At 62.4% G+C, this 111,089-nt stretch carries 112 protein-coding genes and 11 pseudogenes; 65 read left to right on the top strand and 58 right to left on the bottom strand.

The window, feature by feature from the left end:
• The 6 genes from repA (at nt 1) to AC4PTB_RS18065 (ending at nt 6,887) form a co-directional block, all read left to right on the top strand.
• Complete coding sequence (repA, locus tag AC4PTB_RS18040) at nt 1-1,203, top strand: plasmid partitioning protein RepA (protein ID WP_492192709.1); 1,203 nt, start codon at nt 1-3, stop codon at nt 1,201-1,203.
• Nucleotides 1,203-2,180: a plasmid partitioning protein RepB gene (gene repB / locus AC4PTB_RS18045; protein ID WP_492192710.1), complete on the top strand. Its 978-nt coding sequence runs from the start codon at nt 1,203-1,205 to the stop codon at nt 2,178-2,180. The genes repA and repB overlap by 1 nt, the downstream gene beginning before the upstream one ends.
• Before the next feature lie 223 nt (nt 2,181-2,403).
• Entirely contained in the window at nt 2,404-3,495 is a 1,092-nt protein-coding gene (repC, locus tag AC4PTB_RS18050; RefSeq protein WP_492192711.1) for a plasmid replication protein RepC, read from the top strand.
• 114 nt (nt 3,496-3,609) lie between these two features.
• Entirely contained in the window at nt 3,610-5,748 is a 2,139-nt protein-coding gene (locus AC4PTB_RS18055) for a ParB/RepB/Spo0J family partition protein (RefSeq protein WP_492192712.1), read from the top strand.
• A gap of 98 nt (nt 5,749-5,846) precedes the next feature.
• On the top strand, nt 5,847-6,320 hold the full coding sequence (locus AC4PTB_RS18060) for a UCP036055 family protein (protein ID WP_492192713.1): 474 nt from the start codon (nt 5,847-5,849) through the stop codon (nt 6,318-6,320).
• 402 nt (nt 6,321-6,722) lie between these two features.
• Nucleotides 6,723-6,887: a hypothetical protein gene (locus AC4PTB_RS18065; RefSeq protein ID WP_018001789.1), complete on the top strand. Its 165-nt coding sequence runs from the start codon at nt 6,723-6,725 to the stop codon at nt 6,885-6,887.
• Nucleotides 6,888-7,054: 167 nt separating this feature from the next.
• On the opposite strand, the gene AC4PTB_RS18070 is transcribed toward AC4PTB_RS18065, so the two are convergent.
• Nucleotides 7,055-7,453, bottom strand: coding sequence for a RidA family protein (locus tag AC4PTB_RS18070; protein WP_492192714.1), 399 nt, complete (start codon nt 7,451-7,453; stop codon nt 7,055-7,057).
• A 694-nt stretch (nt 7,454-8,147) separates the two neighbouring features.
• Here AC4PTB_RS18070 and AC4PTB_RS18075 point away from each other — a divergent pair.
• The 16 genes from AC4PTB_RS18075 to AC4PTB_RS18150 all read left to right on the top strand — a co-directional run bounded on the left by AC4PTB_RS18075 (nt 8,148) and on the right by AC4PTB_RS18150 (nt 18,305).
• Entirely contained in the window at nt 8,148-8,552 is a 405-nt protein-coding gene (locus AC4PTB_RS18075) for a single-stranded DNA-binding protein (RefSeq protein WP_444451368.1), read from the top strand.
• Nucleotides 8,553-8,693: 141 nt separating this feature from the next.
• Nucleotides 8,694-8,948 carry a type II toxin-antitoxin system ParD family antitoxin gene (locus AC4PTB_RS18080; RefSeq protein ID WP_492192715.1) on the top strand — a complete coding sequence of 85 codons (255 nt, stop codon included), beginning with the start codon at nt 8,694-8,696 and terminating at the stop codon, nt 8,946-8,948.
• Complete coding sequence (locus AC4PTB_RS18085) at nt 8,926-9,237, top strand: type II toxin-antitoxin system RelE/ParE family toxin (RefSeq protein WP_492192716.1); 312 nt, start codon at nt 8,926-8,928, stop codon at nt 9,235-9,237. The genes AC4PTB_RS18080 and AC4PTB_RS18085 overlap by 23 nt, the downstream gene beginning before the upstream one ends.
• Nucleotides 9,238-9,297: 60 nt before the next feature.
• Nucleotides 9,298-9,684, top strand: a complete 387-nt coding sequence (locus AC4PTB_RS18090) for a hypothetical protein (RefSeq protein WP_492192717.1) — start codon at nt 9,298-9,300, stop codon at nt 9,682-9,684.
• A 162-nt stretch (nt 9,685-9,846) separates the two neighbouring features.
• Nucleotides 9,847-11,046, top strand: a complete 1,200-nt coding sequence (locus AC4PTB_RS18095) for a DUF932 domain-containing protein (RefSeq protein WP_492192718.1) — start codon at nt 9,847-9,849, stop codon at nt 11,044-11,046.
• Between the two features lie 126 nt (nt 11,047-11,172).
• A complete protein-coding gene (locus AC4PTB_RS18100) occupies nt 11,173-11,565 on the top strand; it encodes a JAB domain-containing protein (RefSeq protein WP_492192719.1) in 393 nt (130 codons plus the stop codon).
• A gap of 55 nt (nt 11,566-11,620) precedes the next feature.
• Nucleotides 11,621-12,880, top strand: coding sequence for a tyrosine-type recombinase/integrase (locus AC4PTB_RS18105; RefSeq protein WP_492191322.1), 1,260 nt, complete (start codon nt 11,621-11,623; stop codon nt 12,878-12,880).
• Complete coding sequence (locus AC4PTB_RS18110; protein ID WP_492191323.1) at nt 12,877-13,869, top strand: tyrosine-type recombinase/integrase; 993 nt, start codon at nt 12,877-12,879, stop codon at nt 13,867-13,869. Before AC4PTB_RS18105 ends, AC4PTB_RS18110 begins: the two co-directional genes overlap by 4 nt.
• Nucleotides 13,866-14,876: a tyrosine-type recombinase/integrase gene (locus AC4PTB_RS18115; RefSeq protein WP_492191324.1), complete on the top strand. Its 1,011-nt coding sequence runs from the start codon at nt 13,866-13,868 to the stop codon at nt 14,874-14,876. Before AC4PTB_RS18110 ends, AC4PTB_RS18115 begins: the two co-directional genes overlap by 4 nt.
• 231 nt (nt 14,877-15,107) lie before the next feature.
• On the top strand, nt 15,108-15,218 hold the full coding sequence (locus AC4PTB_RS18120) for a JAB domain-containing protein (RefSeq protein WP_492192720.1): 111 nt from the start codon (nt 15,108-15,110) through the stop codon (nt 15,216-15,218).
• 110 nt (nt 15,219-15,328) lie between these two features.
• Nucleotides 15,329-15,844, top strand: a complete 516-nt coding sequence (locus AC4PTB_RS18125) for a DNA repair protein RadC (RefSeq protein ID WP_492192721.1) — start codon at nt 15,329-15,331, stop codon at nt 15,842-15,844.
• 99 nt (nt 15,845-15,943) lie between these two features.
• Nucleotides 15,944-16,225 (top strand): hypothetical protein, encoded by a 282-nt coding sequence (locus AC4PTB_RS18130; protein ID WP_492192722.1) that lies wholly within the window; start codon nt 15,944-15,946, stop codon nt 16,223-16,225.
• Between the two features lie 75 nt (nt 16,226-16,300).
• Nucleotides 16,301-16,720, top strand: coding sequence for a hypothetical protein (locus tag AC4PTB_RS18135; protein WP_492192723.1), 420 nt, complete (start codon nt 16,301-16,303; stop codon nt 16,718-16,720).
• Nucleotides 16,713-17,357: a DUF8835 domain-containing pootine gene (locus AC4PTB_RS18140; protein WP_492192724.1), complete on the top strand. Its 645-nt coding sequence runs from the start codon at nt 16,713-16,715 to the stop codon at nt 17,355-17,357. Before AC4PTB_RS18135 ends, AC4PTB_RS18140 begins: the two co-directional genes overlap by 8 nt.
• 90 nt (nt 17,358-17,447) lie before the next feature.
• On the top strand, nt 17,448-17,756 hold the full coding sequence (locus AC4PTB_RS18145) for a type II toxin-antitoxin system TacA family antitoxin (protein ID WP_037239399.1): 309 nt from the start codon (nt 17,448-17,450) through the stop codon (nt 17,754-17,756).
• Nucleotides 17,757-18,305 (top strand): GNAT family N-acetyltransferase, encoded by a 549-nt coding sequence (locus AC4PTB_RS18150; RefSeq protein WP_492192725.1) that lies wholly within the window; start codon nt 17,757-17,759, stop codon nt 18,303-18,305. It abuts the gene before it with no gap.
• 49 nt (nt 18,306-18,354) lie between these two features.
• Here AC4PTB_RS18150 and AC4PTB_RS18155 read toward each other — a convergent pair whose 3' ends face one another.
• Nucleotides 18,355-18,651: a hypothetical protein gene (locus AC4PTB_RS18155; protein ID WP_492192726.1), complete on the bottom strand. Its 297-nt coding sequence runs from the start codon at nt 18,649-18,651 to the stop codon at nt 18,355-18,357.
• Nucleotides 18,652-18,819: 168 nt separating this feature from the next.
• Between AC4PTB_RS18155 and AC4PTB_RS18160 the strand changes: the two genes are divergently transcribed.
• The gene (locus tag AC4PTB_RS18160; RefSeq protein ID WP_492192727.1) at nt 18,820-23,178 is read left to right on the top strand and encodes a strawberry notch-like NTP hydrolase domain-containing protein; all 4,359 of its coding nucleotides are present in this window, start codon (nt 18,820-18,822) and stop codon (nt 23,176-23,178) included.
• A 163-nt stretch (nt 23,179-23,341) separates the two neighbouring features.
• Here the strand turns inward: AC4PTB_RS18160 and AC4PTB_RS18165 are convergent, their stop codons facing one another.
• A complete protein-coding gene (locus AC4PTB_RS18165) occupies nt 23,342-24,541 on the bottom strand; it encodes an IS256 family transposase (RefSeq protein ID WP_492192728.1) in 1,200 nt (399 codons plus the stop codon).
• Between AC4PTB_RS18165 and AC4PTB_RS18170 the strand changes: the two genes are divergently transcribed.
• From AC4PTB_RS18170 to AC4PTB_RS18180, 3 genes and pseudogenes are all read left to right on the top strand, one after another.
• The gene (locus tag AC4PTB_RS18170; RefSeq protein WP_492192729.1) at nt 24,528-25,601 is read left to right on the top strand and encodes a DUF7146 domain-containing protein; all 1,074 of its coding nucleotides are present in this window, start codon (nt 24,528-24,530) and stop codon (nt 25,599-25,601) included. The two genes, AC4PTB_RS18165 and AC4PTB_RS18170, sit on opposite strands and share 14 nt — an antisense overlap.
• Nucleotides 25,602-25,967: 366 nt before the next feature.
• Nucleotides 25,968-26,900 carry a DUF2493 domain-containing protein gene (locus AC4PTB_RS18175; RefSeq protein ID WP_492192730.1) on the top strand — a complete coding sequence of 311 codons (933 nt, stop codon included), beginning with the start codon at nt 25,968-25,970 and terminating at the stop codon, nt 26,898-26,900.
• Between the two features lie 579 nt (nt 26,901-27,479).
• Nucleotides 27,480-27,641 (top strand): annotated as a pseudogene (locus AC4PTB_RS18180) (transposase); the annotation flags it as partial.
• On the opposite strand, the gene AC4PTB_RS18185 reads toward AC4PTB_RS18180, so the two are convergent.
• Together AC4PTB_RS18185 and AC4PTB_RS18190 are read right to left on the bottom strand one after the other, a co-directional pair.
• Entirely contained in the window at nt 27,640-28,068 is a 429-nt protein-coding gene (locus tag AC4PTB_RS18185) for a hypothetical protein (protein ID WP_492192731.1), read from the bottom strand. The pseudogene AC4PTB_RS18180 and the gene AC4PTB_RS18185 sit on opposite strands and share 2 nt — an antisense overlap.
• Before the next feature lie 167 nt (nt 28,069-28,235).
• Nucleotides 28,236-28,449: pseudogene (locus AC4PTB_RS18190) on the bottom strand (integrase core domain-containing protein); the annotation flags it as partial.
• Nucleotides 28,450-28,588: 139 nt separating this feature from the next.
• Here AC4PTB_RS18190 and AC4PTB_RS18195 point away from each other — a divergent pair.
• On the top strand, nt 28,589-28,774 hold the full coding sequence (locus AC4PTB_RS18195) for a hypothetical protein (RefSeq protein WP_492192732.1): 186 nt from the start codon (nt 28,589-28,591) through the stop codon (nt 28,772-28,774).
• Between the two features lie 138 nt (nt 28,775-28,912).
• Here AC4PTB_RS18195 and AC4PTB_RS18200 read toward each other — a convergent pair.
• The 5 genes and pseudogenes from AC4PTB_RS18200 to AC4PTB_RS18220 all read right to left on the bottom strand — a co-directional run.
• Nucleotides 28,913-29,158, bottom strand: a pseudogene (locus AC4PTB_RS18200) (transposase); the annotation flags it as partial.
• A gap of 118 nt (nt 29,159-29,276) precedes the next feature.
• Complete coding sequence (locus AC4PTB_RS18205; protein ID WP_492192733.1) at nt 29,277-29,951, bottom strand: hypothetical protein; 675 nt, start codon at nt 29,949-29,951, stop codon at nt 29,277-29,279.
• Between the two features lie 148 nt (nt 29,952-30,099).
• The gene (locus AC4PTB_RS18210; protein ID WP_492192734.1) at nt 30,100-30,234 is read right to left on the bottom strand and encodes a hypothetical protein; all 135 of its coding nucleotides are present in this window, start codon (nt 30,232-30,234) and stop codon (nt 30,100-30,102) included.
• A complete protein-coding gene (locus AC4PTB_RS18215) occupies nt 30,231-30,599 on the bottom strand; it encodes a toxin-activating lysine-acyltransferase (RefSeq protein ID WP_492192735.1) in 369 nt (122 codons plus the stop codon). Before AC4PTB_RS18215 ends, AC4PTB_RS18210 begins: the two co-directional genes overlap by 4 nt.
• 414 nt (nt 30,600-31,013) lie before the next feature.
• A pseudogene (locus AC4PTB_RS18220) lies at nt 31,014-31,259 on the bottom strand (transposase); the annotation flags it as partial.
• 381 nt (nt 31,260-31,640) lie between these two features.
• On the opposite strand from AC4PTB_RS18220, the gene AC4PTB_RS18225 reads away from it, so the two are divergent.
• Nucleotides 31,641-32,732, top strand: coding sequence for a hypothetical protein (locus AC4PTB_RS18225; RefSeq protein ID WP_492192736.1), 1,092 nt, complete (start codon nt 31,641-31,643; stop codon nt 32,730-32,732).
• A gap of 87 nt (nt 32,733-32,819) precedes the next feature.
• A complete protein-coding gene (locus AC4PTB_RS18230; RefSeq protein ID WP_492192737.1) occupies nt 32,820-33,329 on the top strand; it encodes a hypothetical protein in 510 nt (169 codons plus the stop codon).
• Here the strand turns inward: AC4PTB_RS18230 and AC4PTB_RS18235 are convergent.
• The 8 genes from AC4PTB_RS18235 to AC4PTB_RS18270 form a co-directional block, all read right to left on the bottom strand.
• On the bottom strand, nt 33,306-34,019 hold the full coding sequence (locus AC4PTB_RS18235; protein ID WP_492192738.1) for an ATP-binding cassette domain-containing protein: 714 nt from the start codon (nt 34,017-34,019) through the stop codon (nt 33,306-33,308). The genes AC4PTB_RS18230 and AC4PTB_RS18235 overlap by 24 nt on opposite strands.
• Nucleotides 34,019-35,707: an ABC transporter permease gene (locus AC4PTB_RS18240; protein ID WP_492192739.1), complete on the bottom strand. Its 1,689-nt coding sequence runs from the start codon at nt 35,705-35,707 to the stop codon at nt 34,019-34,021. Before AC4PTB_RS18240 ends, AC4PTB_RS18235 begins: the two co-directional genes overlap by 1 nt.
• Nucleotides 35,704-36,897, bottom strand: coding sequence for an ABC transporter substrate-binding protein (locus AC4PTB_RS18245; protein WP_492192740.1), 1,194 nt, complete (start codon nt 36,895-36,897; stop codon nt 35,704-35,706). Before AC4PTB_RS18245 ends, AC4PTB_RS18240 begins: the two co-directional genes overlap by 4 nt.
• Nucleotides 36,894-37,541: a CDP-alcohol phosphatidyltransferase family protein gene (locus AC4PTB_RS18250; protein WP_492192741.1), complete on the bottom strand. Its 648-nt coding sequence runs from the start codon at nt 37,539-37,541 to the stop codon at nt 36,894-36,896. Before AC4PTB_RS18250 ends, AC4PTB_RS18245 begins: the two co-directional genes overlap by 4 nt.
• A gap of 10 nt (nt 37,542-37,551) precedes the next feature.
• On the bottom strand, nt 37,552-37,974 hold the full coding sequence (locus tag AC4PTB_RS18255; RefSeq protein ID WP_492192742.1) for a rhodanese-like domain-containing protein: 423 nt from the start codon (nt 37,972-37,974) through the stop codon (nt 37,552-37,554).
• Between the two features lie 3 nt (nt 37,975-37,977).
• Entirely contained in the window at nt 37,978-38,979 is a 1,002-nt protein-coding gene (locus AC4PTB_RS18260) for a lysylphosphatidylglycerol synthase transmembrane domain-containing protein (protein ID WP_492192743.1), read from the bottom strand.
• Nucleotides 38,976-39,668, bottom strand: coding sequence for a TVP38/TMEM64 family protein (locus AC4PTB_RS18265; protein WP_492192744.1), 693 nt, complete (start codon nt 39,666-39,668; stop codon nt 38,976-38,978). The genes AC4PTB_RS18260 and AC4PTB_RS18265 overlap by 4 nt, the downstream gene beginning before the upstream one ends.
• Nucleotides 39,669-39,780: 112 nt before the next feature.
• Nucleotides 39,781-40,698 (bottom strand): sulfurtransferase, encoded by a 918-nt coding sequence (locus AC4PTB_RS18270; protein ID WP_492192745.1) that lies wholly within the window; start codon nt 40,696-40,698, stop codon nt 39,781-39,783.
• 252 nt (nt 40,699-40,950) lie between these two features.
• Here AC4PTB_RS18270 and AC4PTB_RS18275 point away from each other — a divergent pair, with 252 nt between their 5' ends.
• The 3 genes from AC4PTB_RS18275 to arsJ all read left to right on the top strand — a co-directional run bounded on the left by AC4PTB_RS18275 (nt 40,951) and on the right by arsJ (nt 44,115).
• Nucleotides 40,951-41,787: an arsenate reductase/protein-tyrosine-phosphatase family protein gene (locus AC4PTB_RS18275; RefSeq protein WP_492192746.1), complete on the top strand. Its 837-nt coding sequence runs from the start codon at nt 40,951-40,953 to the stop codon at nt 41,785-41,787.
• Between the two features lie 3 nt (nt 41,788-41,790).
• On the top strand, nt 41,791-42,798 hold the full coding sequence (locus AC4PTB_RS18280; protein WP_492192747.1) for an ArsJ-associated glyceraldehyde-3-phosphate dehydrogenase: 1,008 nt from the start codon (nt 41,791-41,793) through the stop codon (nt 42,796-42,798).
• Nucleotides 42,799-42,876: 78 nt separating this feature from the next.
• Nucleotides 42,877-44,115, top strand: coding sequence for an organoarsenical effux MFS transporter ArsJ (gene arsJ, locus AC4PTB_RS18285; protein ID WP_492192748.1), 1,239 nt, complete (start codon nt 42,877-42,879; stop codon nt 44,113-44,115).
• Here the strand turns inward: arsJ and AC4PTB_RS18290 are convergent.
• From AC4PTB_RS18290 to AC4PTB_RS18315, 6 genes and pseudogenes are all read right to left on the bottom strand, one after another.
• Nucleotides 44,112-44,312, bottom strand: coding sequence for a hypothetical protein (locus tag AC4PTB_RS18290; RefSeq protein ID WP_492192749.1), 201 nt, complete (start codon nt 44,310-44,312; stop codon nt 44,112-44,114). The two genes, arsJ and AC4PTB_RS18290, sit on opposite strands and share 4 nt — an antisense overlap.
• 147 nt (nt 44,313-44,459) lie before the next feature.
• Nucleotides 44,460-44,648, bottom strand: a complete 189-nt coding sequence (locus tag AC4PTB_RS18295; RefSeq protein WP_492192750.1) for a helix-turn-helix domain-containing protein — start codon at nt 44,646-44,648, stop codon at nt 44,460-44,462.
• On the bottom strand, nt 44,578-45,258 hold the full coding sequence (locus AC4PTB_RS18300) for a sigma 54-interacting transcriptional regulator (RefSeq protein ID WP_492192751.1): 681 nt from the start codon (nt 45,256-45,258) through the stop codon (nt 44,578-44,580). Before AC4PTB_RS18300 ends, AC4PTB_RS18295 begins: the two co-directional genes overlap by 71 nt.
• Before the next feature lie 524 nt (nt 45,259-45,782).
• Nucleotides 45,783-46,115: pseudogene (locus tag AC4PTB_RS18305) on the bottom strand (sensor histidine kinase); the annotation flags it as partial.
• 41 nt (nt 46,116-46,156) lie between these two features.
• Nucleotides 46,157-46,765 carry a hypothetical protein gene (locus AC4PTB_RS18310; protein ID WP_492192752.1) on the bottom strand — a complete coding sequence of 203 codons (609 nt, stop codon included), beginning with the start codon at nt 46,763-46,765 and terminating at the stop codon, nt 46,157-46,159.
• On the bottom strand, nt 46,762-47,607 hold the full coding sequence (locus AC4PTB_RS18315) for a PhnD/SsuA/transferrin family substrate-binding protein (protein WP_492192753.1): 846 nt from the start codon (nt 47,605-47,607) through the stop codon (nt 46,762-46,764). The genes AC4PTB_RS18310 and AC4PTB_RS18315 overlap by 4 nt, the downstream gene beginning before the upstream one ends.
• 130 nt (nt 47,608-47,737) lie before the next feature.
• Here AC4PTB_RS18315 and AC4PTB_RS18320 point away from each other — a divergent pair, with 130 nt between their 5' ends.
• From AC4PTB_RS18320 to AC4PTB_RS18335, 4 genes are read left to right on the top strand one after another with little or no spacing between them, the layout of a single operon-like run.
• Entirely contained in the window at nt 47,738-48,028 is a 291-nt protein-coding gene (locus AC4PTB_RS18320) for an ArsR/SmtB family transcription factor (protein WP_492192754.1), read from the top strand.
• Nucleotides 48,025-49,080: a permease gene (locus AC4PTB_RS18325; protein WP_492192755.1), complete on the top strand. Its 1,056-nt coding sequence runs from the start codon at nt 48,025-48,027 to the stop codon at nt 49,078-49,080. The genes AC4PTB_RS18320 and AC4PTB_RS18325 overlap by 4 nt, the downstream gene beginning before the upstream one ends.
• An 11-nt stretch (nt 49,081-49,091) precedes the next feature.
• Complete coding sequence (locus tag AC4PTB_RS18330; RefSeq protein WP_492192756.1) at nt 49,092-49,331, top strand: thioredoxin family protein; 240 nt, start codon at nt 49,092-49,094, stop codon at nt 49,329-49,331.
• A 1-nt stretch (nt 49,332) separates the two neighbouring features.
• Nucleotides 49,333-49,722 (top strand): rhodanese-like domain-containing protein, encoded by a 390-nt coding sequence (locus AC4PTB_RS18335; protein ID WP_492192757.1) that lies wholly within the window; start codon nt 49,333-49,335, stop codon nt 49,720-49,722.
• A gap of 2 nt (nt 49,723-49,724) precedes the next feature.
• On the opposite strand, the gene arsB is transcribed toward AC4PTB_RS18335, so the two are convergent.
• Both arsB and AC4PTB_RS18345 read right to left on the bottom strand, forming a co-directional pair.
• Nucleotides 49,725-50,771 carry an ACR3 family arsenite efflux transporter gene (gene arsB, locus AC4PTB_RS18340; RefSeq protein ID WP_492192758.1) on the bottom strand — a complete coding sequence of 349 codons (1,047 nt, stop codon included), beginning with the start codon at nt 50,769-50,771 and terminating at the stop codon, nt 49,725-49,727.
• A complete protein-coding gene (locus AC4PTB_RS18345; protein ID WP_492192759.1) occupies nt 50,768-51,088 on the bottom strand; it encodes an ArsR/SmtB family transcription factor in 321 nt (106 codons plus the stop codon). The genes arsB and AC4PTB_RS18345 overlap by 4 nt, the downstream gene beginning before the upstream one ends.
• Before the next feature lie 496 nt (nt 51,089-51,584).
• Between AC4PTB_RS18345 and AC4PTB_RS18350 the strand changes: the two are divergent.
• The 4 genes and pseudogenes from AC4PTB_RS18350 to AC4PTB_RS18365 all read left to right on the top strand — a co-directional run.
• Nucleotides 51,585-51,722: pseudogene (locus tag AC4PTB_RS18350) on the top strand (N-6 DNA methylase); the annotation flags it as partial.
• 163 nt (nt 51,723-51,885) lie between these two features.
• Nucleotides 51,886-52,905, top strand: a complete 1,020-nt coding sequence (locus AC4PTB_RS18355; RefSeq protein ID WP_492192760.1) for a nucleotidyltransferase family protein — start codon at nt 51,886-51,888, stop codon at nt 52,903-52,905.
• 586 nt (nt 52,906-53,491) lie between these two features.
• Nucleotides 53,492-53,896 (top strand): single-stranded DNA-binding protein, encoded by a 405-nt coding sequence (locus tag AC4PTB_RS18360; RefSeq protein ID WP_444451368.1) that lies wholly within the window; start codon nt 53,492-53,494, stop codon nt 53,894-53,896.
• Nucleotides 53,897-54,188: 292 nt separating this feature from the next.
• Nucleotides 54,189-54,845 (top strand): UPF0149 family protein, encoded by a 657-nt coding sequence (locus tag AC4PTB_RS18365; protein ID WP_492192761.1) that lies wholly within the window; start codon nt 54,189-54,191, stop codon nt 54,843-54,845.
• A gap of 185 nt (nt 54,846-55,030) precedes the next feature.
• Here the strand turns inward: AC4PTB_RS18365 and AC4PTB_RS18370 are convergent, their stop codons facing one another.
• Genes AC4PTB_RS18370 through AC4PTB_RS18380 form a run of 3 tightly spaced genes read right to left on the bottom strand, consistent with a single transcriptional unit; the run spans nt 55,031 to nt 56,669 of the window.
• Nucleotides 55,031-55,282, bottom strand: a complete 252-nt coding sequence (locus AC4PTB_RS18370) for a hypothetical protein (protein ID WP_492192762.1) — start codon at nt 55,280-55,282, stop codon at nt 55,031-55,033.
• A 20-nt stretch (nt 55,283-55,302) separates the two neighbouring features.
• Nucleotides 55,303-55,944 (bottom strand): hypothetical protein, encoded by a 642-nt coding sequence (locus AC4PTB_RS18375; RefSeq protein ID WP_492192763.1) that lies wholly within the window; start codon nt 55,942-55,944, stop codon nt 55,303-55,305.
• On the bottom strand, nt 55,944-56,669 hold the full coding sequence (locus AC4PTB_RS18380) for a nucleotide-binding protein (RefSeq protein ID WP_492192764.1): 726 nt from the start codon (nt 56,667-56,669) through the stop codon (nt 55,944-55,946). The genes AC4PTB_RS18375 and AC4PTB_RS18380 overlap by 1 nt, the downstream gene beginning before the upstream one ends.
• A gap of 715 nt (nt 56,670-57,384) precedes the next feature.
• Here AC4PTB_RS18380 and mobC point away from each other — a divergent pair.
• The 5 genes from mobC (at nt 57,385) to tnpC (AC4PTB_RS18405) (ending at nt 62,185) form a co-directional block, all read left to right on the top strand.
• Nucleotides 57,385-57,744, top strand: a complete 360-nt coding sequence (mobC, locus tag AC4PTB_RS18385) for a plasmid mobilization relaxosome protein MobC (RefSeq protein WP_492192765.1) — start codon at nt 57,385-57,387, stop codon at nt 57,742-57,744.
• A gap of 106 nt (nt 57,745-57,850) precedes the next feature.
• Nucleotides 57,851-59,539: a relaxase/mobilization nuclease domain-containing protein gene (locus AC4PTB_RS18390; protein ID WP_492192766.1), complete on the top strand. Its 1,689-nt coding sequence runs from the start codon at nt 57,851-57,853 to the stop codon at nt 59,537-59,539.
• 279 nt (nt 59,540-59,818) lie between these two features.
• Nucleotides 59,819-60,217: a transposase gene (locus AC4PTB_RS18395; protein WP_492190504.1), complete on the top strand. Its 399-nt coding sequence runs from the start codon at nt 59,819-59,821 to the stop codon at nt 60,215-60,217.
• Nucleotides 60,218-60,243: 26 nt separating this feature from the next.
• Nucleotides 60,244-60,567, top strand: a complete 324-nt coding sequence (gene tnpB / locus AC4PTB_RS18400; protein WP_164517419.1) for an IS66 family insertion sequence element accessory protein TnpB — start codon at nt 60,244-60,246, stop codon at nt 60,565-60,567.
• 79 nt (nt 60,568-60,646) lie between these two features.
• A complete protein-coding gene (gene tnpC, locus AC4PTB_RS18405) occupies nt 60,647-62,185 on the top strand; it encodes an IS66 family transposase (protein ID WP_492190505.1) in 1,539 nt (512 codons plus the stop codon).
• Here tnpC (AC4PTB_RS18405) and AC4PTB_RS18410 read toward each other — a convergent pair.
• A complete protein-coding gene (locus tag AC4PTB_RS18410; protein WP_492192767.1) occupies nt 62,175-62,318 on the bottom strand; it encodes a hypothetical protein in 144 nt (47 codons plus the stop codon). The genes tnpC (AC4PTB_RS18405) and AC4PTB_RS18410 overlap by 11 nt on opposite strands.
• A 929-nt stretch (nt 62,319-63,247) precedes the next feature.
• On the opposite strand from AC4PTB_RS18410, the gene AC4PTB_RS18415 reads away from it, so the two are divergent.
• The 9 genes and pseudogenes from AC4PTB_RS18415 to AC4PTB_RS18455 all read left to right on the top strand — a co-directional run bounded on the left by AC4PTB_RS18415 (nt 63,248) and on the right by AC4PTB_RS18455 (nt 71,146).
• Nucleotides 63,248-65,629, top strand: a complete 2,382-nt coding sequence (locus AC4PTB_RS18415) for a calcium-binding protein (protein WP_492192768.1) — start codon at nt 63,248-63,250, stop codon at nt 65,627-65,629.
• A gap of 246 nt (nt 65,630-65,875) precedes the next feature.
• Nucleotides 65,876-67,169, top strand: a pseudogene (locus tag AC4PTB_RS18420) (IS5 family transposase).
• 89 nt (nt 67,170-67,258) lie between these two features.
• Nucleotides 67,259-68,866 (top strand): hypothetical protein, encoded by a 1,608-nt coding sequence (locus tag AC4PTB_RS18425; protein ID WP_492192668.1) that lies wholly within the window; start codon nt 67,259-67,261, stop codon nt 68,864-68,866.
• Between the two features lie 183 nt (nt 68,867-69,049).
• Complete coding sequence (locus AC4PTB_RS18430; RefSeq protein WP_492192669.1) at nt 69,050-69,265, top strand: transposase; 216 nt, start codon at nt 69,050-69,052, stop codon at nt 69,263-69,265.
• 41 nt (nt 69,266-69,306) lie between these two features.
• On the top strand, nt 69,307-69,639 hold the full coding sequence (locus tag AC4PTB_RS18435; protein ID WP_492192670.1) for a transposase: 333 nt from the start codon (nt 69,307-69,309) through the stop codon (nt 69,637-69,639).
• Nucleotides 69,620-70,261, top strand: a complete 642-nt coding sequence (locus AC4PTB_RS18440) for a DDE-type integrase/transposase/recombinase (protein WP_492192671.1) — start codon at nt 69,620-69,622, stop codon at nt 70,259-70,261. Before AC4PTB_RS18435 ends, AC4PTB_RS18440 begins: the two co-directional genes overlap by 20 nt.
• A gap of 41 nt (nt 70,262-70,302) precedes the next feature.
• Nucleotides 70,303-70,479 (top strand): integrase core domain-containing protein, encoded by a 177-nt coding sequence (locus tag AC4PTB_RS18445; protein WP_055212097.1) that lies wholly within the window; start codon nt 70,303-70,305, stop codon nt 70,477-70,479.
• Between the two features lie 28 nt (nt 70,480-70,507).
• Nucleotides 70,508-70,795 (top strand): annotated as a pseudogene (locus tag AC4PTB_RS18450) (IS256 family transposase); the annotation flags it as partial.
• Between the two features lie 147 nt (nt 70,796-70,942).
• Nucleotides 70,943-71,146, top strand: a complete 204-nt coding sequence (locus AC4PTB_RS18455; RefSeq protein ID WP_492192672.1) for a hypothetical protein — start codon at nt 70,943-70,945, stop codon at nt 71,144-71,146.
• A gap of 231 nt (nt 71,147-71,377) precedes the next feature.
• Here AC4PTB_RS18455 and AC4PTB_RS18460 read toward each other — a convergent pair.
• Nucleotides 71,378-71,503, bottom strand: a pseudogene (locus tag AC4PTB_RS18460) (IS5/IS1182 family transposase); the annotation flags it as partial.
• A 143-nt stretch (nt 71,504-71,646) separates the two neighbouring features.
• Here AC4PTB_RS18460 and AC4PTB_RS18465 point away from each other — a divergent pair.
• A complete protein-coding gene (locus AC4PTB_RS18465; RefSeq protein WP_492190214.1) occupies nt 71,647-72,828 on the top strand; it encodes an IS5 family transposase in 1,182 nt (393 codons plus the stop codon).
• 108 nt (nt 72,829-72,936) lie between these two features.
• Here the strand turns inward: AC4PTB_RS18465 and AC4PTB_RS18470 are convergent, their stop codons facing one another.
• The 24 genes from AC4PTB_RS18470 to AC4PTB_RS18585 all read right to left on the bottom strand — a co-directional run bounded on the left by AC4PTB_RS18470 (nt 72,937) and on the right by AC4PTB_RS18585 (nt 99,306).
• Nucleotides 72,937-74,262, bottom strand: coding sequence for a type II toxin-antitoxin system HipA family toxin (locus AC4PTB_RS18470; RefSeq protein ID WP_492192673.1), 1,326 nt, complete (start codon nt 74,260-74,262; stop codon nt 72,937-72,939).
• Nucleotide 74,263: 1 nt separating this feature from the next.
• Nucleotides 74,264-74,512 carry a helix-turn-helix domain-containing protein gene (locus AC4PTB_RS18475; protein ID WP_492192674.1) on the bottom strand — a complete coding sequence of 83 codons (249 nt, stop codon included), beginning with the start codon at nt 74,510-74,512 and terminating at the stop codon, nt 74,264-74,266.
• 325 nt (nt 74,513-74,837) lie between these two features.
• Nucleotides 74,838-76,760, bottom strand: a complete 1,923-nt coding sequence (locus AC4PTB_RS18480) for a type IV secretory system conjugative DNA transfer family protein (RefSeq protein ID WP_492192675.1) — start codon at nt 76,758-76,760, stop codon at nt 74,838-74,840.
• Between the two features lie 2 nt (nt 76,761-76,762).
• Entirely contained in the window at nt 76,763-78,697 is a 1,935-nt protein-coding gene (locus AC4PTB_RS18485; protein WP_492192676.1) for a hypothetical protein, read from the bottom strand.
• Nucleotides 78,698-78,749: 52 nt separating this feature from the next.
• Complete coding sequence (locus tag AC4PTB_RS18490; protein WP_492192677.1) at nt 78,750-79,736, bottom strand: ATPase, T2SS/T4P/T4SS family; 987 nt, start codon at nt 79,734-79,736, stop codon at nt 78,750-78,752.
• Nucleotides 79,736-81,040 (bottom strand): TraB/TrbI/VirB10 family type IV secretion system protein, encoded by a 1,305-nt coding sequence (locus tag AC4PTB_RS18495; RefSeq protein ID WP_492192678.1) that lies wholly within the window; start codon nt 81,038-81,040, stop codon nt 79,736-79,738. Before AC4PTB_RS18495 ends, AC4PTB_RS18490 begins: the two co-directional genes overlap by 1 nt.
• Entirely contained in the window at nt 81,037-81,750 is a 714-nt protein-coding gene (locus AC4PTB_RS18500; RefSeq protein WP_492192679.1) for a TrbG/VirB9 family P-type conjugative transfer protein, read from the bottom strand. Before AC4PTB_RS18500 ends, AC4PTB_RS18495 begins: the two co-directional genes overlap by 4 nt.
• 2 nt (nt 81,751-81,752) lie before the next feature.
• On the bottom strand, nt 81,753-82,388 hold the full coding sequence (locus AC4PTB_RS18505; protein WP_492192680.1) for a VirB8 family type IV secretion system protein: 636 nt from the start codon (nt 82,386-82,388) through the stop codon (nt 81,753-81,755).
• Nucleotides 82,389-82,481: 93 nt separating this feature from the next.
• On the bottom strand, nt 82,482-83,480 hold the full coding sequence (locus tag AC4PTB_RS18510) for a TrbL/VirB6 family protein (protein WP_492192681.1): 999 nt from the start codon (nt 83,478-83,480) through the stop codon (nt 82,482-82,484).
• A complete protein-coding gene (locus tag AC4PTB_RS18515; RefSeq protein ID WP_492192682.1) occupies nt 83,480-83,977 on the bottom strand; it encodes a hypothetical protein in 498 nt (165 codons plus the stop codon). Before AC4PTB_RS18515 ends, AC4PTB_RS18510 begins: the two co-directional genes overlap by 1 nt.
• Nucleotides 83,974-84,774 carry a type IV secretion system protein gene (locus AC4PTB_RS18520; RefSeq protein WP_492192683.1) on the bottom strand — a complete coding sequence of 267 codons (801 nt, stop codon included), beginning with the start codon at nt 84,772-84,774 and terminating at the stop codon, nt 83,974-83,976. The genes AC4PTB_RS18515 and AC4PTB_RS18520 overlap by 4 nt, the downstream gene beginning before the upstream one ends.
• Nucleotides 84,771-86,069: a lytic transglycosylase domain-containing protein gene (locus AC4PTB_RS18525; protein ID WP_492192684.1), complete on the bottom strand. Its 1,299-nt coding sequence runs from the start codon at nt 86,067-86,069 to the stop codon at nt 84,771-84,773. The genes AC4PTB_RS18520 and AC4PTB_RS18525 overlap by 4 nt, the downstream gene beginning before the upstream one ends.
• A 243-nt stretch (nt 86,070-86,312) precedes the next feature.
• A complete protein-coding gene (locus AC4PTB_RS18530; RefSeq protein ID WP_492189564.1) occupies nt 86,313-87,734 on the bottom strand; it encodes an SNIPE associated domain-containing protein in 1,422 nt (473 codons plus the stop codon).
• Between the two features lie 145 nt (nt 87,735-87,879).
• On the bottom strand, nt 87,880-89,799 hold the full coding sequence (locus AC4PTB_RS18535; protein ID WP_492189565.1) for an AAA family ATPase: 1,920 nt from the start codon (nt 89,797-89,799) through the stop codon (nt 87,880-87,882).
• A gap of 44 nt (nt 89,800-89,843) precedes the next feature.
• A complete protein-coding gene (locus AC4PTB_RS18540; RefSeq protein WP_492189566.1) occupies nt 89,844-90,305 on the bottom strand; it encodes a hypothetical protein in 462 nt (153 codons plus the stop codon).
• Nucleotides 90,302-90,721: a coiled-coil domain-containing protein gene (locus tag AC4PTB_RS18545; RefSeq protein WP_492189567.1), complete on the bottom strand. Its 420-nt coding sequence runs from the start codon at nt 90,719-90,721 to the stop codon at nt 90,302-90,304. The genes AC4PTB_RS18540 and AC4PTB_RS18545 overlap by 4 nt, the downstream gene beginning before the upstream one ends.
• Nucleotides 90,722-90,740: 19 nt before the next feature.
• Nucleotides 90,741-92,552 carry a hypothetical protein gene (locus AC4PTB_RS18550; protein ID WP_492189568.1) on the bottom strand — a complete coding sequence of 604 codons (1,812 nt, stop codon included), beginning with the start codon at nt 92,550-92,552 and terminating at the stop codon, nt 90,741-90,743.
• Entirely contained in the window at nt 92,545-94,056 is a 1,512-nt protein-coding gene (locus tag AC4PTB_RS18555) for a hypothetical protein (RefSeq protein ID WP_492189569.1), read from the bottom strand. Before AC4PTB_RS18555 ends, AC4PTB_RS18550 begins: the two co-directional genes overlap by 8 nt.
• Nucleotides 94,053-95,297: a tyrosine-type recombinase/integrase gene (locus AC4PTB_RS18560; protein ID WP_492189570.1), complete on the bottom strand. Its 1,245-nt coding sequence runs from the start codon at nt 95,295-95,297 to the stop codon at nt 94,053-94,055. The genes AC4PTB_RS18555 and AC4PTB_RS18560 overlap by 4 nt, the downstream gene beginning before the upstream one ends.
• A gap of 136 nt (nt 95,298-95,433) precedes the next feature.
• Nucleotides 95,434-97,782, bottom strand: coding sequence for a VirB4 family type IV secretion/conjugal transfer ATPase (locus AC4PTB_RS18565; RefSeq protein WP_492192685.1), 2,349 nt, complete (start codon nt 97,780-97,782; stop codon nt 95,434-95,436).
• Nucleotides 97,772-98,038 (bottom strand): VirB3 family type IV secretion system protein, encoded by a 267-nt coding sequence (locus AC4PTB_RS18570; RefSeq protein WP_492192686.1) that lies wholly within the window; start codon nt 98,036-98,038, stop codon nt 97,772-97,774. The genes AC4PTB_RS18565 and AC4PTB_RS18570 overlap by 11 nt, the downstream gene beginning before the upstream one ends.
• Before the next feature lie 11 nt (nt 98,039-98,049).
• Nucleotides 98,050-98,349 (bottom strand): TrbC/VirB2 family protein, encoded by a 300-nt coding sequence (locus AC4PTB_RS18575; protein WP_492192687.1) that lies wholly within the window; start codon nt 98,347-98,349, stop codon nt 98,050-98,052.
• A gap of 14 nt (nt 98,350-98,363) precedes the next feature.
• Nucleotides 98,364-99,029, bottom strand: a complete 666-nt coding sequence (locus AC4PTB_RS18580; RefSeq protein WP_492192769.1) for a lytic transglycosylase domain-containing protein — start codon at nt 99,027-99,029, stop codon at nt 98,364-98,366.
• Nucleotides 98,974-99,306, bottom strand: a complete 333-nt coding sequence (locus AC4PTB_RS18585) for a hypothetical protein (protein WP_492192688.1) — start codon at nt 99,304-99,306, stop codon at nt 98,974-98,976. Before AC4PTB_RS18585 ends, AC4PTB_RS18580 begins: the two co-directional genes overlap by 56 nt.
• A gap of 311 nt (nt 99,307-99,617) precedes the next feature.
• Here AC4PTB_RS18585 and AC4PTB_RS18590 point away from each other — a divergent pair, with 311 nt between their 5' ends.
• From AC4PTB_RS18590 to AC4PTB_RS18625, 8 genes are all read left to right on the top strand, one after another.
• Nucleotides 99,618-99,863 carry a hypothetical protein gene (locus tag AC4PTB_RS18590; protein WP_492192689.1) on the top strand — a complete coding sequence of 82 codons (246 nt, stop codon included), beginning with the start codon at nt 99,618-99,620 and terminating at the stop codon, nt 99,861-99,863.
• A complete protein-coding gene (locus AC4PTB_RS18595) occupies nt 99,860-100,579 on the top strand; it encodes a hypothetical protein (RefSeq protein ID WP_492192690.1) in 720 nt (239 codons plus the stop codon). Before AC4PTB_RS18590 ends, AC4PTB_RS18595 begins: the two co-directional genes overlap by 4 nt.
• Nucleotides 100,554-100,904: a hypothetical protein gene (locus AC4PTB_RS18600; RefSeq protein WP_492192691.1), complete on the top strand. Its 351-nt coding sequence runs from the start codon at nt 100,554-100,556 to the stop codon at nt 100,902-100,904. The genes AC4PTB_RS18595 and AC4PTB_RS18600 overlap by 26 nt, the downstream gene beginning before the upstream one ends.
• Before the next feature lie 58 nt (nt 100,905-100,962).
• A complete protein-coding gene (locus AC4PTB_RS18605) occupies nt 100,963-102,396 on the top strand; it encodes a mannose-1-phosphate guanylyltransferase/mannose-6-phosphate isomerase (protein ID WP_492192437.1) in 1,434 nt (477 codons plus the stop codon).
• 34 nt (nt 102,397-102,430) lie between these two features.
• Nucleotides 102,431-102,568 (top strand): hypothetical protein, encoded by a 138-nt coding sequence (locus tag AC4PTB_RS18610; protein WP_492192436.1) that lies wholly within the window; start codon nt 102,431-102,433, stop codon nt 102,566-102,568.
• A gap of 42 nt (nt 102,569-102,610) precedes the next feature.
• Entirely contained in the window at nt 102,611-103,420 is an 810-nt protein-coding gene (locus tag AC4PTB_RS18615) for an NAD-dependent epimerase/dehydratase family protein (protein ID WP_492192692.1), read from the top strand.
• A gap of 49 nt (nt 103,421-103,469) precedes the next feature.
• Entirely contained in the window at nt 103,470-104,603 is a 1,134-nt protein-coding gene (locus AC4PTB_RS18620; protein ID WP_492192693.1) for a glycosyltransferase, read from the top strand.
• Between the two features lie 116 nt (nt 104,604-104,719).
• Complete coding sequence (locus tag AC4PTB_RS18625; protein ID WP_492192694.1) at nt 104,720-105,619, top strand: glycosyltransferase family 2 protein; 900 nt, start codon at nt 104,720-104,722, stop codon at nt 105,617-105,619.
• Between the two features lie 241 nt (nt 105,620-105,860).
• Here AC4PTB_RS18625 and AC4PTB_RS18630 read toward each other — a convergent pair.
• Nucleotides 105,861-106,067 (bottom strand): annotated as a pseudogene (locus tag AC4PTB_RS18630) (integrase core domain-containing protein); the annotation flags it as partial.
• A gap of 102 nt (nt 106,068-106,169) precedes the next feature.
• Between AC4PTB_RS18630 and tnpB (AC4PTB_RS18635) the strand changes: the two are divergent.
• Nucleotides 106,170-106,871, top strand: coding sequence for an IS66 family insertion sequence element accessory protein TnpB (tnpB, locus tag AC4PTB_RS18635; RefSeq protein WP_492192695.1), 702 nt, complete (start codon nt 106,170-106,172; stop codon nt 106,869-106,871).
• 63 nt (nt 106,872-106,934) lie between these two features.
• A complete protein-coding gene (gene tnpC, locus AC4PTB_RS18640; RefSeq protein WP_492192696.1) occupies nt 106,935-108,554 on the top strand; it encodes an IS66 family transposase in 1,620 nt (539 codons plus the stop codon).
• 107 nt (nt 108,555-108,661) lie between these two features.
• Here tnpC (AC4PTB_RS18640) and AC4PTB_RS18645 read toward each other — a convergent pair.
• A pseudogene (locus AC4PTB_RS18645) lies at nt 108,662-109,577 on the bottom strand (IS3 family transposase); the annotation flags it as partial.
• Nucleotides 109,578-109,782: 205 nt separating this feature from the next.
• Nucleotides 109,783-111,033 carry a hypothetical protein gene (locus tag AC4PTB_RS18650; RefSeq protein WP_492192697.1) on the bottom strand — a complete coding sequence of 417 codons (1,251 nt, stop codon included), beginning with the start codon at nt 111,031-111,033 and terminating at the stop codon, nt 109,783-109,785.
• Nucleotides 111,034-111,089: the final 56 nt, after the last annotated feature.

Below are 111,089 nucleotides of genomic sequence, written 5' to 3' on the forward strand. Positions count from 1 at the left end.
ATGAGCACACCGTCGAAACCGGCCGCGTCCGGATCTGTTGCCGCATCCATCGCCGCGAACGCCATCAGGCTGTCCGAGGCGCTCGACAACCATATGCGCAACAGCTTTCAGCCCGAAAGCAAAAAGACACTTCGGAAGTTCCAACCTGCCGAGGTTTCGGAGCTGACCAAGATCAGCATGTCGAACCTGCGGACCCGCCATCAAGAAGGTGACTTTCCCGAGGTGGAAACGGACACCCGCGGACGCAGGCTCTATTCCGCTGCCGAAATCGACCAGATCCGCCACATCATGGCCAAGACCGGGCGCAATGGCGAAGCCTACCTGCCCGGCCGACGCTCTGGCGACGCGTTGCAGGTCATCTCGATCGTCAACTTCAAGGGCGGTTCCAGCAAGACGACATCGGCCATCCACCTTGCCCAGCGGTATGCGCTGCGCGGCTACCGGGTGCTGGCGATCGACATGGATCCGCAGGCCAGCTTGACGACGATGTTCGGCTACAGGCCGGAGATCGAGTTCGCAGAGGGCGGGACAATCTATGATGCGCTCAAATACGAGGAGCCGGTCCCGCTCAGTCAGGTCATCCGCAAGACTTATTTCCACAATCTCGATCTGGCTCCCGCCGGGCTGATGCTCTCGGAATACGAGACCGAAACGGCCTATGCACTGCAACACAAGATCGACCCGCCTTTCACGCAGCGCCTCGCAATCGCGCTTGATGAGGTCGAAGCGAACTACGATCTCGTCATCATCGATTGTCCGCCGCAGCTTGGTTTCACCACGATGACTGCGCTTTTGGCCTCGACCGGGTTGCTGATCACCGTCGTGCCGAGCATGCTCGACGTGGCATCTATGGCGCAATTCCTTGAAATGGCTGGAGAAACTGTTCGCGCTCTGGAGGAGGCTGCCGGGCCGATCCATTGGAATTTCCTCAAGTTCTTGATCGCGCGCTACGAGCCGACCGATGTGCCTCAGTCCCAGATGGCGGGCTTTCTGCGCTCAATCCTGCTCGATCAGGTGCTGACAACGCCGATGCTGAAATCGACCGCAATTTCCGACGCCGGCATGACGCAGCAGACGATCTACGAGATCGAGCCCTCGCAGGTTCTGAAGAAAACGCTCGATCGCATCCTCGAAAGCGTGAATGGCGTTGCCGACGAGTTCGAGAAGGTGATCCAGAAAGCTTGGTCACGGGAGACTGACTGATGGCGCGTCGCAACCTGTTCCAGCCCCCTGCCCCGCCGATTGCCGGCACCGTCGAGCCTCCGACCCCCGATGGCAAATCACGCTTCCCGAACACCGGCGCCATGAGTGGTGTCAAGTCCACGTTGAAGGATCTCTCGAGCAACGCGGTGCGCGAAATCGCGCCGGATATGATCGAGGAAGATGGCCCGAAGGACCGTCTGGCCTTTGCGGACTCCGACGTCGCGCAACTCGCCGAGAGCATCCGTCTTCATGGTCAGCAAGTGCCGATCATGGTGCGTCCGATGGCCGAAAAGCCGGGCTACTACCGGATCGTCTATGGGCGGAGACGGCTTCGAGCCCTGCGGCTCCTCGGTCAATCCGCGAAAGCTCTCGTCCGGGCCCTGAGCGATGACGAAGCGATCCTCGCTCAGGGCCAGGAGAATGCACAACGTCTTGACCCGAGCTTCATCGAGAAATCTCTCTTCGCGGCAGAACTGGCGGCAAGCGGCTATGAGACAGCTGTGATCCTCGATGCGCTGGCGGTCGACAAACCGATGCTGTCGCGCATGCAGAAGGTCGCTCGGAGTATCCCCGAAACCGTGGTCCGGATGATCGGCCCCGCGCACGGCATCGGGCGCCGCCGCTGGGAGGAATTGGCCGATTTGGTCAACAACCATGGCCTTGATTTGGCAGCCCTCGCGGAGGCAGCTTTGGCTCCGGCGAGCGAAACTTCGGACGGTCGTTTTGGGCAGCTTGCCGATGCGGCCGCGGCTGCACTTCGTGGGCCACTTACCGCGACGAAGACCCCCTCCCCTACCCTGCCGATACTGTCCGATGATGGTGTCCAGCTCGCTCGGGTCACGGATCAGGCCAAGACGGTTACAGTCAAGCTTTCGAAGGCCGATGCCCCAGGGTTCGCAATGTGGTGGCTGGAGAATGCAGAGGCCGAATTGAGGCGCATCTACAAGGAATGGCAGTCGACGAAAAAGGCCGACTGACGAGGCAAGAGCAGCAGAGAAAGGAGCACGAACGCAACCCGAAAAGTGAAAGAGCCCCCCAAGGTCATCCTCGGAGAGCCCCATCTGTCTTTTGCACCTTCAGATGTATCAGCTTCTCCGCAGCAGTCAACAACAACCGATTCGGTTGCCTAATCAATTTTGCCTTTGCGCAAGCAAAGGATGACCGAAGGGGCTTTCGAGCCCGGTTTGCCGTGAAAAATCGATGGCATTCATCCAAGCAACCGCAGCCTTTGGTTTGCGGGCATCTGAGGTGTTGTCCGCGGACAACGCTCCGCCCGAACGTTACATCATCATCGAGACCCTGCGAGCAGCAGCGCCACTTCTGGGATTGAAGCCCACCGTCCTCGCGACGCTCGAAGCGATGCTCTCCTGTCTTGCACCGAAACGTAATCACAACATGGTCTTTGCGTCCAACCTGACGCTCAGCGCGCGCCGCAATGGGATCTCTGATCGAACGCTGCGCCGCCATGTATCCGCATTGATGGATCTCAATCTGCTCGAGCGCAAAGACAGTGCAAACGGCAAGCGGTTCACGAAATACGATCCGACGCATAAGCAATCAATCTATTTCGGCTTCGATCTGAGCCCGTTGTTTTGCAAGCTCGACGAGATCGCGGCACTCGCGGTTCGCGCTCGCCAACAAACGGAAGAGATCGCCTATCTCAAATCTAAACTCCGCGCGCAAATCCGACCAATGCTAGAGGCGGATCCCAGTGACCATCGTGCGCTCGATATCCTACGCCGTCTTCGCAACAAACTGACGATTGAAGAGCTTTCCAGCATGTCTGAGGAGCTGCCCGACACCATTGGGGAAACCGCCGTTGCTGGTGGAAAACCCTCGTTGCGAGCGGAGGCAATGTCCGCCAGCAACGGCCAAAATGTCCGCCACCATCAGAAATCAAAAAAAGAAAATACTGAAAAAGAAACAGCGAACGCCAATGACGGCAGACCCGGAGAGAGCCTTTCCCTTCACGAATTGATGAAAGCCTGTCCAGATGCAGCCGCGTTTTCGCTGAGAAACATCGAAGATTTTGCCGATGTGGTCACACATGCCCAGACGCTTGCACCGATGGTTGGTATCGACGGCGCTACGTTGAGACAAGCAGAGCGCTGCATCGGAACTCTGCCAAGTGCGATCACCATTTGGGCAATTGTTCAGTTCCACGAACGCATTCGAAACGTTGGCGCTTATTTCCGAGCATTGACGAGCGGTGCAAGAAGCCGCGAATTCAATGCGGTAAGGCTCGTGAAGCGATTGAGCAAACTCTCGGCAACACATCTCGTGACAGCGTAAGTTGTCCGCGGACAACACGCTTGGCTGAGGGAAAGTGAGAGAGGAGCTGTTTGAAGGGTGACGGGAAATGAGATCGGGAGAGAGGCTTCCGGCACCCGTCGCGGAGAAGATCTGATGGCGAAAGCTGCCCAGAAAATCACCCTGTCTCCCTCGCGGGACATCCCCTTCGAAAAGCTCGTGTTGAGCCAGTCCAATGTCCGGCGCATCAAGGCCGGTGTTTCGGTCGAGGAACTGGCCGAGGATATCGCGCGCCGCGGGCTCCTGCAGAGCTTGAACGTCCGCCCCATGCTCGATCCCGAAGGTGTCGAAACCGGCATGTTCGAAATCCCGGCCGGGGGTCGCCGGTTCCAAGCGCTGTCGCTGCTGGTCAAGCAAAAGCGATTGGCGAAGACTGCGCCGATCCCCTGCATCCTGCGTGACGCCGCGTCCGACATCCTTGCAGAAGATGACTCGCTTGCGGAGAACATGCAGCGCGTGGCCCTGCACCCGCTCGACCAGTTTCGCGCTTTTCAGGCTCTGCGCGAGAAAGGTCAGGGGGAGGAGGCGATTGCAGCGGCCTTTTTCGTCACGCCGCAGATCGTGAAACAGCGGCTGAAACTCGCCTCCGTGGCCCCTGCCCTGCTCGATGTCTACGCAAATGACGGCATGACGCTCGAACAGCTGATGGCTTTCACGGTGAATCCCGATCCTGCGCGCCAGGTCCAGGTCTGGGACGCGGTGAAGAACTCTTGGAACAAGGAGCCCTACACGATCCGGCGCATGCTGACCGAAACCTCGGTGCGCGCCTCGGATCGTCGCGCAATCTTTGTCGGTGTCGCGGCCTATGAAGCGGCTGGCGGTGTCGTGATGCGCGATCTGTTCCAGGGCGATGATGGCGGCTGGTTCGAGGCCCCTGCCCTGCTCGACCGGCTGGTCGCCGAGAAACTTCAGGCCGAGGCCGAGGCGCTTTCCGCCGAGGGCTGGAAGTGGATCGAGGTGGCGACCGACCTGCCCTATGGCTACAGCCACGGGCTGCGGCGTCTGGCGGGCGATCCGGCGCCGATGAGCGACGCGGAAAGTGCCTCCCATGCCGCGCTGCTCTCCGAGTATCGTGCGCTCGAAGCCGAATACTCCGGGCAGGACGAATACCCCGAGGAGATCGACGCTAGGCTCGGGGCGCTTGAACTGGCGATGGAGACCCTCGAGCAGCGGCCGCTGCTCTTCGACCCGGCTGAAGTCGTCCGCGCCGGGTCCTTCGTGACCGTGGATCGCGATGGCCGTCTCGCGGTCTATCGTGGCTATGTGCGGCCCGAGGATGAACCGAGCGAGGAACTTCCGACTGAGGATGCTGCAGGTGCCGAGGTGATGGGGCAGAGAGGCGATATGGATTGCGCGACCGTCATCACCTCTGCCGGTCAGCCCGTCGGAGGGGAACTTCCCGACGACGAGGAAGACGGTGCGTTGAAGCCCTTGCCCGAGCGGTTGGTGATAGAGCTGACCGCCCACCGGACGCTCGCCCTGCGCGAGGCCATCGGCCGGTCGCCCGACGTTGCGCTGACCCTTCTGCTTCTGAAGCTCGTGACGGACACGTTCCGCACCTCCAATGCCTCGGGGAGCTGTCTTGACGTTTCCGTGCGTCACGTCTTCATGTCGGCGCAGGCCCCAGACCTGAAGGACAGCGTGGTGGCGAAGCTGGTCAATGAACGCCATGCTGCGTGGGAGGCCGATCTGCCTCTCGGCGACGATGCTGCGCTCTGGGATTACCTGACGGTGCTTGACCAGGGCAGCCGTCTGGCGCTTCTGGCGCATTGCCTCAGCTTCGGGATCAACGCTCTCCACGAGAAGGTGAACCCCTATGGCGCGGGCATCTCGGCCAGCGGTCTGACGCGGCGCATGGCGCATGCCGATCTCGTGGCGCGTGCGACAGATCTCGACATGGTCGAGGCGGGTTGGGCGCCAACGGTCGATGGCTATCTGGGCCGCGTGCCCAAGGCCCGTATCCTCGAAGCCGTGCGCGAGGCGAAAGGGGAGGGGACCGCTCAGCTTCTCGACCACCTGAAGAAGGGCGAAATGGCCGTCGAGGCTGAACGGCTGCTCAAGGGCAGCGGTTGGCTTCCGGAGGTCTTGCGCCGCGCCGATCTGATCGCTCTTGGCCACGAAGAGGGCGTGGAAGGGCAGGGGGAGGACACGGGTGTGCCCGCGGAGGTCGATCTGCCGGCCTTTCTGACCGCGGATCTGCCCGACAGCGTTGTGCCGATGATCGCTGCGGAGTGACCGAGGCCATTCGAGGGCGGGGAAACCCGCCCTCGATCCGAAAACATCATTAATATCAATATGATGAATGCGAATATTCGCATTCGGGATGAGGAACCATGTCTCCAACCACCATCATCGACACAGCTCCGCTCGGGGCGTTGATCCGCTACACCGACGGCAGTCCCAAACCGCCCGCACGCTTCACCAAAAAGCTCGCGGCTTGGGAGCGATCGAACGGCGTCGGCCGTCTCGTGAAGAAGGAACCGCCCCGTGCCTATCCGACTTGGACGGCACCGGCTTCCTTCACGCTGCATGAGGGGAACTTCTCCTCGGACGGGGTTATCCTCGTCACCATCATGCGCAGCCACTCGGCGGACAGCCGGCTGGTCTTCGAGGTGGCCGAGGAACCGAAGCCGGGGCAGGTGCGCGTTCTTCTGGACTTCGGCGGCAACACCGAGCTGCTGCATCTGGCGGAGTCCATCACCGCGGCCGAGCTCTGGATCGCGCGAGAGGGCTATCGCAACGCCCGTCTCGAAATCGTCGGCAGTGCGGACAGCGATAGGGCAGGGGGCGCGGACCTGGCCGCCTGAGCCCTGACAAGGCGTGAGGGGCAGGCCCGCTGGCCGACCCCTCACCGACCACAACCTCGCCCCGCGATACTGCGGAGCGCCAAAGGTTCCATCCCCCAAAGACGGAGGTCGTCAACCACGAGCGTGGCCGGGAGGCTGGCAGCGTATCAAGCATCTGCGGGACAACCGGCTCCTGTCGTTGGGGGACCATCCCCCGCTCGCCATTCCCTTCCTTGCCCCGAATCCCGTCTTCGAGATCAACCCGCAAGGGGTCGGACTACGGGCAAGCCCGTGCCGCCGGGCGGATTCGGCCCCGTTTGAAGAGGGGGCCGAACGCACCCGGTGATGTCAGCCAGTCTTCGGGCCTGCGGGGTCCTGTCGCGCGGGGGACGGTCCCCCGCCTCCCAGACAGGAGCCAAACAGATGTCCCGCAAAGATGCTCACGCCTTCGCCGCCTCCCTCGCCGCCACGCTCATGGTTTCGATCGTCGTCTTTCAGGCAGGGGATGGAACCTTTGGCGCTGTCCCCGCCGATGAAATCGACGGCGACGAGGTTCAAGTGGTCGCCGAGGTCGATCCGTGGGCGTAAGCCCACGGACCCCTCGGGGTCTCAGGCAAGGAGAGGGAATGGATGCGCGGGCGCACCGCATCCCTCACGCCGATAGTTGCGCCAAAATCGCTGATTTTGTCAGTGATAGACGCGTTTGGGTTTTAGGCGATGTGTTTGACGCGAAGAGCCCAAAACTGCCAATCAGTTCAGTCTGGCTCGATAGAGGCCACTACCCTGATCTCGACGACAGCGCCCTCCCTACGCAATCCTGCAACCTCAACGGCTGTCCATGCAGGAAAAGGATCCGAGACATAGTTGGAGCGGACTGCGCAGAACGTATCGAAGTGATCCCGCAGCCCGACGTGGTAGGTAGTCATCTCGACAATCGAGTCGAAGCCCAGTCCGGCCTCCTGAAGAACTGCACCAATCTTTTCAAATGCCTGCCGGAACTGAATTTCCAGATTTTCGGGCATGGCGCCATCTGGTCCGCTTCCGGTCATGCCCGTCACAAAGACGTGGTTGCCAGAAATGATCCCGGGGGAAAGCTTGATCAGATCAGCCGTGGCCCGTGACCCTCCCACTGGATAGAGTGCTCTCCGCGCCATGTTCTCTCACTCGTCAGGTATGAAGTCACTGTGTCCGAACACGTCGATTACGTCAACGACCGCTCCGTCCCGCATCGGCGACATGTAAGTGCGGTCCTTCTGCGGAGTTCGCGATTGGCCACATCGCGCGAACGAAGATCCAGCATGTCGATGTTCGTCTGTCGTCCTTGTTGGTCTGTTCCGCCGTTTTCGGTCCTTTTGGCATTGCTCCCCGCCCGCCACCTTCTCCCCTTTCCGGGGCTTTTTCTCGCCGCCGGCAGCCCGGTCTCCGGTCGTGCGCTGCCATGCCGGTCCATGAGGATCTCGGGTCCGCCGCTCGTCGTCATCTCCTTGGCCTTCCGGGCACGGCCGCAGACGAGGTGGGCTCTGGCCGCGTTGGTGTCTGCCGCCCAAGGTCGCGCGCGGTCGGGGCCGTCTTGGTGCCGTGGCGGGATGAGCGGGTCTGCTGGCCCCCCCTGCGTTGTCCTCGCTCGGCACATCCCTTCGACGCACAATCCCCTAAGCCTGTTCGGGCGCGGGCGCGCAACCCCGCTCCGGTCCGGGCCGTGTTGGCCCCTGCGGGGCCTGCCCGCGCCACCCCGGCCCCTCGGGGGTTTCCGGCTCGGTTCCCGCGCCGTGCACGCCGCGCCCGACAGGCTTCTTCCGGGTCTTGTCGAAGGGACGGTCCCGGCGACAGGACACACAGGAGCTTACCATGCAGAACATCGTCATCCTCGCCGGCAACATCGGTCAGGCCCCGGAGGTCCGCGCGACCCAGGGGGCTACCCGGATCACCAATTTCAGCCTCGCCACCTCGCGGCCGCGGCTCTCGGAAGGCCGGGTGCTGCGCGACGAGAACGGCTACCGGATCATGGACACGGAATGGCACCGCATCACCTGCTTCAACGGTCTGGGCAAGACGGTGGCGGAGCACTGCGAGAAGGGGATGAAGGTTCTGGTGCAGGGGCGCATCCACTACACGAAATGGACCGACGCGGCGGGCGTGGATCGCTACGGCTGCGAGATCATCGCGGAGCGGGTCGACTTCCTGAGCCGCCCGAAGGCTGCCGAGGGCGAAAGCCCCGAGTTCATCGACCGCGACGACGAGATCCCGTTCTGACGAACGGGGCCTCGGCCAAAGCCCGGCAGGGAAACCTGCCGGGCATGAGCTGCGCTGATAACACTCGCGCAGCACGGCATCGTCACGGTTTGACAAACTTTGCCAAATCGTGTCACCATTTTCGAGAAGGAGATCGCGACCATGGCAACGATGAACGTCTCTCTGCCGGATCCCATGAAGGCCTGGGTCGAGGCTCAGACCCAAGATGGGCGCTACAGCAATGCCAGTGATTATGTTCGCGATTTGATCCGCCGTGATCAGGACCGCCTGCAGGCCATTGCCGAGTTGCAGCAGATTGTCGATGAGGGTCTGGCAAGCGGCCGGGGTGCGCGTCTGGATGTGGAGGCTTTTCTTGCCCGCAAGCGGCAACAAGATGCCAGAACCGAAGATCGTTGAATACCGGCTCTCACCTGCAGCGCTGAGCGATCTCGACGCGATCTGGGATTATAGCGCACGCATGTGGTCCGCCACGCAGGCTGAAACGTATATCCGCGGGCTCGCCTCTGACATGGACCTGCTGGTGCAACACCCGGGCATAGCGCGCGAGCAGACCGAAATCCGCCCTCCCGTCCGTCTCTATCGCTCGGGATCGCATCTGATCATCTACCGTATCGAAGCGGAGTGGCTTGGGGTGCTGCGCATCGTGCATGCGCGGCAGAACTGGGCCGCTTATCTGAATGCGTGACCCGACGCTTGCGCCGCCACCTGTGCTGTTGAGGGTGATGATCATCAAGAGGGCTTGAACATGAAGGTCGAGGACGAAGAACGCATCGCTGCCATTCTCTCGAAGATCATGGCCATGATCTGCATCCGCAACACGCGGCTTGAGGATTTACATGCCGGACTGCAGCCGGTGACCCTGACAGGCGATTATTCGGACGTGAACGTGGTCGACGGGACGGGTCGGACCATTCCGTGGCGCGAGGTGTCGCATCTCGATGATCAGCAGATGGCGGATTTGATGCGGGAGGTTGTCGACCGCCTCTTCACCTTCCACATGCGGCGGGACGATCCAAGTTTTCGGGACCATCTGGACCGCTGGATGGCTGCGTCGAACAAATGGGACAACCCGATGCTCGACAAGGCATTTCTCGATGCCGTGGCAGGACTGGGGGCTCCCCGGAAAGCCTGATCTATGTGCAGGAATGACGCGATCTAGGCTTGAGCCAAGGGCTTCTCCTGCGATCCGCGTCTCGCGCGCCAGCGTCCTTGAGAGTGAGAGGAGTGCCGGTTTTCCGGTGACGGGTTGAGGGCTGGGAGAGTGGCTCCCGGCGCCTGTCGCGGAGGAATGCCGATGGGCGTTGTGGAAGTTCTGGATCCAGTCGCACCGGCGCGGGCTGGTGGCTGGAAGGTGGATGTGAGCCGGGGGGAGCGGAACGGGCGGGTGTCGTCCGAATGGTTCAACCGCCCTGATGACGAGCGGTATCTGTCGCTCGACGATCTCTGGGCATCGGTGAAGGGGCGCTCCGAGCGCAGCCGCAGCCGGGTGGTGCAGACGGTCGATATTCGCGTCGAGGCAGCACGCGACAGCGCCGAGCGGCTGCATCTGGTTCTGCCGAAAACGCACGAACCGGTTGCGCCCACGCATTGGGCCTTCGGCCAACTCGCCAGCATCGTCGGCGCCCCAGCCTCCTACCTTCGGCAGCTGCCCGCGCCGCTCGCCGGGATCAACCTGCAATATGGCCTTTCCAACCATCGCGCCGAGCAGGTCAAGACCTTCGAGACCGAGGATGGCCGCACCGAACTGCGCGCCGTGACGGGGCCCGATTACGGCCGTATCCACGATTACGAACTTGTCGAGGCGGTGCAGCGCCTCGCGGGCAATGGCACGGGCGACACGCGCTGGAAGGTGCCGGGTGTGCTCGACTGGTCGACGGGGGTTTACAATCCCGATGTCGAGATCAGCCGCGACACGACCACGCTCTATGCCTCGGATCGCGACGTCTTCCTGTTCCTCGTCGATGATCACAACCCGATCGAGGCAGGTCGCCTGCCCGACGGCTCCCCCGATCTCTACTTCCGGGGCTTCTATTGCTGGAACTCCGAGGTGGGCGCGAAGACGCTTGGTATGGCGAGCTTCTACCTTAGGGCGGTGTGCCAGAACCGCAACCTCTGGGGCGTCGAGGAGTTCCAGGAGATCAAGATCCGCCACTCGAAATACGCCGCCTCGCGCTTCGCCCATGAGGCGGCCCCGGCGCTGACGCGCTTTGCCAATTCCTCACCGCAGGGGTTCGTGAACGGCATTCAGGCCGCGCGGCAGCAGATCGTGGCGCGGAACGACGAGGACCGGGATGATTTCCTGCGCAAGCGCGGCTTCTCGAAGGCCGAATCCGGCAAGATCATCGAGAAGGTGCTGATGGAAGAGGGCCGCCCGCCCGAGAGCATCTTCGACTTCGTGCAGGGGATCACCCGGCTCGCGCGCGACAAGACCCAGCAAGATGTCCGCCTCGACATGGAAGGGCGGGCCAAGAAACTGCTCGACCGGGTCGGCTGAGGCGACACCCTGCGGAGCGGCCACTCACATGCGTGGTGGCCGCTCCTCTTCCCGTTCATCCGCACGCCGCTGACCCCGCGCCCGAACGGGCAGGGGCTTCGGCGCTTGCAATTCAGCGAGACCCCCATGACCCCCCAGGAAGAAACCGTGATCCTCGAGGCCCGGGACATCCTTGGCCGATACCTCAGCCAGAACCCGGTCATCGGCAGCTGGCAGGCGCTGCTCGACTATTGCGCGCTCAGCGTGCGCGGACCGATCGAGCGGTTCCATGTGCTCTATCTCGACCGCAAGAACCGCATCATCTCCGACGAACTGCTCTCGACCGGAACGGTCGATCACGTCCCCGTATATCCGCGCGAGGTGATCAAGCGGGCGCTGATGCTGAACGCAAGCGCGTTGATCCTGATCCATTATGTGGCGCGCCACATAATGTACCTTTTGTGCCCCGTTTTCTTATGTGGCCCGCCGTCAAGATTAGCAGCTCTTTCAATGGCTTGTGGAATGAAGTCGGACACATAACGGCGCATGCCGTGCAACATGACCGCACCTGTCATTTTCCAGAAGGATGCTTGTCATGTTGGAACGCCATTTCAGGTCGCTCAAGGTGATCGACCGTATTAGAGCCCAGTGGCTTGGGCCGCAGATCGAGCGCTACGCTCAATCGCTTGATGAGTTACATACCGGTACCGCCACTGTTCGGCAGCATCTTCGGGCCCTCGGGCACTTCAACGATTTTGTCGTTGGGCGCGGCGCAAAACGCCTTGATGAACTGCCCGACCACGTAGATGCGTTTGTCAGCCACTGGTTTGCTGAACACGGCACGTGGTGCAAGAGCCCACAAGATCGGGCGACAATTGTCTCTCAGAGCCGTTTGCCAGTGGAGCGGATGCTTTGCCTAGCCCTGCCCTGTTTCACACGGCCGAGCGACCGCCAGGCCAATCCCTTCTACGTCAGCGTGCCCGGCTTCTTCCCTTTCCTTCTCAACGAGAAAGGACTGCGCCAAGCCACGCTACAAAAATACACCTACACCCTGCGCCCGTTCGAGTCATACTTGGCACAGGCGGGCATAACCTTGTCGGCGCTTTCCCCGGCGTCCATCACCGATTTCATCAACGTCCGCGCGGAGGCATTGCATAAGTCCGGCATGCTCGGCACAATGGGCGCCTTGCGTGTCTTCCTCGCCTATCTGCACCGTGAAGGCATCATCGCCAACGATCTCACGCGCAGTCTTCCGCGCGGCCGCGTCTATCGGCGAGCATCCATTCCACGCGCCATTTCATGGCCTGATGTCGAACGCCTGCTGGCCAGCGTCGATTGCCGCTCCGACTTGGGCAAGCGCGACTATGCCATTTTGACATTGCTCGCCAGCTACGGATTGCGTGCGAGGGAGATAGCAGCCCTGTGCTTGGACGATCTTGACTGGGAGCATGACCAGATCAGCATCCCAATGCGCAAAGGCGGCCATTCGACCCGATATCCGTTGTCGGCGACAGTCGGCGAAGCAGTGATCGCCTATTTGCGGGTTCGGCGCACGGATATCGCTGATCGCCAAGTCTTCTTGGCCGCAAGATCGCCATATACCCCTATGACGCATACGGGGGTCTCGTGCATGGTTTCTGGCCGCATGCGCAGAATTGGCATTCAAGTTGCTCGTGCCGGCTCTCACACATTGCGCCATGCCTGCGTTCAGCACCTTGTAGAAGCCGACCTGCCGTTCAAAGTCATTGGCGATTACGTCGGTCATCGTCACCCAGCATCCACATTGGTCTATGGCAAGGTGGCGGTGCACAAGCTGCGAGAAATGGTCATTGCCCAAGGGGAGGACGTGCTATGACCGCCCCCTGGAACAGCTTTCAAAGCATCCTAGCCCCTCAGATCGAACAATACCTGCGTGCAAAACGCGCCATGGGATGCAAGTTCGCCTGCGAAGATCGCCAACTTCGGCTGCTCGATCGATTTCTCAACAACCGCGGCGTGGAAAGCCTTGAGGCGATTGACGCACAGTGCTTGCAGGACTTCTTGGATTCCCGCACACGCACCAACCCGCGCAGCTACAACAATCTGCTCGGAGATGTTCGACGATTGTTCGATTGGATCGTTAGCCAGCAAATCCCTGGTGCCTCACCGGTAACGATCAAGCCTCAGCCGCAAACAGCGCGACAGCTGCCCTACCTGTTCTCGGACGAGACGATCCGCCACCTGCTGACTTTGGCCGCAGCATTGCCGGATAACGCGCGCGCGCCACAGCGCGGCCTTATCTATGAGATGATCTTTGCCTTGCTCGCCGGACTTGGCCTACGCGTCGGGGAGGTTGCTCATCTGCAATGGGGCGATGTGGACTTGGTGCGAGACATTGTGGAGATCCGCAACACCAAGTTCGGCAAGGACCGACTTGTGCCCTTTGGGCCCAAGTTGGCCATCAGGCTACGCAACTACCGCACACAACGGGAACAACATGGGTTCGCCTGCTCGGGCGCCAATCACCTGTTTTCCTGGAATGGTCGTAGCCCGATCAGCACCAACAGCATCCGCAACACGTTCCGTGATGATCTGTTGCCCCAACTCGCCCTTGCGATACCGCCTGGGGTTTTCGGCCCACACGTTCATGGCCTGCGCCATTCATTCGCGGTGCGCACCCTGCTGAACTGGTACCGCCAAGGGATCGCGCCAGCCGACCGTCTTCATCATCTGTCCACATTTCTGGGGCATCTCAATCCCAACAGCACAGCAGTTTATCTGACCATCACGAACGACCTGCTCGATGCCGCCAACCACCGCTTCGAAGCCTTCGCGCCGACGTTGACCGATGGAGGCGAAGCATGACGCAGCCAAACTTTCCGGCATCCGTGCACCATTACTTTCTGGAGTATCTGCCGCGCCATAAAGGCCTGCAATCCAGCACAATCCGCAGCTATCGAGATAGCCTCCGCCTGTTTCTGATCTTCGTGGCCGATGCCAATCGGATCGGGGTCAGTAGTCTCGGGTTCGAGCATTTGGACTACTCTGCTGTGCAGGCATTCTTGTACAACATGGAAGTCGAGCGTGGTAATGCGATCAGTACGCGCAACCAACGCCTGACAGCCCTGCATGTTTTTTTCGAATATCTCGGCAGGACGGCACCAGAGATGTTGCCGGTTAGCGCCAAGGTCGCAGCCATACCGATGAAGCGCCATCAGCGTCCAGAGATGAAGTTTCTGGCACGTGATGAAGTCGAGGCGCTCTTTGCCTGCATCCCCGCCCAGGATCGACTTTCGCTACGCGACCGTGCACTCCTCATGCTGCTCTACAATACCGGCGCGCGCGTCTCAGAGGTCGCGCAACTGAAGGTGGATCAACTTGATTTGGCGTCACCGGCCCGGGTCAGGCTGCTGGGCAAAGGGTCAAAGTGGCGAACCTGCCCTCTGTGGAGCCAGACTGCCAAGGCCTTGCAGGCCATGCTAGATGAACGCGCCACAGTTCTCTCGCCGGATACCCTTGTGTTTGTCGGAGCCACAGGCGGCGGGATGACCCGTTTCGGCATTTACAAGCGCATTCGCCATTACGCCAAACTCTGGGAGGCGGCGAGCGTACAAGCGCTGCGCACCCACATCACACCCCATGTGTTTCGGCACACAACGGCGGTCCATCTCCTCGAGTCTGGGGTGGAGGTTAACGTCATTCGGGGCTGGTTGGGGCACGTCAATCTGGAGACGACCAATCGTTACGCCGAGATCACCATACGCATGAAGGAGGAAGCTCTGAAACTTCTTGAACCGGTTGCAAATACAGGCGCGCGAAAATCCGCATGGCGAGATGACGCGGCCATGCTGGCGTGGCTATCGTCACTGTAGCGCCATGACGCTGGGCGGCATGATTGACCGCCCAGCGTCTAAACAATCATTCTTCGCCAAAAACCAGGAACCATCGATGCCAGCACGCGAGCGCCGTTATGTGCTCGACTTTGCCTCAGAAGCCATTGAAAGAGCTACTGATCTTGACGGCGGGCCACAAAAGAAAACGGGGCACAAAAGATCCATAACCACCCTTCGGGGGATCCGACGCCGTCGGAGGCCGATCTCAGCATGACCAAGGAGATCCAGAAGGGCTGCCGCTATCTCGGCCTGACGCTGCATGACCACATCATCGTCGGGGCTGGCTATGAGCTGAGCTTGAGGGCCCTCGGCAAGCTTTGAGGCCAAGCCGGGTCCTGAACCGTCGCCTTTCGAGGAAGAGGGCGGCGGTTTTGGGGTGACGATGATGGCGGGGAGAGAGGCTTCCCGCTCCCGTCGCAGGAGAATTTGAGATGCTCGATCAAGGGTTCCATGCGCGAAAGGCGACACCGAAGACGCGGTTTGACGCCAATGCGTTCCCCTCGCACAATCCCGATCTGCCCTTCGTTCTGAAACTTGTCGCCCCGGATAGGGGCGCGGCAATGGCCGGGCAGGACCGCCCGGTCGAGCTTGACAGCTATGCGTCGCTCGCTGACGCGATGTTCGCCGCGGTCGTGCTGGCGCAGGAAGTCGGCGCCGATGTCGCACCGCACATGATGGTGATCCTCGATCGTGAAGAGCGGCTCGTTCTGGCCGGCGAGTTGGCGGACGGCGCGATAGCCTGGTGCAACCCGGTCCTCTCCGCGCCCGAGGCCCGTTCGGTGTTGCGCGAGGCGAGCGGCTTGCGTGCGCGGGCGAGCCAGGCGGCCGGATGGCGCGAACATGGGTTCGTGGCGCATCTGCGCCGTCGCGCGGATCAACTCGAGGGGCGTCTTGTCGATCCGCTCTGGCGTGTCATCGCCGCCCGCGCGCTGCAGTTTACGGCGTGAAAACCGAGAGATCGAGAAGGGCAGGGGGGCTTAGGGCGCCGCCGGGCAGAGAGATCGCCGGGCCGTCGTCCCCCCTTTTCCCGAACCGGAGTTGAACCGATGACCATGAACAAAGTCCCCCTGCGCGCCGCAAATGGCGCTCTCGGCCGTCGATCTGGTCCGGATCTTTGCCGCGCCGCTGACGTGACCGATCCCGCCTATCTGCGCCTCGGCCTGCCGGTGACGGCATCGCCGCTGGCCGTCCTTCGCGCGGCGGTCCGGGCGCTTCATTCCGATACCCGCGCTGTTCGCGGGTTTCGGGCGGCGCGCAAGCGGTTTTACCGGCAGATGCTTTGCGCACATGCGGCGCGTCAGGCCGCAGGCGACCAGTGCACCGGCTGAGCGCGCCCGCCCATCCATTCGTTCCAATCCAGCGCCCGGCCCCTTGGCCGGGCTTTTCACTCTCAGGAGGTTCCCATGGCGGACTACTTCACCCATTTTTCGTGCCTGATCGATGTCGGGACGGCCGAAAAGGCCGCCCGCGCGCTCGCGCTATTTGCCGATTTGCGCGCGGCCGATCAGGACGCCGACGACCCGGAGGTCGCGGGGTTCGATCTGGCGCTTCAGGATGCACCCGAGGGCAGCATCCTCTGGATTCATGACGACGAACACGGCGATGTCGAGGCCGTGATCCGCTTCGTGCTGCGCCTCGCCGAAGAACTCGACCTCACCGGCCTTTGGGGCTTCCAATACGCCCTGACCTGTTCCCGGTCCCGCCTCGATGCCTTCGGCGGCGGCGCGCATGTCATCGATCTGGGCGCGCGCAAATCCATCGGTTGGACCAGCACGAACGAATGGCTGACCGCGGCGCTGAACGGGGAGGACATCGATGGCTGAGGTGATCTGCACCACCGTTTACCAGTTCGCCGAACTCTCTGACGCGGCCAAGGAGACAGCGCGCAGCTGGTATCGCGACCTCGCGCCCTATGACGATTGGTGGGACGCGGTCTATGAGGATTTCGAGCGCATCTGCGAGAACCTCGGCATCCGCCTGAAGACCACGCCCGTCCGCCTGATGGGCGGCGGGACGCGGGCCAAGCCCTGCATCTGGTTCTCCGGGTTCTGGAGCCAAGGGGACGGCGCCTGCTTCGAGGGCTACCTCCACAACGCCAAGGGTGCGGCCGCGCGCATTCGGGACTATCCCCCGATGGACGCGACGCTGCACGGCATTGCCGACCGGCTGCAGGCCATCCAGCGCAGGAACTTCTATCAGCTCGCCGCCGAGGCGACCCATCGCGGACGCTACTACCACGAATACAGCATGTCCGTGGATGTCACGCGCGACAGCCCAACCTGTCAACCGCCCACCGAGGGTGCCGAGGAGATCGTGGCCGAGGCGCTGCGCGATTTGGCCCGCTGGCTCTACCGCCAGCTTCAGGCCGAATACGAGCACCTCACCTCGGACGAGGCAATCGAAGAGGGGATCATCGTCAACGCGTATACCTTCACCGAAGAGGGGCGGCGCTTCGGGTGAGTTCGCTGCTTTCGAAGTACTTTCCCGATCAAACTCTTGATTTGTACGTCAATGTGGCGTACATGACGGAGGGGAAAACAGGAGGCGACCATGCTTGGTTTCCACGACACCACGCGCGCGATCGATGAGCGTAACGAGGCCCGGATGAATTTCCGGACGAAGCCGCGCATCAAGACAGCGATTCAGCAGGCGGCGGCGCTTTCAGGTGTCGACGATTCCGTCTTCACCATGAATGCCGCCTACCAGGCAGCGCTGGCAACGATTGCAGCGCATGAACGGACGGTGCTTCAGCCGGTCGATCATGACGCGTTTTTCTCGGCGCTCGATACTCCGGCAGCGCCGACAGACGCCTTGCGCTCGGCCTTCCGTCGGCATGGCAAAACGGTTGTGTCGCAGTAGATGGCTGCATCACAACCGGCCTCTTACATCATTGAGCCGTTCGATCCCGAGAGACATGATCGAGCGGCTTTTTCTTGCGGCGTCGAACAGGTCGACAACTACTTCCAGAAGACGGCCAACAAGCTCGCCAAGGCGGACAATGTTCGTCTCTATGTGATGGTCGATCCTGGCGGCACGGTTATCGGTTTCTATGCTCTCAACGCGCATGCCATTCACTTTGCGGATTTACCTGCAAAGTTCGCGCGGACACGTCCGACCCACGGCAACATTCCGGCCGCATATATCTCGATGATCGGGCGTGATCAAACGTTCAGTGGGGGCGGGTATGGCGGCGATTTGCTTGTCGATGCGCTCCGCCGGATTGCGGTTGCCGCAGATGCCATCGGCGTCGCTGTCGTCATGCTCGATGTTCTCGACTGTGGCGATACCGACCGCGTGGCCCGCCGCAAGGCGCTATACGAAAGCTACGGCTTTCTGCCGCTCGCATCTAACCCGCTGAGGATGTTCTTGCCAGTCAGCGTCGTTCGAAAACTTATCGCTGAAGAGTGAGCCGTGCAGTTGAAGGACGCGGCGCTTGCCGAGCTGGCCGGTGCCGTCCTCACCTGTTCCCATCGATCCATTTCGACATCAGCCCCTTGTCGCGAAAGCACTCCTCTGGCACGGCGCGCCGTTTGATTCGGGCGAGCTTTTCGGCGAAGGCCACCTGCTTGGAGGTCGGCCGCTGGTCCACCTCAGACATCGGCTGCAGCCGGGCTTGCGCGTCGATCCAGCCGCTCAAGGTCCTGCGGTCCTGCTGCACGTCCCATGGCAGGAGGGTCCCGTTGCGCAGGGCGAGCGCGCGCGCATAGGCGATCTGCTTGGGCGTTGCGGGCAGCGCAGGCGCGGTGCTTTCCATGGTCGAACTCCCTTGCTGGCGTGGCTTCCAAAATAGAACATAACGGGAACAAAATCAAGCGGGGCGACACAGGGTCGAGAGGGAGAGATGGGTCGGGAAAGGGCAGGCCTGAGGGTGCCTGAGAAAGGGTGTCCGGGCTGGTCCTATCCCTCATTCCGGAGTTTCCCGATGACCTTTCTTCCTCCTGTTGCGCCTGTGACACCCGTGCGGTCTTTGGACCCGGCGCCGGCGATCCTCGCTGTTGCCGAAGCGCTGCAGCCCGATCTCGCACAAGGCAGGCCGATCGACGCTGCGCGTCTGCGGCTTGAGATGGAGCGCGCCTTTGGCGGCTCCGATGCGTCGGGCGTCTGGGATTGGAAGCTCGCCTATGAGGCGGGCGAGGTGGCGCTTGTCCTCTTCCTGCGGAAATTCGGTCGCGCGCTTCTTGCCCGGGGGGGCTCGCCTGCGGCGCTGATGCCGATCCTGACGAAGGTCGCGGGCCTTCTGCCGAGGCATACCCGCCGCTCGGAGGAGATGGAGCGATTCCAGCAATTCTCGACGCCGCTGCCCATGGGACTCGCGGCCCTTGCCGCAGCGCAGATCACCCGCCAAGACCTTGTCCTCGAGCCTTCGGCCGGGACCGGGCTTCTGGCGATCCTTGCCGAAATCGCGGGGGGCAGCCTTGCGCTGAACGAGCTCGCGGGCATGCGCGCCGATCTTCTGCAATTGCTGTTCCCGGGCAGCCCTGTCACCCGCTTTGACGCCGCGCAGATCGACGATCATCTCGACGCAGGGCTGCGCCCGAGCGTCATCGTGATGAACCCGCCCTTCTCGGCCCTCGCCAATGTCGAGGATCGAACGACCGAGGCGACCGCCCGGCATCTGCGCTCTGCGCTGGCGCGTCTCGCGCCGGGTGGGCGGCTTGTCGCCATCACGGGGTCGGGGTTTGCGCCCGACACCCCGGCTTGGGCCGAGGCTTTCGCGCGTCTGACGGAAACCGCGCATCTGGTGTTCACCAGCGCGGTCTCAGGTGCCGCCTTTGCACGGCATGGCACCAGCTTCGAGACGCGGCTCTCGGTCTTCGACAAATGCCGGGGCGGCGAGGCGGGTGGGATCACGGCTGATCTGCGACCGTCGATCTCCGCCGACGCCGCACATCTTCTGGCCCAGATCGTGCGCGAGGTTCCGCCCCGGCTCGAGTTGGGTCGGGACGCCCTGACAGGGCAAGGACGTATATTCCCCTTCCCGGGGATTCCTGCCCCTGCCGCGCGCAGGCCGATCAGCCCGGCGCGCTCGAGTTTTGCCGCGCGACCGGCGCAGGTTCTTACGCCGAGCGAGGCCGAGGAGATCGACTATGCGCTGCGTGGTGCCACCGAGGAAGGCAGCACGGCGCATCTCTCGGATGCGATCTACGAGACCTTCCGTCTGCAAACGATCGACATCCCCGGCGCGGCCGCACACCCGACCAAGCTTGTGCAATCGGCGGCGATGGCCTCCGTTGCGCCCCCGAAACCGAGCTATCGTCCCAAGCTGCCCTCCGCCGTCCTGCGCGACGGCCTGTTGTCCGACGCGCAGCTGGAGACTGTGATCTACGCGGGCGAGGCGCATTCTGCGCATCTCGCAGGATCGTGGACCGTCGATGAAACCGGCGACATGGTCTCGGCCGCGCCCGACGATGCCGCCGACGCCGTCCGCTTTCGTCGCGGCTTCTTCCTTGGCGATGGCACGGGGGCGGGCAAGGGCCGCCAGTCGGCCGGGATCCTGCTCGACAACTGGGCGCAGGGCCGCCGCAAGGCGCTCTGGATCTCGAAAAGCGACAAGCTTCTTGAGGATGCGCAACGCGACTGGTCGGCCCTTGGTCAGGAGCGGCTTCTGGTGACGCCGCTCTCGCGTTTCGCGCAGGGGCGCGACATCCCGCTCTCCGAGGGCATTCTCTTCACCACCTATGCGACGCTGCGCTCGGAGGAGCGCGGCGCGAAGAAATCCCGCGTCGATCAGATCGTCGACTGGCTGGGGGCGGATTTTGACGGGGTGATCCTTTTTGATGAAAGCCATGCCATGGCGAATGCCGCCGTCGCGAAGGGCGAGCGGGGTGATCATGCGGCCTCGTTGCAGGGCAGGGCGGGTCTGCGCTTGCAGCACAGGCTGCCCAATGCTCGCGTGGTCTATGTCTCGGCGACCGGGGCCACGACGGTGCACAACCTCGCCTATGCGCAGCGCCTCGGGCTCTGGGGTGGCGAGGACTTTCCTTTTGCCACGCGCGCCGAATTCGTCGAGGCGATCGAGGCCGGTGGTGTCGCGGCGATGGAGGTTCTCGCGCGCGATCTGCGCGCGCTCGGGCTCTACACCGCCCGCTCGCTTTCCTATGATGGTGTCGAATACGAGATTCTGGAACATGCGCTCACCCCCGAACAGCGGGGCATTTACGATGCCTATGCCGAAGCCTTCGCCATCATCCACAACAATTTGGCGGCTGCGATGGAGGCGGCAAACATCACCGGCGAGAGCGGCACGCTCAACCGTCAGGCCAAATCGGCCGCGCGTTCGGCCTTCGAAAGCGCCAAGCAGCGCTTCTTCGGTCATCTGCTCACCTCGATGAAAACCCCCACGCTGATCGGCGCGATCGAGGCCGATCTGGTGGCGGGCCATGCGGCGGTCGTCCAGATCGTTTCCACCGGCGAGGCGCTGATGGAGCGGCGTCTGGCCGAGATCCCGACCGAGGACTGGAACGACATCCGCGTCGACATCACGCCGCGGGAATATGTGCTCGACTACCTCGCCCATTCCTTCCCGGTTCAGCTCTACGAGCCTTTTACCGACGGTGAGGGGAATGTCTCTTCCCGTCCCGTGGTGCGCGACGGCCAGCCGGTCGAATGCCGCGAGGCCGCCCGCAGGCGCGATTCGCTGATCGAAAAGCTGGCCTCGCTGTCGCCCGTGCCGGGGGCGCTCGACCAGATTGTGCAGCGCTTCGGCACCGATCTCGTGGCCGAGGTCACGGGCCGGGCGCGCCGGATCGTGCGCAAGGGCGAGGGGCGCGCGGCGCGGCTCGTCGTCGAAACCCGCGCCGGTTCTGCCAACCTCGCGGAAACCGCCGCCTTCATGGATGATCAAAAGCGCATCCTGGTCTTCTCCGATGCAGGCGGCACCGGGCGCAGCTATCACGCGGATCTCGGCGCGAAGAACCAGCGCCTGCGGGTCCATTACCTTCTTGAGCCGGGCTGGAAGGCAGATGCAGCGATCCAGGGGTTGGGGCGCACCAACCGCACCAATCAGGCGCAACCGCCACTCTTTCGGCCGGTGGCGACCGATGTAAAAGCGGAGAAGCGGTTCCTCTCGACCATCGCGCGCCGTCTCGACACTTTGGGTGCCATCACGCGCGGCCAGCGCCAGACCGGCGGGCAGGGTCTCTTTCGCCCCGAGGACAACCTCGAGTCGCCTTACGCCCGCGACGCGCTGCGCCAGCTTTACCGGCGCCTCTATCGCGGCGATGTGGCGGGCTGCTCGCTTGGTGACTTCGAGGATGCCACGGGCCTCAGCCTGACCGATGACAACGGGCTCAAAGATGATCTGCCGCCGATCACGACCTTCCTCAATCGTCTGCTCGCGCTGACGATCGACATGCAGGCCGTGCTGTTCTCGGCCTTCGAAGAGCTTCTCGATGCGCGGATCGAAGGGGCCATCGCCGCCGGTGTCTATGACCTCGGGCTCGAGACGCTGCGCGCCGAGAGCTTCCGCGTCACGGATGCGCGCGTCATCTACACTCATCCCGGTTCCGGCGCGGAAACCCAGCTTCTGACCATCGCAGAAAAGCGCCGGAACACGCCAACCGCGCTCGCGGATGCGCTCGATTGGCTCGACGACAGACAGGCGCGCCTTTTGGTCAACAGCCGGTCGGGCCGGGCGGCGGTCGAGGTGCCCGCCGCCAGCCTGATGCTCGAAGACGGCACCATCGAGCCGCGCCTGCGGCTGATCCGTCCGACCGAGACGGGCACGCTGCCTGCCAAGATGATGGAGGACACCCATTGGCTGGAAGCTGACCGTGCAGCTTTCACCGCCGCCTGGAGCGTGGAGCTGGCCGAAGTGCCAGAGTTCTCGGAAACCACGCTCCACATCGTGGTAGGTCTGCTGCTGCCGATCTGGAAGCAACTTCCTCAAGACGAAACCCGCGTCTATCGGCTGCAGACCGATGACGGTCAGCGTCTCATCGGTCGCAGGGTCTCGCCCGCCTGGGTCGCGGCCACGCTGGCAGATGACGCGCCAAAGCTCACGGGGGCGCAAGTCCATGCGCTCGTTCTGGAGGGCAAGACCACCGTGCGCCTGGCCGAGGGGATGGAGTTGCACCGCTCCCGCGTCATGGGCGTCAACCGGATCGAGCTTTCCGGATTTTCCGAGGCGGCCAAGGACCGGCTCAAGGCCGATGGCTTCTTCTCGGAGATCATCAGCTGGAAGCTGCGCCTCTTCTGTCCGGTCGATGCCTGCGGCATTGCGGCACTGGAGCGCCTTCTTGCACGCTTCCCCGTCCGGGGCCTACATGCCCGGACGTGTTAACGAGTGTACCGATGTCCTTGCAAATCGAAGACCTGCGGCGCGATCTCGCGCAAAATGCGGAAAGCGTTTGTCGCCATTATCTTCCCGCCGGGCGGATGCTGTCCCACGGCGTGGTGTAGCTAGCGCTGATCGCCACCGTGATGCTCGGCGCGGGCCTGCTTGATCAGGATGCCGCGGCGGGCAGGCTGATGACGGGATCATCGCCCATCGGTGCGATGGTTTCCAGCGTCATGTATCGTGCCCGCTGGACGGCCCATTCATCGTTCTGTTCGAGGAGCAGCGCGCCGACGAGGCGGATGATGGCTTCGTCGTTTGGAAAGATGCCGACGACGTCGGTGCGCCGCTTGATTTCGCCGTTCAGCCGCTCGATCGGGTTGGTCGAGTGGAGCTTGGCCCGGTGCTCTTTGGGGAAGGACATGTAGGCCAGCACGTCGTGTTCGGCGTCGTCCATCAGAGTGGCCAGCTTCGGCACCTTGGGTCGGATCTGATCGGCCACGGCGCGCCACTGGGTGCTGGCGGCCTCGGCGGTGTCCTGGGCGAAGGCGGTGGCGATGAAGGCCGAGACGACCCTGCGTCCGCTCTTTCCGGCATGGGCAAGGGCATTGCGCTGGAAGTGGACGCGGCAGCGCTGCCAGGTGGCGCTGAGAACCTTCGAGACGGCCGCCTTGATGCCCTCGTGGGCGTCGCTGATGACCAGCTTCACGCCCCGAAGGCCGCGCCGGGTCAGCTTGCGCAGGAACTCCGTCCAGATCGGCTCGGCCTCGGAAGTGCCGATGTCCAAACCCAAAACCTCGCGCCGCCCGTCCGTGTTCACCCCGATGGCGATGATGACGGCGACCGACACGATCCGCCCGCCGCGCCGGACCTTGAGGTAGGTGGCGTCGATCCACAGGTAGGGCCAGTCGCCTTCCAGCGGACGGTTGAGGAAGGCCTTCACCTTGCCGTCGATCTCTTCGCACAGGCGGCTGACCTGGCTCTTCGATATCCCCGACATGCCCATCGCCTTGACCAGATCGTCCACGGACCGCGTCGAGATGCCTTGAACGTAGGCCTCCTGGATCACCGCCGTCAGGGCCTTCTCGGCCATCCGCCGGGGTTCGAGAAAGCCCGGGAAGTAGCTGCCCTTCCGGAGCTTCGGAATGCGCAGCTCGACCGTCCCAGCCCGCGTCTCCCAATCCCGGTCGCGATACCCGTTGCGTTGCGCCCGCCGGCCCGGGTCCTTCTCGCCATAGGCCGCGCCCGTCACGGCGCCGACCTCCAGTTCCATCAGCCGCTCGGCGGCGAAGCCAATCATCTCGCGCAGCAGATCAGCGTCGGGGGTCTTCTCGACGAGGTCGCGCAGGTTCATCATGTCGGTGGTCATCGGTGAAATCTCCGGTCCAGGTTGGTGTCAGCAACCAGACCCTACCGGAACATCGCCGGTGACCACCTCCGCCAGAACCTACACCACGCTCAGGGACAGCATCGCCGGGCGGCGGGAAGGCTCCTACTGGATCGTGGGCGATCTACAAAACAACCCCGGACGATCTCTCTTCGTGCGTCTGACCGGCACCCCGTTCGGGCCAGGCGCCGCAGGAAAGTTCACCGATGGCGCAACTGGCGAGCACGGCGATCTTCTCGACATCATCCGTGCACGAACCGGGATCTCCCGCTTTCCCGATCTTCTGGCCGAAGCCCGCGCCCATCTTGGCCGTCCGCAGCCGGTTCTTCCGGAACCACCGAAGCCGAGGAAAGCGAAGGAGCCCGGCGGTACGCCCGCGTCCGCAGCGCGGCTTTTTGCGGCCTCGGTGCCGGTGCCAAGCACGCTTGCAGACACCTATCTCCGCTCCCGGGGCCTGACCCAAGGCGGTTTGACAAGCGCCCTGCGCTTCCACCCGAAGTGCTGGCATCGGGAGGATGGCCAGACCCGGAGCATTCCCAGACCGGCGCTGATCGCCGCGGTCACCGATGGGGCAGGGGGCTTGCAGGGGGTGCATCGGACCTGGCTTGCGCCGGACGGCAGGGGCAAGGCGGCTGTCAAGACGCAGCGGCGTGCCATGGGTCACCTTCTGGGCAATGCCGTCCGACTCACCCCGCAGGATGACATCCTCGTGGTCGGCGAGGGCATCGAGACCATGCTGTCCTTGCGCGAGGCGGTGCCGGGCCTTCCTGTCTGGGCGGCGCTGTCGGCCGGTCACCTCGGGGCCGTTCTCTTGCCCGAGGGGCTGCAGCGTCTCTACATCGCCATCGACCGCGATCCGGCCGGGCGGCGCGCGGCAGAGAGGTTGAGCGCCAGAGCCATCGAGGCCGGGATTGCTTGCCATGTGCTCGAGCCGCGTCTTGGGGATTTCAACGATGATCTTCGGGCGAACGGCAAGGTGGCGCTGCGCGCGCATCTGGCTGGTCAAATCGGGCCTGTGGATCGGCGGCGGCTCTTTCCCTGAGCTGCGTCGTGCAGGGCGGTCTGGGAGCGTGGGGCAGGGGGCATGCATCCCTGTTGCGGTTCTGGACCGTCGTCTCTGCCTCTTTCCGGGCTTTGCTCATCCACCCGTCACCCGCACGGCCTTCAAGAGATGGGCAGGCGGCCGTCAAAGGTGCCGCCCCTTCAAGGACGGGGGGCGACTGATTTCCGCCGGCGGCAAAGCCGCCTTTGCATCGCGAGACAAATCAGCCGCCCCCCGTCCTCCTCCACATGCGTTCCGGCCCCCGAGGGCGGGGGTGAATGGGCGTCCCCAGTGACGGCATTTCGCTGCCCATGAAGGCCGCGCGGGATGACGCGCGGACGAGACAGGCCCGGAGGCAAGAAACCGATGACGCTCCACACCCACGACGATGCTTATGAACCCGCCCAAACCGTTTCCCAGACCGCCCATGCGCTCGAAGAGCTGCAGCTCTATGGCTACCGTCCCTTCGACGAGCCCGATCCGCGCCCGATGCCCGATGGGCAGCGCCTTGCGGTTGCCGTCGCCGACATCTTCGATGCCCTCGTCGCGACCCTTGAGGACACCCGCATGGAACCCGACCTCGAAGAGGTGCTCTGGGGCCAGGTCAACCTCTTCCACCGCGCCACGGCCCGGATCGAGCGGTCGCTGGACGAGAACGAGCAGGCGCAGCGCCGCCTCCAGCGCGAGCAGGACGGCTCCGAGGTGAAATCGACCGAACTCGAGCGCCTGACGGCAGAAGGCCTGACCCTCATTGAGCGGCGCAACTGCATGGACATGATGCGCGATCACGCCGCGACCGAGTTCTCTCATCACACGGGATCGACTTGGCGGCCCCGCACCGGCTCGATGGTGAACCGCCAGCACATGACCGCCGCACTGATCGATAGCCGCGATTTTCTGGCCGCCAAGCGCCGCGCGGAAACCGAGGTGATGCTGCCAGCTGGCCCCAAGGTTGCCCTCACCGGCGGGACCGACTTCAACGATCACCGCCTGATTTGGGGCAAGCTCGATCAGGTCCGGACCAAGCATCCCGACATGGTGCTTCTGCACGGGGGTAGCCCAAAGGGCGCAGAACTCATCGCCGCCAAATGGGCTGAGGCGCGAGGCGTCACGCAGGTGGCCTTCAAGCCTGACTGGACCAAGCACGCTAAGGCCGCGCCCTTCAAGCGCAACGACGCGATGCTGGATGTGCTGCCGGTGGGTGTCCTCGTCTTCCCGGGCAACGGCATCCAGGAGAACCTCGCTGACAAAGCCAAGAAGCTCGGCATCCCGGTCGTGAAGTTCGAGAAGGGGGCGTGAGCCCCCTAATCTTCGAAGGCCTTACGGTCCGGGCCTTGGGTTATCCAATCCTGACTGCCAAACGCGACCAGCGCGATGTAAAGACGGCTCGCCTCGAGATCGGATTTGAAACGATCGTGATCCTGTGACCGCGGCCTCCGTCTCGAACCAGCCACCCGTCGAGCGGCCCATCGAGGCGCATTCCGGACCGCGGATTGGCTACGATGTCGGCAACGAGCGCATCGACCTCATTGAGCCGCCGCACGGCTGCGTGCAGATCGCGCCGAACCAAGGGATGGCGCATCAGCTGCATCAGCGAATTTTGCCGCTGTCGGCTTGCAAGATGGAGAGCAGGTGGTTTCGCGCGTCTCTGGTGAAGTCCGCAGACTCTGCCAAGGGCTCCCATGTGTCGAGCGGCAGGCTCAGACCGCGCTGCACCTCCACTTCGAAGAGTTTGCGTTCTTTCTCACGAGACGCACGTGCGCGTGGTTCTTTTCGATCATCCCGGCGTTGATGATGTGACCGCTCCCCTCCGTGGATCCTCGCAGACCCACCTTGGCACATCGATGCCGTCGGGGGGCGGTCACATCATCAACGCCGATGGACGGTTCCCACGATGGCGTCCTTGCCTGCATGTCTTGCCCCCAGAAACACTGGACCCGGATCGCCAGCACGAACCCGCTGGAGCGGGTGAACCGCGAGGTGGAGCAGCGCGCCGACGCCATCGGCATCTTCCCGAATGACGAGGCCATTCGGCGCGTCACTTGCTGTAGGGTTCCTGCTCACGCCGTGCGCGGCATTTTTGCCAATGCTCGAGGGTGACACCCCAGGTGTGGCTCAGTGCCGGGTTGCGGGCTTCCTCTTCGGAAAGATCACTTACCCCGCGCATGAAGATGCCGGTCCAACTGTCCCAGTCCGGGATATGGGCGAAATTGATGTTCATCTTGCCCTTGTCCGTCAGCTCGACACGCATATGCGTGAAGGGCTGGTGGTCGAAAGGCGGGGTGCGCTGGAGGTCGAGCCCAAGCCTTTCAATTGCGCGCATGGGGTCGAAAGGCGTTGATTTGGCGCCCATCGGCCCGATGCGCTTGCCGGCTTCGTCGAGCCATTCCAGTGTCGAACCGTGCCCCCCGAGTCGAAGCTTGCCGAGAAAACAACGGTCTTCACGTCTGGCGGAAAGATGCTCCAAAGAATTTTCCCGATTTCGTCGGTGATTTTCTGGCTCTGGCTGATTATGAACCTCCCGTTGCGGTGTTGTAAATTGTTTCAGTGGCGGAGCGACCATTGATCGTGGACACAACCGGGACGTGACCGGGCCTCGTGCTCGCCCCCTGACCTGCCCCGGTCGTCCCTTGTTCAGGACGAGAGTCCTTGAGGTTGATAGTGATTGGTTTCGGGTTGGGCAAGCGCGCCGGGCGCAGAGCCCTCAGATTGCTCAAGCGCTCGTCGCGCTTCTGCCGGGGGGGGGGTGATTGCCCTGCGAGGAATGCGGCCTGTCGTGGTTGTCGTCGTACCGCCACAGGGCCAGCTTTCAGCGGGCATCTCGCAGACTGTCAAAGATCTCCTTGTTGGGTCGCGGCACCTGGTTTTCTCCGCGCGGAATCATCGTTCTGATGTTCGTGCCGTCTTTGGCGAGTGTCTTGAAGGCTGACGTTGGCAGCCTGCCGTGGATATGACAGTGCGGCTTACGGCCGCAAACGTTCCTCGACATGGGCGTCGCCCGGGACTGCGGCCGCCGCAGCCGCGAAACTGCCGCCGGGGCGGGGCTAGGAATCTCGCGGTTCTCGGACCGGATGGCGCAGAGCGCGCTGATCGGCGCGCCGCTGCTCGACGAGAACCGCGCCAAGCTGGGCGATCCGCTGGTGCAGGCCTGGCTGGATTTGAAGGGTTGGTAGGGTTCAGGCGGGGCTGATCTGATCGAGCTTGACGTCTGAAATATCGTGATCGGGATGCGCGTAGTTGTCGGTCAGTCGCGCCTGCCCGGCGCGCAGCCGTGCCAGAGCCTCGGGACCGACTTAGGCGCCGAAGAAGGTTCTTTGTCCGACGGCCTCGTCCGAGAGCCGAAACGCATGCTGCAGATAGAGCAGCCCCGCGACCAACCGGGGCGGCGAGGCCGGGCGGCCGGTGGCCGAGGGGAAGAACCCGGACCATCGCTCCTCGAACACCTCCCATTCGATCCGCGCGGCGAGTTTCACCAACTCGTGGCGCGGGTCGATCATGTCGACAAGGCGCGGACGCAGCAGGTCGTCTTGTTCCGGCGGGCGGGAGCGACGCTTCATGCGGCGGACCGAATTTGCAGGGTTTCGAGTGGAATCATAGGAAACCCTGCAGGACATGGCGAGAAAAACCGCCACTTCTGCGCAGGAAATCACGGGCTTCGCGGTTGTTCAGGCCGAACTATTTACCCCAAAGTAGGAAATCAGAAGAATCTATCAGGTCAGCTAGACGCGCACTTGAGATCGGGCAGGCAATGCATCTTTCACCGTTCAAACGCCATTGGCTTTTGTTGTAGGCCGCAAGCCACCCCAACACCGCCTCCACCTTCCCCTCCGTCACCGGCTCGTCCGTTATGGCCAGCGTCACCGCCTTCAAACTCACCCCCGGCCCGAAGCTGGCGGCAAGGTTGTCCGGGTCCACTCGCTGCACGCTTTTGGGGTCATTGATATCGGTAAAGGTGACCATCAGCGGCCAGGCCTTGGGCGGCAGGGCCACCGGTGGTTTGCCAACCTGCGCCTCGACCGCGCGCATGTTCTCTTCAAACACCGTACCTGGCCCGCCCAGCCCATAGGCCGCATCGGCCCAGCCAAGTGCCCCGGCCAGCAGCACGAAAAGATACCGCCCCGGCGCGACCTGAACCACCACCGCCTCGCCCCTAAGGCGGCTTTCGACATCGCCGCCATCGGGCAAGAGCCCGTCGAACCCATCTACCTCGACCGCCGTTACCGAGGCGCCGGAAACCCCGCCCGCAGGTGTTGCAACGGTCACCGTCAGCTTCTGGTGCCAGGCAAAATGCTGCGTGCAGCCGGAAAGCGCCAGAACCGGCAGCAGGAAAAGGGCCAGACGCAGGATCATGGGGCCAGGCCCCCGGACGGCGAAGGACCGCAGAGCCACGGATTATAACCGGCCATGGTATAGAACACGTTCTTCCCGATGATGGGTTGATGGAGCTCAAACGCAATGTGAGTCATGGGCAAAACCCCAAGGAAGTTTCAGAGCTACTCTAATTCGATGGTGGTTGGGAAGGATCTGCGGGCGGCTTGATCTTCTCCAGCATTTCCTTTTCAATCAGACCAACGATCTGGGGACGCATCCTGAGTTCGCCTTCCTTCACGACCTGCCGGAAATTGGCGATCACCCGGCCTGCCATGGCGCGGTCAGGGGCACCACATCGAACAACCAGTTGATGTCTCCGCTGGTCCAGTCCTCCGCCTTCAGGCGGATTGGCCAGGTGCCGGTCTTGATCTGCTCTCGGATCTTGGCATCCACCTCTTCCGAAACGCTAGCCCAGATCGCGAAGCCGGAAATGTCTACCAGCGCGCTGCGCTCGGTGTTGGCGGGATGGGCGATGGCGATGCGGTCGCGGATCAGCGGCTCCAGCACCAGGGGGTGCAGGTCGGCCAGCGTCTGGTGGCGATAGCGCGGCAGGCCCATCAGCGCCATCACCACCTTGCCAAAGCTTTCACGGACCTGCGCGCGCAGGGTGCCGATCTTTTCCAGCATTTCAGGGGGGATGGAGGGGGAACTGCGGCTTGGCCGTCGGTGGTCTTGTCGGCTGAGGTCAACTCTCACACTCCTTAGTCATAGGTACGTGAACAGTTAATCGCCTCATCAGATGGCTGGCAACTGTCAATGCTGATGGAAGTTTCCCCAGAGTTGCCGGAGTAAAATTCCCCAGTTTCGGGCGCCGGTGATCAGCCGTGCGCGTGATCGATCCTCCCGTTTTTGGCGGTCGTCCGCGGCGTTTCTGTGCGACAGGCGGGATGATTCGGGCGAGGGAGCGCACATGCTCCGGGATCAGATCCGCATGGGCCTTGAGGCGGTAGTTGGCCCCTCGAGATGCTGTCCCAGCCAATGGTGTAGCTGGCGGTGGGCCTCGCGCTCACATGCGGGCCGAGCAGGTGAGTCGAGCTGCGCAGCAGGCAGGCTGACCACGACATCATCGCAGACGGGCGCGAGCGTCTCCAGCGTCATGTAGCGGCCTCTCTGGACAGTCCATTCCTCGGTCTGCTCCATCAGGATCGCGCCGACCAATCTCCGGATCGAGGCCTCGTTTGGGAAGAACCCGACGACATCGGTCCGCCGCTTGATTTCGCCGTTCAGGCGTTCAATTGGATTCGTCGAGTGCAGCTTCGCGCGGTGCTGGGCGGGAAAGGTCATGTAACCCGACCCTACCGAGAAACCCGATGGACAACGCAGCCAGAACCTACACCACTCAGCGGGAAAGCATCCGTTCTTGAGGGCCGCGCCGCCGCGTCGACCTACCCGGCCCTTTGCCGCTGGTCGGCCCTCCTGGCGGATGCCACGGAAGCGGCCACTGGATCATGCCGCAGCGACGGGGTACGCAGCCCTGAACAGATGCACGTACGGGGCGCAGCGCAAAGCTGCGCGCAGTATGACTTCGGGCGCGGACCAGTCGTTTGCCGCACTCCACGACCGGATATTTAAGCTGCGCGTGGGGTTAGGGATTGAATGCTTTGGGCCACACTTTCGCCCAGATCATCGTAAAGGCTCGCATAACAGGGTATGTGAGAGTTTTTTTTAATGCGTAGCGCAAAGTATATTTCCCTCCTCACCGCGTCGGTCTCGGTGGTCACCGGGCTTGCGCTGTTCGGGATCGCATGGGCGGGGGTTCGTGTCGCTATTATCCACGTCCTGCACGGCGATCCCTCCCGGGCTCTGATCGTAGGCACGATGGCGCTTGTGGCTTTTCTGACCTGTCTGTTGTTTTTGATGCCGAGCATGTTGCGCCAGTTCGTCGAGCGTGGCGCAAGGCCCGATCTGCTCGGCCCGATCCGTTTCGGCGCAAGCTTGGTGCTGCTCACCCTTCTGCTCGGCTATGCCGTCTTGCTGATGAGACCGGAAGCTCTGCTGTTCGGCGTCCTGCCGCGCGGGGCGCTTTTCTCGATGACGCTGATCTTCGCCATGCTCTTCTGCCTCGTCTTCATCTATCCTGGCCTCGCCTACCCCAAGGGCGTCCAGGCACCGCCGCCCCGTCCCAAGCCGCAGATCGTCCACGCGCCACCTCAGCTGCCCCCGGTCCTGCGCGGCGCGTTCCGGACCCTGATTATCGCAAACGTTCTGCTCGGCTTGTTCTCCGCCTATGCGTTCCTGTTTGGCCGTGTCATTCCCGACCCCACGATTGTTGAAGCCAATCGCGAATATCTCCTTTTGAGCGCTTTTCTGGCGTCGCTGCCGCTCGGTTTGCATATCGCGACACGACCGATAACGCAGGGCCGGACGCTGATCGACCATCTCCGGGCGAAAGGACCATTTCTGCTTTTGGTTATTGCGGTGAACGGGCTTGTTTGCCTGGCCTTGCCGGAACGCGGCTTGCCGATCCTGGCCAATGCTTTGGGCGATGCGAAACCCGAGGCGCGGTCTTATTGGGTGATTTCCGCGAGGCCGATGTCGGGCCTCAAGTTCTGCGGGGCGAAGGTGGTGATCGAGCTCGACCCTGAGACCGGGCGCCGCTTCGACCTGTGCCACATGCCGGTTAACATCGCCGAGCGGGCAAAGCCCGGCGATACGCTCTATTTTTCCGGTAAATCGGCGGGCTTTGGCTTGACGCCCGAGAGGGTCATGTTGCTGTCGGTTCGTAGCGGTACGGCGCCCGACGTAGTGCCCGCGCCTTGAACTTGGCTGAAGCGATAATGCTGGCATGTGCGTACAATGGGCGGGGTGGATTCGAAATGGCCCGCGAACACTTGGCGAGATAGAAACATGCTGATGAGAAGCGATGTCCGCTTCCTGCGCAGTACGTCGCTCTTTTGGCAAGGTGCGAACGACCGCTATCGCGGATTTGCTGCGCCAGAAATGCCGCAACCTCACGGGCCGCTTTACGCCCTCCGCGACGACGAATCGATCGACGCGTTCGGCCCTTACCTGCCGGTCACCACTCCCGGCGTATGCCGCCAAAACAGCCGTTCAGGCACGGCGCAGCGACGGTGCAAGCCCGCCTATAGCCGCTGGTCGCGTGGGGCGCGGCGCATAGCTTGGTGCAGGCACGACGGGTGTCTTGCAGATAGTGGGGGTGCAGCATTGCAATTGCAGAAAACTGGGATAGCTGACGTTTTCGATTTCTCGGGAAAGTGGAGCAATCCGCAAATAACACTGTCGGCGCTGCGCTCCGAGGCCTTCAAGGCTGCATTCCGCACCATCGGTGGTCACGACCTGCGAGACCTTGCGTCTGTTTGTGGAGTTTACGCTTCACGATACAAACTTGGCTGCTGAACACTCCGGAAAGGCTCCCCAATCCGAAATCCTGCGATGTGCCGCGGCGGCATCCGCAAGATCGTGCGTGACGAGCAACACCGGAAGATTGCGCCGAGCGGCGAGATCAAAAACGAACCGGCGCATGCCGTCACGCAGCGCCATGTCGAGCTTGCTGAAGGGCTCGTCGAGCAAAAGCGCTTGGGGTTGCGAAAGAAGCGTGCGCAAAAGCGCGACGCGTGCGCGTTGCCCGCCCGACAGAGAGGCCGGATCTCGCGCCGCAAAGCCCGCAAGCCCGGCTTCGTCCAAAGCCTCCAGAATGAGGCGCTTGCGTTCGGGACGCGGCGCCTCTGCCGGAAGCCCAAAGGCCAGATTGTCGCCAACCGACAGATGCGGAAACAGCAGATCATCCTGAAATAGGATGCCGATCCGACGCGTCCTTGGAGGCAATGCGGTCAAATCGCGACTGCCAACAAGCACCCGGCCAGACGCGCGGAATTCCCCGCCAAGACTTCCTGCGATGAAGGAAAGCAGCGTCGATTTTCCGCTTCCGCTCGGCCCCATCAGGGCGACCACCTCGCCCGGGGCGATGCGAAGGTTGAAGGCCGCAATCAAAGGTTGCAACGCAGATCGACCGGCGCGTCGCAAAAGACTGCCTCGGACCGGCGGCTCGGGAAGAAAGATCGTGATGTCTTGCAGCGCCAGGTCCATCAGGCCGCCCCCGTGCGGAACGTGTTGCGGCCCTGTTGAAGAAGCCGCGGTCCCAGAAGAGATAGCGCGAAAACGAGCGCCGGCAGAAGTGCCTGCAGCGCGGCACAAATCGCGGCGACGCGCCTGTCGGCCCCGGCCGAAAGCGCAACTGCTTCGGTTGTCAGGGTGGTGATCCGCCCCTCGCCGATGAAAAGCGTCGGCAGATATTGCGCCACGCTGACCGAGAATCCCACCGCCATCGCGGCGAGCACGGTGCGCAACAGAAGGGGCAGCTTGACCTTGAATAGGATGCGCCACGCGCTTGCCCCCAAAGCCGCGGCAGTGCGCGCAAGCCGCGGGTCGAGCGCGTGCCAGGCGTCGCGCAGCGTCAGAACGACATAGGGAAAGACGAAAAGCGCATGCGCCCAGACCACCGCCGCCCGCGTGCCGTTCACGCCCAGGCGCATGAACGCCACGTTGAGCCCGTAGAGAAATCCGATTTGCGGCAGCAAGAGCGGCAGATAGATTGTCCATGGCAGCCATCCGCCACGGCGACCGCGCCGATCTTCGATTTCGAGCCAGAGAATGGCGAGCGCAAGCGAGACCCCGGTTGCAAGTCCCCCGATCAATAGCGTCTCGAAAAGCGGCCCCTGCCAGCGCGCGGCGGTGCGGGCCCAGATCTCGAAGTTGACCTCGGCGGGCAAGACCTGCGGAAAGCGCCAAGGTCCGGCTACGGACCAAAGCGACAGCGCGCAAAGGGCGAGCGTTGCAACCAAGGCCACCGCTGCGGCAAGGCCGAAAAGCACGGCCAGCATCGGCGCCTCGATGCCTTGGCGCGCGCCAGCGCGAATCCAGACCCGGCCAAGCCGCGCCACGGCAAGCTCTGCCAGCAGCCAGATCCCGATGCCGCTCACCACGATCAGCGCCTGCAACAGCGCCGCCGCCGAGGCGGGCAGAAGCAACTGCGTGTCGGCGGCGGTGAACCAGCGCATCGCGGCCACGGACAGGGGCGGCGGCGTGCCGGGGCCAAGGATCAGTGCGACATCGACGACGGAGAGCGCATAGGCGAGCACGACATAGATCGACATCCGCATTTGCGGATAAAGCTGTGGCACGATCCCCTTGAGCCAGACCGTCGCAGGCGCATAGCCAAGGCCGGCGCCAAGGGTCAGATGCGCGCGATGCGGCACCTGATCCAGTGCCGCCAGCGCAACGAAGGTCAAGAACGGGATTTCCTTGACGATCAGTCCCAGGATCAGGCCAAGCCCCCAAGGGTCGCGCAGCGTTGCCAGATCGGGAGGAACCATCCAGCCCGTGGCCCAGGGGCTGAGCATCCGGGCAATCCAGCCCGAGGGCGCCAGAAGAAAGGCCAACCCGATCGCCATGGCGACATGCGGCACGGCCAGCGGGATCGGCAGCGCCCGGCGCAACAGCCCCGACCCGCGCATCCCCGCCGCAAGTGCCAGTGCCGCCCCCAGAGCAAGCGCCGTCGAGACAAACCCGACGGTCAGTGTCAGCCGCAGGCTCGTCCAGAACCCGGGCAAACCAAACAGGTTGCGCCAAGGATCGAGGCTGGGCGTCTCGGCACCGATTGCCGGCAGGATGCCGAAGGCGGCCAAGGCCGTTTCGCGCAAGCCTCCCAGCACCGGCAGGAGAAACCCCGCCCCGATCAGAAGCGTGATGATCGCCCGCCCCAAGGCCGGGGTCATTGCGCGACGCGGGCCGCCCAATCGGCGGCAAGGCGCGTTGTCCAAGAGGGGTGGGGTTCGGGCAGGGGACGCCCAAGGTCCTCGCTGCGCGGCAGTGCGGGCGCCTGAGGCAAAGCGTCAAAGGTGGCCTTCTGCGCCGCATCCAGCTTGCCGTGGTCAAGCACCGAGTAGCTGCCAAGAATACGGATATCCTGCGCCTCCGCCTGCGTTGCGGGATCAAGCAGGAAATCCGCCACCACCTGCGCCCCCTCCTTGGCCGTGGCATTGAAGGGGATCGCGACAAAACTGATGTTGCCCAGCGAGCCCCCGGTCAGCGCATAGGTCCGCACGCTTTCCGGAAGCAGCCCCCGTTCGACCGCCGCCGCCGCGGCTGCCGGATCGAAGGCCATGGTGATGTCGATTTCACCGTCATCGAGCAATTGCTGTTGCGCGACCTCGTTGGCGGGAAACTCGCGCCCCGCGCGCCAAAGGTTGGGCCGCAGCCGGTCATACCAGGCCCAAAGCGGCGCTGTCGCCGTGGCATAGCTTTCGTCGGTGGCGGGCTGGCCGAGCGCAGCAGGATCGGGGGCCAGCGCGATCAGCGCCTGTTTCAGGAAGGTGGTGCCGATGAAGTTGCTGGCGTCGGGATGGGTGAACCGGCCCGGATGCGCCGCCGCCCAGTCCGGGAAATCGGCAATGGTTCGGGGCGGATCGGAAATGCGCGCGCTGTCATAGCTGAACACGAATTGCGCCAGCCGCCAGGCCGATTCATGCCCCTCGACCGGAATGGTGAAATCGACCGTTGCCGCAGAGCCGGGCGAGAGATCAAGGTAACGGGCATTCGGCAAGGTCTCGGCGAAGGGGCCGTAAAGCAAGCCTTGGCTTTTCATCGACAGGAAATTCGGCCCGTTGATCCAGATCAGATCGACCGAACCGCCGCTGGTTTTACCCGCGGCCTTCTCGGCGATCACCCGCGTCACCGCCTCGCTAGTGTCGCCCAGCTTGACCTGCTTGACCGTCACGCCGTAGTGCGCGGCGACCTGATCTCCAACCCAGGCGATGAAATCGTTCGTGCGCACATCCCCGCCCCAGGCGTTCCAGTAAACAGTCTGGCCGCGCGCCTTGGCGAGAGTTTCGGACCAATTCTCGGCCCCGGCAGAGGTCGCGGCAAGAAGCAGGGCCAAAGCGGAAAGTGTCAGTCTTTTCATCATCTCGAAAGTCTTTCATGTGGCAGGGCGGAGGGACCGGGGGCCGCCAGCACGGCCCAGCCGTGATGCCAGCGCAACCCGATCGTGATCAGGCACAGGAGGGCAAAGCCAAAGGCCAGAGCGGGGAACTGCGCGGGCCAAAGACACATCGCGACAAAAAGCGCGATGGTTTCGGCACCTTCGGTCAAGCCGCCAAGATACTGGATTCCCTTGGTGGGGTAGGCGTCGCGTGCGATCCCGCGGCGCTCGGACAGGATGGCAAAGGCCAGAAAACTGGAGCCGGTGCCGACGAAAGCGGTGACAAGCGCCGCCGCCGCCAGCGCATTCGCTCTGGGATCGGCCAGGGCGAAGCCGAAGGGGATGGTCGCGTAAAAAAAGAAATCAAAGCTGATGTCCAGAAATGCGCCGCGGTCGCTGGGGCCCGCGACCCGCGCCACCGCGCCATCAAGCCCGTCGAACAGGCGGTTGAGCAGGATGGCGACAAGCGCCGCCCCGTAAAACCCGCCCCACAATAGTGGCACGGCCACAAGCCCAAGGACAAACCCCGCAACCGTCAGCCCATCGGCGGTCAGTCCTCGCCGCACCAGCCAACGCGCCACTGGGCGCAAGAGCTGCTCCTGCAACGGATAAAGAAAGCGGTCGATCACGCCCGCCCCCTTACTGAACCACGGGTAGGGCCTGCTTCTTCCACGCCAGGATCCCGCCCGCGATGTTGAACGTGTTCTCGAAACCCTGCCGGGCCAGCAGCGCACAGGCGGTGGCCGAGCGTTTGCCGCCGTGGCAGATCACCACGATCGGGCGAGCGCGATAAGGCTCAAGCTCTTGAACCCGGGCCGAAAGGGTTCCAAGCGGGATAAGCCGGGAATTCTTCACATGCCCCGCGGCAAATTCCTGCGGCTCGCGGACATCGAGCACGAAGGCGTTTTGGTCGCGGATCAGCGCCTCGGCCTGACGCGGCGAGATGTCCCTCACGCCGCGCGTCAGGTTGACGAGCCGTTTCCAGAGCTCACGCGGGGGGTCGATCACGGCTAGTGCAAGGCGGCGCAGCGGGTTTGCGGGTTCGGACAGCGGAAGGGTCATGGATCAAGCCTCTTGTGCGGAAGGGGTCTGGGCCGTGGCACCGGTGACGGTGGAGGCCGTCGATTTTCGACGCCCCAGAACGAACAGCGGTGCCCCCGGCAAGCTGGTCAGGCCGACGATGAAAAAGAAGAGAAGCGATGCGGTGACGGCTTCGGCTTGCGAGACGCCCACCTGAGCAAAGAACACCCAGTATGCGGCCTCGCGCACCCCAAGCCCCGACAACGAAATCGGCAGCATGGTGATGGTGAAGATCATCGGCGTGAAGACGATGCACTGTGCCAGGGTGACGTCGACCGCCATCGCGCGAAAGATGCAGGCGTTGACCAGCGCGACAAGGATCTGAAACAGGATCGAATAGAAAAAGACGCGCATGAACAGCCAGCGATCGGCAAAGCTTGCACGCACCGCCGCGACGGTCGCGGTGATCGTGCCTCCCGCGGCGTGCCCGGGAAGCAGCTTGGCCACCACCGTTTCGGCCACCTTCGGCAGCACGAAGAGCGCGACCAGCGCCACGTCGATCACCAGAAAGGCAAGCACTGCCAGCACCAGCCGTGGCTCGAGCGTGACAAAGGGCAAGCCAATCAGCGCCGTCACTCCAAGCGCCACGCCCGCGATCAGCCGCTCGGTCACCACCGACCCCACGGCCTCGGGCACTTCGCCGGTGTCCTTGGTGGTTTCCCAGGCGCGCACCGCATCGCCCCCGACCGTGGTCGGCAGCACGTTGTTGAAGAAAAGCCCGACGAAGTAATGCCGCACCGCGCGCCAATAGCCGATGCAAAAGCCGCGGTTGCACAGGATCAGCCCCCATTTCATCGCGGACAGCGCGATGGCCGCCAGAACGACCAGAACCGAGGCCGCAATCCAGGGCAGCGACAGCGAGGCAAGCCGCGCCCAGAGATCGGAATAATCGAGGTTCCACAGCAAAAGCCCGAGCAGTCCAAGCGTGATCGCGGCGCGCAGGATCAGGGCGCGTCTTTCCTTGCGCGGATCGGATGTCGTCGTCATTCCCGCACCTCCCGGTTGGCGCGCAGCCGTGTCAGTACGCGCGGCCAGATCGCCGAGGCCAGCACCGCCAGCGCCACGGTGATCGAAAACACCCAGAACAGCACCTGCACCGAGCCGGTCAGGTTTTGCCCAAGATAGGAATAAACCAGCGTCGCGGGCAATTGCCCCAGCCCGGTGGCGATCAAGAAGCGGGGGAAGGTGATCGGGGTCAGTCCGGCGCCATAGCTGATGATGTCGAACGAGACGAAAGGCAGAAGTCGCGAAATCAGCACCGCGCGTTCGCCCCAGCGGGCAAAGAACAGGTCCGACACCTCAAGCGTCCGGCTTCCTCCGACAAGCCGCTCGACCACGGGGCGGCCCAGCGACCGCGCGATCCAGAAGCAGAGTGCCGCCCCCAGCATCGCCCCCGACCACGACAGGACCGCTCCCCAGACCCAGCCGAAAAGAAGCCCGTTGGTGAAGGTCACCACGAAGGCGGGCAAAGGGGCTGCGACCGACTGAAACACCATCAGCGCAGTCGAAACCACCGGGGCCCAGAAGCCGAAGCCAAGTAGATAATCGCGAAACGCCGTGATGGCGGCCTGCGGATCTGCCTGTGTCAAGATCCCCGCAGCCGTGACAAGGCCATCGCGCAACTGGGGAATGAGCAGACCGGCCAGCGCCGCGGCGACAAGCACAAGCAAGGTCAATTGGCTGCTACGCCGGGAAATGTTCAGTTTCATGGAAAGAATATGCCTGCTCGTTGTGTTGATCACGTAGGCAACCGGCAGGAAGGCCCTACCGCTTGCCGCTCAGCAAAGATCATTCGGTCACAAGCGGGTAGTCCTTCGGGTCTTGCGCCGACCATTCCCACATCGATCCGGCGTAGTTGCGCGCCTTGTAGCCGGCATCATTCAGCACCGAGGTGAAGAAGCCCGACCGAATACCGCCGGTGCAATAGGCCACCACCTGGGTATCGGCCGCGATGCCAAGCGCCGTGAGCCGCTCCTTGAGCGCATCCCCCGTCAGAACGCGCCCATCCCTGTCCTGCAAATCCTTGTAGAAGATGTGTTTCGCCCCCGGCACATGGCCACCGCGGCTTTCGCCATAGGGTGTTTCACCGGCATATTCGCGCGGCTCCCGCACATCGAGAATGGTCACGTCTTTCTTGCCGATCAGCTCCTTGAGCTGCTCCTTGGTGATCTCGTAATCCTCGTCGCGAGCAACGGTGAAATCACCCGGCACCTTGGCGGGTTTCAGATCCGGCGTTCCCCCGGCCAGCAGCGCCGCAATGCCGCCGTTGACGAGGAAGGTTTCAGAATGGCCCAGCGTGCGCAGAGTCCAGACGATGCGGCCATCCTCACCCCAGCCGTTGACGCTGTCGGCGACCACCACGGCGGGCACGCCTTTCGACAGGCCGATCCCCTGCAGCTTGGCGGTCAGCGCGGCGTCATCGGCCAGCAGACGCCCCTTCACCGGCAGATCGGGATTGGTGAAATCTTGCCAGATGACGGCTGCCGCGCCCTGAAGCGGGGCGTCCTCCTTCAGATCCTGCCCACGGGCATCGATCAGGAGCGCACCTTCCGCCAAGAGCTTGCGCGCCTGATCCGCTTCGATCACCCAATGAGACGGGTCGACATCACCCGCACGCAAATGCGTGGGCACGATGGCCACCACCGTCGCCGCCAGGGCTAGCTGCAAGAAAACGCGGCGGGTGGATTTGGAAACGGAAGGGATCATGGTCATCCTCGCTTAATCACGACTATGTTTGTCGTCTCTTGGATACGCGCAGACCCTTGCCACATGCCATTCCAAAGGCGGCTGTGTGAAGGAAAGAAAGGCCCTGACGAGCGGCAGGCGAGAGATAAATTTTTCTTGCAGAGCGATCAGTGGGCATAGTCCCGCCATTCCGGCGGCAGCCTGTTATCCGGATGTCATGAAAGCTTCACTGGATCGCGGCTGTATTTCCGCCATACAGGAAATATGGAAAACATGCGCCTGAACATCGAATCCGCCCTCAGCTTCGCCTGCCTTGGCTATCCCGGCCGCTTAGCCGTGTTCCGGCTGCTCATGCGCTTTGCGCCGCGGGGCGTGCGGCCGACGGACATCGCCGTCGCGCTGGGGCTGAAGCCAAACACCCTCTCGCATCATCTGGCCGATCTGACCGGCTGCGGGCTGGTCACGGTCACCCGGCAAGGGCGGTCGCTGTTCTACGCCGTCGACCTTCACAAAACCGAATCCCTGATCGGCTATCTCGCCCTCGATCTGGGTCGGGCCCGGCCCGACCTGATGCCCAAAGCCCCTCATGAAAAGGCACATCTTATGTCTGAGCCCCGTTTCAACGTGCTCTTCATCTGCTCGGGCAATTCCGCCCGTTCGATCTTTGCCGAGGCGCTTCTGCGCGATCTGGGGGCGGGCAAGTTCACCGCCCATTCCGCAGGCACAAGGCCCGGAACCGCGATCAACCCTTTCGCGCTCGCGGTGCTGAGCCGCAACGGCCATGACACCGAGGGGCTGCGCGCGAAACATCTGTCGGAATTCCAAGGCCCGGCCGCGCCACGGATGGAGTTCGTCTTCACCGTCTGCGACACCGCCGCCGCCGAGGAGTGTCCGCCCTGGCCCGGCCAGCCGATTACCGGGCATTGGGGCCTGCCCGATCCGGTGAAGGCCACCGGCACCGAGGCGGAAAAGGCGCTCGTCTTCGCGCAGACCTACGGCGCGCTGCGGGCGCGGATCGCCGCCTTTGTCGCGCTGCCCTTCGACACGCTCGACCGGCTTGCGCTGCAAAGCCGCATCGATGCGATCGGCATCACGCTTGAAAAGGGCTGAGCCATGGCCAGACTTGCGATCAACGGCCTTGGCCGGATGGGAAAACTGCTGCTGCGCCGGCTGGTCGATCTGGGCCAGGGGGCCGAGATCGTGCTTTTGAACGACGCGGTGGGTGATACCGAGGCCCATGCGCTGCTGTTGGAATTCGACACGGTGCATGGTCGCTGGCCGACCCCCGTTGCGGCCTCCGAAGGCGGGCTGATGATCGATGGGCAGCGCATTTCCCTGACGCAGGAAAAGACGCTTGAGGCCCTGCCGCTGGCGGAATTGGGCGTCGATCTGGTGCTGGACTGCACAGGCCATTTCAAGACCGCGGCGAAGGTGCAGCCCTATTTCGATGCCGGTGTGCGCAAGGTCGTCGTCTCGGCGCCGGTCAAGGATACGGGCGCTTTGAACCTCGTCTATGGTGTGAACCACGCGCTTTACGATGGCAGCCAGCGGCTGATCACGGCGGCCTCCTGCACCACCAACTGCCTGGCCCCCATCGTGAAGGTCATCCACGAAGCGCTTGGAATCAAACACGGATCCATCACCACGCTGCATGATGTGACGAACACGCAGACGATCGTCGACCGCCCCGCGAAAGACTTGCGCCGGGCGCGCTCGGCGCTGATGAACCTGATCCCGACCACCACCGGCTCGGCCACGGCGATCACGCTGATCTATCCCGAGCTGAAAGGGCGGCTCAATGGCCATGCCGTCCGGGTGCCGCTGCTCAATGCCTCGCTGACCGATTGCGTCTTCGAACTCGCGCGCCCGACCACGGTCGAAGACGTGAACAGCCTGCTCAAATCCGCCGCCGAGGGGCCGCTGAAGGGCATCCTCGGCTTCGAGACCCGGCCGCTGGTGTCGTCGGATTTCACCAACGACCCGCGGTCCGCGGTGATCGACGGCCCCTCGACGATGGTGGTGAACGGCACGCAGCTGAAGCTTTACGCTTGGTATGACAACGAATGGGGCTATGTCTGCCGGATGGCCGATATCGCCCGGATGGTCAGTGCAAGCCTCTGATATTCCTTTTATCTTGCTTCAAATATCCTCGGGGGTCCGGGGGCAGACAGCCCCCGGCGGCCCGAACTGGAACCCGCCATGTCCGACAATCCGATCCGCGCCTATGCCGCCGTCACCGCCGCCTATTGGGCCTTCATGCTCACCGATGGCGCGCTGCGGATGCTGGTGCTGTTGCAGTTCAACGGGCTGGGCTTCAGCGCCGTGCAACTTGCCTGGCTGTTCCTGCTTTACGAAGTCGCGGGCATTGCCACCAACCTTGGCGCGGGCTGGCTGGCGGCGCGCTTCGGCCTTGCCGCCACGCTTTACGGCGGGCTTGGCCTGCAGGTCGCGGCACTGGTCGCGCTGACGCAGCTTGACCCCGGCTGGTCGATCCCCGCCTCGGTCGCTTTCGTGATGGCGGTGCAGGGCGTCTCGGGCGTGGCCAAGGATCTGGCGAAGATGTCGTCGAAATCCGCCGTCAAGCTTCTGGCGCCCAGCGGGGACGGCGGGCTTTTTCGCTGGGTGGCGGTGCTGACCGGCTCAAAGAACGCGGTGAAGGGGCTCGGCTTCTTCCTTGGCGCTGCTTTGCTGGCGCTTGTCGGCTTCAAACCGGCGATCTGGGGCATGGCGGCGCTGCTGGCCCTGATCCTGATCGCGGTCGTGGCCTTCCTGCCCAGGGGCCTGCCCGGGCGGATGAAATCTTCAGAGGTCTGGGGCGGCTGGCGGTCGCAAAACCCGCAGGTGAACCGGCTGTCACTGGCCCGGATGTTCCTCTTTGGCGCCCGCGATGTCTGGTTCGTCGTCGGGCTTCCCGTTTATTTTCAGGCGGTTCTGTCCGACGGCACCGCCGAGGGCCGACGCGAGGCGTTCTTTCTGACCGGCGGTTTCATGGCGCTCTGGATCATCGCTTATGGCGCGGTGCAGGCCTTTGCGCCGCGGCTTCTGGGCGCGAAATCCCAGCCAGAGGCCGCGATTACCGCAAAAGCCATCACCTGGGCGGGCTATCTGGTGCCGATCCCCTTCGCGCTGTCGGCGGCGGTGCTGATCGCCCCCGCGCCCGCGCCGTGGCTGACCGCAACGCTGCTCATCGGGTTGCTCGCCTTCGGCTTCGTCTTCGCGGTCAATTCCTCGGTCCATTCCTATCTGATCCTCGCCTTTGGCGATGCGCGGCGTATCACCCGCGATGTCGGTTTTTACTACATGGCCAATGCGGCGGGGCGGCTGATCGGCACGCTTTTGTCGGGGCTGAGCTACCAGCTCGGCGGGCTGGCGCTGTGCCTTGCCACCGCAGGCGCCATGGCGGCGGCAAGCTGGTGGGCCGCGCGCAGGCTCGCCTAGCCGATGTCGACCGGCACATCGACCTTGAGATCGGCAAGATTTCCAAGCTTCGCCGCAGGGTAATCGAGCAGCGCCCACGGTGTTTCGGTCCGTGCCCCCGTGGGCAGCACCGTTGCCGCCGCCGCCCCTGCCACACCCAGAACGCCACCGCGCAGAAACTGGCGGCGGCCGACATCGACCAACCGATTGCACTTCATGGGGTATCCTCCCGTTTCTCCCTCCTCCCAGAGTAGCAACGGGCGTTTGGCCGCATCTACGACCTTGGGCAGCCTGCCGCGACGCGGCAAGCCGTTGACCCGATTAACGGATTTTTCATGTTCGGAAATCCGGACAGGAATCGCCCGTCAGAGGCCGAGCTTTTGCATCTTTTCCCAAAGCGTGGTGCGGGACACCTGCAAGAGCTTCGCCGCCTCGCTGACCTGCCCGCCGGTGCGCTCCAGCGCGCGCAGGATATGGGCGCGTTCAGCGGCATCGCGCGCCTCGGAAAGGCTGGGCAGGCTGTCGTCGGACGCCAGCGCCCGTTCTGTGGCCACTCATGCGCCCGCACCGCCTCCAGCACGAGGGCCGACAGCGGCCGCAGGGGCACGGCCCGGCGGGCATTGAGGCTTTCGAACATGCGGCAAAGCAGCCAGATCGCATCCTCGGGGCGGTCCTTGAGCGGGGGGAGGCGATGTCGACCCCCGAAAGCCGGGCATGCAGATCGCCGCGAAGGCGGCCCTCCCGCGTCGCCGCCGCAAGGCCCGGGCCCGCCGCCGCAATCACCCGCGTCTTGGCCACCACAAGCGCGGCGATCAGCGCGTCCTGCTCGGCGCCGGGCAGATGCTCGACGCCATTGAGAAAGGCGGTTCCGGCCTCGGCGCGGGTCAGCGTTGCGCGCAGGGCGGCGGCGATATCGGGATGACCTTCGATATCAAGGACAACAAAGGGGCCGTCCGCGCGCGCAGACCGGGCGCGAATGCGCTCGGCGAGCAGACGTTTGCCGGTGCCGCGCGCGGCCAAGATCAGCACCGGATCGTCGCGCGATGCCGCCTCGACGATCCGGGTTTCGATCCGCAGCGCGGCGGCCGAGATGCCCAAGAGCGCCTCGCCCAGCATCGGGCGCGCAGGCGCAAGCGCCACCAGCTTTTCCAGAAAAGCCCGCATGTCGAAGGGCTTGGCGACGTAATCGCTGGCGCCGGCCTGCAGGAGCCGCACCGCCTGATCGATGCTGCCCTGCCCGGTGATGAACAGAAAGGGCGGCGGTGCATGGGTGCGGCAGAGCGTGGTGACAGTTCCTCGCCGGTGCCGTCGCTCAGCCGGATGTCGCAGACCACCAGATCGATCGGCGCGCGCGGGGTGCGCAGGGCCCCAAGGGCGCGGCGCATCTGCTTGAGCCAGATCACCTCGGCGCCCTCAAGGCCAAGGCGCTGATAAAGCGAGGCCCCCATGATCTCGTCATCCTCGATCAGCGCAATGCGGCAGCCGCTCAGCATGGCACGGCCCCCCGCGCGAACTGCACCGTCAGCACGGTCCAGCCGTCCTCGCGCCGATGCGCGATCTGCCCGCCAAGGCTGCGAACAAGGTCGCGCACGAGCCGCAGCCCGACACCGCCGCCGGGCGCAACCGTCGCCCAGAAGCCGGCGCAGTGCCTCTGCCGACATCCCCGGCCCGTCGTCGCACACGCTCAGCGTCAGGACCTCCGGCGCGGCCACCACCTCAAGCCCCACCGCGCCGCCCTGACCGGCCGCCGCCGCCGCGTTCAGGCACAGGTTCAGCACGATCTGCCGCACAGGCGCGGCGGGCAACCACGCCAGATCGGCCCCCTCTGCCGGGGTCTGCCAATCAAGCCTCTGGCCCAGACGCGCGGTTTCGGGCGCGAAGAGCAGCTTCAGATCCTCGAAATCGGCGGTGGCGAGCGGCTGCCCCTTGCGGTCGAAGCGGTTTTGCTCGAGCGTCGCCCGGGCCACGTCGCGCAGATGGCGCAGGCCCCGGTCCAGCAGGTCGGCGGCATCGCGCACCACCGCCGGACGATCGGGGTAAGCGCGGATCGTGTCGGCGGCATTCAAAAGCCCGCCGAGCGGGTTGTTGATCTCATGCGCGAGCGACGAGGACAGCCGCCCGCCCCGGCGATGAGCAACGTCGCCACCGTGTTTCCCCAGATAAGAAGCCGCAGCGCCTCTTGCTGCTCGGCGATCAGGTCCGACACGTCCAGCTCAGAAACGATCCGGCCCACGGCGCGGCCCTGATAGATCAGCGGCACCCCCATCCGCAGCGGCGCGGCCTCGGTCAGGTCCTGCGCATCAAGGTTTTGCGCCGCCGCCAGATCGGCGGGCAAGAGCGTATCGACCGGGGCACGATGCGGGTCCGACGCCGCGATAACCCGTCCGCGATCGTCGGTCACCACGGTCAGCAGCATCCGCCGCCCAACCTGCGCGGTGGTCGCCCGGTCGAGCGTGTCGTAAACCTCCCAGACATCGCGGCGCAGCACGGCGGGGCCAAGCGCGGTGGCCAAGGCGCCCAGATGCAGCCCGGCGATCTCGCGCAGCCGGTCGGTCTGCGTCGCCCCAAGGGCGGCCAGCACCTGATGCGACGCAACAAACCCCACCATCACCATCTGCCCCACGGCGAGAAGCGGGATGCGCAGGGCAAGTGGCAGCGCGCGCGGGCTCATGGTTGGCCAAGGTCGTGCATCCGCGCCAGGATGCCGTCGTAAAGCGCGGGCTCTGCCGGGGCGATGCCGTCCAGTTGCAACGCGCCAAGGGCCGCGCGACCGGGGGCGGTCGTTGCCATCTGCAGCGCCGCCCGTTGCAGCGCCTGCACCGGGGCGCTGGTCATCCGGTCGCGCCGGGCCACTAGCGGCGGAAATCCCAGCCATTCCGAGCGTGCCACGACGCGGGTGGCCTCCGTCAGATCGGGCTCGACCTGACGTAGCGCCTCCCAGACATAACCATCGACACTGCCCGACCGCGCCAGCCCCGCCGCCACCGCCCGCACCACGTTGCGATGCCCGAAGGTGAAGAAGCTGCGGGTAAAAAAACGGTCAGGCGTCTCGCCGATCTGCGCCAGATCCGAGGCCGTGACCAACCAGCCGGAATTGCTGTCGGGGTCGGAAAAGGCATGAATGCCGCCGCGCAGATCGGCAAGGCTGCGCGCCGGGTCGCGCGCGGCAGCGATCAGATAGGATTGATAGCGCGGCCTGCCCCGCCAGACCGGAACCCCCAGAAGCGCCAGTTCGGCGCGATGTTGCAGAGAGGGATAGCCGCAAAGCCACGCCGCCTCGACGCTGCCTTCCAGAAGCAGAGCCGTGATCTCGGCATAGGAACGCCGCCGCACCAGATCGATCGCATGGCCACTTCCAGCGGCAAGCGCGGCGCGCAGGGTTTCGGCCGCATCCGCATCATTGTCGAGAATGACCGGCGTCAGGGCAAAGCGCAGCGTTGCATCGGCCCGCCCCTGCGTTGCGCAGAAGGCGACCACGCCACCGATCAGACCTCGTCGCGTGATCCTCGGCATCCGGTCTCTCCCCAGGGCCAGATTGGGAAGCGTCCGGGGTTCGGTCCAGAAAAAAACCGATGGCGACCTTATGCGCCTTGACGCATGAGATGCGCTGGCGCGAATATGCGCCAAAGCGCAAAGGTGTCCGATGATTCTTCCCGTTCTCACTGCCTTGGCCGAGCCGACCCGGCTCGCCGCGATGATCCGTCTGGCCGACGGGCGCGAGCATTGCGTCTGCGAGCTGATGGCGGCGCTCGACGCCACGCAAAGCCGGATGTCGCGGCACATGCAGGCGCTGAAACAGGCAGGGCTGGTGGTGGACCGGCGTGATGCGCAATGGGTGCGCTACCGGCTGAACCCCGAGTTGGCGCCCGAGATCCGCGCCGTGCTGAGGGCCGTTCTGGACGCGGCCCTAACCGGAGAAAGGAACGCCGCATGAGCCATCACACCGTCTCGACCCGTCCGGCTCCCGACTGGCTCTGGCATCTCGGGCTGTTTGTGGCGCTGGTGCTCTGGGGGCTGATCTATCGCCAGCTTGCGCCCCTGTCCGAGCGGCTCACCGCGCTGATCCCGATGGAGCGTCATAGCCACACCGGCGAAGCCATCGCGTTTTTCCTTTATGACGTGCCCAAGGTGATGCTGCTGCTGGCGCTGATCGTCTTCGCCATGGGGGTGGTGCGCAGCTGGTTTGCGCCCGAACGCACCCGCGCCCTTCTGGCGGGGCGGCGTGAAGGGGTGGGCAACGTGCTTGCCGCAGGTCTTGGGGTGGTGACGCCGTTCTGTTCCTGCTCAGCGGTGCCGCTTTTCATCGGCCTTGTCTCGGCGGGGGTGCCGCTGGGCGTGACCTTTTCCTTCCTGATCTCGGCGCCGATGGTGAACGAGGTCGCCTTGGTGCTGCTCTTCGGTCTGGTCGGTTGGCAGGTCGCGGCGGTCTATTTCGGCTTCGGGCTGGCCGTCGCCATCGTCTCGGGCTGGGTGATCGGGCGGCTGCATCTGGAAGGCTGGCTGCAGGACTGGGTGCGTGACATCCATTCCGGCGCCGCCCTGCCCGAAGCGTTCGAGGGCGACCGGTTGAGCATGGTGGACCGCTACCGGCTTGGCCTTGTCGCGCTGCGCGAGATCGTCGGCCGGGTCTGGCTGTGGATCCTCGCCGGGATCGGCATGGGGGCGCTGATCCACGGCTATGTGCCCGAAGATCTGATGGTGCGGATCATGGGGGCGGATGCCTGGTGGTCGGTGCCCGCCGCTGTAGCGATCGGCATTCCCATGTATACCAATGCCGCCGGGGTGATCCCGATCGTCGAGGCGCTTCTGGACAAGGGCGCCGCCTTGGGCACGGTTCTCGCCTTCATGATGTCGGTGATCGCGCTGAGCCTGCCCGAGATGATCATCCTGAAACAGGTGCTGAGCTTGCGGCTGATCGCGGTCTTCGTTGCCGTGGTGGGCATCGGCATTCTGGCCGTGGGATATCTCTTCAACGTTCTGTTCTGAAAGGACAAGGCATGGAAATCAAGGTGCTCGGCACGGGCTGTGCCAAGTGCAAGGCCACCGCCGATCTGATCACGCAGGTGGCGGCCGAGGCAGGCAAGCCGGTCGATATCGTCAAGGTCGAGGAGATGCGCCAGATCGTCGGCTATGGCGTGATGACGACGCCCGCCGTGGTGGTGGGCGAAAAGGTCGTCCACAAGGGCTCGGTGCCCGGCCGGGCGCAGGTGCTGGGCTGGCTGCAACAGGGGGAATGAGATGACACATGTGGATCTGCCCGAGGCACGCGAAGCCTGCCCGACCGCGTCGCAAAAGCTTTTGGCCGATGGCGCGCTCTTGGTGGACGTGCGCGAGGCCGACGAGGTGGCAGCCTGCGGTTTTGCGGGCTGCGCGGTGATGCATCTACCGCTGAGCCAGTTTGAGGCCCGCTTTGCCGAAATCCCGCGCGACCGCGAGGTGATCCTCGCCTGTGCCAATGGCGATCGCAGCCTCAAGGCCACCTATTTCCTGCTTTATCAGGACTATACGAAGGTGACGAACATGAAGCACGGGCTGGCCCGCTGGGTCGCCCGGGGCTTTCCGATCACCGGCACAGCTGCCGCGGTCACTGCTGGCGGCTGCGGTTGCGGCTCGGGCACCTGCTGCTGAGCTTACCGCCCCGCCCGCCGTTGCACCGCCGGGCCGCTTTCATACCAACCCTTGGTGCGGGTCACGATCCGCACCACCGAGAGCATCACCGGCACTTCGATCAGCACGCCGACCACCGTGGCCAGCGCCGCGCCCGAGGTGAAGCCAAAGAGGCTGATCGCCGCCGCCACCGCAAGCTCGAAGAAATTCGACGCCCCGATCAGCGCCGAGGGGGCGGCGACGCAATGCGCCTCGCCGGTCACGCGGTTGAGCCAATAGGCGAGAGCGGCGTTGAAATAGACCTGAACGAGGATCGGCACCGCCAGAAGCGCGATCACCACGGGCTGCGCCAGGATCTGTTCGCCCTGAAAGCCGAAGAGCAAAACCAGCGTGGTGAGCAGCGCGAGGATCGACAGAGGGCCGAGGCGGGAAATCAGCCGCGACAAGGCCTCTCCCCCCTCGGCCAGCTTGCGACGGCGGATCCCTTGCGCCACCGCCACCGGCACGAGAATGTAAAGCATGACCGACAGAACCAGCGTCGCCCAGGGCACGGTGATTGCCGAAAGGCCCAGAAGAAAGGCGACGATCGGCGCGAAGGCCACCACCATGATCGCATCGTTCAGCGCCACCTGGCTCAGGGTGAAATGCGGCTCGCCGTTCGAGAGGTTCGACCACACGAAGACCATCGCCGTGCAGGGCGCGGCCGCCAGCAGGATCAGCCCGGCCATGTAGCTCTCGATCTGGTCGGCGGGCAGGAAGGGGCGAAAGAGCACCGACAGGAACAGCCACCCCAGCGCTGCCATCGAAAACGGCTTCACCGCCCAGTTGATTAACAGCGTCACGCCGACGCCGCGCCAATGGCGGGTCACCTGACCGAGCGCGGCGAAGTCGATCTTCAGCAGCATCGGAATGATCATCAGCCAGATCAGCACCGCGACGGGCAGGTTGACGCGGGCGATCTCCAGCGCGCCGATCACCCGGAAGACGGCAGGAAACATCTGCCCCAGCGCAATCCCCGCACCGATGCAGAGCGCAACCCAGAGCGTCAGATAGCGTTCAAAGAGGCTCATGTTCTGTCCTTTCCGGCTGGCAGGCAGCAGGCGCCCTCGGGCGGGGGCGTCAGGCTGGAAATGAACGCGCCCAGAGGCGCAAGGGCGGCGGGGCTGAGCGTATAGCAGATGCGCGGCCCGTCGATTTCGCCGGTGATGAGACCGGTCGCCTTCAGGATGCGCAGATGTTCCGACACCGTGGACTGGGCCAGCCCGACCGCCTCCACGATCTCGCCACCGATGCAGCCCGGCGTGGCCAGCAGCACCCGCAGGATGCGCAGCCGGGCCGGATGCGCCAGTGATTTCGCCAGCTCCGCAAGTGTGTCGTCGGTAACCATGAGTTGCCCTACTGTTCGCAAATCGACGATAGGCGATGAGATGACGCCCCGCAAGAGGCAGGCGGATGCCTGCCTCCCTGAGCCCGCGTTTCGGCGTTCTGCCCTCAGTGCAACAGCAGCACCCGCAATTTGCGCGACCGGAGACGCCCATCACGATGGCAGCGTGACCGGGTTGTGCAAGACGACCCCAATCTCGGCTCACGTGAATGGCCGCAGCGTGAGTGCTGCGCCGCAGCAGCGTCACGCACTCGACTGGCGGCCAGCCTATGGTAATTCTTGAGTCGTGCGAGAGGAGACACAACCGCTTCTTGGGCATCCCTTCGCTTCCGGGCGCCACGCGAATGGCCGCTTTCGCAGATCGCCGCGGGTGCGATGCTGCAACCTCACCGACGGCAATCCGCCCCTCCGCAACGGCCCGGGGGTGCCGCGCCTCGCGCTGCGACACGATCGAGCGGCCACTTCAGGGTGCGGCACTATTCTCTTGCCTTGACCTCGCTTCAACAAGCCTTCGCTCGACCTGCGACCCTCGCGGGTGACCGAGGATATCATCGGCGATTTCTACATTTACCTGATCTCGCGCCTCGCTTCCGACACCGGGAAGAAGGCTGGCGAGTCCTATACTCCTTCGGCCGTTTAGCGCCTGCTGTCCAAGTTGCCGGGCATCTCTTCCTCTGGTTCTCGCAATTCGCAAACCAACACGGCTGATCACATCGGGAGCACTGTGTGCAGCAAAAAATAATTTGTCGCACATAGGGTGATGTGCGACAAATATGAAGTCGTTGCACACGAGGGCCTCTATGGAGATCATCTCACACAGCCAGATTGCACAGACGGCTTATCAAGACCTGCTTCGGCTGCATCTCGACGAGCGCGTGGCGGAGGTGACGGGCACCATCGAAGAACGCCATCGCGGCGGACGAGCCTATCTTTACGAGCGGTTTCGGCTCGGGACGGAGGCCCGCAGCCGCTATCTCGGCGAGGACAGTCCGCAGCTTCGCGACCGGCTGGAACGGGCGGCGGCGCTGAAATCCGATGCACAGGTGCGACGCCAGAGGATGACCCGCCTGACCCGTATCCTGCGCGCCGAGGGCTACATTGCCACAGATCGAGACACCGGCTCGTTGTTTCTCGCCTTCGCTCGGGCGGGGATGTTTCGCCTCGGTGGGACACTGATCGGAACGGCGGCCTTCGCGCTCTATCAGGGCGAACTCGGCGTGCGGATGGATGCAGAGCGGCTGGCACAGACCGGCGATATCGACTTGGCGAGCTTCCAGCGGCTCTCGGTCGCGCTGGAAGACAAGGTCGAAGAAGATCCGGGCGACATCCTCTCGGCGCTGAAATTCGACCCTGTGCCGGGGATATCGGACCGGCAGATATGGAAGTGGCGGCAGAGCCGGTCCGAGGTGATGGTCGAGTTCCTGACGCCCGCCTTCGGCGACGAGACGGTGAAACCCCTGCCCGCGCTTGGGGTCTCGGCGCAAGCTCTGAACTATCTCAACTACTTGATTGCAGAACCGATCCCGGCGGTGGCGCTCTATCGCTCGGGCGTGCTCGTGCAGATCCCGCGCCCTGAGCGTTTCGCGATCCACAAGCTGATCGTGGCCGACCGCCGTCGCGAAGGGTCGGATCGGGGCAAATCCGCAAAGGACCGGGCGCAGGCTGCCTTCCTGATCGAGGTGCTCGCGCAAGACCGCCCCGACGAGTTGGTCGAAGCCTGGGAGGATGCACGATCCCGCGGCCCGCGTTGGCGTAAGCGCCTGGACGCAAGCCTTGCCCGAATGGCCGAGACGGCAGATAGGCTCGCGAAACTGGGCTAGGCGTTGGTCCGGGGAGCAGCTCAATCATGGATCATTGGTCGCCGAGTGTGGTGCCCCATCCTTGCGGATCGTTACCGCCGTTGTAGGTCTGTGGCGGAGCGCCTGCGAGCCACCTTCTCCCCTTTCCGGGGCTTTTTCGCGCCACCGCCAGCCCGGTCTCCGGTCGTGCGGTGCCATGCCGGTCCATGAGGATCTCGGGTCCGCCGCTCGTCGTCATCTCCTTGGCCTTCCGGGCACGGCCGCAGACGAGGTGGGTACTGGCCGCGTTGGTGTCTGCCGCCCAAGGTCGCGCGCGGTCGGGGCCGTCTTGGTGCCGGGGCGGGATGAGCGGGTCTGCTGGCCTCCCCTGCGTTGTCCTCGCTCGGCACATCCCTTCGACGCACAATCCCCTAAGCCTGTTCGGGTGCGTGCGCGCAACCCCGCTCCGGTCCGGGCCGTGTTGGCCCCTGCGGGGCCTGCCCGCGCCACCCCGGCCCCTCGGGGGTTTCCGGCTCGGTTCCCGCGCCGTGCACGCCGCGCCCGACAGGCTTCTTCCGGGTCTTGTCGAAGGGACGGTCCCGGCGACAGGACACACAGGAGAATTCCCATGCAGAACATCGTCATCCTCGCCGGCAACATCGGTCAGGCCCCGGAGGTCCGCGCGACCCAGGGGGCTACCCGGATCACCAATTTCAGCCTCGCCACCTCGCGGCCGCGGCTCTCGGAAGGCCGGGTGCTGCGCGACGAGAACGGCTACCGGATCATGGACACGGAATGGCACCGCATCACCTGCTTCAACGGTCTGGGCAAGACGGTGGCGGAGCACTGCGAGAAGGGGATGAAGGTTCTGGTGCAGGGGCGCATCCACTACACGAAATGGACCGACGCGGCGGGCGTGGATCGCTACGGCTGCGAGATCATCGCGGAGCGGGTCGACTTCCTGAGCCGCCCGAAGGCTGCCGAGGGCGAAAGCCCCGAGTTCATCGACCGCGACGACGAGATCCCGTTCTGACGAACGGGGCCTCGGCCAAAGCCCGGCGGGACAAACCGCCGGGTTTCCCGCATCGTGCCCCCGGAGCGCCGCGAATAGAGTTGCGTCAGATCGCTCGGATCAAGGTCTCGTATGCATCTTTGTTCAAACGGCATGTTGGTGCGATGGCGTATAAGGCTTTAGCCTGCCATTTTGGCCAAGGCGGCGCCGATACGACAGTTTTGGCCTATCGGCTGGTTTGGCGTTGACGACGGAGGGATGAACCATGGAATGGCACAGCGATGAGGATTTGAGAAAACTCGAGGAGGCGCTTATGGCGCTGCCCGAGGAAAACGATCCGATGCTGCTGCCCGAGTTCGACGGGTTTTGTGCCGGCTTGATCACCTGTCCAGAGATGATCCCGCCTTCGGTTTGGCTCGCCAAGGTCTGGGGAGAGGGTGGCGCGCCCGAGTTCGAGAGTCTCGCTGACATGCAGGCAACACTCGATCTCCTGATGGCGCATTACAACCGCGTGGCGACCGCGCTGATGATGCCGGGCGAGTATTTCCCGGTGATGGATGAAGACCAGCGCAACGGCGACATCTTGTGGGAATTCTGGATGCTCGGGTTTCTGGCTGCGATGCAGCTCAGGCCCGCGGCTTGGGGCAAGATTGCGGCCAGCAAAAATCTGCGCGCGATCAAGGCGCTCAAGAAAATGGAGGAATTGGGCAGGCTGGCCTCGCGCCTCGCAGAAGGCGGCGTCTACAAGGCCAACAAACTCGTCACGGATGCGCCCGCGCTGATCCCCGACCTTGTCGAGGAGCTGAGCTTGTTCACCAAGGCGCAGGTTCCGGGCTTGCTGACGGGCTTTCCAATGGCCGCCAACATTGCATCGGCTCCGGGTAGGAGGGTCGGGCGCAACGACCCGTGTCCCTGCGGATCGGGCAAGAAATTCAAGAAGTGCTGCGGTGCGGGTGGGCCTGCGCTTTGAGATGACGGGTGCGCCGAAAGCGCACCCCGCCTCAGGCTTCACCGTTAGGGTCTTGATCCACGCCGTCCAGACCTTTGTGAGGTTTACCCGCTCCCGTGCGGATCTTGGCTCAACTCCTGGAAAAGCATTGGTTTGTTGCGCAGAACTGCGGGTTTCCGCTGAGTGGCACAACAAATATAGTATTATCATGGCGTTTCGGGCGGCGTTTCTGTGGTGCCATCGGTGCAGCCCAATTCCCGCACCAACTTGAAACTCTTCGCTCGGCGCTTGTCGGCGGTGTACCAGACGATCTTGCGCTCTTTCGACTGCGAGAATTCATAGACGACCCCAAGAACGATCTTCTGATCGTGGGGATCGAGCATCCATTCGACGGGCAGGCCGATGTCGATCGCCTGATGCGGCACCGACTGCTCTGCAGAGTTTTGCTCATCACTCATGACTGGTCCCTCGATGGAATTCAGAAGCCGGATTCGGCAAGCGCGGCATCGAATGCCGCTTCGAACCGCGCCCGAAACGCCGGTCCCATGGCGCGGCCGAGGCCGATGATGCCGAGTGGATCGTGCCGCGCGCTGAGATCGACGACGAAGGTTTCGGGCAGGGTCAGGGTCACGCTGGTTGGGTGGCGTCCTCGGGTGCCCCTTCGTTCGCTGACCTCCGGCCAGCCGGTGTCTTTCCAATCGTGGCAAAGATCGTTCCGAAGACCCTGCGCGACACGTCGGATCAGGAAGGGGACCGGGCACCGCGCAGCTTTGGCCCAGGCCTCGGCGCGCGGCGCCTGCGCTGCGGTGAGTGAAACCGCGACGTAAACGACGGTCGTCTTCACCGCACCTTGAGGCTGTTCGGATGTCTCTGCCTCGGTGATCACGTCACATCCAGTGGCGGCCATTTGGTCTTCGATCGTCGCTGACGCCTCCAAGATCGAGCCTGCCCCCCTCCCGGCTTCCCCCTTGATCGCAAGCGCAGGTGTCAGCGTTTCGCGGGCGTTTGAGGTTGGCGAGCGGTCATCTTTCGGATCGCCCGCGCCCTCGCCAAATCCGAGTGTCGCCGAAAATCCTGCATCGCGGCGGATGACCCGCATCATGTCCTTGCGCGGGGCCATCACGCGACCTCCATCGGAACGGTGATCATCCGGTCGATTTCGTCGAGCAGCTCTGTTGCCTCCTTCACGGCATTGAGCACGTGGGTGGCAAGGCCTCGGTTTAACGTATGCTCTGCGATCTCGCCCAGCAGTCCTTCGCGATCCATCCGCACATAGGCGGTGCGGTTCGACAGGAAGGCCTCGCAGGCGGGAAGGGCCGCGAATAGCTCCTGCGCCACGGCCCGTTCCGCTTCCGAGACGCGCAGGGGCACCCGGTTCAGGATCACGGAAAACCCCGGCAACTCCTCGGGGCGATCTACCCGGCCGCGCAGGTTCATGTACCAGCTTGCCGTTTCTCGGGTTTCGCTCAGATCGCCGCGCGACAGCATCATCGGCGAGACGATACGATGCGCGGCGATCGCCAGCATATCCTGCGCTTCTGCCCCGCCGCCAAACGTGTCGATCAGCACGAGGTGTTCCTGATCGGGTTGTTCATAGATCTGCGCGATGGCCTCGGTGATCTCGAAAGCATCCAGAGAATGCACGACCTCAACGAGGGGCGACCAGTTTCCCGCTGTGCGTCCGGCGGCCATCCAGTGAAGGCAGGAACGTGAGGTGTCGGTGTCGAAAATCGTCACCGTTTCCCCCCTTGCGGCAGCGGCTGAGGCCAGCGCGCGGCAGAGCGTGCTTTTGCCCGATCCGCCTTTTCTGTTCATCGCCAGAACGACGCGTATCCCGTTACTCATGAAACTTCCCTCATCTTGCGGCGTGCCGAAGGCATTTATCTGATCGCGGAACACCGTTTGAATTATTCGCTGTGTGAATATCGAAATTCATCCCGCGCAATGCGAATTGCGTGGGACATATAGCGGAAAGCGAAAGTCGTTTGACTTATAGCGTTTCGCTTTTATCTGATATCATCTTGCGGTTGATGTTTTGCGCGCTGCAGAGAGCACGTCGCTGATGCTTGACTACGCATCTCACTCGTCCTTTCTCGGTCCCCGGTCTAGGAGTGGCGGGGCATAATTGCGCCATAACAACATGTTACGGCGTTGATTTTGTCACATTGATGGCCCTCTCCCGGTGGAGGGAAGGACGTTTGCGCGAATACCTTGTCGCGATGAGGGAGCCGTGAAAGGCGTTTGGTGATCGGAAACTTACCTTGCGTAAACGTCTTCCGCAAGCACGTTTGTTCGCGCCAAGGTTGCAGTTGCAAAGGGGCGAAAGATAAGGATAAGGGTGGTGGCAGGAAATGCGTGATGTCTACAAAAAATAATGAGTGCGACGGTGAAGAAAAAAGCCCCTCGAGATAATGCGCCGGAAGCTCCCTCTAGCCCGCAAATTGTGCCGGAGCGGTCGTTGGCGGAGCCCGGTAGGGAAGGGGTCGCGCGCCCGGGTCGGGGACGGCCCCGGAAGGAGTGTTGCGGGCAGGTGGTCTCGTGCAGGCTGCCCGCAGAAGAGGTGGCGGCTTTCGATGCGCTCTGTGACCAGCTCGGCGTGAAATCCCGATCGGACGGGATCCGTGCGATCATCCGTATGAGCGCTGGGTTTCTTGAGTTCGGCCCGGAAGATGCGGCACGGCTCGATGGCATCCAGCGCGAGTTGCACAAGATCGGGGTCAATGTGAACCAGATCGCGCTGGCGGCGAACCGGGGCCGGGTGTCGATGGTCCAAGAGCAGTGGGCCGGACTCGACGAGTTGCGCCAGAGGCTGCCGCTCTTGCGCGCGACCCTGTCGCAGGTGATCAGCGAGCGGCGCCGGAGGGGCGTGACCCTCTACCGGAAGTTTGTGGCAGAGCATCAGGGGCACCAAGGTGGCTAAGCTTGCGACACGGCCCGGCCGAGGTGTCGTTGACGCGCTGCTTGGCGATCTTGATGTGTTGCGACCGCAGCGGGGGCGTGCGCGGGGAACGGGCGGGGCAGGGTTTATGCGCTTTTCGCCCCGGGCGGCGCAGCTTTGGCGCTTTGCGCTTGGATCGAACGCGGCGGTGATCAAGAAGATCAATCGGGGCGGGACGCATACCGCCAAGGATCTGCGGGCGCAGTTCGATTACCTGTTCTCGAAGTCCGAGGCGGTCTTTGGCAATGCCGTATCCCATGATCCGAACGCGCGCGGCCTTGCCGCCGACGAGCGCCGCGAGATCGCGGAGACCTGGGGCGATGACTGGCGCGGGGCGCCGAAGAACGGACATACGAGCCATCTCTTGCTCAGCTTTCCCTCACATGTTGCCCCCGGCAAGGCGAAGCTGATCGCCGAAGCCTGGGCCTTCGAGATGTTCCAGTCCGGGGCGCATCAGGCGGAAGAATGGGCCTATGTCGCGGCGCTGCACACCGACCGCGCGCATCCGCATGTGCATGTCGTGGTGAACAACCGCGGTCTGATCGACGGGAGGTGGTTCTACATGGCCCGCGAGCATGCGTTCAATCTCGACATGATGAAAACCCGGATGGTCGAGACCGCGGCGGAAGAAGGGGTGTTTCTCGACGCCAGCTCGCGGGCCGAGCGGGGGATTCTGAGCTATGGCCCGAGCCGGGCCGAGATCGAGTGGGCGCAGGCGCAGGGCCGGGCGCCCAAGGAGAGGATGCGCGAGGGTCGGGCGCTCGATGAGGCCCTGTCAAGCATGACCCGCTCCGCCGAAACCCTGCGCGGGCTTGCGCATCTGGCCGCCCTGACCGGGCTTGATGAGATCGCCACGCGGATCCGTGCGGCGGAGGCTGCCTTGGTCCGTGGCGGTATCGTGAATGCTTTCCCAGCCGCCGAGCACCGTGATACCCGTGCCGATCTCGAACGGCATTTCGAAGGCTGGATGGGGCAGGCGCTGGACGCGATTGGTTCGCGGCCTGAACAGGAGCAGCTTGCGCTGCGCAAGGAACTTTTCGGCCATGCCCGCGATGTTCTCGACGGGCTTGGGGATCGGCGCGGCGCGCAGTTGCTGGAGATGCCGGCGCAGTCGGAAATCTATGGCCGAAGGATGATTGTGCGGTGTGCGGACGCGGCGCGGCAGAACTTGCCCGACATGCGCGCCCCGGGTTTGGACATCAGCGAAAAGATATCGGCGCTCGGGGTCCAGATAGGCCTCGAGCCCCGGATGTTGAGGAACCGCATCGACCGGGCCGCAGCAAATGCCTTTGAGGAGCAGCTGTGGGTTCGGGACGATCTGCGCGCCGTTGCGGCGCATCGGAACCTCAATCTCATGGACCGGAAGCAGAGGAACCTGGCGGGCTCGGCGCTCGGGCAGTTCTATGAACAATCCGAAGCGTTGATCGAGGCAGGTCATCAGCGCGAACACGATGTGCGGTCCGCGCGGCTCCTCGGGACGATGCGCGCGATGGCCCGAACAATCGCAGCGACTGGCGCAGTGTGCTTCGGGTCTGATGAAGAGGCGCAACGCTTCGCCGCAGACCTTCGCCGGAGATATGGGAGCGGTATTGCGTCGGATCTGGCGGCGGGGCGGACCGACGCGCTGATGCAAGACTTTCCGGAAAAGCGGGAGAGACAAGCGGTGGCGCTGGCGGTCGCCGTCGCGGCGCGGACCCATCCTGGTATGGGCCTGAGCTTGCGAGAGGCCGAGCGGGCAAAGGTGCGCCACCGCGGGAAGGACTGGGAACTGGAATAGAGGCGCCCTGTCGCTTACCTTTCTGAGGAGCGCCCTAACCGTCGATACCGTCTCTGTTTCGGAGAGACTGCTTTCATGACCCTGGGGAGGGCGCTCTCGTCTCGGGTGGATTTTCCTCATGAGGGTTTTTGTTTGGTTGGATGGAGATCCAAATGGATGCGGCGGTAGTGTTGTCTCTCGTGATGGTCATCTTCCGTAAGCGCTGTTCTGCCCCCACCTTCCTGCTGAATCCGTAAGCTGCGATGCGGCCCTGTGGGTATATTTGCACGGGAGGTTTCAATGGGAGTCCATCAGGAGCGCCATATGGAGGCCGTTGGGTTTGTGGAGCTTTTGGCGGCTCCGACGGCCAAGCGGCGGTGGTCGGATGAGGCGAAGGGTCGGATCGTGGCGGAGACGCTTGTTGCGGGTGTCTCGGTAAACGAAGTGGCTCACCGCCATTCGCTGAAGGCGAACCACCTTTCGGCGTGGCGGACGCTGGCGCGGAATGGCAAGCTGGTGGTGCCCGAGATTGCGGGGGCAAAGTTCGCAGCGCCCGTGGCGTCGCCGATGGCAATCGCGACACCGGAAGCGACGGTGTCGATTGATCTGATCATTGGCCCTGTGACGGTGCGACTGGATGCTTCCACGCCTGCGGCACGGGTCGCGGAACTGGTGACGGCTCTGCAGGCCCGCCCGTGATCTTCCCGTCGAACCGGGTGCGTATCATGGTGGCCACGAAGCCCATCGACTTCCGCAAGGGTCACGACAGTCTGGCCGCGATGGTTAAGAACGAACTGCGCAAGGACCCGTTCACCGGGACGGTTTTTGTCTTCCGTGCCAGGAAGGCGGACCGGTTGAAGCTGCTCTACTGGGATGGCACCGGACTGGTGATGGCCTACAAGCGGCTGGAGGAGCACAGCTTCACCTGGCCCGCGGTGAAGGACGGGTTGATGCTGATGAACCATGCGCAGTTCGAGGCGCTGTTTGCGGGGCTCGATTGGCGACGGGTTCGGGCCATAGAGGCGAAGGCTCCCGAGGCGGTGGAATGACCGGTTCTGCCCTGCGGCAGGATGACTCGGTTTGTGCTTTGGGAGGGCATCGGCAGGGCCGCCATGCTAGATCCGCGCCATGCCGAAGACCGCTGATCTGCTTGAAGAAATTGCTGCGCTGAAGGCGATGCTGATCGCGGCGGACGCACGCGACAAACGTAAGGATGAGCGGATCGCGCGTCTGGAGAAGCTGGTCGCGGCCTTCAAACAGGCGGCCTTTGGGCGACGGTCGGAGAAGAGCGATCCGGACCAGTTCGAACTGGCGCTGGAAGACCTCGAAACCGCCATGGCCGTGATCCATGCCGAAGAGGATGCCGAGGATCACGCTGCCAAGCGTCCCGCCAAACCGCGCGCTGCCAACCGTGGATCACTGCCCAAACACCTGCCGCGCATCGAAGAGGTCATCGAGCCGGACAGCCTGACCTGCGCCTGTGGCGGCTGCCTGCATTGCATCGGGGAAGACGTCTCGGAACGGCTCGACATCGTGCCAGCCCAGTTCCGCGTCATCGTCACCCGCCGCCCCAAATATGCCTGCCGGTCCTGCACCGACGGCGTTGCACAGGCGGCTGCCCCTGCACGGCTGATCCCGGGCGGTATGCCCACCGAGGCCACGGTCGCCCATGTGCTGGTAAGCAAGTATGCCGATCACCTTCCGCTCTATCGACAGGCCCAGATCTACGGCCGCCAAGGCGTCGATCTCGACCGTTCCACCCTTGCGGACTGGGTGGGCCGCGCGGCCTTCGAACTGCGTCCCGTGCATGACACGCTGATGGCGGATCTGAAGCGGTCAACCAAGCTCTTCATGGATGAGACCCGTGCCCCGGTCCTCGATCCGGGGGCGAGAAAGACGAAGACCGGATACTTCTGGGCCCTGGCCCGCGATGACCGACCATGGGGCGGCACGTCACCACCGGGCGTGGTCTTCACCTATGCCCCCGGTCGGGGCGGGCAACATGCTGAACGGATACTGCAGGGCTTCGGCGGCATCCTGCAGGTCGATGGCTATGCCGGCTACAACCGCCTGATAGCCGTGGACCGGATAGGTCCTGGCATCCAGCTGGCGCATTGCTGGGCCCATGCCCGCCGCAAGCTGATCGAGATCACCCGCACCGGACCCGCGCCGATTGCCGAGGAAGGCGTGGCCCACATCCGCGATCTCTATGCCATCGAGGCCGAGATCCGCGGCAGCGACCCCACCACCCGACTATCCGTTCGGCAGGATCGCTCCGCCCCGATCCTCGCCCGCATCGACGAGTGGCTGACGCACCACCGCGCCCGCGCCTCGGCCAAATCGCCCTTGGGCGAGGCACTCGCCTACATCGCCAAATACCGCAACGGCCTTGGCCGCTTCCTCACCGATGGCCGCGTCGAGATCGACAACAACACCGTCGAACGCACCATCCGCCCCATCGCCTTGAACCGCAAAAACGCCCTCTTCGCAGGACACGACGCCGGAGCAGAAAACTGGGCCGTCATCGCCTCGCTCATCGAGACCTGTAAAATGAATGGCGTCGATCCCCACGCATGGCTGTCAGCCACGCTCACAGCCATCGTCAAAGGCCACAAGCAGAGCCAGATCGACGATCTGCTTCCATGGAATTACCCCGTCACGGTGTGATCAGGACACCGCTTACCATCTTCCTGTTCTGGATCTCAATCTGGGTTCCGGCAACGATGGCGGCGGAGCGCGGCAGGTCGGTTTTGGGCTGGCTCCTTATGACGCTTTTCTTCTCGCCCGTGATCTCCATCATCGCGCTGCTGGTTCTGGGGCCTACGGTCGAAACATCTCTGAACCGGATGCCCAGAAGGTAGCCGACGCTGTTGCCGTCGGGGGCTTGCGGACAGCTGTCGGCTGTATCTTATCGAAAAGGATAGGATGGCTTATGGCGTGCGCCCTGGGGAGCGATTTTTAGCGAAATCGGTAAGATAGCTCGGGGGCCTGATCACACAGATGAGCTGGACGCGTTGCTAGGCCTTATCGGGCGGCGCGGGTCGCGCAGGGACTCATCCTCGGGCAGTTGGCGCATCTAACCGGCATCAGTGCGCCCGCGCTGCCGCTGATTGAGGCCGCCAAGCGCGATGCCCGTGTGATGACCGTCGCGAGGATTTGCTGCCCCCTGCGAGTGCGGCTTACCGATCTTCTGAAGGATCGCCCGTCAAAGCCCGGTGAGTGTGGTGCGCCGAATGGGCAAGGCTACGACCGCGGGGATTATCAATGAGCGCGAGGGGCCCGATCTGATCTGAGGTGGAAGGGCCGTCCGCCACATCGCCTCACACTGATGTCCAGAACCGAGGAACCCCGGTGCGTTCGCACGGGGCTCCAGCGATTCAGAGTTTCGGTTCCGGTGGATTGATAAGTTTAGTGGGTCATGCCTGGGGCCGCGTTTACCATAACAATAGTTGGTTAACAGATTCTTGCGCCAAGGAACGTGTCTTGCGGCACTCTTGTCGAGGATTTTGCAACCCTCGGCCGAAAGGACGGTCGTCGCTTGAACCCATATGGTCGAAGGTTCGAGCAGGCGTGAGTATTCTTGCAAAGGTCGCGTCGGAAATAAATTCGCGCCTCCGCCGAAGTACGGGGAACCCATTTGCGCCAGAAGAAGTTTCGAAAATTTTAACGTTTCAGGAACTTTTAACGCCCCGACGATAAGCTGAAGGCGGGTGAAGAGAGGTGGAAAACATGGCGATTCAGGCGAAATTGTCAGCCGCCGCGGGTGTCGCGATTAGCGAAACCATTGATGAGTCAATGTTTGGGGTGAACACCCTATTCAACCGAGATGATGCGAATCCGACTGCATTTTGGAACGCATACGATCAATCCGGAGCCAACTTGGTGAGGTATCCGGGGGGCACAATCACCGAGCAATATTTCGACCTCTCGAAACCTGAACAGACAGTTTGCAATAACTACTTTGACATTGTGGCTGGAGCGGCCAAAGTTCAGACGAGTACGACATTCAGCTTCACCTCTTTCTTGAAAGACGTCTCCGAGGCAGGGGATCAAGCGGTTATCGTTCTGCCAACCTACAGGTACTTTGATCAAGAGACACGTACGCTCGCAGTCGGCGCTGAAAAAATTATCCGAGACTTTGTTATTTACGCTCTGGCTCAAGGCCACGGTGGCGCCGATATTGCTGCCTTCGAAATTGGCAACGAGTGGTATCAGTCCAATTTCAATTGGTCTCCGGAGGAGTTTGGCGCATTTCAAGCCAAGTATGCGAGAATCGTATGCGACGCTATCGCAAGTACTCGCGCCGCGGATCCGCCAGGTGTGTTCGTTCAAGCTGGCCAGTCGCTGCTTCAAGATTCTATACTGTCGAGCTACTTTCAAAACGCAAACGCGCCTGAAATCTCGGGCGTTACGATGCATTTCTACATCACGAACTCCGCAGGAAATCCACTGGCGATGGGCGGTGGGATCAAGGATCGTATCTCATATGTAAATGACCATTGGTCCTCGGCGATCGATGATTTCCAAATAGCGGTTACTGAGTGGAATGTTGGCTCGAATGGGCCGAACGACACGCCCGTAAGCGGCCTGATGCGCGGCTCGGCGTTTCTTCGGCTTTTTTACGAAATGGTGGTCGGCGGAGTAGACATTGCGACGGTATGGACGACGATTTCAGCGGGTCCTGCCGGTCTATGGACCGATGAGCGAGGTTCGACTGATCCCTATGAGACGGAAACTGGGGTACTCTATCGACTGATGGCGGAGTCGCTCGTGGGCTATCAGGCAAAGACCAGGCCAGAACAAATTTTTGTCTATGACGCCGCTGGCGGAAAGGTCGGGTACAACTTCCTATACTCTCACGGAAATGACGACGTTCTCTATATTGCTTCTGGCGTGAATGAGAAATTCGTCGCGAAAGCGGATGTTTCGCAAATCGTGAATTCGTCGACATATGCCTACGCCATTGTGGTCGGATGCGCGCCGGGCAAGGCGCCGGATGATTATTATTCGCAAGCTTCCACGCGTATTGTTTCTGATATCAAGCTCTCCATCGGATCAGACGGAAAGATAACCGCAAGTATCGACCTCAATCCCTACGAGGTTGTAGAGTTTCACTTTGTGGATGGGCGCGGGGTGACCATCAATGGAGATAGGATTTTTGAGGTCACTGACAACATTATCGGAAGCGATTACGCCGACATCCTGCGAGGATTTGGCGGAAATGACGTCGTTAACGGGGCTACCGGAGCGGACCTGATAGATGGCGGCGCTGGAAATGACACATTGTCAGGCAGCGATGGCAATGACACCATTCTGGGAGGCGACGGGAAAGATGTCGTCTACGGAGGAACTGGGGACGATTCCATTGATAGCGGGGCGGGTTCTGATACGATCGTTTCTGGCGGTGGTAACGACTTTGTCCATGCGAGCGAGGGAGATCTCGTGGATTTGGGCATCGGGAACGACACCATAGAGGCTGCTGGGGCTGGAATCAGTGTCAGCGGGGGCGATGGTCAGGATCTCCTGTCCTTTATCAACTACAGTTCTGGTGTGTCGATTCAATTCGACTATGGTCTCGCTGCGGTGGCTTCAACGCATCAGCGTCTCTCGTTCAGCTCGATCGAGAATTTCCGAGGCACCGCGATGAAAGATAATTTCACGATTTATGCCGGAAATGCTAATTGCGATATGGGGGATGGGGGAGACAACGCCATTTATGGAGATGATGCATCCGGAGAAGTGTCTCTCGGCGCGGGAGACGACTTCGCGATGATCTTTGGATCGGATGTCATTGTTCTGGGGGGCGCGGGAGAAGACCAAATCATGGCTTATGCGGACTGTACTATCGCGGGCGGATCCGGCTCGGATATCATCAGGGTCTTCGCTGACGGCGCCAAAATCATTTACGAGCTTGGCGATGGGACGGACGTGATAGGAGGACATGACGTGTCGGACATCAAGCTGCTGCTTGGGGCCTCTGCGCAGGCAGCACTCGACAACGGCCATACTCATATCTTGTCCTCGGCCAATGGAGCGAGCCTACGCTTTGAGGACGGAGGATCGATCACCTTCGTTGGACTGACTGCCGCGGAGCTTGAACTGATGATTTAAGGGCACCTGGAAAGGCAACCTAACCTTGTCCTTCCTAATGCCTCGCGGAACACCGCTTCCGGGAAAAAACTGGTGAGCTCATAGAAGTGTAGACCGCTTTCGAAAACTGGTCTAACTTTCTTAATTAGTTCGCCCCGGACGACATCGAAGCCCTTGATTTCGCGCGCGGAACAGATGGTTTTGCTCGTCAGCACCTGCGGGCTTTTCGTATGATTCCACTCGAAACCCCGCATTTCGGTTCGTCGCATGAAGCACTGCTCCAGCCCGCCGGAACAAGATGACCTTCTGCGTCTGGTCGAGATTAATGACTCGCCCCAAGACCTGTCGAAGCTCGCCGCGCCGATCGACCGGGAGGTTTTCGAGAGCCGACGATCATTGTTCTTCCCCTCGGGCGCCGGCTGCCCCGTCGCGCCACCCCGATTATTCGCCTGGCTGCTCTACCTGCGGCATGCGTTTCGGCTCTTGGACGAGGTCGTCGTCGCGCGTTGGGTCGGAAACCCCTATTGCCAACATCTCACCGGCGAGACCTTCTTTCCGCATCACCCGCCGAACGCCCCCTCGTCGCTGATGCGCTGGCGCAAGCGCATCGATAAGGAAGGTGTCGAATGGATGCTGACGCAAACGATCCCGGCCGGGACGTTCGCGCCGGGCAGCCTGCAGCGGGTGGCGGTCGATAGCACCGTGACGGAGAAGGCGATCGCTCATCCGACCAGCGCCCGGCTTTACGAGCGGGCGCGGGCGCAGTTGGTGGCCCCGGCCGTCGAGGTCGGGGTGTTGTTGCACCGGAGCTATGCCCGTCTTGCCCCGCGGCTGGCGGTGCGCGTTGCCCGTTGCGCCCATGCCACGCAGTTAAAGCGCATGCGCAAAGCGCTGAAAGCATTAAAAGGATATGCCGGCCGGGTGCTGTGCGACCTGCGCCGTCGGCTTAAAGACATCGCCGAAGGGGAGTTGCGCGAACGCATTGGCGACCGGCTTGTCTTGGTCTCGCGGTTGCTGGGCCAGGAGCTGAAGGGGCGCGACAAGATCTATGCCCTGCACGCGCCCGAGGTCGGTTGCATTTTCAAAGGTAAGGCGCTGATGCGCTATGAATTCGGCGGCAAGGTCTGCATCGCCACGACGCTCGATGAGAGCTTTGTCGTCGGCATGCGCAGCTCTGCGGGCAATCCTTACGGCGGTCACATGCTGGGCGCCGAGCTTGAGCAAGTAGAAATCCCGACCGAGCGCCCGCCCGAATTGGTTGTCATCGACCGGGGCTATCGCGGCCATGACGTCGACAAGACCCAGGTTCGGATCAGCGACCGGCGCGCGGTGATCGAGCCCGAAATCGGCCACATGAAGACCGACGGCCGACTTGCGCGACACCCGCTGAAAAGGAAGCCCGCTGAAAGGCATGATCGGCGATGCGCTCTTCGCGGTGCCGTGCGGCTGCGGACACAATATCTGCAAGATTCTGGCCTGGCTGTGGGCAATTTTGGCGCGCTTGATCATGATGATCATCGCGTCTCTCTGGTGTGACGAGTTCTCCAATCGATCGCGCTGACAGCGTGATCGGGTTGTTCAGGGCGAACTGATAACTCGCCTAATTCCTTCAACGCACAGAAAATTGGCGCTGAGTGAGAACCTGATCGCATGAAAAAGTCTGTCTATATACACATGGGGCCGCATAAAACTGGCTCAACGTCTATCCAGAAGTTTATCCGCCAAAATGCGCGCCTCTTGAGGGAGGTTTATGATGCTGAGGAAGTGCCGTTAGAATATACAAGGAGAGCTGTTGAGCATATTCGCCTTGGGTCTTGGCAAGCGCTTCGCGAGGTGCTCATAGAACTAAATGACCACATTGAGCAGCGCCCGTGCAGCATTTTTCTTTGGTCATCAGAAGATTTGGCCGGAGAATTGCCTGGACGAAAAGGGGGCAAAAATCCATATTGCCATTTAGGTCGTGTTGTTTCCGAAATTCAAGAAACGCTTCGTGGTGCCAATTGTAATTTTTATTTTTTCAGACGAGAGCCTGTTGACTGGCTTGAGAGTGCATTTGTGCAGCACTTGAAATATCGAAGTCGTTTCAAGTCGGCTGAGGAATTCAAATCTTGGATGCATTTTGAAAGTCTGTGGGATAAAGTTATTGGGCGTGTGCGGAGTGATAATTTTTATGTGCTGGATTTCAAAAAGGATGATGCGCTCGGGGTCGTGCGCGTATTGGCGGATGCTATCCCAGTTCTTGATCAGCTTTTGTCACATGCGGAAGTTATAATCGGAGAGCTGCGAGAAAATGTGACTCCTCCTAGAGAACTCGTCGAAATCTTGAAGTGCATCGCAAATTCTGGAGCGTCCGAACCTGCAAGGGCCGTCGCTCGCGAAGTAATTCGGAGCTCCTTTGGCAATCCTGTAGAGAAAGATCGAGCAAAGAAAGAAAAAAATACGAGAGAGTTGGTCCCTTCAAAATCAGATTGGCCGCCCCTTCTTCGCGTATCGGAAGACTTTCCTGAGCGCCTACTGCCTCTATTTGAGCGTAGCCGCGCACGAGTTGCCACTCAAAATCAACCTGATATATTGCCGGACATCACGGAAGATCTCCGCCCTTTCTCTATCCGTATTGTTCGTCCGGATGGTGAGTGGCCGCAAACCGGAAGAGGTCGGATAGAGGATCAAGCGGCGATGCTGAAGCATCGGATGTCAGGGCTTCCGGAATCTGCTTTCTTGTTGGCTCTAGCTATTTCTTATTTGCGTCGAGATACCCCAGTAACTGAAAAGGCTAAGATAATTTTTCATAGGCTTTGGGAAGAAGAATATGAGGTCCTGCTCGGTGTTCTTCCTGCGCGCTGGCTAATTTCTTCACTGCAGACTTATCTTGATCATGGTTGTACTGAATCTCAGAGAATAATTGGTGCAAGCGGTTATTTCTATGCCAACATGATAAAAATTTACGAGGGCGAGCGGGCTGTTGATGGCTTGTGCCCTGAGGGAGACTGCGACAACACGGTGCCCATAACGGAAATCGGCTTTATTGGCTTGGATAGGTATAATATTGGCGCTACTGATCTGCTGCTCAATACAAATGCTCTACTGCTTGAATTGTCTCTTCGTGACAAAGTTTCTGGTCGAGTTTTGCGGGAGTTTATCATGAGAACTGCGGAGTCGCACAATGTTTTTACACGTCACGATCGATATCGCAAAAAGCATAGTATTAATGAAAAGCCATTTTTGAACTGCTGGAGCTTTTTCAATCCCCCATCCTAGACCCCATGATCGGGTTGTGAGCTGACTGGGTTGGCGGCCTCTCCCGCGGCATTCTCCGTTCGAGGGTTGCGCCAGATTGACTGGCGCCGAGCTTCAAGAATGTAAGCGATGTTGCGCCCCACCTTCCATGGGTGTTTTGGATCTGGGAATTGACCTCGATGATCGATGGGATGGAGTTTCTCCATGGAGTCTACATTGGAGGTTCTCCCGGTGCGCGGCCGGGGGCTTCGGAACGGGAAGTGGCCCGATGAAGTGAAGGCGCGGATCGTGGCGGAGACGCTGGCGCCGGGAGCGACAGTCGGGGAGGTCGCGCGTCGGCATGGTCTGCCGGCAAACCATGTGTCGTCGTGGCGCACACTTGCCCGGCAGGGGCGGCTGGTTTTGCCCGCCCTGTATTGACCCAGTGAAATCCTGCTCATGCTACAAAGGAGAACGTGGCCATGAGTATGACGATGGACGACAGCATCGAACGTTGGACGGCGGAGCGGAAGACCGCCTTGGTGATCGAGATCATTCAGGGCAAGACGACGGTTGCCGAGGCGAGCCGGTCGTTTGACCTGACGCCTTCCGAGATCGAGGGCTGGGTTGAGGACGCGAAGCGTGGCATGGAGAATTCCTTGCGCGCCAACCCTCTCGATATTCGCGAGCAATACGAAAAGCAGCTCAAGGATCTGCAAGAAGCCTATGGCGAGGCGATGCTGGAGCTGCGCGCCCGAAAAAGCTGGCGGCCCTCATGGAGCGGGAGGACGGGCAATGATCCGGACGCTCCATGAGGGCCTGCTGGCCGATGGTATCGCGGTGTCGATTGCCAAGCTTTGCACCTGGTTCGGCGTGCCGCGGCGCACGGTCTATTACAAGCCGACCAAAGCAGCGCCCAAAGTTGATGACCGGTTCGCGGTCCCGATCAAGGCGATGATCGAGGCAAATCCCTCGTTCGGCTACCGCACGGTGGCTTGGTTGCTGGGGTTCAACAAAAATACGGTGCAGCGGGTCTTTCAGATCAAGGGCTGGCAGGTCCGCAAGCGCGCCATCGGCATGCGACCGCGGATCGAGGCGGTGCCCTCGGTCGCCACGGCGCCGAACGAGCGTTGGTCAACGGATCTGGCGCGGGTCTGGACCGGCAAGGACGGCTGGGCGTCGCTCGCCTTGGTGATCGATTGCCACACGCGCGAACTGTTGGGCTGGCATCTGTCGCGCTCCGGCAAGGCCACGACTGCCAGCGCCGCGCTCGAGCACGCCCTGATCAGCCGATTCGGAACGCTTGGCCGGGTCAACCGGGAATTCCTCCTGAGGTCTGACAATGGCGTTCGCCATGGGCCTCGGACCAGTGGCGGCACCATGGCTCACTCTTCACAAGCCGCCACTTCACGGCGCTGGTCCGCAGCTATGGCCTGAAGCAGGAGTTCATCACCCCGCACTGCCCGCAGCAAAACGGCATGGTGGAGCGCGTCATCCGGACGCTCAAGGAGCAATGCATTCACCGGCACCGCTTCGAGAGCATCCAGCACGCCAACCGCGTCATCGGCGACTGGATCAGTTTCTACAACCACCGCCGCCCGCATCAGGCCCTTGCCATGCGCACGCCTGTCGAGGCATTCAGATTAGCGGCTTAACTTGAGCAGATTCCGCCGGGTTAATACACTGGTCAAGGATCACCGGGCGCTGCTCACCTTCTAAGACCACCCGACCGAGCATTGGAAGCACATACGGACATCAAATCCGATCGAACTATCCTTCGCCACCGTGCGCCATCGTACCAAACGCGCCAAGGGATGTCTGAGCCGCCAGACAGGCCTCGCCATGCCGTTCAACCTGATGATCGCCGCGCAGAGCAAATGGCGCAAGCACGATGGCCGGAACCGGTTGCCCGAGATCATCCAAGGGGTTGAGTTCCGCGAAGGCCTGCGCCAAGTTCAAGCCGTCGCATGATCCGCCATCACAAGCTTTCGGCGATATCTCAGAGACCGCCGCGGCCAAGACATAGAGGTAATAGCCTACTCATTACTGAAAAACAGCGCCACGGGAATGTAGTATGCAAGAAACGAAGCAAAAAGAATGGGGAGCAGGTCAGGCGTCATGGAAACATGGATTACATTTAAAGACCTCGAGAATGCAATAAATGACAACTACGAAATGGCCTTGGCTTCTGGACATTCCCATGAAGCGTCTATCGCACGAGCTGCAGCGTTTCTTGCTATCCACCGGGATCAAATCATCCACCCCGCAGTTTCAACTGGAATAGTTGAGTTGGTCTTGAAGGCAAAAAATACGGAAGCGTGAGGTGGTGTGTAAGCCTGCGGTGAGGCTTGCAATTGCTCATAAGTGGGGTCGTGTCCGTCAAGCTGGTGTAATTTTCCGGATGGCCTGAGGTCATGATCAGGCGGCTTTCGTGGTGATGCTGAGAATTGGGTCGATCTCCTCCTTGTCGATCTGCGCGAAGGCCTCGACCATCATGTAGCGGCTCGAGGTCTGCCAGTCGTCGTTGGCTTCGAACAGCACCGCACCGATGAGGCGCAGGATGAAGACCTCGTTGGGAAAGATGCCGACGACATCGGCGCGCCGCTTGCCATGGCTCTTAGGAAAGAACGGCTTCAGGCGCTCCATCTGCGCCTCGGTAAGCCAGTAAAGGTTGCTCATCGATCAGGTTCCCTTGCGCGGGCTGAATCACACCAAGAGCCCAAAATCAATGGGTCTGGAGCCTAACAGGCCGCTGAAATAGTCGGCCTCGACCGCGGATGCAGAACATGATTCACCCCTTCCCATAGCGAAGGGGGATCACGATGCGGGGCACGGACGAGACGAGCGGGTCGCTTTTCAGCTATGTCGACCTCGAGGATCGCATCCCGGCCAGGCATCCGCTGCGCAAGATCCGGCAGGTGGTCAATGATGCGCTGGCCAGCCTCGATGCTGATTTCGAAGGGCTTTACATCCGCTTCGGCCGCCCCTCGATCGCGCCGGAACGGCTGATCCGGGCGAGCCTTCTGCAGATCCTGTTTTCGATCCGCTCCGAGCGCCAGCTGATGGAGCAGATGGATTACAACCTGTTGTTTCGCTGGTTCGTCGGGCTGGGGATCGACGATCAGGTTTGGGTGCCGACGGTTTTCACGAAGAACCGCGACCGGCTGATGAATACCGAGATGTCGCGCAAGATAATGGCCGCGATCCTGGCGCATCGCGAGGTGGCGCCGCTCCTGTCGGACGAGCATTTCTCGGTCGATGGCACGCTGGTGAAGGCTTGGGCGTCGATGAAAAGCTTTCAGCCGAAGGCGCCGCCGCCCGAGGCCGAGGATCCCGATGATGATCCGGGTGACGAGGATCCCGGCGCGCCGCCGCCGCCAAGCCCCGCCCCCGACGCGACCGAAGCAAAGCCCGATCCGATGCCCCGCAGCCGCCGCCAGAACCGCAATGCCGAGGTCGACTTCCGGGGCGAGAAACGCTCGAATGCGACGCATGCCTCGACCACCGATCCCGAGGCGCGGCTTTACAAGAAATCCCCCGGCACCGGTGCGATGCTGTGCTTCATCGGCCATGCGCTGATGGAGAACCGCTCCGGCCTGATCGTGCAGGGCGAGCTGACCCGCGCCGATGGCCACGCCGAACGGCAAGCCGCGCTCGACATGATCCACCGACATTCGCCGGGGTCAACCCGGCGCCTGACGCTGGGCGCCGACAAAGGTTATGACGCCGCCGAATTCATCCGAGATCTGCGCAGGGCCTGCGTCACGCCCCATGTCGCGCAAAAGGCCCGACATTCCGCCATCGACCGCCGCACCACCCGCCACGACGGCTACGCCCTTTCCCTCAAGCATCGAAAGCGGATCGAAGAGGCTTTCGGCTGGGCCAAGACGGTCGGAGGGATGGCGCAGACGATGTATCGCGGCATCGAACGGGTGCAGTCGCGGTTCATCCTGACGATGGCCGCCAACAATCTGGCAAGACTGCCCAGGCTGCTCGCCGCCTGAGGACGAAGAGCAGTGGACCGGCGGGCGCTCAAGCCCAGAACTCGTACGAAAACGGGAAGTCCTTCTCGTCTGCCGACTATTTCAGCGGCCTGCTAAGGCACCGAAACCTTAAAGTAGGCCCCGCATCTGCGTCGCTCGCTGCATCGCATCGCTTGTGATCGGCTCGCTGACCGCCGGCAGGATATGATCGCCCACCGACTCAAGCGCCCGCTCCAGTGCAGGACCCAGCCGATCCGTCATGTCCTGCAACAGCTCCAGGGCGCGGCCCTTAGGCAGACCCGCCGCGCGCCCCTCGGCCTCGAAGTGGCGTGGCACGATCTCGTCGATGCCGTAATGGCCATCAATTGACATGGCAAGGCGGTAGCGCTTGCGCTGCAAGCGTCCGGTGCGCACGACTGGCGCGATGCTCAGGATGTCATAGAGGGGGGCAAGCGTGAACCGCGCCCGACGTCCCAGACGCAGGCTGAAGTTCTTGGCGTGCCCGTCTGAGGCCCCGATTAGGAAGAAGAAGATCTGCGCCCGGAAGAACGTCTCTCGATCCTCGATGGGCGTGTCGGATTCCCGCAGTAACTCCATGATCTGCGCGACACCGGGGCCACCCTGCGTCTGGTACTTCATGGCGGAAGGGTAGCCCAAAGACTGACAGATGTCCTCTTGCGGCAGGCGTTTCAGGGTGTCGCCTTGCCAGGCACGGTCGAACCGTTCGACCGAAAGCACGACCTGCCCGGACAGGGTGAGCTTTTCGACATGGGCCACGGGCAGGCCGATTTCTCGCGCCAACGTCATGCAGAACAATTCATTTTCGACGCTGTCGCTCAGGTCGAGCTGCTCGGGGCCGGGAATGATGCCTATGGGCGTCTTGAAGATATGGCTGGTCGGCGTGATGCCGCGCGGCTTGGCCCACTGCCCGTCGATACGCAAATAGGCCGTCTTCTCCTGCGCGCCGGCGATGGAAATCCGGAAATCCTCGTCTTCACTCAGGGCGAGCGGCGCGGCGGCGAGGTTCTTCAGGTCGGCGACCATCTCCGCTTCCGAAATGATGCGATACTGCATGTCACGCTCGGACGGAGCCTCGTCCACCGGCAGGAATTGCAGCGCACCGACACAGTCGCGTCCCAGCAAAGACAACAAAGAAAACACATCCTTGCCTTGCGCCCCGACGCGTGCGGCGATCTTCTCGCGCAGCTCGCCTTCGGCATCGGGCAAGAGGTTGTCGAAGGCGGCGACAACGGGATCGCCCTGCCATTTGAGCTTAGTCAGCGGAAGGGCGCTGGCAACCGGAAAAGCGGCCTCGGATGCGAGCCAGTCAGGATCATAGGTGAACGCGATGGCCCCATCCGTCGCGCGGGTCAGCGTTCCCACCCTCGCCCTTTCGTACCAGACCGCTGTCTTGCTCTGGCGTTTGCGGCGGCCCGCGCGTGCGATCCGTGCCATCCTAGCGCTGTCCTGGGTCTGCTATACGATCCGTCGCGGACAGGTCCGCGCCGAGGGCCTCCAAGAGGCGCAGGTAGACATCGAGGCTGACAGATACGACACCGTTTTCGATGTCGGAAATGGTGGATTGCGCGGTGCCTGTCATCTCGCCAAGCTGCTTTTGGCTGATCTTCCGCGCCGCTCGCCGCGCGCGTAGTACGGTTCCGGCTTGGCGCAGGCTTCGAATGGGGTATCTGGGCAAAACTTCCATGACTTCCGATAGCTTATGGGATATATTCTGTCAATATCGCTCTTGAGCTATAATTTTACATAATAGCCCGCGGGCTATGGCCGCCGAGACGAGAGCTGACGGATGGGGATGCAGGGGCGCGGCTGCAGTCTCCGCCTGGCACAGCGAGATGATCGTGGTATCGTCAGACAGAGGCGTATCGTTCCTTTTGGAAGTTCTGGCAGGCTTGGACGCCCGCCACGACACGCCGCCTGATCAGGCCCCATCACCCATTTCTAGCAATAGCTCTCCCGCGTTGACCCGCAGTGGTATAGCCAATGCTTCTCGTACTTAAGCGCAGACACCCTCACCCGGCCATTTCTGAGACCCGCTTCGAGAACTTCGCCATCCGCGCCAATGCGTTTTCCTGCGATGGCGTCAGAGCTTCGAGCCCGATCTCGGCGATATCCTTGGTTGTGCCCGTTCCGCCCGAGGCAATCTTCTCTGCGATTTTCGGAACTGCGGCAGGCGACGCAAGTTCTGGAGTCGTGGGATAGTCGATCTGGCAGAAACCTGCGAGCCGACGCTCGAGCGCCTCCATGCGCTCCACAAGCCCGAGAACCTTGGCGCTTTCGCGCGAGGGATAAGGCAGGGGGCCTGTTTGCGCGTTGAAGAGCGACAGGAACGTCGGATCCTCGAAATAGACGATGCGGCTCACCAGAAGCGGATTCTGTCGCTCGGGGATCAGGATCGCCTGATCGGGGCTTAGGCGGCGCACTTCGTCCGGGGTGAGAAGCGGCCGCTCTTCCATGCGGCGGCTGACCGAGCGGCGCTGCACAAAATCCCGATCCCGTGACAGGCTGTCGGAAACCGCGAGCTTGGTGGTCTTGCCGAGCGCGTCGGAAATCTCTCCGGCAGTTTTCTTGTCGTTGGCGGCGAGGTAAAGCTTCATCCCTGCGGCGGCTTCAAGCGACAGGCGGACGTTCTCGCCGTAGATATTGTCTAGGCCGGGGATCGACTGGGTGATGATCGAGACCCGCGCCCCATGCCCTGCAAGTTGCTTGAGGGCCTGTTCGACGATCGGCATCGGGCCAAGCTGGTCGAATTCGTCAAGCAGCACCATCACGGGCCAGGGCTCGGTCTCGGGCGAAGGCATCGTGGCCCGCATCGTGGCGATGAGTTCGCCAAAGAAGAGCCGCACAAGCGGCGCCAAGGTGCGGATATCATCGGCATTGACCACGACATAGATCGACATCGGCCGCTTGCGCAGATCGGCGAAGGAGAAGTCGTTGCCCCCCGTGGCGCGATCGACAGCCGGGTTGTTCCAGAGCGTCATGCCCGCCCCGCCGAGAACGGAAGCATGCGAGGAAAGCGTGCGGTCAGAATAGCCCGCAAACTTGCGGAAGGTCTGTGCGGCATTCGGGTGTTTCACCTCAAGCGCGTGCTCGGCATAGACCTCGGAGGTTGCACCCAGACCAAAGAGGATGCGGCTGATTTCGCCGATGGTCGGGCGATTGCGCTCGATCGCCAGAAGCCCTGCCGCAACGAAAAGCTCGCGGCCCTCGGTCAGGAAATCCCCCGCCGTGCCCTTGTCGGAGACGGTCAGGAAATAGTCCGAGATCTTTGAAAGCTCGGTATAGCGTTGCTCGGGGTTTTCGATGCGGGCGACGCGCTCGAGCGGGTTGTAGCGATGCGTCGGGTGTTCGAAGTCGAAAGGGGAGAAGCGATAGACCTCGTCGCCCTGGGCCTTGCGGTGGCGCGAGGTCGCCTCGAAGATCTCGCCCTTGACGTCGAGGATCACGCAGGAGCCGTTGAAAAGAAGCGTGTTCGGGATCACATAGCCCACGCCCTTACCCGCGCGGGTCGGCGCCACAACCAGACAATGCGGAAACTTTTCGAAGGTCGCGCCGACATAGGGCGCGGATTTCCGCGGCGCCCCCAGTTTGCCGAAAACGAGCCCGGTGCCAACTGCCTGCAAAAGACCGTTCTTGCGCATCTCCCGGCGGTTCTGGAATTTCGCCTGCCCATATTCCGTGAGCTGCTGGCGCAGCGACATCGCTGCGCCAGCAAGACCAAAGACAATGGTCGCACCCCCGACGATTTGCCACGGGACAAGCCAAGGCGGGGTCAGCAGTCGTCCAAATCCCGGGAATTCGTTCACAAGCACGAAGATGCCGGTCGCATTCGGGTCGCGACCGAGGATCAGGTTCAGCACCACGCCCCCGGCGATGAGACCGACGATCAACCCCGCGAAAAGTCCAAGCGGCAGAAAAAGCAGAATGCGCGGCACGATCAGAACTCCAGTTCGCGTTCGAGCTTGCGGATTGGGGCGGGTTTGGTGCGTTCCGCTGCGTCTGTTTCCAGTCGGCGCTCGGCGCGTTCGGCCTCCTGCACTGTGACGCCAAGCGCGGGATGTTCCTTCGCCGCAAAGAGGATGGCCTTCGCAGCGGCCTCGCGTGCAGAGGGCTCGGCGAAATCCTTCGCCAAGGCCTCGGTCCGGCCCTGCGCAATATCCTCGAGCACCTTCTCGCCATAGCGAGCGCGCAGATCCGCGCCAAAGGCACCTGCCTGCTCTTCCGTCCGAAACGAAACCGGTTCCTGTTGGGTCTGAAACGCCGCCATTTTATGAAGGGTGGAAAGAAGCGGATACGGCTCACGGGACACCGCATCGGAGCGGGCAGTCTCGATCCCCCGAGCAGCCCGCTCAATAATCCGGTCCGTAATGTCTGACGCGCGCTCGCGGCCCTCTTCTTTACCGAGGTCGCGTTTGTGACGCGCTGCAATCTCCCGGAAGTCGGATTGATCCGGTGCCGCCTTTTCCAAAACGGCAGCCTCGCTCTGCTCGCGTTCCGCCCCGAAGGCGGCAGAGGCTTCGGCGGCGATTTCCTTCATCTCGGTCCGCAAGTCGGTCTGCACCGCTTTGGGCAGCTGGTCGATCTGCGTGCCGACCTTCTTCACCCAGGCCGAAATCGCCTTTTCCGGGTGTTGCCAGTTTTCAGCCTGTGCATCGCGATCCGCAACATGGCACAGGAGGACCGGATTTTCGGAGAGATGCTTGGCCAAGGTCTGGCTGAGCGGGCTTTCATCGGGGAACCTTGCGATGACCTCGGGCTCTCCGGCGCGGTCGAAGGTCATGAGGGCGAGAGACTCGCTTGGCAGGAAGCCACGCGATCCTTCCCCGTCCACAAACCGCCCAGTTCCGATCGTGGCTGTCGCATCGGAGATATGCGCCCCAACAGCTTTTCGGAACGCGGGATCCTCGACGAGTTGCTCGGCAAGTGCCCGGGTGGCGGATGTGTCGCGGTCGAAACTCACAACCAACTGGGCGTCTTCGCCAGCATAGATCGCCGCTTCGGGGCGGGCAAATTCGGGGCGAGCCTCGTGCGTGATCAAGACCACCTTCGGGATCAGCGCCGGGTCATCCGCGGCCTCTCGCGCCACCGCTGCGTCCCGGGCAACTGCGGCTTCCACCCGCTCCTCGCCGCCTTCGTAGAATTCATAGGCGTATTTCATCGCCTCGGATGCGGTCTCGAAGGTGCGGGCGGAATGCGATAGTTCCTTATTCCCGGTTGGCAGTGCCGCCTCATAGCCGGTGTGAATCCCAGCCTCTGTCCCGATGGCAACCGGGCGGAGATCGACGGATTGATCCGTGCGCGCCCATTCTCCCGCAGCAAGGATCACCGGTGCGCGGGTGGGTGCCGCGTCTTCCTGCTCGGTCATCCGCCCCGCCTCGGTCAGTTGCACCGCGTTCTTCAGTGTTGGGCCGGGAGGGTCAAGGTCGGTCGCGGTGGACCAGAGATCTGCCGCCTTTTCGGGCTCGGCCCGCGCCAAGGCTTCAAGATCGGAAACAAGACGCCTGTCGCTGCGCACGGCGTTTTCTACATCGGGCCCATCCCAGGAGATCTTGGAAAGCCGTTCATAGAGCGATGCTTCCATCGCGTTGAAATATCCCGTCCGGAACGCCCCGTCAGAGGCGTGCGAGTCAGGAAGGGATTTTCCGAACGTCTCCTCCGCCCCCGGTTCTCGGATCACATGCGTGGCGGCCATCCGCCGCGCCTTGCCTTCTTCCAAATGCAAAACGTAGGGGCGCTCGGCCGGGTCAGCGCGGAAAAAAGCCGCGCCAGCCTCAACCGGATCGGTGAATTTCTGCTCAGCCCCGCTCATTGTCAGGTGCAGCGCATAGGTTTCTTTCGGCCGGGAACCGGCTGGATCGCGATCGTCGTCCATGATCACCTTCGGGGAAAGCTTCGGGGGAGGGGGTGCGCAAGGGGTTTCCCCCTCAGTCGTCGAGCCCGGGGAAGTACATCTCCATGATGCCGCGCCGCTCGCCGTCGCGGCCCATCTGCAAGATCACGTCGATCGAGCTTTGCAGGTAACGGATCACCTCGGCGAACCCGAGCCGCGTGCCCTGCGCCATCACCAGCAGCGCGAGCCGGTCCATCGCCTTGCGGGCGGAATGCGCATGCAGCGTCGTGAACGAGCCCGAATGGCCGGTGTTGATCGCATCGAGGAACGTCGCAGCTTCCGATCCGCGCAACTCACCAAGGATGATCCGGTCGGGCCGCAAGCGCAGCGTGGCCTGCAAGAGCTTGTCCGCCGAACGTGCCGAGCTGTCGTCGCGCTGCGCGATAAGGCTCACCGCATTCGGCTGTGCGGGCAACAGCTCGAGCGAGTCCTCGATGGTCACGATGCGCTCGTTCTCGGGGACGAGTGACAGCAGACGGCGACCGAGTTCGGTCTTGCCCGTGGACGTGCCCCCCGAGACGATGATGTTGAGCCGTTCCGTGACCAGCCGCTTGAGAAACGCATCGACATCGGTGGCCCTGGCATCGCGCCGGATCGCTGTCACCATCTCGCGGCGTTCCTCCTCAAGCGAGGTGACTTGCGCGCGCAGGAATTCGAACCAGCGGGGCGGGCGTCTGCCCTCGGCGTCACGCGCCCGAAACACCCGGATGCCGATCACCGTGCCCCCGGAGACAGCAGGGCTGCCTACAATCTGACACCGCAGCATCAAGTCGCGATAACGCACCGCGGCAGAAACCAGCGGCAGGGCCTCGGTGAAGGTGTTTGAAGTGGAGTTCGAGATCTGTGCCGCCAGATCTCGCACCTGGCGCGGGGGCAGGGGAGGCAGACACGCTCTGACCATATGCATGGCGCCCGTGCGCTCAACCCAGACCTCGCCATCGGCGTTAATCGCGATTTCCATCACGCCCGGGTCGGAGAGTGCGATATCAAGCTGCCCAAGATAGGAATCAAGATAGCTCATCAGAAAAACTCGAGATCAGTATCGACACGCACCATCACCACCGCGCCTTGATCAACGCTGATCGTCGAGGGGATGTTGAGGTAGTCGGCCATCGCGTCGCCAACGGCATTGCCAAGATCGGTGCCGACATCCTTGGCCGTGTCCGAGGTGACCTCGTTTGAGGCGTATTTCGCGGCCGCAATCGCCGGAACCGCGCCAATCACCGAAATCAGCGCGGCGGAACCGAACCGCTGCAGGAAATGCGTGCGGACCTGCCCGGGCAAACCGGACCGGCCAACCCGGTCGGTGCCATAGGCGGCGAGGGAAACGGTCTGACCATCGGTGGTCACCAATCGGTCCCAAGCGATCAGCACACGTCGTTGTCCTGGCGAGATGTCGGAGTCGTATCGGCCAAAGAGCTTCGATCCGCGCGGCACCAAGACGCGCGACATGTCGAAAGACCACACGTCCTGACTGACCACGGCAGAGACGTTGCCCGCAAGATTGGTGTTGATCGCCGTTTCAAGCGCCGCCTCGATCAGGGTGCCCTGCGTGATCGTATGCGCGGTATTGGCGATCACTTCAGATTGGGTGACGGCTGAGGCCTTGGCCCCCGCGCGCCGGAATGCATCTGCGCCCGCCGCCGCAGCAGTCCCCGTGGAAGCGGCATCACTGCCAGTTACGCCCGCGGAATCGTTGCGAAGGGCAACCATGTCGGAGTTGACCTGCGCATCGCTGAGGGCCTTGGCCTCCTGCCGCCGCCGCGCGAGCTCCTCCTCTCGGGCGCGAGCCGCTTCGGCTTGCCCGTCACTTTGCACCAGCTTCGCGGTGTCCAATTCGGTCTGGAGCCGGATGTTTTCCCGCTCGAGATCCGCGCGTGACGCTTCTTCATTGCGGGCGTCTTCTTCCAGTTGCGCAATCTTTGTGTTCAGCTCCTGCAGCGCTGAAGGGTCGGTGACCGTAACCGGGTTGGCTTTCAGGGCGGTGATCTGAGCTTGTAGACCCGCGAGTTCCAATTTGAGGCGGTCTTCCTCACTGTGATCGGGCTTGATCGTCAGATCGGGTTTGGGGCGCGCGATGGTGAAGCCATCTGTTCCAGCCACGTCACTCTGAAAATCACTCACCGATGCGGTTGCGATCGGCGGAGCGGGCTTTGGAGCCTCCGGCGCGGAAAGTGCCAACCAGACCCCGGCGCCGAGACCCGTCACGGCGGTGACGGCCGACAGCGCATAGGGGTTCACCCCGTGACGCTTTTGCTTTGGCTCCGGTACCTGTATCCGGGCGAGACGTTCGGCAAGTTTGTCGGCCTCGGGGATGTCGGTCATCGCCGCCCTCCAGCGTCGCCGGTGACGCAGACATAGTCCGCGCCATAGCGCAAAACCCAACGTTCGGAGCGGGCACTGACCGTAATCACCGTTCCCGCAACTGCGGAATTGACCGAGTATTCCTGACCGCGGTCATCAGCGCGGAAGATCGTCGGCATGGGTGCGCCGGACGGGATCTTGAACGAAGTCTTGCGGCCATCATCAGACACCGCAATCGGTGCGAAGGAGGGCAGTCGCCCCGCGTGTTTCATCACCCGATATCGCATTGGCGGCTCGGCCGGGATCTCGGTCACGGTCCGCGCCGCCGCGCTTGTCCCCGGCGCGGCGAACTTCACCGAATACTGCGCCGTACCCCGCCCGGTTTCGGTTACGCGCAGGAAGTAGATGTTGCGTTGCGTCTCAATCGTGAGGTTCGTCGATGCCCCAGCGATGACGGGCTTGAGGATGAAAAGGTTCGGCCGCTCGAGCTTGTCGATCTTGAAGCTTTCGAGATCGCCGATGGCAATCGACTGGATCCGCTCTCCGTCCGCCAATTCCACGAGTGTCACCGTGCGCAACCGGGTGGTGACGGTGTAAACTTGCCCCTCCTGATAGGTGGCATAGGTCACGCGGTGATCGCGGTTGCCCGCGCGCGGCGCGGTCTCGGCAAAGACGGGCAGGGCAGTCACCCCGGCGAGGATGGCGGCAAGTGTGCATGAAGAGTACTTCATCTTCAGCCCTCCTGAGGCTGCGGGGATTCCGCGGTGAGGCGGTAATCGGTCACAAGAAACCCGGTCGGGTTTTGCCAGACGAGATCGAGCGCGCTTTTCCGGCTCGGCTCGAAGCGGAAGGTGACTGTGGCAGTGAACTTGCCCTCGCGGTCGGGCACGCCTTCGCCGTCGCTCACCCAAGTCTTCGTGAGACGGACCTGCGAGGTGGTTTCGGTGACAGGCGTGATCGAGAGGATACGCACGATGACCCGAGAATTTTCCCCATAGGCTTTCGGCGGGTAGTTCGGGTGCCCTTCGGTCCAGAGGCTCTTGAGCGAACTTTTCGCGTCGCCCTCGCTCCAAGTATAGGCGCGCAGGATCCGGGTTTCGTTGTCGTGCTGATCGTAGGTCTCGCGGTCCGTCACATAGGCGTAAAGCAGGCTCTGCCGGATCGCTTCGGCCTGCTCCATCCCGGCCTTCTCGACCGAGACGACGCGCTCCGCCACGCCGGTGTCCTTGTCGACGATGGCGAGATAGGCTTCGGTCTCCTTGAGCGGCAAAAGCACCGTGACCGCGATCATGCCCATGAGGCCGATGGCCAAGCCACCGCCCGCGATGCCATAGGCGATGCGCTCGCGTTTGCGCACGCCGAAGAACATCTCGCCTTCGAGAAAACTTCTCAATTCAGGTGGTGAACCTGTCATCGTCTACTCCAATGATTTGGGGGGATCGCGGCCGGCGGTGTGGTGGCGTCAGCCGCCGCGGATGAACTGGCTCAGCCTGAGCCGAACCGCGTGGCCGCGTTCGGCATCCGACCGGGCCTGATCACGTAAATGGTGATGCTCGGTCTTGCCGGTCATGAAACCCGAGCGGAACTGCCCCATCCGGCGCGCGGCATAATCGGAGGTTTTCTCGAGCGGTTTACCAGCAACGCGCAGCGCCTGCGGCGCGATCGAAGCGAGATTGATCTGCCCGGTGATGTGCGAGACCGCCATCGGGATGGCGAGCAAGGCGAAGATCCCGACAAAGACGATCACGAAAAAGCCGAGGATCGAACCGAGGTCGGTGACATCCTTTGCCTTCGTGAACACGTCATGCGCCACAGTGACAACGGCGACGATGATCCCCGCGGAGGCAACGGGATACATCAGATAGCCGATCATGGCCGAAAGCCAGGCTTCGAACATGCCCTTGGTCTTCTCGAATATCGTCGCCGCGATCGAAAGGGGCGCGACCCCGAGCAGGAAGGCGATCATCAGCTTCGCAAAGCCGACGATGAAGACATAGACCGCCATCAGCAGGCCAAGGACGAGGTAAAGGAAGGCGGCGACAAACCCGCGCATGATCGACGACATCGCGGAAGACACGCTGTCAACATTGCCCGCCATCATATTGGCCATGTCGTCCATCGCGGCCGTGGCCGAGGCCCCGACACCAGTCCTGCCCTCCTTGAAGAAGGCAAGCGCCAAGTCGCCAAGCCCATTGCTGGCCGCGTCATAGATCTGGCTGAAGTTCAGCCACGAAAACCCGAACATCATCACCAGCACGATCCGAAAGGCGAGCTGCATCGCATCGCGCATCGCGATCCGATAAACGTTGAGCGCCATGTTGATGCCGATGAGAACCAAAAGCAGCGTCAAAAGGGTCGTGAAGACAGGGGCTACGGCCACAGCCGTCAACTCGAAATACTGCTTGCCCGCGGTGCTGATTGCCCCATCAAGCGTCGACAGAATGCTTGAGACGCTGTCCATCAGAACGGCCCGGCACACATAACTTCGGCCACGGCTATCAGGTTGTCTGCCTCGTCTGAAATCTCTCGAGTTTGCAACCACTTCAGAACTTTGGTCCCGGTCGATTGTCGGAGACCGCTCGCGATCCTTTCAACCTGTGCCCAGTCGGCAGCTTTTGTCGCGCAGCTGCAATTTCGAACTTCGACAACCTCTTTTGCCTGCACGAACCCATAGATGTCGCGGTAGGCGCGGGCCTCCGGCCCTTCTTGCGTTTGCCGGTATTCTTGTGGCCAGACCGACTGACAGCTGCGCCAAGGCTCGTTCACCGCACCTGGGATCGGCCTCACCTCTGCGGGCACGGCGACCGTGGGGAGGACGTCGAGAAAAGCCTCTTCCCCCTCCATCCCGGGTCCAACGAGCGTTTCCGCCGCCGCCACACCGATGATCGCCCATATCAGCGCCGCTGCCGTCGCACCTTTTGCCACACCACCCTTCATGCCCGCACCCAACATGCTCATTTCTCCCCCAAAACCTTGATGAATTTCTGCTCTTCGGCGGCGGTGGCGGCATCCATCACCCCGGCCTCGCCCATGCCCATCAGCTGGGCCGACTCCATGTTCCAGATATTGGCGAGCGCGATCGACAGCTCGGCCGTCACCCGCGTGTTGAGATCGACCGCCTCCTTGAGGCCTTTCGTGTCCGGGATCGCTTGGACGAGTTCATTCACCCGGCCCAGACTTTCCGAGGCTTTCACCGAAGAGGATTCCGCCGCCGCAGAGAGGAACGCCGCCGTGTTGGCCTGCGAGCCGATCCGCGCGGCGTTCGGGTTCTCGCTGTTCGAAAGGGTGTCGACGGTCTTCACGTCGAGCCCGACGGAGGTGAAAAACTCCGACACATATTCCGCCGCTGGCTTGTCCCCCACTTTGCCCGAGGTGGTGATCAGGGAATAGCTGCCGCTCTTGGCCGACTGCAGCCCACCGGTCAGATCGTTCACATCGGGCAGGATATTGTCGAAGAAGGTGTTCGGATCTGGGATGCCAAGCGCTTGAAGGGTAAGCCCATGACGCAGCGCCTCGATCTGGTCCTTGAGGAGCAGGATCTGTTCCGCCTGCTTGAGGATCTGATCGTCAAGCTTCAGGTTCGAGGCGATCAATTCCTTGACCTGCAATTTTGCCTCGGTCAGCACCTCGCCCACCTTGGCAATCGCGGAAAGGTCGATCGTCGGCACGCCTTGCGCCGAGACCGCGAGCGGGGCGGAGGACAGACCGGACACTGCGCATACAGTGATCAGGAAACGCAGATACCGGGCTTTCATTCGATCCCTCCCTTGATCTTGATGAATGTGGCGTCTTCGGCATAGGCCTGCAGGAAGAGCGCATAGCGCGCCTGATCCACGCGAACGCGCGCGGCTTTCACCCGGGCCACCATGACAGCAATGCGCATCGCCTCGGCCCGGGCATAGGTGTTGAGGCCCATCGCCTCTTCCGCGCTCTTCGTTTTCGGAATTTGCTCGATGATCGCGCGCAAACGGGTGAGCGAGGCGCCGATCTCGTTCGTCGCTTCCATGCCGTAATGCATCCCGGCATCGGCAACGTTGCTTGTTTCCGCGATCGCCATGTCGCGCGGATCGAGCGTCCCGATCTGATCGATCCCGCCGATCTTCGCCGCATAGCCGTTGAAGAAGCTTGTGATGCGCAGCACGTAATTCTGCGTTTCCTTGAAGGGCGGCACCCCTCCGTATTTGAGGACATTGCCGGGGCCGGCGTTATAGGCCGCAAGCGCCATGGGCACTGAGCCGAAGCGGTTGAGCTGGGCGAGAAAGTACCGCGCCCCGCCATCGAGCTGCAGCCGCGGGTCATCATAGTAACCCGGATAGATGCCGAGCCCCTTCGCGGTGTCGGGCATGACCTGAGTAAGCCCGAATGCCCCAACCTGGCTGCGCGCACCGATCGAAAAACCGGACTCCTGTTTGACCAAAGACTGAAACCAGATCCGGAACTCGGTCGGGTTCAAACCTGCCTTCGAAAGTCCGGGATGCCCCGCATATTTGCGCGCCGTCTCCACGATCATCTCCTCAATGCTCGATTTCGCATCGCCAAAGAGCCGAGCCGCATAGGGGTTGCTGTCATCCACCGAATAGACTGCGGTTGCCTCGGCCCCGGGGAGTGATTCGAGACCCGCAACAGGCATCGGGGAGCCCGAGAGCAGGGCAAGCGTCTGGTCGAGCGCCGCAAGCTGTTCCTTGTGCAAGTCGTCGATCTTGCTTTTCTTCGCCGTCTCCAGCTGACGCGCCTCGCTCAATGCCGTCATCTGCGTGACCTCAAGGCCGTGCTGGATCGCGGCTTTGCCATCGACCGTCGGCACACCATTCGCGGCCGCCGTGCCAGCCAGCACGATCGCCGCAAGGGCAAAGCCCGAAAAGGAGGTATGCAGATCAGCGGCAGGAAGGGGCATGGCTGGCGCGGCCCAGAACCGGGCTCGATCCTTTCGACGAAACGCTTGCGCTCGGGCTCGCACTTGCCCAACAATTCGTGCGGGCGACGGGCACTTCGGCGCAGGCAGCGAGCACCAGTACTGCGAGTCCTGTAATAGGGAGAATGCGACACTCAAAACTGTGTGTGTGGTGTTTGCCGCTTACTGGACAGAAGACCGGAGCAGTATTGCAGGCTGCTCAGCCAAACTACCGGTGGTTTTGCGGCAGTTTTGAGGCCGGTCGGGCGCCGAGCGGTAGTTTCGCGAATGCGCCAGTAGTGCGGAGACCCTGGCCCGACGCCACCAGCAAGCTGGAGTGGACCGAGTCTCGGCCGTGAGATCGCGCGGCGCCGCTTGCTTTCAAACCAGGTGCCTGGCAGGTCAGAGCGACGCCGGAAGAGCGTCTCGCGCAGGTGCCGCCATATCCTGAAGCGCCTGGTTTCGGCGGGCGAGGGTCTCGTGCCACTCCTGTGCCTCCCGATCCTTGAAGAAGGCGGCAGATGGCGCTAGGCGTGTGACAGCTTCTTCGACTTCCTCAAGCTTCACGCGGAAGAACTCCTTTCGGAAGTTGGACATGTTGATTCTCCGGTCGGCGAACTCGCGGTGAAGCGCTCCTTCTAGGGTCGGCGCCTCGTCGCTGTAGATCATCGCATGGGTGTCGAAAGAGAAGGGCACAGAGGCATCGCCCAGCTCTCTCACCCTGTCGTCCGGGTCCAGGCGACGGGTGAGGCCGATCTTTACCACGTCCTCGCCGAAGGAGCCGATGTTCGAGATGATGTAAACGTAGCCGGACTTCGTCATCTCGGCCATGGCGCGAGCCCGCTCGCTCGCGCTGTGCGCTTCCGCAAGAGAGGCTTCGAGTTCGGTTATGCGGCGACGCATCTCATCGGTCGCAGAGCCAGCCTCCGCCTCTTTGCGTGCTTTGTCGAGAAGCTCCTGGTATTTCCGTTCGGCGCGCTCTGCGGACTCTGCCTCGGCCAGCAGTTTCTTCTCCTCACGCTCCATCCGGGCCAATTCGGCACGTTCGTCCTTCTCGGCCTTCAGGCGCTCGCGACATTCATGTGTCAGCCGCAGTTCCTCGATCTTTAGCGCAACATAGGCGTCGCTGATCGAGAGATTCATCGAGCTGTTCTCGCGGTTGATCGCGGCCGCTGCAGCCACGATCCGCTTCTCCATCGCCACCGCGTTGTTCCATCTGGTGTTTGCGATGGCAGCTTCACACTCGTTGTTGAAAGCACGCATTGTCAGGCGCACCTGCCGATTGACCATTGTCTGACCCTTCGACCGGCTTCCATCGACAGTCCAGCCCGTCGGACAGATGGTGGCAGATCCCTGCGTAATCATCGCCTTCTGACGCTCACGCACTTCCTTGATGCGGGACTTGTAGGTCTCGCTGTCGCCAAAATCGAAGTGCGGCTCGTAGACGCCCAATTCAGCGAACGCGAGTCGCTCGTCGTAGATCGCCACCTGTTGTTCAAGTCGATCGAATACCTTGCGTTTCTCAGCATAGCTGGCACGCAGGTCTTCTACCCGCCGGTTCTCATCAGCAGCAGCGGCTTCTAACTTCTTTAGTTCATCGTCGACAGACAGGATAGGCGCAAACCGCCCGCGCATTTCGTCTAAGATACCCGACAACCGCGCGCATTCGTGCGCATTCTCGTTTTCCAATTCGATAATCCTGCTCGCGCCGCGGCGCGCCTTCCGGGCGCAAATCAGCCACAGGATAAGGAAGAGTGGCGTTGACAGGAACCAGACAAGGATTCCTAAGGTCATCGGGTCGGTGAGGCTGATCGTGTTACCCATGGCAATCTCCCATTAAATAAATCACGTAAATTGAGCGTGGACATAAGAAGAATGCGGCGGAGTTCCGTGATCAGCGCATCAAACTCAAATTCATTCACGCCAAACTTCCCTCACACACGGTCAGAATCTAACCCTAGCGCAAAACCTATGCCTGCTGCAGTCTTTTATCCAGCCCGGTGGAGCGTGTGGTGGAACAAGGAAGGTTCTCTATAGCAGTCGCGAAGACACGTTGATCACCCAATATTATGACCTGTTCCGTCGCACGCGTGATGGCCGTGTAAATCAGTGTCCGGTCCAAGAGGCGGGATGGGAAGACCGGAATGATGACGCGCCGCCACTGAGACCCCTGGGCCTTATGGACCGAGATGGCATAGGCCAGTTCTACGTTGTCCGCGTCGGCTGCATCGAGTTCGAACGGTTTGCCATCCAGCGTGACGTGTCCGATGCCGTCGATCACCGACTGGACGCGGCCCATCGAGCCGTTCATGAGTTCCCGGTCCCAGTCGTTCCGTGTCCAGATGATCGGATCGCCCTCGGCAATGTCGCTACGACCGGGGAAGAGGGCGCCGTCGGTGGCGCGCCGGCGCAACTCATGGAAGTGACGATTGATGGCGTCTATTCCGGCCGGTCCAGCCTTGACCGGAGCAATGATCTGGGTGTCGCTGGAGTCGGCACCCGAGGATCGCAGATCCCGTCCGATCTCGCTGATGACGCTAATCGCGTATTCGGGTGCGGTGGGGATGAAGGAGACGCCAGGGCGGATCCCCTCATAGGTTGCGGGGGCAGGGGTTTTTCCCAGCCGCACTGCCTCGGCAACAGAGGGGATGCCGCTCGCATCAGATTGACGAAGGACCCGATTCAGCACCACATGAGGTATGCGCTCGGTCTGGCAGAACACGTGGAATGTCAGGCCGAAGCCGATCGGGGGTAACTGGGCCGGATCTCCCACCAGCATAAGGTTGGCGTCTCCTAGCACCTTCAGGATCCGCCACAGTGTCGGCAGGTCGAGCATCGACGCTTCGTCGACGATCACCATGGCGCCCGGCGGCACCGCTTCGGCGTCGGAGCGCGCCATGGATTGAAGAAAGCCGGCGATGGTTCGGGCCGGACGGCCGGTCGCAACGGCCATGCGCTGCGCTGCGCGACCGGAGAGCGCCATCAGGTGCAGGGAGCGGCCGAAAGACTCCGCGAGGTCACAGATGCCGCGGAGAGACGTGGTCTTGCCCGAACCGGCATATCCGCCGAGCACCATCACCCGTTGGGAAAGCGCTGTCCGGATCGCCGTTTTCTGCCTGTCGGTAAGGGGATGGAATTGACTGGCGTCGAAGGCCTCAATTCGGGCTTCGACCAGCTTCGGGTCCGGTTTCGGAACCACCAGGTCGTGATAAGGTTCAGAGCGTAGGCAGTCGGTGATGGTGCGGGCGATGAACTCTTCCATCACCGCAGCTCCGAACGGCTGCAGGCCATCGCTAAGCCGACAGGCTCCGCCGCTCTCCACCGCGGCGTTGATCGCCGACAGCGCGGGGTGTCCGGCGGGCGCCGCTGCGCTATTGAGGAGCTTCGCGACGCCCGCCTCGACGTCGCGTTCCGCCGCGAATGTATCGTTCCGGTCCAGCGCGGCGTAGAGCACCGCTTCGACCGCCGCCACTGCGCGCCGCGGATCGTCTGGCGCGATGCCAAGGGCCGTCGCAATCTGCTCGACCCTGCGCCAAGGCAAGAAAGCAGTTAGGAGGTAGGGGTTCTCCCTGAGAGCCTCGACCCCTTCGCCACCCCAGCACCGGGCAACCCGGATCGCGGTCAGAACTCCGACGGCCTCGACCACCCCGTTTCGCTCCAGCCAGTCAAGAAGATCGGCCTCCGGTGCCTTAACGTCGAAGGCAGCGAAGGTCGTCTCGGCCAGATCGTGCCCTAGGATCTCGATGATGCCGGGATCCCGAACAGCCAAGGCGTCGCGCAGATAACGTCCAAAGCGATCGGCGAGCCGCGCCGCCAACGCCGTGCCGATCCCGCGGAAATCGCTGTCCGCAGCCATGAAGTTCGCGAGCGCGCCGTGGAGTTTCGGCATCGGGATGATGCTGGTGGACTGATCTTGACGCTTCGGAGATCGGGTCACTCGCCGAGGTCCTCAAAGAGCGGTCCGGCGCCCGTTGGGCGGGAGCGGCGACCAGCGGTGATAAGGTGTTCCTCAATCAGGCACTGCTGCCGCATGCGGGCGCGCAGTGCCGCGTTGCGTGCGGTCATCTCGCTGAGGCGCCGTTCGAGGAGGGCAACCCGGCGCTGCTCCTCGCGTAGACGTGCCAGCGGGACCATGGCCTCGGGGGAATTGTTTACAGTGCTGTCGGCTCCTGCCTCCTCGATGCCGGTCAGTCCCTTGGCCTCTACCGCCGCCTCGATCATGGCACGGGCGTTTCGGTTCTTGTAGAGGATCTGGCGGTCAAAGCCACAGGCGACGGCCACGGCCGATACATTCAACTTACCGTTGCGCACGGGCAGGGCCTCGACATGGGCAAGGTAGTGCTCGAGTCGCGCCTCGTACTCCCGGGCCATGTTGAGTGACGATTTCCCGGTCATGTCCGGCCTCCACGCGTCCTGGGCGTCGTCGGGTTGCGGTTGATCGGGGCAAGCGGCCGGTCGAGATCGCCCTCCGGGATCTGCCGCACGCGGGCCCCGTTGATAAGCCGAAGATTTCGTTCGAGAAGCGTTCGGTTCTCGGCCTCGAGACGGTGGATCTCGGCCTCGAGGCGGTCGATGTGTGCCTGAAGGGCGTCGATCTTACGCGTGGTCGGGCGCGGTCCCAGGACACGCTGGCGAGGGGCCTCCGACTTGGCGAGGCGCGCCTGTTTCAGATCCGGAATGCGGCGCAGTGCCTCCACGGCCCGCTCAATGCCAAATTCTTTCAGGACGAAGGTCCGCACCTCTGGCCATGATGGCACGTCCGATCGGCCGATGATCCAGTCCGCGGTCATCGCAATCTCGGCCGCGCTCATGTGGCGGTTGGGTCTCAGCCTACTCATCGATAGGCCCCGAGTGGTACGGGACCGTTCGGATCCGCGCCAAAGATTTCCCCGGTGCCACCGGATCAAACTGTGGTGTGGGTGCCATCTTAGCCACCAAGATGGGTGAGCCATCGACCACATCAGCGCTTTCGAGGATTGCGACCAGCTGTTCGAGACGGGCAATCTTGCGATCGAAGGTCTCCATCCAGCGCGGCGAGGCGCGAAGGCCCCCAGCGATCCGCTCCCGCGCCCGAGCCTGCAACTGACGCTCGCGCTCCAGTTCCCGTCGGATGTTCGCCAGCTTGACATCGGCCCCCTTGATGCAAACCAGATGGGTGCAGTTCAGGCACTCCCCGAACATCTGGCAGGGGTTCTGCCGCAGGGACTGCAGGCACCAACCGAAGGGCGTGGTGTGCGCGGTCTCTTTAATCTGGGCGATATCGAAGGCGGTCTCGCTGTCAATCGGGATCGGGGCAAGGCTCTCAATGTCGCGCGCCTTGCGGATCCGTGTCAACAGTTCTCGGGCGGTCTCGTGGTCGTAGGTGCTGTTCTGCCGAAGGCTTTTTCGTCCGGACCAGAGCGCGATGTCGGCAGGCGGCACCGAGGCCTTGGCGGCGAGCGTGTTAAGGTAGTGGCGAGGCTTGTGGGTATTCACGATCAGCGGCGAGCCGTCCGGCAAGCGGATTCCCATCTCCTCGAAGATGGAGGTGGAAGGTTCGCCCGGAAAACCCTGAAGTGCCGCCATGATTTGGTGGTAGGTGATCGGTTCCACGCGATCGAGCCGTCCTGCGTCCGAGACCGTCACGAAGATGCTATGCGGATGCGCCACCATCAGCGCCCGCTCGTAAGGGATGTGCGCGTCGCCGGGGAGGAACGGCCAGTCCTTTGGCGTCTTCCCAAACTTCGCCTCGCCTGCGGCCGCGGCGCGCGCGAGGCGACGGGCGGGCTCGGTATGGAGCTTGATGCGCGCGAGTGCCTCCTGCGCAACTGCCACCATCGCCTTAGGTATGAACTTGATCTGAGGCGCGCCACCCTTCTTCGGCCACCAGCGCAAACCCGCTTGGTAGCCGTCGCCAGGATCGAGCACCGCATCACAATCCACTGGCAGCTCAAGGATTTCCGAGATGCGAGCCGGGGCGCAGCAGAGCAACGCGAGCACGGCGGTAGTGACCTGCTGACGCGGCGTCTGGGCGTTCACGAAAGCCTCGGTCACGGCTTCGAGCTCGTCCCGGCTGAAGGTGCGGTCGTCGTCGTAGGCGCTGAGGCGGGATTCCATGGAAAAGCGCCGCCCGCCACTCGACCACTCGAATGGCGACCGGACCACGCCCGCCGCGTTCAGCGCCTGCGCTACCCATTCAAGCGCCTTCGCGCGCTGTTCGACACCATAGGGTTCGCCGCCTTCCGCGCGGATGCGGTCGATCGCGGCATCTAAGAAGGCCGGCGTGACATCGGCAGGCTCGTTAACCCCGGCCTCCAGCATCACCGCCGCCAGTACGCGCATCATCACGACCGGCTTGGTATATTTCCCGATCTGGCGCTTTCGGCCGAACTCTTCCGCAATCTTGAAGGCGACATAGGCGCGAGCGAAGGCTCCGAACGCACCAGTCAGGTCCGGCCCCTTTGAACGGCCACCTGCAAAAGTTACATAAGTGGGCGCGTTAACACGCTCCGGCTTTGCGAGACCCGTCAGGTCCCACGCCGGAGCCTCCCAGACGATGGCGGAGGCCGCCATGAAGGGCAGGGACCTCGCGGCCGCGACATAGTCGACAAGATTTTCGTCGCAGTCCTCACCGCGCGGGCGGAACGTAATTATCTCAGCCATCAGCGACCTCCTGTTGCTTGATCGCCTCCAGAAGGTCCATGATCGCCACGATCGTCGCGGTACGGGCCTCGGCCACTTCGGCGTGGCCGGCCTCGATCAATTCGCTCTGCCGGGCGAGAAGGGCCGCCAGCAAGGACTCATGTGGTGCCCCGGCCCAAGCCCTGAACTTGCGGCAGGTGTAGCAGGCGATCGGAGCCACTCCGGCGTCGATTGCCTGACAACCACCGATCTCGCAAGATCCGACCCCGGTCAGGTCCTTATCGCGAAGCACCGCATCCGGATATTGCTGCGCCTGTCGGTCTTTCGCCTCCCGCACGATCTTCCCAAGGAACCGGTCGGCAATCGGGATGAAGGCCTCGCCGACCAGTCTCTCCATGCGCTGGAAGTGATCGATCCCCGCGTCCACATAAGCTTGGCAGCTTTCGGGGCTGGAATGGCCGGCGTTGGCGGCGATCTCCAGAGCGTTGCAGCCGTTCATGGCGAGACCGGTCAGTACCGTGTGCCGTTCACGCTGCGGGTTCACGACCAATATGCGGCCGCTGATTGGGCTCGCCACAGCGAGGCGGGCAAACAGCCTCACGAAGACTTTCTGTATGCCGCTTTTACCTTGATGGTGTTCCAACCCAGATGAGACAGCGACGACCATGCGTTTTGGTGGGAAGAGTTGCGCGTCTTCCGGATCCTGTCCGTGGGCTAAACGAGACAGGACATTGCTCTCGATATGAAGGAACAGCACATCCGCCAGCCCCTGGGTGATTGGCTTCCACGGCATGAACGCGCCGCGCTCCGGAATCCCACGCTGTTTCAGAAGCGGGATCCGAACCTCGACGCGCTCTCCGTTGCGCCGTAGGTCGCATACCTTCATGGCCGCAAGTTGTGCTGGCCTCATTCCAAGGCCACGGAACATCCGCACCACCGTATAATCGTACAGGTCGACCTGGCCCGAGTTGAATGCTGCGTCGAGCGCCGCTTTCAGCGCCGCGTCCTCGGCAGGACGATAGGCCCCAGCATCGGGGTCCCATGTGCGCACCGCATCCTTGTCATTCTTCGGTGGCACCCGAATCTGAGCGATGAAGTCGTGCGTCTCTGGCAGGATTCCGGGCAGCTTCAGCGTCCTCCAGGTTTCTGTAAGGATACGAAGCTGTCCGAGGTGCGCGACGTTGCCGCGCGCGCACCAGTGAGCGACATCCTCCGCGTCGATCTCTTCGACCGGCCCATCGCGACGTTGCTGTGCAAACAGAACAAGGTTTCTGAACTGGCGGAAGGCTGCATCGACTGTTTTGAGATTTCGGGTGCCGACCATGGTACTCATCAATCGCTTCGCGGACGTGAGCAGGTCGTCCGACAGGCTATTTCTCAATAGGGTAAAGTCGATATTGACGGCACCGCTGAGGGTGCGGAATGCCCAGAAATCCTGCTCGGGATCGAACGGTGTGCCATCCGAGGCAAACGCTTGCCGATATTCAGACCGAACTACAGGCGTCAAAGTCGTGGGAAATTTCACGAACGGCTCTCCTGAACTCGGAGTCCTGCCTTGAAAGCGGCTTCGGTCAAGTGATCGCCTCGGTATTCAGCAGCCATCTTGCTCAGATAGGACCAACCGCCAAGGAAGTTGGCGAAGCGCGCGAAGTCCTCGGCGCTGATCCGGGCTGCAATTGCCCAGTCGGCCAGGTTCTGAATCCAGCCATGCCGAAGGTGGTGTGGCGTCAGTCCTTCGATTCCGAGATGCTGTCCGAGTTCGTGGACCACTCGGCCGACGGTGCGATCGGAGATTGGCGTCCCATGTGTACAGTTGTCGTGGCTCAGGAAGACAAAGGGCGAACCGCGCTTCTCTGCCGCGTCGCTTCCCGGGCCCAACATGTAGTCCTCCAGCGCTTGCGCAACAGTGGGGCCGAAGGGCACGATCCGGTCGAGGGTCTTTGCATTAGGCTCACGGGTCCGCGGGTCTTCCGGATCGTCATGCCGTCGCTCCACCCGGATCTCGCAGGCTGCAAGATCAATGTCCTCGGGCTTTAACTGCCGTGCTTCACCTTGACGAATGCCGGATGCCACCAATAGGCAGACGAGGGCCCAGTTGCGCCGCGCCATCGCTTCCGTCTTCCAGACGTCGAAGGGGTCGCCCGCGGCAGCGAAAGCGGCAACGCGAGCTAGATCGGCAGCCTGTATAATGTTTCTGATCCGCGAGGACTGGATCCTTGGCTGGTGAACCGCTATGCGAGCGGCCATATCCTTGCGCGCGACAATCCGCTCGGCGAGCTCCAGCGAACGCTTTCGAAGATGGGCCTCGGACATGCGCCCAACGAAATCGAAATAGCGGGCAGCCGTCGCCAAGCGCCGACACTTCAAGGTATTACTGACGATGTCGGCCTTCGACATGGTGAGACCGCGGCGCATCTCCGTTACCTCGGGCAAAGTGATCCGTCGCAGAGCCGCGGTCTTCAGCCCGCAGGCTTCCGCCAGTGTCTCAATCTCGTCCAGACCGAAATACTCGCCAGCCTCGAGCCGCGCATTCAGGTCGATGCGCTCCCGAAGCGCCCAGAGCCCGAGGTGAACCAGATCTGAGGCTTCCGCGCCCATGGTCTCTGACGAGTGGCCATGTGAACGCCGCGAGAGAGCCAGCGCCGTCGGGTAGTATGCCGGCGCGCCGGCATCGTCGATAACGGTGACAAAGCGTTCGCCATCCGCGAGGATGTAGCGCTGTACGCGACAAAAATACCGGTTCGTGGCAGGGGGAACATAAGACATTCGGCGCGCCTCCGAACGAAATAAGAACACATTCGGCAAGCTCATGCAATCACGTCACTAAGAGGGCAAAACTACCGCTTTTCGTGGTGAGATTCTGATAAGCAATCTTATGTAAAATTGTGATCGCATCCGATCCTCACTCTTTCCAGAACTGCGGGCGCGTGGCGTAATCCGCGCCGAAAGCGTTATTCCCGGCCTGACCGCCACCCAACGCCGTCAAAAGCGGTCCCAGTGCCTTCAGGTCGACATCGAGCACCGTTGATCCGCGCGGGTTGCGCGAAAGGACCAGCCGCTGGCCCGGGATCGGCGTCAGCACGAAATCCAGCTCGCCGTCGGTAAGGCGGAACCCGTCATAGTCGGCCGCCTCGGCTTCGCCGTTCGGGAACAAAAGCTGGTTCGGCAAGGCCTCAAGGATCGAGCGCGCTTTCGAGCCGCGGATCTGGCTCGGAAACTGTGTCATCATCACCACGACGACATTCTTCTTGCGCGCGGTGACGAGCCATTCGGCGAGCTTGCGCGAGAAATAGTCGTCGTCGAGCACCTTCCAGGCCTCGTCGATCAGGATCAGCGTCGGGCGCTTTTCTTCGATCAGCATCTCGATGCGCCGGAAGAGATAGCCCAGAATTGCGCTGCGCTCAGTGCCAAGGTCGAGGATCTCGGTCAGATCGACCGCAGTCACGTCATGGCTTTCGAAATCCACGACCGGCTCATTCGCCTCGCCGAAGACCCAGCCGTAACGTCCGCCCGGCCCCCACTCGGCAAGCCGCTGCGCCAGATCGAGCCCATCGCCCACATCGCCGAACAACTCCTGAAAGGCGCAGAAGTTTCGAAGCCCCGCATGCGCTTTCCCGTTTTGGGCGACGGCCGATTTGATCGCCTCCGATTGCAGCGGGGTCATGGCACCGCTTCGGGATTCAAGCAAGCTCACCAACCAATCGAGCAACCAGGCCTCGCCGCGCTCGCCTGCCTCGGTGGCCAAAGGGTTGAGGCCCGTCGGCCTGCCCGCCCGGATTTCCGCATAGCGTCCGCCCAGGGCATGGACGGCCATTTTGAGACCGGCCTCCTTGTCGAAGATGATCGTGCGGCCCCCGGCGCGCTGAGCCTGCGCCGCCAGAAACGCGACCGTCGTTGTCTTGCCGCCCCCGGATTTTCCCAGAACGAGCGTGTGGCCATTGGTGGGCTCCGCCTGCGGGTCGCCCGGTTCGTGAAAGCTGAACCGGTGCAGACTGCCCTGAAGGGTCGGAAACACCGTGATCGGGGTGCGCCAGGGCAGAGCCTCCGCTCCAGTTCCGGTGTCGGCCGCATGCAACGCGGCAAGATCGGCGAAATTGATCGACGAAACCGTCATGTCGCGGGCGCGGTAATCCATGTTGCCCGGATGCATGGCGAACACGCCGGCCTCGAGCGCGGTCACCTCTCGCACAAGCCGCATGCCGTTCTGGTGCGCAATGCCGCGAATGCGCGCCACTTCGGTCTCGAGGGCGGCCGCGTCATCGGCAAAAATGGTGATGGTCATCTGGTGCAGACCAAAACCCAACGTGCCGCTTTCTGCCTTGTCGGCCGCCTCGAAAAGCTGCGCCTCGATCGTGGCCGCGATGTCCTCCGCCGCACGCATTTGCGCGACACGCCGCTTGACCCGCTCGGCGATGCCCGTCCGTTCAATTGGCGTGTAACTGTGGGTGATGATCACATCCCGACTGGCGCCGAGCGCATCGAGCATCCCGGGCCAGGTAGAGGTCGGGTAGGATTTGACGAAGAGGAGTGCGCCGACGCGCGGCCGCAGACCACCCTCCTCCACGGTAAACTGGCCTTTCCCGAAGTGCAGCGATGCCGCGGCCGCATCTTCGGCGAGAAGGCAGAAAGGCGCCCGGCGCAAGGGTTTCATCTCGCCCGTCAGAAGCGAGGCATAAAACCCGAGTAAGCTGCCATCGCTGATCCTGAGCCGTTTCGTGCGCACACCAAGCCCGCTCTCGAGGATCGCCGCGACCTCGCGCAGTTCCTCAAGCCTGCGCGTCGTGTCATCGCCCCAGACCTTCGAGGCCGCGCGCCGAAAGAGCGGGACCGGCGGCACCGAAGTTTGGCGGCGCACCACGGTCAAAACGAGCACGCTTTCTTGCAGGTTGCGCCGCGCCAGCTCGTCGGTCCAGACGCGATCGACATCCGCGGCGAAGCCGGATCCGCGGATCGGTGCGACACCCGTCGTCGTCGGGCGCATGAGGCGATGCAGGTAGAAACAGAACCGCTCATCGAGTGTGTCGAAGAGATGCGCGAGCCCCGCCCGCAGCGCGAGAATGGTCGACTGGCCCGAGGTGACGCCGTCGATCCCGATGATCTCGAAGGACACCATCAGCGCGTTCTCGCGAGTGCGCACGGTTTCGTCGTCGATCTCGATGAGATAGGGCAGATGCGCATAGACCTTCGGGTCGCGCGTATGCAGCCCGCGCGCCCTCTGCGTCCGTTTCGTTTCGGCCAACTCAGGAAACATGACGGCGCTCCCGCCGCAGGAGCGCCATTGGCGTCACCTGCATCATTACCGAGAGCACATGATGACCGTTCGGATTGATCCGCGTCGCGGCGCGCGCGAGCCCGTACCAGAACGGCACCGTCAAAAACCACGTCATCACCTTGAAAAGGATGAACGGGAGTACAGCCATCCCGCCCACCGCCATGGCATAGGGCATCGGCAGCCCGAGAAACTTCGCTTGCCGTGAAAGCCCAAGGATGACCGCACTCTTCTCCATGGTCCCGATCCTCAGCTGAAGGACGAACGCAGGTTCGCGACGATCGCAGGCCCGGCGAAAACGAGGAACGCGCCGACAACTACCAGCGAGACCCAGGCCCAGCTGATCCGGTTGAACGCGGCGAGGAAGCCCGTCACCACGAAGGCAATGCCAAAGAAGGCCGTCGCCAAGGTACCGCGGAACGAGTCAAGCACACCGGTGGCCACGTTCTCGGCCTTGGTGAAGACGATATTCGCGAGCGCCGACTCAACTTGCGAGAGAGTGACGAGACCGGCCAGGAGGGCCAGCCGGATCGCTGGGGTCATATGCATGGGATTTTCCTGAATCAAAGCTCCGCAAGAATGCGGTCGTAAGCCGCCATCACCTTGACGATGTGAGTGCGGGTCTCGGTGTAAGGCGGCACCCCGCCATATTTGCGCACGGCATCCGGCCCGGCGTTATAGGCCGCAAGTGCAAGCGTCAGGCTCTCGAACGAGCCGATCTGTTCGAGCAGGTAGCGCGCGCCACCGTCGAGATTTTGCAACGGATCGCCCGGGTCCACCCGCAGATACCGCGCGGTGTCGGGCATGAGCTGCGCAAGACCCTTGGCCCCTGCCCGGCTCACCGCGCGTTGGGAATAATTGCTCTCGACCTTGATCATGGCCTGAAAGAAGGCCGACCACTGCCGTGGCGTGAGCTGAAGACGCCGAAGCGCCGGGTGATCCTGATAGCGCGCCGCCACCAGCCTGATTGCGGGCAGCACCGACTGCGCCGCCGTCACGCTTTTCGTACTCATCACGGGCGCTTGGGAACTCGGGTTCTCGTCGCTCTGATCCGCTTTGACCGCGATCGGGCGGATCAGGTACCCCTTGGCGTCGTAGCGCAATACCGACGCTTCAGCGGGAAGCGCCGCGAAGGTCGCAGGGGCGAGATCGACCCTGTCCCCCTGCCCTGCCTCATTCCAGCGGATCACTTCCGCCCGGGCGGCTGCGCATCCCGCCACGGACATCACCAGCGACAAAAGGCACGTCGAGATGATCGAGGTTGAGCTTGCCGCTGGCCATTCCGAAGAGACCGATCGGCGAGTTGATGACCCGCTCTCGCGCCGTCGCAGTGACCAGCATGAACCGATCGCCCTCCCGCGAGACCACATAAAATAGCCATTCACCCGAAAACCTCTCAGCGGGGTCTGGCGCACTGACACACTCGATCTCAACCGTCGCTCCATCGGTGGCGGCCATCTTGCGAAAATCCCGTTCCAGCAGGACGGGCAATGCGCGCCGTTTCATCTTGGCTCCCCTCGAATTGGTCAGTGGGGATCTATGTAACAAGAGTTTCTCCGTGACTCCATGATTAACGATGTATAAACGTCTTTCAAGCTTAAAAATGACAAACACGAGTGAAAATGCCCTTTGACGCGAGTCTCGACACGACAAGTGAGCCAGAAAAGCGTTTTGATCCAGCCGGTTGGGGTCCACTCGCCGGCGCAATGTCACGGCGATGCATCCCGCGTCTCAAGACACGCTTCCGCACTCTCAGGTGCTCCGCACACCCGATACGAGCAAAGCGCGCTGCAACCCTCTTTGTCCTTTGTCCCCTCTTGGCCGCTGCAGACCCCCTGCCCTGCCTGCCCCCAGATCTGCCGTCGACCGCGCTTTCAGCAGCCGCATTGACTGACTACCGCGCCGAGATCTCCGCAGAATTCGAAAGCTATTTCGCGGAGGTTGGCCCCTACATCGCCTGCCTTGATGCCGAGCGAAGCCGCACCCTCGACGAGGCTCGGCTCGCGACCAAGAGCTACGCCGAATTTCTTGATACCACCCACGCACCGGAGGACTCTCAATGAGGCTTTTTCGCCCCGCATTTTCACTCGGCCTTGCCCTGACGTTTCTCGTTCCTTCCCCCGCAAGCGCCTATCAGATCGATTGTGCGATCCTTCTCTGCCTTGCCGGTGGCTTCCCTCCGAGCGTGCCCTGCGCTCGGGCCCGTGCCGAAATGATTCGACGCATCACCCCTTGGCCCATCGAGCCTCCACTTCAGATCTGGCGCTGCCCGATGAGTGCGGCCTTCGACCTGCCTGCAACTGAGCGTCCGGCCGCGCGCCTCTATCAAATCGCGGAGAGCCCGGCACAAACACCTCGCGCCCCTGCCCTGCCACCAACCGAGGCAAGGCTCGTCGATCAGCTGGTGAGAATTGCGACTGGCGAATACACCGGTGGAAACGAAACCGCAGATACCGATATCAGCGGCCCCGAATTCGACTTTGTGCGCTCCATCCGGGTGTTCAGCGTGGAAGTCGCCCTACAGCGCTGGATTGGTCGCGACAGCGACATCTGCCATCAAAGCCAGCGCGTCCGCGTCGGAACATACGGTACCCAGGGCAATTTCAGCTGGCGCGGTTCCTCGGTTGCTGCACTCCCTGCGGCCTTCAAAGGCTTGGAGGGCTGGGCTGACTACAGTACTGCCAGTGGCCGCCACTGCCCGAGAATATCCAAGCGATCCGTCTTCATCGAGTGGCACAATCATGAGGGGGGGTATGGCTTCGAGCAGGTCGATTACTAGGTTTGCCCTGAGCAACCCGATCACGTCGCGCTGCGCAACGGATACCCGCAAGGAAAACATCAATTGGGGGGCAAAGTTTTGTTCGTGCCCGATCTGGCTGGCGGCTTCCGGCCGCATTTGCTCCTCGACATGGGCGTCGCTTGGGATCGCTGTCGCCACCGCGGCAAAACGCGCGGGCGTCAGCCTTGCCGATATGGTAGCAGCCGGCCTGCCCGGGTCACCGCCGTCGACCGACACCCCGACCGAGGCCGACACCGCCGCGGATGCCGAAAATCTGCTCAAGTCGGTGATGGCCGCCGTGGCGGTTAAGTTAATTCCCAATTAACATTTGCGGCACTGCGGCATTTGTGCTTCCGTCACTGCATTCCCAAGGGGGCTATTCGATGATCTATCCGACGATTCTGTGCGGCGGTTCCGGCACCCGCCTTTGGCCGTTGTCGCGTAAGAGTTATCCGAAACAATTCGTACCGCTTCTGGGGGATCAGACGCTGTTTCAGGCCTCGGCGCTGCGTCTGTGCGGGCCGGAATTTGCCGCGCCGCTGGTGCTGACGAACAGCGATTTCCGTTTCATCGTCACCGAACAACTGGCCGAGATCGGCATTGATCCGGGCGCGATCCTGATCGAACCCGAGGGGCGCAACACCGCCCCCGCCGTGCTGGCCGCCGCGCTGCATGTGATCGAGAAGGACCCCGAGGCGGTGCTGCTGGTCGCCCCCTCCGATCACGCCATCCCCGACGCGGCAGCGTTCCGCGCGGCGGTGAGGCGCGGCATGGCGGCGGTGGCGGCAGGCCAGATCGTCACCTTCGGCATCACGCCCTCGCGCCCGGAAACCGGCTATGGCTATCTGGAACTCTCAGTGCCGCCCGGGGCCGAGGGTGCGCCGGTAGCCTTGACCCGCTTTGTCGAAAAGCCCGACCTCGCCCGGGCCGAGGCGATGCTGGCGGCGGGGAATTTCCTCTGGAATGCCGGGATCTTCCTGTTCCGCGCCGCCGACATGATCGCCGCTTTCGAAGCCCATGCCCCCGAGGTTCTGGCCCCGGTCCGCGCCGCCGTCGACGATGCCCGCGCCGATCTGGGCTTTCTGCGCCTTGCCCCCGGGCCCTGGGCGAAGGCGCCCGAGATTTCGCTTGATTATGCAGTGATGGAGCGGGCGCCGAACCTCGCCGCCGTGCCCTTCAGCGGCGCATGGTCCGACCTTGGCGGCTGGGATGCGGTCTGGGCGGCACAGACGCAGGACAGCGCGGGGGTGGCGACCTCGGAGGGCGCCACCGCGATCGAGTGCCAGGACAGCCTGTTGCGCTCGGAAAGCGAGGGGGTGGAGCTGGTCGGCATCGGTTTGAAGAACATCATCGCCGTGGCGATGAATGATGCGGTTCTGGTCGCCGACATGTCCCGCGCGCAGGAGGTGAAGAAGGCCGTCGATGCGCTGAAGGCCCGCAAGGCGGCGCAGGCGGTGCAATTCCCGAAGGATCACCGCCCCTGGGGCTATTTCGAAACGCTGGCGCTGGGGCCGCGGTTTCAGGTCAAGCGCATCGTCGTGCATCCGGGCGCCAGCCTGAGCCTGCAAAGCCATCACCACCGCGCGGAACACTGGATCGTGGTGCAGGGCACGGCCAGGGTGACGGTGGATGACACCGTGCGACTGGTGACGGAAAACCAGTCGGTCTATGTGCCCCTCGGCTCGGTGCACCGGATGGAGAACCCGGGCAAGCTGCCGATGGTGATGATCGAGGTGCAGACCGGGGCCTATCTGGGCGCGGACGACATCGTGCGCTATGACGATGTCTATGCCCGCGGCCAGGGGGCGAAGGGATGAGGGCAGACATGAGCGATCTCGGGGGGATCACACAATGACCGGCAGCCTACTGACAGAGTCCCTTGAAGAGACCCTGGTCGTCTTTGGGGGGGCCGGTTTCATCGGCACGCATCTGATGCAGCGGCTGCGCTCGATGGGGGCGAAGAAGGTCGTCAGCATCGACATCCGCTAACCAAAACGTCCGGTTACCGGCGTCGACTATCGGATCGCCGATGTGCGCGACCTGTCTGGGCTGCATCTCGATGGCGCGGTGCCGTTGATTTTCAACCTCGCGGCGGTCCATACGACGCCGGGCCACGAACCTTGGGAATATTACGGCACCAACGTGAACGGCGCGATCCAGATTGCGCGTTTCGCGCAGCGGCATGGCACCCGCCAGATCGTCTTCACCAGTTCGATCTCGGTCTATGGCCCCAACGAGATCGCCAAGGATGAAACGACGCCCCCTGCCCCGACATCGGATTACGGTCGTTCCAAGCGGATGGCCGAGGAAATCCACCACGATTGGGTGCAGGCTGATCCGGTGCGAAAGCTGGTGATCGCACGCCCGGCCGTGGTCTTTGGTCTGGGCGAGGGTGGCAACTTCACCCGCCTTGCCAAGATGCTGAGCAGGGGGATTTTTCTGTATCCGGGACGCCGCGACACGATCAAATCCTGCATCTATGTCGGCGACCTGCTTGATTGGATGCTGGAAGCGGCAGGGCGACCGGAGCGTTACATCCTGTTCAACGGCGCCTTCTCCAACCGCTACACGATCGAAGAAATCGTCGAGACCTTCCGCAAGGTGGCTTTTCCGAAGGCGCGCACAAAGCTGGTTCCGGCGGCGGCGCTCAAGACCATGGCGGGGCTGTTGCGTCCTATTTCCGCAACGGGGCTTGGCATCCATCCCGAGCGTATCGAAAAGCTGATGGTCTCGACCAATATCCTGCCCGGCTGGGCGGAACAGGTGGGGCTTGCCACCCGGGACCGGCTTGAGGCCGGCCTGCGGGAATGGCGGGCGCAAGGGAACGGGAAGTTCCTCTAAGCACGGCCACACGCGCGCACAGAATCGAAACGCGGAAATGGACAGAAGTATGAACACAGATTTTTCCACTTTGCGGGTCGCGATCATTCATTATTGGCTGGTCGGTATGCGTGGGGGCGAGAAGGTCCTGGAAGAGCTTTGCGAAATTTTCCCGCAAGCCGACATCTATACACATGTTGTGATTCCAGAGAAACTGTCGGAAAAATTACGTCGGCACCGGATTGTGGAAACATTCATCGCGCGACTGCCCGCTGGACGAAAGCACTACCAGAAGTATCTTCCCTTGATGCCTCTGGCACTCGAAACACTCGATCTTAATGGCTACGATCTTGTCATTTCTTCAGAATCCGGACCAACAAAGGGGGTAATCACCGCGCCGGAAACGGTTCACTTGTGCTATTGTCATTCGCCCATGCGGTATATCTGGGATCAGTATCACGTTTATCGTTCACAAGCTGGATTGATGACACGGTTGATGATGCCATTTTTTGCGCATGCGCTGCGGATATGGGATCAATCAAGCGCAGCACGGGTTGACCATATCGTCGCGAATTCGGATTTCGTGCGGAGACGGATAGCGAAAAGCTGGGGGCGAGAGGCGACGGTGGTTCACCCCCCTGTCGATCTTGCGGCCTTTACGCCGCAAGCAGGAGTGCAGCCGGGTGATTTCTACCTCTATGTTGGAGAACTGATCAGTTACAAACGCGTTGATTTGCTGATCGATGCCTTCAACGAGAACGGGCGAAAGCTTATCATCATCGGTGACGGAGGCGAGCGTGGCGCGCTTGAGAAACGGGCAACCGGGAACATCGTTTTTCATGGTCGAGCAACTTTCGAAGAACTCAGGGAGCATTATGCGCGCTGTCGCGCGCTACTTTTTCCGGGGGTCGAAGATTTCGGAATCGTGCCTCTGGAGGCGATGGCTTCTGGTCGCCCGGTGATCGCCTATGCTCGGGGTGGAGCGATTGAAACGGTTAAGGATGGCGTATCGGGGATTTTCTTCGACCAAGCCGATTCGGCCTCAATCAACGCAACCATCCTGCGTTTCGAATCCGAACTCGAAAAAAATATTGACACTGGATCGATAATTTCGCACTCAGAATGCTTTAGTCGGGAACGGTTTAGAAAGAAAATCGAACAAGAGATTTCGGAAGCGTTTCGGCGCACACGAATGCGGCAATGACCTGATCAACAGTTTAGTGGGCTCAAAATTTCGTTGCGGCCGATAAACGCTGGAGGCCTTTGCCCGTTGCGATGCGTAATCGAATGCAACCTTCTTTAAAAGGACAGGAAGCGGAAATGGACGAAGGGAAATCACTTAGACGCATTGCTGTTGTGATAGCCTCGCTAGGGCGCCCACAATGCTTGTCGCTTCTATTGGAACGCCTTGCACGACAGACACTGCGACCATCCCTGGTTCTGCTGTCGCTGGAGACTTCGAACGACGCTCCACCAGAGACTGAGGCGCCGTTCCCGATCATTAAGATATTCGGTAGTCGTGGTCTGCCAGCACAACGCAACCGCGCTCTTGACGCTTTGGGTTCAGAAATTGATCTAGTTGTTTTTTACGATGATGACTTCGTTCCTTCGCGCTTTTCTCTTGAGAGAATGTCATTTTTTTTCGAAAAAAATCCTGATGTCGGCGGGGCAGAAGGACTGGTGCTTGCAAATGGAGATCTTGGCCCCGGAATTTCGGCGAATGAAGCCTGCCGAATTGTTGATGAAGCCGATACCCAACATGTCAGCGGCAGGCCTTTCTTAATTGAAAAGAGACTGCCTGCATTATATGGCTGCAACATGGCATATAGATACGAACTCGTTAGCAATACCCGCTTCGATGAAAATTTGCCACTTTACGCTTGGCTGGAAGACCAAGATTTTGGGGGGCGCATAGATGCACTTCAGGTCAAAACTGATGCGTTTTGGGGAGTTCATTGCGCGGAAAAAGTTGGGCGCGACAAAAATGGGCTTCGCTTCGGGTATAGCCAAGTTTGCAACCCAATCTACATGATAAGAAAGGGCTCGATATCCAGAAGAAAGGGATACGGGCAGGTCATTAAAAACATTATTGCCAACCATGTAAAGCTATTTTATTCAGAGCCGTGGATTGATCGACGTGGGCGGACAATTGGGAATTGGTTGGCAATCTGGGACGTACTGCTAGGTAAAGCTGATCCTCGGCGTATTCTTGATCTATGATGCTCTCCGGCATTGATGATTGGGCACCTCAAAAAATTGCCCTGACCTTTCCGCTGGGATGGAAAGCGGCGAGCATTCTGGGGCTGGGGTTTGACGATGGCGCAGATGGTCCAACTGCTGTGACCCCGGATGTTCATCCGGCTGAAACCAGAGTCCTTTGCTGAATTTGGCGCGGTTGCACCGACGGAGCAATGGGCGATCTGCGCAGCAGTTCAGTTGCGCGAAGCTGATCGCCCATTGCGTTGAGTTGGGCGGCGAAGACCGCCGGGGCCTGATAACCGAGGGCTGAATGAGGGCGCTCGGTGTTGTAGATGTGGGTCCAGCGGGCGACAGCCGCGCGCGCATGGTCGATGCCGAAGAACAGGGTCTCGTTCAGCAGTTCGTCACGCATCCGGCCGTTGAACGCTTCGCAATTCCCGTTTTGCATGGGCTTGCCGGGCGCGATGTAGGTAAGCACCCGGTTGTGGCCGCCTTCTGATGCTGCCTGTTTCAGCCTAACCACCCGTCGTTATTGACGTCGTTATTGACGTCGTCTGTGGCGGATGGGATCATGCGGCAAGAGATTTTGACGGGGGTTGAGCGGCGGCGGCGCTGGTCGGATGCGGAGAAGCGGTCGATCCTCGCGGAGGTTGGCGTGGATGGGGCGCGGGTTGCGGATGTCGCGCGCCGTCACGACCTGACCCGGCAGCACATCTATCAATGGCTGGCGGAGTTCCGGCGGCGGGGCGAAAGCTTGACGGAGGAGACCGCGTTCTTGCCGGTGGAGCTGAGGACCGAGAAGACGGTCACGCCCGCCGTCACACCCTCGCCGGTCGAGATCGTGCTGATGAACGGCAGGCCGCCTGCGCGGGATCGAGGGGCTGTCGGCATCAGGGCTCGCGCAGCTGATCCGGGTTCTGGAAGGCGCATGATCGGGCCGGGGAACGGCGTGCGCATTTTTCTTGCCGCCGGCACGACAGACATGCGGTGCGGGATTGCCGGGCTCTGCGCGCAGGCAAAGAAGGTGTTGGGCGAGGATCCGGCGGGTGGGGCGCTCTTGGTGTTCAGAGGGCGCATGGGCGACCGGCTGAAGATCCTGCACTGGGATGGGCAGGGCTTTTGCCTCTATTACAAAGTGCTCGAGCGCGGCCATTTCCCTTGGCCCAAGGCCACCGAGGGCAAAGTTGCACTGACCCCGGCGCAGATGGCGATGCTCTGGGAAGGCATAGACTGGCGCCAACCACGCTGGACGAGCGCGCCGACGCGGATGTGAGTCAAAGCGCCGCTTAGCCTTTGTTTTGTTGAGATTACGGGCTGCAGCATGGTACCTTTGGCCATGTCGCTCACCGCCGCTTCCCTGCCGGATGACCCCGCCGCCCTGAAGGAGATGATCCTTCAGCTGCAGGCCAGCCTGCGCGCGCATGACCTGCTGGTGCAGTCGCTGCGCATGCGGATCGCGCGGCTGCGGCGGCAGGCTTTCGGCAAGGGCTCCGAGAAGGTCGCCCGCGAGATCGAGCAGCTGGAGTTCGCGCTCGAGAGCCTGCAGGTGGCCGAGGCCGAGGTTGCGCCACCGCCCGAGCAGGACAGCGTCGAGACCGCGCCGGTCTGCAGCACGTCAGACGACCAAGGCGACGCCGAAGCCTCGGAGAAGGCGCCGCGCCGACGCCCGCGGGTGTCGCCCGACACGCCGCGCGAGCGCCGCGAGCTCGATCCCGGCGAGACCTGTCCGGAATGCGGCGGCGCCCTGCGCCTCGTCGGCGAGGATGTGAGCCAGATCCTCGAGATGATCACGGCCCGGCTGAAGCTGATCGAGGTGGCGCGGCCGAAGAAGTCCTGCCGGTGCTGCGAGAAGATGGTGCAATGCCCGGCGCCGACCCGGCCGATCCCTGGCAGCCTTGCTGGTCCGAGCCTGCTCGCCTTAATCCTCGTCGCCAAATACGACGACCACCTTCCGCTCTATCGCCTGAACGAGATCTTTGCCCGGATGGGCGCTGACATCCCCGACACCACGCTTGCCGGCTGGTGCGGCGGCGCGATGCGGACGCTGGCGCCGCTGGTCGAGCTGATCCGCAAGGATGTTCTGGCCTCGGACCTGCTGCATGCCGACGACACGCCGATCCGGGTGCTCGACCGCGCGAAGAAGGGCGAGCTTGGCAAGGGCGTGAAAGAGGGGCGGATCTGGGCCTATGTGCGTGACCAGCGGCCCTGGTCGGGAGCCGCGCCCCCGGCGGTGGCCTATCACTTCTCACCCGATCGCAAGGGCGAGCACCCGCAGAAACACCTCGGGGCGGGCAAGGGGATCCTGCAGGCCGATGCTTACGCGGGCTTCAGGGATCTCTATCTGGCAGAGGGAAATGGCGAGGCCAGGTTCCAGGAAGCCGCCTGTTGGGCGCATCTGCGCAGGGCCTTTTTTGACGTCGAGAAGGAGACCGGCTCGGAGATCGCCCGCGAGGCGCTGGAACGGATCGGTGCGCTTTATGACATCGAAGCGCAGATCAACGGCCGCAGTGCCGACGAGCGCCACGCTGTCCGGCAGGCGCACAGCCGCCCGAAGGTCGAGGCGTTCAAGGCCTGGGCGGAGGAGAACCTCGACTATATCTCGGGCAAGAGCGATCTGGCGAAGGCGTTCCGCTACGCCCTGAACCGCTGGGACGCCTTTTGCCTCTTTCTCGAGGATGGGCGCGTGGCCATTGACAACAATCCGGCCGAGCGCGCCATGCGCCCGATCGGCATCGGGCGGAAGAACTGGCTTTTTGCGGGCAATGACGCCGGGGGCGAAACCCTGGCGCGCGCGATGACCCTGATCGAGAGCGCGAAACTGAGCGGTCTCGACCCGCAGGCCTATCTGGCCGACGTGCTGGCGCGCATCAACGACCACATCAACCCGCGGCGTTACGAACTGCTCCCCTGGAATTGGAAGCCCCTGCCAGCCGGTGACACCAAGATCGCCGCCTGATCGGCGCAGATCTCGTTGACGTCGCTAACGACGCCAATAACGACGTCGTATCAGGCACCCCAGATATCGCCCGAACGCGCAAGGGCGGCCACAATCGAGCGGTTACCGATGTAGTGCCACTTCACCTGCATCTTCTCGGCCCATTCGAGGATCGCGTTCGAAGTGAACTCGGTTCCATTGTCCGAAACGATCACGCCGGGCTTTCCGCGCCGCGCGATCAGCGCCGTCAATTCCCGGGCAACGCGGCGGCCGGAAATCGAGGTGTCGACCACCGCGGCCAAGCTCTCCTTGGTGACATCGTCGATCACGTTCAGAATGCGGAAACGCCGCCCGTCGGCGAACTGGTCCTGGATCGAGCCATGGAACCGCCACTGGTTCGAGGCCCATGGCGAGGATCGACCGACCAGCGCGCGTTCGCCACAGCCTCGGTCACCAGCGGTGCCCGTGTGCCGATGGCACGTTTGCGGCCGCGACGCCGACGCACCGCAAGCCCCTCCTCACGGTAGAGCCGCTGCGTGCGCTTGCGGTTCAGCACATGGCCATCGCGGCGCAGAATGACATGCAGGCGTCGATACCCGAACCTTCGGTGCGTCTCGGCGGCGGCGCGCAGCACATCGCGCAACGCAGCATCATCGGGGCGCCTATGCCGATACCGCACTGACGACCGATCTGCCCCGATCACGGAACACGCCCGCCGCTCGCTCATCTCGTAACGCTGTTTGAGATGGGCGACGGCTTCGCGCCTGGCGGCGGGCGTCACCACTTTTTTGACAGAAGATCCTTCAGCGCGGTGTTGTCGAGCATCGCTTCGGCAAGCAGCCGCTTCAGCTTGCCGTTCTCGTCTTCGAGGGCCTTCAGGCGCTTTGCCTCCGAAGGCTCCATGCCGCCGAACTTCGCCTTCCAGGCATAGAACGTGCCACTACTGATCCCGTGCCTGCGGCAGACCTCTGCCGTCGTCGCACCCGCCTCCTGCTCTCGCAGGATCGCAATGATCTGCTCTTCGGTGAACTTCGATCTCTTCATGTCCGGTCCTCTCATTGGGACGGACTCTAGCATCAGATGGACGAGTTATCGGGGGGCACAGCACCGCGCTCATGCCCTGGAACTTCCGAGAATAGTCAAGCCGCAAGGCAAAGGGCGATGAGCGGGCGCTTACTCAAAGCTGGCGGCGGCGGCCCAATGGCCGGGCCCGCAAATCGCGCAGCCTGAAGACGGATGACGGCGACAACTATTTTGACGAACACCGTCGGCGCCGTCCGATCAGAACCAGAAGGCGCATCGCTAGGAGCCAGTAGAAAGCCATTCCGAAATAAGCGACCACGCTGTTGAGCGGGCCGCGCAGGATGATCGGCGCGAAGCCTGTCATCAGGCAGTAAAGTGGCGCGGCAAGGGTGAATTCGTTGCGCTGTGCCGCGGTCTTGGCCTGCATCCCCGCCCGCGCGACCGACCAGGCCAGAACCGTGATCCCGATGAGGAAGAAGATCGGGCCGCCCGAGGTAAAGAAATCCATAAAGAACGGATAAGACAGGTTAAGAAACCAGTATCCGAGATCGCCCATGGTTTGATAGCTGCTGCCGGTGGGCTTACTCTCCCAGATTGCGCGGGGAACGAAGAAGAAGACGAACCCGAGGATGTTACCGGAGCTTAAATAGCCGTGCTGCTCATGATAGGTCATGCCGTTCGCGAGCATCTGCGGCACATCCAAATCGACGCTATAGAGCGTTGCAGTGAAGTCGCGCAGCAGCGTGTCGAAAAAGCCGTTCGAACGATTGCTGAACCCCGATCCGAGCATTTTCAGCGCGCCGAGAAAGAAGAAGTTTCCCAGCGCCAAAAGGAAAATCGTCAACGCCTTGAAGGCCGGGCGGAAACTGCTTTTCAAGAAAAAGGCGGTGAAGGTAGAAAGCACGAAGCCGACGAAGACGAAGCGCGGGTTAGCGATCGGGTTGAAGATGACTGCAACATAAAGCAGTACTGCGATCATGTGCCAGCGTTTCACTGCAGGGTTGTTTTGGCGGTACATAAGCACGAGCGACAACCCGCTGCTGAGCGCAATCCCAGCGGCGGTGAAAGTTAGCTGCTTCCCGATGCCTTCGGCTTCGGACTTGGCGAAACGGGGCGACAGGACATAGCCCCAGCCGCCGAACGCTGTGAGCAGGACGAATGACAAGATGAGCCCTGCGATGGCCAGCCTGCGATAGCGCTCTTGACGTGCGTGCGAGGGTAAAGTGATCGTTTTCCACGACGGCAGCAGCGTGCCGATCGCCCAGAGCAGTATGAAGCTTCCGGTCAGGAGCATCGCCGCCAGCAGGCCGCTGGTCGTATGCGAGTGGCTCCAAGGATAGTAGTTCGTCACGGTCTGGTAGAGCGTCACGGTCGCGATCGGAAACCACAGGAAATAAGCCAGTACCGTCTCAGCCAAGCCCAGCCGGTTCCACTGCACCACGCAGAAGGCAAATACCACCGCGCCAATATAGAGCATCACGGCAGAGGGAGGCGGGCTTAGGTAGGGGAAAGTTCCTATACCAGCGAGGATGA

This window comes from Rhodobacter sp. 4.3.4 (assembly GCF_058724655.1).

Coding starts and splice junctions, on each gene's coding strand:
- repA (WP_492192709.1), top strand. CDS start 1: ATGAGCACACCGTCGAAACCGGCCGCGTCCGGATCTGTTGCCGCATCC.
- repB (WP_492192710.1), top strand. CDS start 1,203: ATGGCGCGTCGCAACCTGTTCCAGCCCCCTGCCCCGCCGATTGCCGGC.
- repC (WP_492192711.1), top strand. CDS start 2,404: ATGGCATTCATCCAAGCAACCGCAGCCTTTGGTTTGCGGGCATCTGAG.
- AC4PTB_RS18055 (WP_492192712.1), top strand. CDS start 3,610: ATGGCGAAAGCTGCCCAGAAAATCACCCTGTCTCCCTCGCGGGACATC.
- AC4PTB_RS18060 (WP_492192713.1), top strand. CDS start 5,847: ATGTCTCCAACCACCATCATCGACACAGCTCCGCTCGGGGCGTTGATC.
- AC4PTB_RS18065 (WP_018001789.1), top strand. CDS start 6,723: ATGTCCCGCAAAGATGCTCACGCCTTCGCCGCCTCCCTCGCCGCCACG.
- AC4PTB_RS18070 (WP_492192714.1), bottom strand. CDS start 7,453: ATGGCGCGGAGAGCACTCTATCCAGTGGGAGGGTCACGGGCCACGGCT.
- AC4PTB_RS18075 (WP_444451368.1), top strand. CDS start 8,148: ATGCAGAACATCGTCATCCTCGCCGGCAACATCGGTCAGGCCCCGGAG.
- AC4PTB_RS18080 (WP_492192715.1), top strand. CDS start 8,694: ATGGCAACGATGAACGTCTCTCTGCCGGATCCCATGAAGGCCTGGGTC.
- AC4PTB_RS18085 (WP_492192716.1), top strand. CDS start 8,926: ATGCCAGAACCGAAGATCGTTGAATACCGGCTCTCACCTGCAGCGCTG.
- AC4PTB_RS18090 (WP_492192717.1), top strand. CDS start 9,298: ATGAAGGTCGAGGACGAAGAACGCATCGCTGCCATTCTCTCGAAGATC.
- AC4PTB_RS18095 (WP_492192718.1), top strand. CDS start 9,847: ATGGGCGTTGTGGAAGTTCTGGATCCAGTCGCACCGGCGCGGGCTGGT.
- AC4PTB_RS18100 (WP_492192719.1), top strand. CDS start 11,173: ATGACCCCCCAGGAAGAAACCGTGATCCTCGAGGCCCGGGACATCCTT.
- AC4PTB_RS18105 (WP_492191322.1), top strand. CDS start 11,621: ATGTTGGAACGCCATTTCAGGTCGCTCAAGGTGATCGACCGTATTAGA.
- AC4PTB_RS18110 (WP_492191323.1), top strand. CDS start 12,877: ATGACCGCCCCCTGGAACAGCTTTCAAAGCATCCTAGCCCCTCAGATC.
- AC4PTB_RS18115 (WP_492191324.1), top strand. CDS start 13,866: ATGACGCAGCCAAACTTTCCGGCATCCGTGCACCATTACTTTCTGGAG.
- AC4PTB_RS18120 (WP_492192720.1), top strand. CDS start 15,108: ATGACCAAGGAGATCCAGAAGGGCTGCCGCTATCTCGGCCTGACGCTG.
- AC4PTB_RS18125 (WP_492192721.1), top strand. CDS start 15,329: ATGCTCGATCAAGGGTTCCATGCGCGAAAGGCGACACCGAAGACGCGG.
- AC4PTB_RS18130 (WP_492192722.1), top strand. CDS start 15,944: ATGACCATGAACAAAGTCCCCCTGCGCGCCGCAAATGGCGCTCTCGGC.
- AC4PTB_RS18135 (WP_492192723.1), top strand. CDS start 16,301: ATGGCGGACTACTTCACCCATTTTTCGTGCCTGATCGATGTCGGGACG.
- AC4PTB_RS18140 (WP_492192724.1), top strand. CDS start 16,713: ATGGCTGAGGTGATCTGCACCACCGTTTACCAGTTCGCCGAACTCTCT.
- AC4PTB_RS18145 (WP_037239399.1), top strand. CDS start 17,448: ATGCTTGGTTTCCACGACACCACGCGCGCGATCGATGAGCGTAACGAG.
- AC4PTB_RS18150 (WP_492192725.1), top strand. CDS start 17,757: ATGGCTGCATCACAACCGGCCTCTTACATCATTGAGCCGTTCGATCCC.
- AC4PTB_RS18155 (WP_492192726.1), bottom strand. CDS start 18,651: ATGGAAAGCACCGCGCCTGCGCTGCCCGCAACGCCCAAGCAGATCGCC.
- AC4PTB_RS18160 (WP_492192727.1), top strand. CDS start 18,820: ATGACCTTTCTTCCTCCTGTTGCGCCTGTGACACCCGTGCGGTCTTTG.
- AC4PTB_RS18170 (WP_492192729.1), top strand. CDS start 24,528: ATGTCGGTGGTCATCGGTGAAATCTCCGGTCCAGGTTGGTGTCAGCAA.
- AC4PTB_RS18165 (WP_492192728.1), bottom strand. CDS start 24,541: ATGACCACCGACATGATGAACCTGCGCGACCTCGTCGAGAAGACCCCC.
- AC4PTB_RS18175 (WP_492192730.1), top strand. CDS start 25,968: ATGACGCTCCACACCCACGACGATGCTTATGAACCCGCCCAAACCGTT.
- AC4PTB_RS18195 (WP_492192732.1), top strand. CDS start 28,589: ATGGGCGTCGCCCGGGACTGCGGCCGCCGCAGCCGCGAAACTGCCGCC.
- AC4PTB_RS18205 (WP_492192733.1), bottom strand. CDS start 29,951: ATGATCCTGCGTCTGGCCCTTTTCCTGCTGCCGGTTCTGGCGCTTTCC.
- AC4PTB_RS18215 (WP_492192735.1), bottom strand. CDS start 30,599: ATGCTGGAAAAGATCGGCACCCTGCGCGCGCAGGTCCGTGAAAGCTTT.
- AC4PTB_RS18225 (WP_492192736.1), top strand. CDS start 31,641: ATGCGTAGCGCAAAGTATATTTCCCTCCTCACCGCGTCGGTCTCGGTG.
- AC4PTB_RS18230 (WP_492192737.1), top strand. CDS start 32,820: ATGCTGATGAGAAGCGATGTCCGCTTCCTGCGCAGTACGTCGCTCTTT.
- AC4PTB_RS18235 (WP_492192738.1), bottom strand. CDS start 34,019: ATGGACCTGGCGCTGCAAGACATCACGATCTTTCTTCCCGAGCCGCCG.
- AC4PTB_RS18240 (WP_492192739.1), bottom strand. CDS start 35,707: ATGACCCCGGCCTTGGGGCGGGCGATCATCACGCTTCTGATCGGGGCG.
- AC4PTB_RS18245 (WP_492192740.1), bottom strand. CDS start 36,897: ATGATGAAAAGACTGACACTTTCCGCTTTGGCCCTGCTTCTTGCCGCG.
- AC4PTB_RS18255 (WP_492192742.1), bottom strand. CDS start 37,974: ATGACCCTTCCGCTGTCCGAACCCGCAAACCCGCTGCGCCGCCTTGCA.
- AC4PTB_RS18260 (WP_492192743.1), bottom strand. CDS start 38,979: ATGACGACGACATCCGATCCGCGCAAGGAAAGACGCGCCCTGATCCTG.
- AC4PTB_RS18270 (WP_492192745.1), bottom strand. CDS start 40,698: ATGATCCCTTCCGTTTCCAAATCCACCCGCCGCGTTTTCTTGCAGCTA.
- AC4PTB_RS18275 (WP_492192746.1), top strand. CDS start 40,951: ATGCGCCTGAACATCGAATCCGCCCTCAGCTTCGCCTGCCTTGGCTAT.
- AC4PTB_RS18280 (WP_492192747.1), top strand. CDS start 41,791: ATGGCCAGACTTGCGATCAACGGCCTTGGCCGGATGGGAAAACTGCTG.
- arsJ (WP_492192748.1), top strand. CDS start 42,877: ATGTCCGACAATCCGATCCGCGCCTATGCCGCCGTCACCGCCGCCTAT.
- AC4PTB_RS18290 (WP_492192749.1), bottom strand. CDS start 44,312: ATGAAGTGCAATCGGTTGGTCGATGTCGGCCGCCGCCAGTTTCTGCGC.
- AC4PTB_RS18300 (WP_492192751.1), bottom strand. CDS start 45,258: ATGCGGGCTTTTCTGGAAAAGCTGGTGGCGCTTGCGCCTGCGCGCCCG.
- AC4PTB_RS18310 (WP_492192752.1), bottom strand. CDS start 46,765: ATGAGCCCGCGCGCGCTGCCACTTGCCCTGCGCATCCCGCTTCTCGCC.
- AC4PTB_RS18315 (WP_492192753.1), bottom strand. CDS start 47,607: ATGCCGAGGATCACGCGACGAGGTCTGATCGGTGGCGTGGTCGCCTTC.
- AC4PTB_RS18320 (WP_492192754.1), top strand. CDS start 47,738: ATGATTCTTCCCGTTCTCACTGCCTTGGCCGAGCCGACCCGGCTCGCC.
- AC4PTB_RS18325 (WP_492192755.1), top strand. CDS start 48,025: ATGAGCCATCACACCGTCTCGACCCGTCCGGCTCCCGACTGGCTCTGG.
- AC4PTB_RS18330 (WP_492192756.1), top strand. CDS start 49,092: ATGGAAATCAAGGTGCTCGGCACGGGCTGTGCCAAGTGCAAGGCCACC.
- AC4PTB_RS18335 (WP_492192757.1), top strand. CDS start 49,333: ATGACACATGTGGATCTGCCCGAGGCACGCGAAGCCTGCCCGACCGCG.
- arsB (WP_492192758.1), bottom strand. CDS start 50,771: ATGAGCCTCTTTGAACGCTATCTGACGCTCTGGGTTGCGCTCTGCATC.
- AC4PTB_RS18345 (WP_492192759.1), bottom strand. CDS start 51,088: ATGGTTACCGACGACACACTTGCGGAGCTGGCGAAATCACTGGCGCAT.
- AC4PTB_RS18355 (WP_492192760.1), top strand. CDS start 51,886: ATGGAGATCATCTCACACAGCCAGATTGCACAGACGGCTTATCAAGAC.
- AC4PTB_RS18360 (WP_444451368.1), top strand. CDS start 53,492: ATGCAGAACATCGTCATCCTCGCCGGCAACATCGGTCAGGCCCCGGAG.
- AC4PTB_RS18365 (WP_492192761.1), top strand. CDS start 54,189: ATGGCGCTGCCCGAGGAAAACGATCCGATGCTGCTGCCCGAGTTCGAC.
- AC4PTB_RS18370 (WP_492192762.1), bottom strand. CDS start 55,282: ATGAGTGATGAGCAAAACTCTGCAGAGCAGTCGGTGCCGCATCAGGCG.
- AC4PTB_RS18375 (WP_492192763.1), bottom strand. CDS start 55,944: ATGGCCCCGCGCAAGGACATGATGCGGGTCATCCGCCGCGATGCAGGA.
- AC4PTB_RS18380 (WP_492192764.1), bottom strand. CDS start 56,669: ATGAGTAACGGGATACGCGTCGTTCTGGCGATGAACAGAAAAGGCGGA.
- AC4PTB_RS18390 (WP_492192766.1), top strand. CDS start 57,851: ATGCGCTTTTCGCCCCGGGCGGCGCAGCTTTGGCGCTTTGCGCTTGGA.
- AC4PTB_RS18395 (WP_492190504.1), top strand. CDS start 59,819: ATGGGAGTCCATCAGGAGCGCCATATGGAGGCCGTTGGGTTTGTGGAG.
- tnpB (WP_164517419.1), top strand. CDS start 60,244: ATGGTGGCCACGAAGCCCATCGACTTCCGCAAGGGTCACGACAGTCTG.
- tnpC (WP_492190505.1), top strand. CDS start 60,647: ATGCCGAAGACCGCTGATCTGCTTGAAGAAATTGCTGCGCTGAAGGCG.
- AC4PTB_RS18410 (WP_492192767.1), bottom strand. CDS start 62,318: ATGATGGAGATCACGGGCGAGAAGAAAAGCGTCATAAGGAGCCAGCCC.
- AC4PTB_RS18415 (WP_492192768.1), top strand. CDS start 63,248: ATGGCGATTCAGGCGAAATTGTCAGCCGCCGCGGGTGTCGCGATTAGC.
- AC4PTB_RS18425 (WP_492192668.1), top strand. CDS start 67,259: ATGAAAAAGTCTGTCTATATACACATGGGGCCGCATAAAACTGGCTCA.
- AC4PTB_RS18430 (WP_492192669.1), top strand. CDS start 69,050: ATGGAGTCTACATTGGAGGTTCTCCCGGTGCGCGGCCGGGGGCTTCGG.
- AC4PTB_RS18435 (WP_492192670.1), top strand. CDS start 69,307: ATGAGTATGACGATGGACGACAGCATCGAACGTTGGACGGCGGAGCGG.
- AC4PTB_RS18440 (WP_492192671.1), top strand. CDS start 69,620: ATGATCCGGACGCTCCATGAGGGCCTGCTGGCCGATGGTATCGCGGTG.
- AC4PTB_RS18445 (WP_055212097.1), top strand. CDS start 70,303: ATGGTGGAGCGCGTCATCCGGACGCTCAAGGAGCAATGCATTCACCGG.
- AC4PTB_RS18455 (WP_492192672.1), top strand. CDS start 70,943: ATGGAAACATGGATTACATTTAAAGACCTCGAGAATGCAATAAATGAC.
- AC4PTB_RS18465 (WP_492190214.1), top strand. CDS start 71,647: ATGCGGGGCACGGACGAGACGAGCGGGTCGCTTTTCAGCTATGTCGAC.
- AC4PTB_RS18470 (WP_492192673.1), bottom strand. CDS start 74,262: ATGGCACGGATCGCACGCGCGGGCCGCCGCAAACGCCAGAGCAAGACA.
- AC4PTB_RS18475 (WP_492192674.1), bottom strand. CDS start 74,512: ATGGAAGTTTTGCCCAGATACCCCATTCGAAGCCTGCGCCAAGCCGGA.
- AC4PTB_RS18485 (WP_492192676.1), bottom strand. CDS start 78,697: ATGGACGACGATCGCGATCCAGCCGGTTCCCGGCCGAAAGAAACCTAT.
- AC4PTB_RS18490 (WP_492192677.1), bottom strand. CDS start 79,736: ATGAGCTATCTTGATTCCTATCTTGGGCAGCTTGATATCGCACTCTCC.
- AC4PTB_RS18495 (WP_492192678.1), bottom strand. CDS start 81,040: ATGACCGACATCCCCGAGGCCGACAAACTTGCCGAACGTCTCGCCCGG.
- AC4PTB_RS18500 (WP_492192679.1), bottom strand. CDS start 81,750: ATGAAGTACTCTTCATGCACACTTGCCGCCATCCTCGCCGGGGTGACT.
- AC4PTB_RS18505 (WP_492192680.1), bottom strand. CDS start 82,388: ATGTTCTTCGGCGTGCGCAAACGCGAGCGCATCGCCTATGGCATCGCG.
- AC4PTB_RS18510 (WP_492192681.1), bottom strand. CDS start 83,480: ATGGACAGCGTCTCAAGCATTCTGTCGACGCTTGATGGGGCAATCAGC.
- AC4PTB_RS18515 (WP_492192682.1), bottom strand. CDS start 83,977: ATGAGCATGTTGGGTGCGGGCATGAAGGGTGGTGTGGCAAAAGGTGCG.
- AC4PTB_RS18520 (WP_492192683.1), bottom strand. CDS start 84,774: ATGAAAGCCCGGTATCTGCGTTTCCTGATCACTGTATGCGCAGTGTCC.
- AC4PTB_RS18530 (WP_492189564.1), bottom strand. CDS start 87,734: ATGGGTAACACGATCAGCCTCACCGACCCGATGACCTTAGGAATCCTT.
- AC4PTB_RS18535 (WP_492189565.1), bottom strand. CDS start 89,799: ATGCCGAAACTCCACGGCGCGCTCGCGAACTTCATGGCTGCGGACAGC.
- AC4PTB_RS18540 (WP_492189566.1), bottom strand. CDS start 90,305: ATGACCGGGAAATCGTCACTCAACATGGCCCGGGAGTACGAGGCGCGA.
- AC4PTB_RS18545 (WP_492189567.1), bottom strand. CDS start 90,721: ATGAGCGCGGCCGAGATTGCGATGACCGCGGACTGGATCATCGGCCGA.
- AC4PTB_RS18550 (WP_492189568.1), bottom strand. CDS start 92,552: ATGGCTGAGATAATTACGTTCCGCCCGCGCGGTGAGGACTGCGACGAA.
- AC4PTB_RS18560 (WP_492189570.1), bottom strand. CDS start 95,297: ATGTCTTATGTTCCCCCTGCCACGAACCGGTATTTTTGTCGCGTACAG.
- AC4PTB_RS18565 (WP_492192685.1), bottom strand. CDS start 97,782: ATGTTTCCTGAGTTGGCCGAAACGAAACGGACGCAGAGGGCGCGCGGG.
- AC4PTB_RS18570 (WP_492192686.1), bottom strand. CDS start 98,038: ATGGAGAAGAGTGCGGTCATCCTTGGGCTTTCACGGCAAGCGAAGTTT.
- AC4PTB_RS18575 (WP_492192687.1), bottom strand. CDS start 98,349: ATGCATATGACCCCAGCGATCCGGCTGGCCCTCCTGGCCGGTCTCGTC.
- AC4PTB_RS18585 (WP_492192688.1), bottom strand. CDS start 99,306: ATGAAACGGCGCGCATTGCCCGTCCTGCTGGAACGGGATTTTCGCAAG.
- AC4PTB_RS18595 (WP_492192690.1), top strand. CDS start 99,860: ATGAGGCTTTTTCGCCCCGCATTTTCACTCGGCCTTGCCCTGACGTTT.
- AC4PTB_RS18600 (WP_492192691.1), top strand. CDS start 100,554: ATGGCTTCGAGCAGGTCGATTACTAGGTTTGCCCTGAGCAACCCGATC.
- AC4PTB_RS18605 (WP_492192437.1), top strand. CDS start 100,963: ATGATCTATCCGACGATTCTGTGCGGCGGTTCCGGCACCCGCCTTTGG.
- AC4PTB_RS18610 (WP_492192436.1), top strand. CDS start 102,431: ATGACCGGCAGCCTACTGACAGAGTCCCTTGAAGAGACCCTGGTCGTC.
- AC4PTB_RS18620 (WP_492192693.1), top strand. CDS start 103,470: ATGAACACAGATTTTTCCACTTTGCGGGTCGCGATCATTCATTATTGG.
- AC4PTB_RS18625 (WP_492192694.1), top strand. CDS start 104,720: ATGGACGAAGGGAAATCACTTAGACGCATTGCTGTTGTGATAGCCTCG.
- tnpB (WP_492192695.1), top strand. CDS start 106,170: ATGCGGCAAGAGATTTTGACGGGGGTTGAGCGGCGGCGGCGCTGGTCG.
- tnpC (WP_492192696.1), top strand. CDS start 106,935: ATGTCGCTCACCGCCGCTTCCCTGCCGGATGACCCCGCCGCCCTGAAG.
- AC4PTB_RS18650 (WP_492192697.1), bottom strand. CDS start 111,033: ATGCTCTATATTGGCGCGGTGGTATTTGCCTTCTGCGTGGTGCAGTGG.